This window comes from Nocardioides daphniae, from assembly GCF_004777465.1.
Lineage (GTDB): Bacteria > Actinomycetota > Actinomycetes > Propionibacteriales > Nocardioidaceae > Nocardioides > Nocardioides daphniae.
The window spans coordinates 387133-499849 of sequence record NZ_CP038462.1; the positions used below are offsets into that span (position 1 = coordinate 387133).

The 112717-nt window shown below is 72.1% G+C and carries 104 protein-coding genes, 3 tRNA genes and 10 pseudogenes (2 of these 117 running past the window's edge); 82 read left to right on the forward strand and 35 right to left on the reverse strand.

Going from position 1 to position 112717, the window contains the following annotated elements:
- Both E2C04_RS01910 and E2C04_RS01915 read right to left on the reverse strand, forming a co-directional pair.
- On the reverse strand, positions 1-753 hold the 5' portion of the coding sequence (locus E2C04_RS01910; RefSeq protein WP_135831326.1) for an MFS transporter. It extends 687 nt beyond the left edge of the window; only the first 753 of its 1440 coding nucleotides appear in the window; the start codon lies at positions 751-753; the stop codon falls past the left edge of the window.
- Between the two features lie 55 nt (positions 754-808).
- On the reverse strand, positions 809-2149 hold the full coding sequence (locus E2C04_RS01915; RefSeq protein ID WP_229721355.1) for a M20/M25/M40 family metallo-hydrolase: 1341 nt from the start codon (positions 2147-2149) through the stop codon (positions 809-811).
- A gap of 132 nt (positions 2150-2281) precedes the next feature.
- Between E2C04_RS01915 and E2C04_RS01920 the strand changes: the two genes are divergently transcribed.
- From E2C04_RS01920 to mnhG, 7 genes are read left to right on the forward strand one after another with little or no spacing between them, the layout of a single operon-like run.
- Entirely contained in the window at positions 2282-5173 is a 2892-nt protein-coding gene (locus tag E2C04_RS01920) for a Na+/H+ antiporter subunit A (RefSeq protein WP_229721433.1), read from the forward strand.
- Complete coding sequence (locus E2C04_RS01925; protein ID WP_135831328.1) at positions 5170-5895, forward strand: Na(+)/H(+) antiporter subunit C; 726 nt, start codon at positions 5170-5172, stop codon at positions 5893-5895. The genes E2C04_RS01920 and E2C04_RS01925 overlap by 4 nt, the downstream gene beginning before the upstream one ends.
- Positions 5892-7028, forward strand: a complete 1137-nt coding sequence (locus tag E2C04_RS20605) for a proton-conducting transporter transmembrane domain-containing protein (protein ID WP_275106546.1) — start codon at positions 5892-5894, stop codon at positions 7026-7028. Before E2C04_RS01925 ends, E2C04_RS20605 begins: the two co-directional genes overlap by 4 nt.
- On the forward strand, positions 6932-7582 hold the full coding sequence (locus E2C04_RS20610) for a proton-conducting transporter transmembrane domain-containing protein (protein WP_275106595.1): 651 nt from the start codon (positions 6932-6934) through the stop codon (positions 7580-7582). Before E2C04_RS20605 ends, E2C04_RS20610 begins: the two co-directional genes overlap by 97 nt.
- Positions 7579-8133 carry a Na+/H+ antiporter subunit E gene (locus E2C04_RS01935; RefSeq protein ID WP_135831329.1) on the forward strand — a complete coding sequence of 185 codons (555 nt, stop codon included), beginning with the start codon at positions 7579-7581 and terminating at the stop codon, positions 8131-8133. The genes E2C04_RS20610 and E2C04_RS01935 overlap by 4 nt, the downstream gene beginning before the upstream one ends.
- Complete coding sequence (locus tag E2C04_RS01940; RefSeq protein ID WP_202977854.1) at positions 8130-8444, forward strand: MrpF/PhaF family protein; 315 nt, start codon at positions 8130-8132, stop codon at positions 8442-8444. The genes E2C04_RS01935 and E2C04_RS01940 overlap by 4 nt, the downstream gene beginning before the upstream one ends.
- Positions 8444-8821 carry a monovalent cation/H(+) antiporter subunit G gene (gene mnhG / locus E2C04_RS01945; protein WP_135831330.1) on the forward strand — a complete coding sequence of 126 codons (378 nt, stop codon included), beginning with the start codon at positions 8444-8446 and terminating at the stop codon, positions 8819-8821. The genes E2C04_RS01940 and mnhG overlap by 1 nt, the downstream gene beginning before the upstream one ends.
- A gap of 9 nt (positions 8822-8830) precedes the next feature.
- Here mnhG and E2C04_RS01950 read toward each other — a convergent pair whose 3' ends face one another.
- Complete coding sequence (locus E2C04_RS01950; protein WP_135831331.1) at positions 8831-9430, reverse strand: nitroreductase family protein; 600 nt, start codon at positions 9428-9430, stop codon at positions 8831-8833.
- A gap of 130 nt (positions 9431-9560) precedes the next feature.
- Here E2C04_RS01950 and E2C04_RS19075 point away from each other — a divergent pair, with 130 nt between their 5' ends.
- The 5 genes from E2C04_RS19075 to hutI are packed head-to-tail and all read left to right on the forward strand — an operon-like array spanning position 9561 to position 13325.
- A complete protein-coding gene (locus E2C04_RS19075) occupies positions 9561-10007 on the forward strand; it encodes a M28 family peptidase (protein WP_238694395.1) in 447 nt (148 codons plus the stop codon).
- Positions 9940-10794 (forward strand): M20/M25/M40 family metallo-hydrolase, encoded by an 855-nt coding sequence (locus tag E2C04_RS01955; protein ID WP_238694396.1) that lies wholly within the window; start codon positions 9940-9942, stop codon positions 10792-10794. The genes E2C04_RS19075 and E2C04_RS01955 overlap by 68 nt, the downstream gene beginning before the upstream one ends.
- A 13-nt stretch (positions 10795-10807) precedes the next feature.
- A complete protein-coding gene (locus E2C04_RS20615; protein ID WP_275106547.1) occupies positions 10808-11635 on the forward strand; it encodes a formimidoylglutamate deiminase in 828 nt (275 codons plus the stop codon).
- Positions 11636-11676: 41 nt separating this feature from the next.
- Entirely contained in the window at positions 11677-12159 is a 483-nt protein-coding gene (locus tag E2C04_RS20620; RefSeq protein ID WP_275106548.1) for an amidohydrolase family protein, read from the forward strand.
- Between the two features lie 11 nt (positions 12160-12170).
- On the forward strand, positions 12171-13325 hold the full coding sequence (hutI, locus tag E2C04_RS01965; protein WP_135833608.1) for an imidazolonepropionase: 1155 nt from the start codon (positions 12171-12173) through the stop codon (positions 13323-13325).
- 23 nt (positions 13326-13348) lie between these two features.
- Here the strand turns inward: hutI and E2C04_RS01970 are convergent, their stop codons facing one another.
- Both E2C04_RS01970 and E2C04_RS01975 read right to left on the reverse strand, forming a co-directional pair.
- Complete coding sequence (locus E2C04_RS01970; RefSeq protein ID WP_135831332.1) at positions 13349-13813, reverse strand: hypothetical protein; 465 nt, start codon at positions 13811-13813, stop codon at positions 13349-13351.
- Between the two features lie 54 nt (positions 13814-13867).
- Positions 13868-15184, reverse strand: a complete 1317-nt coding sequence (locus E2C04_RS01975; protein WP_135831333.1) for an HNH endonuclease signature motif containing protein — start codon at positions 15182-15184, stop codon at positions 13868-13870.
- Between the two features lie 219 nt (positions 15185-15403).
- Here E2C04_RS01975 and E2C04_RS17550 point away from each other — a divergent pair, with 219 nt between their 5' ends.
- The 6 genes and pseudogenes from E2C04_RS17550 to E2C04_RS02000 all read left to right on the forward strand — a co-directional run bounded on the left by E2C04_RS17550 (position 15404) and on the right by E2C04_RS02000 (position 21473).
- Positions 15404-15547, forward strand: a complete 144-nt coding sequence (locus E2C04_RS17550) for a hypothetical protein (RefSeq protein ID WP_158630556.1) — start codon at positions 15404-15406, stop codon at positions 15545-15547.
- Between the two features lie 105 nt (positions 15548-15652).
- Positions 15653-16045 (forward strand): annotated as a pseudogene (locus E2C04_RS21760) (ATP-binding protein); the annotation flags it as partial.
- Between the two features lie 124 nt (positions 16046-16169).
- Complete coding sequence (locus tag E2C04_RS01985; RefSeq protein ID WP_135831334.1) at positions 16170-18521, forward strand: helix-turn-helix transcriptional regulator; 2352 nt, start codon at positions 16170-16172, stop codon at positions 18519-18521.
- A 66-nt stretch (positions 18522-18587) separates the two neighbouring features.
- Positions 18588-19460, forward strand: coding sequence for a sucrase ferredoxin (locus E2C04_RS01990; protein ID WP_158630557.1), 873 nt, complete (start codon positions 18588-18590; stop codon positions 19458-19460).
- The gene (locus E2C04_RS01995; RefSeq protein WP_238694397.1) at positions 19460-20767 is read left to right on the forward strand and encodes an MFS transporter; all 1308 of its coding nucleotides are present in this window, start codon (positions 19460-19462) and stop codon (positions 20765-20767) included. Before E2C04_RS01990 ends, E2C04_RS01995 begins: the two co-directional genes overlap by 1 nt.
- 103 nt (positions 20768-20870) lie before the next feature.
- Complete coding sequence (locus E2C04_RS02000; RefSeq protein ID WP_135831336.1) at positions 20871-21473, forward strand: hypothetical protein; 603 nt, start codon at positions 20871-20873, stop codon at positions 21471-21473.
- Positions 21474-21485: 12 nt separating this feature from the next.
- Here E2C04_RS02000 and E2C04_RS02005 read toward each other — a convergent pair whose 3' ends face one another.
- Positions 21486-22688 (reverse strand): MFS transporter, encoded by a 1203-nt coding sequence (locus E2C04_RS02005; RefSeq protein WP_135831337.1) that lies wholly within the window; start codon positions 22686-22688, stop codon positions 21486-21488.
- Positions 22689-23008: 320 nt separating this feature from the next.
- On the opposite strand from E2C04_RS02005, the gene dnaK reads away from it, so the two are divergent.
- The 4 genes from dnaK to E2C04_RS02025 all read left to right on the forward strand — a co-directional run bounded on the left by dnaK (position 23009) and on the right by E2C04_RS02025 (position 27192).
- The gene (dnaK, locus tag E2C04_RS02010; RefSeq protein WP_135831338.1) at positions 23009-24856 is read left to right on the forward strand and encodes a molecular chaperone DnaK; all 1848 of its coding nucleotides are present in this window, start codon (positions 23009-23011) and stop codon (positions 24854-24856) included.
- Positions 24853-25467 carry a nucleotide exchange factor GrpE gene (gene grpE / locus E2C04_RS02015; protein ID WP_135831339.1) on the forward strand — a complete coding sequence of 205 codons (615 nt, stop codon included), beginning with the start codon at positions 24853-24855 and terminating at the stop codon, positions 25465-25467. Before dnaK ends, grpE begins: the two co-directional genes overlap by 4 nt.
- A 130-nt stretch (positions 25468-25597) precedes the next feature.
- Positions 25598-26761, forward strand: a complete 1164-nt coding sequence (gene dnaJ, locus E2C04_RS02020) for a molecular chaperone DnaJ (RefSeq protein WP_135831340.1) — start codon at positions 25598-25600, stop codon at positions 26759-26761.
- Positions 26761-27192 carry a heat shock protein transcriptional repressor HspR gene (locus E2C04_RS02025; RefSeq protein ID WP_135831341.1) on the forward strand — a complete coding sequence of 144 codons (432 nt, stop codon included), beginning with the start codon at positions 26761-26763 and terminating at the stop codon, positions 27190-27192. The genes dnaJ and E2C04_RS02025 overlap by 1 nt, the downstream gene beginning before the upstream one ends.
- A 35-nt stretch (positions 27193-27227) precedes the next feature.
- Here E2C04_RS02025 and E2C04_RS19080 read toward each other — a convergent pair whose 3' ends face one another.
- The 5 genes from E2C04_RS19080 to E2C04_RS02050 all read right to left on the reverse strand — a co-directional run bounded on the left by E2C04_RS19080 (position 27228) and on the right by E2C04_RS02050 (position 33019).
- A complete protein-coding gene (locus tag E2C04_RS19080; RefSeq protein ID WP_135831342.1) occupies positions 27228-27977 on the reverse strand; it encodes a pentapeptide repeat-containing protein in 750 nt (249 codons plus the stop codon).
- Between the two features lie 49 nt (positions 27978-28026).
- Positions 28027-28566, reverse strand: a complete 540-nt coding sequence (locus tag E2C04_RS02035) for a response regulator (protein WP_135831343.1) — start codon at positions 28564-28566, stop codon at positions 28027-28029.
- 100 nt (positions 28567-28666) lie between these two features.
- Positions 28667-30700, reverse strand: a complete 2034-nt coding sequence (locus tag E2C04_RS02040) for a bifunctional copper resistance protein CopD/cytochrome c oxidase assembly protein (RefSeq protein ID WP_135831344.1) — start codon at positions 30698-30700, stop codon at positions 28667-28669.
- Entirely contained in the window at positions 30697-31311 is a 615-nt protein-coding gene (locus E2C04_RS02045) for a copper resistance CopC family protein (RefSeq protein WP_135831345.1), read from the reverse strand. Before E2C04_RS02045 ends, E2C04_RS02040 begins: the two co-directional genes overlap by 4 nt.
- A gap of 154 nt (positions 31312-31465) precedes the next feature.
- Positions 31466-33019 (reverse strand): hypothetical protein, encoded by a 1554-nt coding sequence (locus E2C04_RS02050; protein ID WP_135831346.1) that lies wholly within the window; start codon positions 33017-33019, stop codon positions 31466-31468.
- Positions 33020-33265: 246 nt separating this feature from the next.
- Here E2C04_RS02050 and clpB point away from each other — a divergent pair, with 246 nt between their 5' ends.
- The 3 genes from clpB (at position 33266) to E2C04_RS02065 (ending at position 38549) form a co-directional block, all read left to right on the forward strand.
- Positions 33266-35866: an ATP-dependent chaperone ClpB gene (gene clpB / locus E2C04_RS02055; protein ID WP_135831347.1), complete on the forward strand. Its 2601-nt coding sequence runs from the start codon at positions 33266-33268 to the stop codon at positions 35864-35866.
- Positions 35867-36005: 139 nt separating this feature from the next.
- On the forward strand, positions 36006-37220 hold the full coding sequence (locus tag E2C04_RS18185; protein WP_188420761.1) for a hypothetical protein: 1215 nt from the start codon (positions 36006-36008) through the stop codon (positions 37218-37220).
- Between the two features lie 60 nt (positions 37221-37280).
- Positions 37281-38549 (forward strand): hypothetical protein, encoded by a 1269-nt coding sequence (locus E2C04_RS02065; RefSeq protein WP_135831348.1) that lies wholly within the window; start codon positions 37281-37283, stop codon positions 38547-38549.
- Positions 38550-38687: 138 nt separating this feature from the next.
- On the opposite strand, the gene E2C04_RS02070 is transcribed toward E2C04_RS02065, so the two are convergent.
- Positions 38688-39854, reverse strand: coding sequence for a pyridoxal phosphate-dependent aminotransferase (locus tag E2C04_RS02070; protein WP_135831349.1), 1167 nt, complete (start codon positions 39852-39854; stop codon positions 38688-38690).
- A 92-nt stretch (positions 39855-39946) separates the two neighbouring features.
- Here E2C04_RS02070 and pyrE point away from each other — a divergent pair, with 92 nt between their 5' ends.
- Positions 39947-40501: an orotate phosphoribosyltransferase gene (pyrE, locus tag E2C04_RS02075; RefSeq protein WP_135831350.1), complete on the forward strand. Its 555-nt coding sequence runs from the start codon at positions 39947-39949 to the stop codon at positions 40499-40501.
- A gap of 88 nt (positions 40502-40589) precedes the next feature.
- Here pyrE and E2C04_RS02080 read toward each other — a convergent pair whose 3' ends face one another.
- Entirely contained in the window at positions 40590-41366 is a 777-nt protein-coding gene (locus tag E2C04_RS02080; protein ID WP_229721354.1) for a DedA family protein, read from the reverse strand.
- Positions 41367-41463: 97 nt separating this feature from the next.
- On the opposite strand from E2C04_RS02080, the gene E2C04_RS02085 reads away from it, so the two are divergent.
- The 5 genes from E2C04_RS02085 to E2C04_RS02100 all read left to right on the forward strand — a co-directional run bounded on the left by E2C04_RS02085 (position 41464) and on the right by E2C04_RS02100 (position 45016).
- The gene (locus E2C04_RS02085) at positions 41464-42117 is read left to right on the forward strand and encodes a TrmH family RNA methyltransferase (RefSeq protein WP_229721432.1); all 654 of its coding nucleotides are present in this window, start codon (positions 41464-41466) and stop codon (positions 42115-42117) included.
- 85 nt (positions 42118-42202) lie between these two features.
- Positions 42203-42880, forward strand: a complete 678-nt coding sequence (locus E2C04_RS02090; protein WP_202977856.1) for an NAD-dependent epimerase/dehydratase family protein — start codon at positions 42203-42205, stop codon at positions 42878-42880.
- A complete protein-coding gene (locus tag E2C04_RS18395; RefSeq protein ID WP_202977857.1) occupies positions 42873-43184 on the forward strand; it encodes a hypothetical protein in 312 nt (103 codons plus the stop codon). The genes E2C04_RS02090 and E2C04_RS18395 overlap by 8 nt, the downstream gene beginning before the upstream one ends.
- Positions 43181-44344 (forward strand): right-handed parallel beta-helix repeat-containing protein, encoded by a 1164-nt coding sequence (locus E2C04_RS02095; RefSeq protein ID WP_135831352.1) that lies wholly within the window; start codon positions 43181-43183, stop codon positions 44342-44344. Before E2C04_RS18395 ends, E2C04_RS02095 begins: the two co-directional genes overlap by 4 nt.
- A 9-nt stretch (positions 44345-44353) precedes the next feature.
- Entirely contained in the window at positions 44354-45016 is a 663-nt protein-coding gene (locus E2C04_RS02100; RefSeq protein WP_135831353.1) for a YdeI/OmpD-associated family protein, read from the forward strand.
- A gap of 22 nt (positions 45017-45038) precedes the next feature.
- Here E2C04_RS02100 and E2C04_RS02105 read toward each other — a convergent pair whose 3' ends face one another.
- Positions 45039-45245: a hypothetical protein gene (locus E2C04_RS02105; RefSeq protein ID WP_135831354.1), complete on the reverse strand. Its 207-nt coding sequence runs from the start codon at positions 45243-45245 to the stop codon at positions 45039-45041.
- 122 nt (positions 45246-45367) lie between these two features.
- Here E2C04_RS02105 and fbaA point away from each other — a divergent pair, with 122 nt between their 5' ends.
- Positions 45368-46402: a class II fructose-bisphosphate aldolase gene (gene fbaA / locus E2C04_RS02110; protein ID WP_135831355.1), complete on the forward strand. Its 1035-nt coding sequence runs from the start codon at positions 45368-45370 to the stop codon at positions 46400-46402.
- A 56-nt stretch (positions 46403-46458) separates the two neighbouring features.
- Here fbaA and E2C04_RS19085 read toward each other — a convergent pair whose 3' ends face one another.
- Together E2C04_RS19085 and E2C04_RS21765 are read right to left on the reverse strand one after the other, a co-directional pair.
- Positions 46459-47988 (reverse strand): MFS transporter, encoded by a 1530-nt coding sequence (locus tag E2C04_RS19085; protein ID WP_238694398.1) that lies wholly within the window; start codon positions 47986-47988, stop codon positions 46459-46461.
- A 3-nt stretch (positions 47989-47991) separates the two neighbouring features.
- Complete coding sequence (locus E2C04_RS21765; protein ID WP_420873089.1) at positions 47992-48915, reverse strand: DUF3151 family protein; 924 nt, start codon at positions 48913-48915, stop codon at positions 47992-47994.
- Positions 48916-48924: 9 nt separating this feature from the next.
- Between E2C04_RS21765 and E2C04_RS19095 the strand changes: the two genes are divergently transcribed.
- Positions 48925-49662, forward strand: a complete 738-nt coding sequence (locus E2C04_RS19095) for a hypothetical protein (protein WP_238694399.1) — start codon at positions 48925-48927, stop codon at positions 49660-49662.
- On the opposite strand, the pseudogene E2C04_RS18405 reads toward E2C04_RS19095, so the two are convergent.
- A pseudogene (locus E2C04_RS18405) lies at positions 49595-50548 on the reverse strand (hypothetical protein); the annotation flags it as partial. The gene E2C04_RS19095 and the pseudogene E2C04_RS18405 sit on opposite strands and share 68 nt — an antisense overlap.
- Positions 50549-50573: 25 nt before the next feature.
- Positions 50574-51638: pseudogene (locus tag E2C04_RS19100) on the reverse strand (hypothetical protein); the annotation flags it as partial.
- A gap of 105 nt (positions 51639-51743) precedes the next feature.
- On the opposite strand from E2C04_RS19100, the gene E2C04_RS17555 reads away from it, so the two are divergent.
- Genes E2C04_RS17555 through E2C04_RS02140 form a run of 3 tightly spaced genes read left to right on the forward strand, consistent with a single transcriptional unit; the run spans position 51744 to position 52714 of the window.
- Positions 51744-51914: a hypothetical protein gene (locus E2C04_RS17555; RefSeq protein ID WP_158630558.1), complete on the forward strand. Its 171-nt coding sequence runs from the start codon at positions 51744-51746 to the stop codon at positions 51912-51914.
- Entirely contained in the window at positions 51911-52150 is a 240-nt protein-coding gene (locus E2C04_RS02135) for a hypothetical protein (RefSeq protein ID WP_135831356.1), read from the forward strand. The genes E2C04_RS17555 and E2C04_RS02135 overlap by 4 nt, the downstream gene beginning before the upstream one ends.
- 21 nt (positions 52151-52171) lie before the next feature.
- Positions 52172-52714, forward strand: coding sequence for a helix-turn-helix transcriptional regulator (locus E2C04_RS02140; RefSeq protein WP_158630559.1), 543 nt, complete (start codon positions 52172-52174; stop codon positions 52712-52714).
- A 76-nt stretch (positions 52715-52790) separates the two neighbouring features.
- Here the strand turns inward: E2C04_RS02140 and E2C04_RS02145 are convergent, their stop codons facing one another.
- The gene (locus tag E2C04_RS02145; RefSeq protein ID WP_135831358.1) at positions 52791-53699 is read right to left on the reverse strand and encodes a diacylglycerol/lipid kinase family protein; all 909 of its coding nucleotides are present in this window, start codon (positions 53697-53699) and stop codon (positions 52791-52793) included.
- A gap of 98 nt (positions 53700-53797) precedes the next feature.
- Here E2C04_RS02145 and E2C04_RS02150 point away from each other — a divergent pair, with 98 nt between their 5' ends.
- The 6 genes and pseudogenes from E2C04_RS02150 to purB all read left to right on the forward strand — a co-directional run bounded on the left by E2C04_RS02150 (position 53798) and on the right by purB (position 59588).
- Complete coding sequence (locus E2C04_RS02150; RefSeq protein WP_135831359.1) at positions 53798-55087, forward strand: adenylosuccinate synthase; 1290 nt, start codon at positions 53798-53800, stop codon at positions 55085-55087.
- 60 nt (positions 55088-55147) lie between these two features.
- A complete protein-coding gene (locus E2C04_RS02155) occupies positions 55148-55960 on the forward strand; it encodes an SDR family NAD(P)-dependent oxidoreductase (RefSeq protein WP_135831360.1) in 813 nt (270 codons plus the stop codon).
- A gap of 57 nt (positions 55961-56017) precedes the next feature.
- Positions 56018-56824, forward strand: coding sequence for a hypothetical protein (locus E2C04_RS02160; protein ID WP_135831361.1), 807 nt, complete (start codon positions 56018-56020; stop codon positions 56822-56824).
- Between the two features lie 76 nt (positions 56825-56900).
- Positions 56901-57673, forward strand: a pseudogene (locus E2C04_RS19105) (phosphoribosylamine--glycine ligase); the annotation flags it as partial.
- 180 nt (positions 57674-57853) lie between these two features.
- On the forward strand, positions 57854-58168 hold the full coding sequence (locus E2C04_RS19110; RefSeq protein ID WP_238694542.1) for a phosphoribosylglycinamide synthetase C domain-containing protein: 315 nt from the start codon (positions 57854-57856) through the stop codon (positions 58166-58168).
- Positions 58168-59588, forward strand: a pseudogene (gene purB / locus E2C04_RS02170) (adenylosuccinate lyase). Before E2C04_RS19110 ends, purB begins: the two are co-directional and overlap by 1 nt.
- A gap of 19 nt (positions 59589-59607) precedes the next feature.
- On the opposite strand, the gene E2C04_RS02175 reads toward purB, so the two are convergent.
- Positions 59608-60189: a carboxymuconolactone decarboxylase family protein gene (locus E2C04_RS02175; protein WP_135831362.1), complete on the reverse strand. Its 582-nt coding sequence runs from the start codon at positions 60187-60189 to the stop codon at positions 59608-59610.
- A 155-nt stretch (positions 60190-60344) separates the two neighbouring features.
- Between E2C04_RS02175 and E2C04_RS20625 the strand changes: the two are divergent.
- Positions 60345-61181 (forward strand): annotated as a pseudogene (locus tag E2C04_RS20625) (BCCT family transporter); the annotation flags it as partial.
- Positions 61182-61245: 64 nt separating this feature from the next.
- Positions 61246-62235, forward strand: coding sequence for a BCCT family transporter (locus tag E2C04_RS20630; protein ID WP_275106549.1), 990 nt, complete (start codon positions 61246-61248; stop codon positions 62233-62235).
- 146 nt (positions 62236-62381) lie between these two features.
- Here the strand turns inward: E2C04_RS20630 and E2C04_RS19115 are convergent, their stop codons facing one another.
- Positions 62382-62678 carry a hypothetical protein gene (locus E2C04_RS19115; RefSeq protein WP_135831363.1) on the reverse strand — a complete coding sequence of 99 codons (297 nt, stop codon included), beginning with the start codon at positions 62676-62678 and terminating at the stop codon, positions 62382-62384.
- 106 nt (positions 62679-62784) lie between these two features.
- Positions 62785-63057, reverse strand: a pseudogene (locus E2C04_RS21770) (Ig-like domain-containing protein); the annotation flags it as partial.
- Between the two features lie 171 nt (positions 63058-63228).
- On the opposite strand from E2C04_RS21770, the pseudogene E2C04_RS02195 reads away from it, so the two are divergent.
- The 11 genes and pseudogenes from E2C04_RS02195 to E2C04_RS02230 all read left to right on the forward strand — a co-directional run.
- Positions 63229-64078 (forward strand): annotated as a pseudogene (locus tag E2C04_RS02195) (phosphoribosylaminoimidazolesuccinocarboxamide synthase); the annotation flags it as partial.
- 102 nt (positions 64079-64180) lie between these two features.
- Complete coding sequence (locus E2C04_RS02200) at positions 64181-64891, forward strand: fasciclin domain-containing protein (protein WP_202977859.1); 711 nt, start codon at positions 64181-64183, stop codon at positions 64889-64891.
- Between the two features lie 183 nt (positions 64892-65074).
- A complete protein-coding gene (locus E2C04_RS02205; protein WP_202977860.1) occupies positions 65075-65470 on the forward strand; it encodes an RNA polymerase sigma factor in 396 nt (131 codons plus the stop codon).
- Positions 65424-65633 carry a sigma factor-like helix-turn-helix DNA-binding protein gene (locus E2C04_RS18410; protein WP_202977861.1) on the forward strand — a complete coding sequence of 70 codons (210 nt, stop codon included), beginning with the start codon at positions 65424-65426 and terminating at the stop codon, positions 65631-65633. The genes E2C04_RS02205 and E2C04_RS18410 overlap by 47 nt, the downstream gene beginning before the upstream one ends.
- Positions 65620-66813 carry an AMP-binding protein gene (locus E2C04_RS19125; protein ID WP_238694400.1) on the forward strand — a complete coding sequence of 398 codons (1194 nt, stop codon included), beginning with the start codon at positions 65620-65622 and terminating at the stop codon, positions 66811-66813. The genes E2C04_RS18410 and E2C04_RS19125 overlap by 14 nt, the downstream gene beginning before the upstream one ends.
- Complete coding sequence (locus E2C04_RS19130) at positions 66810-67475, forward strand: AMP-binding protein (RefSeq protein ID WP_275106550.1); 666 nt, start codon at positions 66810-66812, stop codon at positions 67473-67475. The genes E2C04_RS19125 and E2C04_RS19130 overlap by 4 nt, the downstream gene beginning before the upstream one ends.
- The gene (locus E2C04_RS20635; protein WP_275106551.1) at positions 67472-67969 is read left to right on the forward strand and encodes an AMP-binding enzyme; all 498 of its coding nucleotides are present in this window, start codon (positions 67472-67474) and stop codon (positions 67967-67969) included. The genes E2C04_RS19130 and E2C04_RS20635 overlap by 4 nt, the downstream gene beginning before the upstream one ends.
- Positions 67970-67993: 24 nt before the next feature.
- Positions 67994-68185, forward strand: coding sequence for a hypothetical protein (locus E2C04_RS02215; RefSeq protein WP_135831365.1), 192 nt, complete (start codon positions 67994-67996; stop codon positions 68183-68185).
- A gap of 126 nt (positions 68186-68311) precedes the next feature.
- Positions 68312-68566 carry a phosphoribosylformylglycinamidine synthase subunit PurS gene (gene purS / locus E2C04_RS02220; RefSeq protein WP_135831366.1) on the forward strand — a complete coding sequence of 85 codons (255 nt, stop codon included), beginning with the start codon at positions 68312-68314 and terminating at the stop codon, positions 68564-68566.
- Positions 68563-69230, forward strand: a pseudogene (purQ, locus tag E2C04_RS02225) (phosphoribosylformylglycinamidine synthase subunit PurQ). Before purS ends, purQ begins: the two are co-directional and overlap by 4 nt.
- A complete protein-coding gene (locus E2C04_RS02230; RefSeq protein WP_229721349.1) occupies positions 69227-69718 on the forward strand; it encodes a DUF3817 domain-containing protein in 492 nt (163 codons plus the stop codon). The pseudogene purQ and the gene E2C04_RS02230 overlap by 4 nt, the downstream one beginning before the upstream one ends.
- A gap of 51 nt (positions 69719-69769) precedes the next feature.
- Here E2C04_RS02230 and E2C04_RS02235 read toward each other — a convergent pair whose 3' ends face one another.
- On the reverse strand, positions 69770-71365 hold the full coding sequence (locus tag E2C04_RS02235; RefSeq protein WP_135831367.1) for a glycoside hydrolase domain-containing protein: 1596 nt from the start codon (positions 71363-71365) through the stop codon (positions 69770-69772).
- Positions 71366-71467: 102 nt separating this feature from the next.
- Positions 71468-72589, reverse strand: a complete 1122-nt coding sequence (locus tag E2C04_RS02240) for a hypothetical protein (RefSeq protein WP_135831368.1) — start codon at positions 72587-72589, stop codon at positions 71468-71470.
- Between the two features lie 102 nt (positions 72590-72691).
- Here E2C04_RS02240 and E2C04_RS02245 point away from each other — a divergent pair, with 102 nt between their 5' ends.
- The 6 genes and pseudogenes from E2C04_RS02245 to E2C04_RS02270 all read left to right on the forward strand — a co-directional run bounded on the left by E2C04_RS02245 (position 72692) and on the right by E2C04_RS02270 (position 82125).
- Positions 72692-72862, forward strand: a complete 171-nt coding sequence (locus E2C04_RS02245) for a Dabb family protein (RefSeq protein WP_268234019.1) — start codon at positions 72692-72694, stop codon at positions 72860-72862.
- A 21-nt stretch (positions 72863-72883) separates the two neighbouring features.
- Positions 72884-75166: pseudogene (gene purL, locus E2C04_RS02250) on the forward strand (phosphoribosylformylglycinamidine synthase subunit PurL).
- Positions 75167-75172: 6 nt separating this feature from the next.
- Positions 75173-76090 (forward strand): 2-hydroxyacid dehydrogenase, encoded by a 918-nt coding sequence (locus E2C04_RS02255; RefSeq protein ID WP_135831370.1) that lies wholly within the window; start codon positions 75173-75175, stop codon positions 76088-76090.
- 115 nt (positions 76091-76205) lie between these two features.
- Positions 76206-78857, forward strand: coding sequence for a fibronectin type III domain-containing protein (locus E2C04_RS02260; RefSeq protein WP_135831371.1), 2652 nt, complete (start codon positions 76206-76208; stop codon positions 78855-78857).
- Positions 78854-81388 (forward strand): fibronectin type III domain-containing protein, encoded by a 2535-nt coding sequence (locus E2C04_RS02265; RefSeq protein WP_158630560.1) that lies wholly within the window; start codon positions 78854-78856, stop codon positions 81386-81388. Before E2C04_RS02260 ends, E2C04_RS02265 begins: the two co-directional genes overlap by 4 nt.
- Positions 81382-82125, forward strand: coding sequence for a hypothetical protein (locus E2C04_RS02270; RefSeq protein WP_135831373.1), 744 nt, complete (start codon positions 81382-81384; stop codon positions 82123-82125). Before E2C04_RS02265 ends, E2C04_RS02270 begins: the two co-directional genes overlap by 7 nt.
- A 21-nt stretch (positions 82126-82146) precedes the next feature.
- Here E2C04_RS02270 and E2C04_RS02275 read toward each other — a convergent pair whose 3' ends face one another.
- Both E2C04_RS02275 and E2C04_RS02280 read right to left on the reverse strand, forming a co-directional pair.
- Entirely contained in the window at positions 82147-82926 is a 780-nt protein-coding gene (locus tag E2C04_RS02275; protein WP_135831374.1) for an ABC transporter permease, read from the reverse strand.
- Complete coding sequence (locus tag E2C04_RS02280) at positions 82923-83966, reverse strand: ATP-binding cassette domain-containing protein (RefSeq protein ID WP_135831375.1); 1044 nt, start codon at positions 83964-83966, stop codon at positions 82923-82925. Before E2C04_RS02280 ends, E2C04_RS02275 begins: the two co-directional genes overlap by 4 nt.
- 63 nt (positions 83967-84029) lie before the next feature.
- On the opposite strand from E2C04_RS02280, the gene E2C04_RS02285 reads away from it, so the two are divergent.
- The 4 genes from E2C04_RS02285 to E2C04_RS02300 all read left to right on the forward strand — a co-directional run bounded on the left by E2C04_RS02285 (position 84030) and on the right by E2C04_RS02300 (position 87565).
- Positions 84030-84986, forward strand: a complete 957-nt coding sequence (locus E2C04_RS02285) for a helix-turn-helix transcriptional regulator (RefSeq protein WP_202977862.1) — start codon at positions 84030-84032, stop codon at positions 84984-84986.
- Positions 84987-84995: 9 nt separating this feature from the next.
- The gene (locus E2C04_RS02290; RefSeq protein WP_135831376.1) at positions 84996-85340 is read left to right on the forward strand and encodes a sterol carrier family protein; all 345 of its coding nucleotides are present in this window, start codon (positions 84996-84998) and stop codon (positions 85338-85340) included.
- A gap of 394 nt (positions 85341-85734) precedes the next feature.
- Positions 85735-86151, forward strand: coding sequence for a GNAT family N-acetyltransferase (locus E2C04_RS17560; RefSeq protein ID WP_158630561.1), 417 nt, complete (start codon positions 85735-85737; stop codon positions 86149-86151).
- A 70-nt stretch (positions 86152-86221) separates the two neighbouring features.
- Positions 86222-87565: a dipeptidase gene (locus E2C04_RS02300; protein ID WP_135831378.1), complete on the forward strand. Its 1344-nt coding sequence runs from the start codon at positions 86222-86224 to the stop codon at positions 87563-87565.
- A 175-nt stretch (positions 87566-87740) separates the two neighbouring features.
- Here E2C04_RS02300 and E2C04_RS02305 read toward each other — a convergent pair whose 3' ends face one another.
- The 3 genes from E2C04_RS02305 to E2C04_RS02315 all read right to left on the reverse strand — a co-directional run bounded on the left by E2C04_RS02305 (position 87741) and on the right by E2C04_RS02315 (position 90902).
- Entirely contained in the window at positions 87741-88076 is a 336-nt protein-coding gene (locus E2C04_RS02305) for a hypothetical protein (protein ID WP_135831379.1), read from the reverse strand.
- Between the two features lie 233 nt (positions 88077-88309).
- Positions 88310-88960, reverse strand: coding sequence for a DUF6801 domain-containing protein (locus E2C04_RS02310; protein WP_135831380.1), 651 nt, complete (start codon positions 88958-88960; stop codon positions 88310-88312).
- 190 nt (positions 88961-89150) lie between these two features.
- Positions 89151-90902, reverse strand: a complete 1752-nt coding sequence (locus E2C04_RS02315) for a sensor histidine kinase (protein ID WP_135831381.1) — start codon at positions 90900-90902, stop codon at positions 89151-89153.
- A 277-nt stretch (positions 90903-91179) separates the two neighbouring features.
- Between E2C04_RS02315 and purF the strand changes: the two genes are divergently transcribed.
- Entirely contained in the window at positions 91180-92733 is a 1554-nt protein-coding gene (gene purF / locus E2C04_RS02320) for an amidophosphoribosyltransferase (protein WP_135833614.1), read from the forward strand.
- A gap of 73 nt (positions 92734-92806) precedes the next feature.
- Positions 92807-93877 carry a phosphoribosylformylglycinamidine cyclo-ligase gene (gene purM / locus E2C04_RS02325; RefSeq protein ID WP_135831382.1) on the forward strand — a complete coding sequence of 357 codons (1071 nt, stop codon included), beginning with the start codon at positions 92807-92809 and terminating at the stop codon, positions 93875-93877.
- Between the two features lie 28 nt (positions 93878-93905).
- On the opposite strand, the gene E2C04_RS02330 is transcribed toward purM, so the two are convergent.
- Positions 93906-95048 (reverse strand): hypothetical protein, encoded by a 1143-nt coding sequence (locus E2C04_RS02330; protein WP_135831383.1) that lies wholly within the window; start codon positions 95046-95048, stop codon positions 93906-93908.
- Between the two features lie 247 nt (positions 95049-95295).
- On the opposite strand from E2C04_RS02330, the gene E2C04_RS02335 reads away from it, so the two are divergent.
- On the forward strand, positions 95296-95484 hold the full coding sequence (locus tag E2C04_RS02335) for a DUF3073 domain-containing protein (protein ID WP_135831384.1): 189 nt from the start codon (positions 95296-95298) through the stop codon (positions 95482-95484).
- Positions 95485-95590: 106 nt separating this feature from the next.
- On the opposite strand, the gene E2C04_RS02340 is transcribed toward E2C04_RS02335, so the two are convergent.
- Together E2C04_RS02340 and E2C04_RS02345 are read right to left on the reverse strand one after the other, a co-directional pair.
- Positions 95591-96679 carry a Glu/Leu/Phe/Val family dehydrogenase gene (locus tag E2C04_RS02340; RefSeq protein WP_135831385.1) on the reverse strand — a complete coding sequence of 363 codons (1089 nt, stop codon included), beginning with the start codon at positions 96677-96679 and terminating at the stop codon, positions 95591-95593.
- 84 nt (positions 96680-96763) lie between these two features.
- Positions 96764-98131 (reverse strand): hypothetical protein, encoded by a 1368-nt coding sequence (locus E2C04_RS02345; RefSeq protein ID WP_135831386.1) that lies wholly within the window; start codon positions 98129-98131, stop codon positions 96764-96766.
- Positions 98132-98345: 214 nt separating this feature from the next.
- Here E2C04_RS02345 and pstC point away from each other — a divergent pair, with 214 nt between their 5' ends.
- The 9 genes from pstC (at position 98346) to E2C04_RS19140 (ending at position 109096) form a co-directional block, all read left to right on the forward strand.
- Positions 98346-99365, forward strand: coding sequence for a phosphate ABC transporter permease subunit PstC (pstC, locus tag E2C04_RS02350; RefSeq protein WP_229721348.1), 1020 nt, complete (start codon positions 98346-98348; stop codon positions 99363-99365).
- Between the two features lie 172 nt (positions 99366-99537).
- Entirely contained in the window at positions 99538-100605 is a 1068-nt protein-coding gene (pstA, locus tag E2C04_RS02355; protein ID WP_238694401.1) for a phosphate ABC transporter permease PstA, read from the forward strand.
- Positions 100602-102278, forward strand: coding sequence for a phosphate ABC transporter substrate-binding protein PstS (locus E2C04_RS02360; protein ID WP_229721347.1), 1677 nt, complete (start codon positions 100602-100604; stop codon positions 102276-102278). Before pstA ends, E2C04_RS02360 begins: the two co-directional genes overlap by 4 nt.
- Complete coding sequence (locus E2C04_RS02365; RefSeq protein ID WP_135831388.1) at positions 102275-104809, forward strand: hypothetical protein; 2535 nt, start codon at positions 102275-102277, stop codon at positions 104807-104809. The genes E2C04_RS02360 and E2C04_RS02365 overlap by 4 nt, the downstream gene beginning before the upstream one ends.
- Positions 104806-105750, forward strand: a complete 945-nt coding sequence (locus E2C04_RS02370; RefSeq protein WP_135831389.1) for a sortase domain-containing protein — start codon at positions 104806-104808, stop codon at positions 105748-105750. Before E2C04_RS02365 ends, E2C04_RS02370 begins: the two co-directional genes overlap by 4 nt.
- A gap of 37 nt (positions 105751-105787) precedes the next feature.
- Positions 105788-107368: an Ig-like domain repeat protein gene (locus E2C04_RS02375; RefSeq protein WP_135831390.1), complete on the forward strand. Its 1581-nt coding sequence runs from the start codon at positions 105788-105790 to the stop codon at positions 107366-107368.
- A 110-nt stretch (positions 107369-107478) separates the two neighbouring features.
- Positions 107479-108348, forward strand: coding sequence for a phosphate ABC transporter ATP-binding protein (locus E2C04_RS02380; RefSeq protein ID WP_135831391.1), 870 nt, complete (start codon positions 107479-107481; stop codon positions 108346-108348).
- Positions 108345-108917 (forward strand): hypothetical protein, encoded by a 573-nt coding sequence (locus E2C04_RS02385; protein WP_238694402.1) that lies wholly within the window; start codon positions 108345-108347, stop codon positions 108915-108917. Before E2C04_RS02380 ends, E2C04_RS02385 begins: the two co-directional genes overlap by 4 nt.
- Positions 108857-109096 (forward strand): lytic murein transglycosylase, encoded by a 240-nt coding sequence (locus tag E2C04_RS19140; RefSeq protein WP_238694403.1) that lies wholly within the window; start codon positions 108857-108859, stop codon positions 109094-109096. The genes E2C04_RS02385 and E2C04_RS19140 overlap by 61 nt, the downstream gene beginning before the upstream one ends.
- 19 nt (positions 109097-109115) lie before the next feature.
- Here the strand turns inward: E2C04_RS19140 and E2C04_RS17565 are convergent, their stop codons facing one another.
- Positions 109116-109379, reverse strand: a complete 264-nt coding sequence (locus tag E2C04_RS17565) for a hypothetical protein (RefSeq protein WP_158630562.1) — start codon at positions 109377-109379, stop codon at positions 109116-109118.
- Positions 109380-109501: 122 nt separating this feature from the next.
- Between E2C04_RS17565 and E2C04_RS17570 the strand changes: the two genes are divergently transcribed.
- On the forward strand, positions 109502-110026 hold the full coding sequence (locus E2C04_RS17570; RefSeq protein ID WP_158630563.1) for a hypothetical protein: 525 nt from the start codon (positions 109502-109504) through the stop codon (positions 110024-110026).
- Positions 110027-110265: 239 nt separating this feature from the next.
- Here the strand turns inward: E2C04_RS17570 and E2C04_RS02400 are convergent.
- Positions 110266-110339, reverse strand: a tRNA-Phe gene (locus E2C04_RS02400).
- Positions 110340-110440: 101 nt separating this feature from the next.
- On the opposite strand from E2C04_RS02400, the gene E2C04_RS02405 reads away from it, so the two are divergent.
- From E2C04_RS02405 to E2C04_RS02415, 3 genes are all read left to right on the forward strand, one after another.
- A tRNA-Glu gene (locus tag E2C04_RS02405) sits at positions 110441-110513 on the forward strand.
- 98 nt (positions 110514-110611) lie between these two features.
- Positions 110612-110688: transfer RNA gene (locus E2C04_RS02410), tRNA-Asp, on the forward strand.
- Between the two features lie 103 nt (positions 110689-110791).
- Positions 110792-111148, forward strand: coding sequence for a metallopeptidase family protein (locus E2C04_RS02415; RefSeq protein ID WP_135831394.1), 357 nt, complete (start codon positions 110792-110794; stop codon positions 111146-111148).
- Positions 111149-111155: 7 nt separating this feature from the next.
- Here the strand turns inward: E2C04_RS02415 and E2C04_RS02420 are convergent, their stop codons facing one another.
- On the reverse strand, positions 111156-112097 hold the full coding sequence (locus E2C04_RS02420; protein WP_135831395.1) for an ATP-binding protein: 942 nt from the start codon (positions 112095-112097) through the stop codon (positions 111156-111158).
- Between the two features lie 235 nt (positions 112098-112332).
- Between E2C04_RS02420 and E2C04_RS02425 the strand changes: the two genes are divergently transcribed.
- Positions 112333-112717 carry the 5' portion of an NAD(P)/FAD-dependent oxidoreductase gene (locus E2C04_RS02425; protein ID WP_135831396.1) on the forward strand. It continues 1085 nt past the right edge of the window, so the window shows 385 of its 1470 coding nt (coding positions 1-385); its start codon is at positions 112333-112335; the stop codon falls past the right edge of the window.

Sequence of the window (112717 nt, forward strand, 5' to 3'; positions counted from 1 at the left end):
CGAGTGACGGGTCAGCGGCACCAGCAGGAGCAGCCCGGCGACGACCAGCAGCCAGGCGATCGGCGAGGCCGGCCCCTCCAGACGGACGGCGATCAGGCCGGCCATCACCAGCGCCAGGGAGGAGGTGATGAGCACGAAGCCGCGGACGTCGAGACGCCCTGAGGCGGTCGGCGGCAGGTCGGAGATGCCGAACCAGATCATCACGAAGCAGAGCGTCACGACCACCGCAGGGATGCTCAGCAGGGCCGGCATCGAGAGGCGCTCGGCCAGCGCGCCGCTGCTCAGCGCCGCGACGATCACGCTCACCTCGAGGACGCCGACCAGGATCGCCGCCGCCCGGCGGGTCAGCAGCCCCTGGCGCCCGGTGCCGGCGGTGAGCCGGTAGATGATCGCGACCTCGATCGGCAGCCAGACCACGTAGGCGCCCTGCACCGCCCAGCCGATCAGGAAGGTGGTGAAGGAGGGGGCGAAGGCGACGATCCACGACCCGAGCGCGGTGACCGCGGTCGAGAGCAGCAGCACCTGCTTGTGGCCGATCAGGTCACCGAGGCGCGACAGCAGCGGCACGCAGAGCGCCGAGACGATCAGTTGCGCGGCCTCGAACCAGTTCAGGTCGCCGTCGCTGATGGAGAGGTGGTCGGCGATCTGGGTGTAGATCGGGGTGTAGAACCCCTGCAGCATCCCGCTCGCGAACTCCACCGCCGCCAGGAAGCCGACGACGGCCACCAACCCCTGGACCGTCTGCTTCTTCATGGGGCATGTGTACCGGAGAGGCGTGGTCCGGGTCAGCAGAAGGGGCGAACGCAGGTCAGTCGAGCGACTCGATGAAGCGCTCGTACCAGCGGACGCCCTCGGCGAAGTCGGCCACGCCGATGCGCTCGTCGAAGGAGTGGATCGACTCGCGCTGCGCCTTGCTCATCCGGAAGGGCGCGAACCGGTAGACCCGCTCGCAGATCTCGGTGAAGAAGCGGCTGTCGGTCGCCCCCATCAGGACGTAGGGCGCGGTGACGGCGTCGGGGTAGACCTCGGCGACGACCCGCTCGACGAGCGCGAACGCCGGCTCGTCCTCGTACAGCGAGATCGGGCTCGGCTCGGCCGACTCGGCCAGGTCGAGGTGCACGTGGTCGTCGTGGATCGCCTTGGTGAGGTGCTCGCGCACGCCCGCGACGGTGTCGCCCGGCATGATCCGCACGTTGACGCCGGCCTTGGCCGTCGAGGCGATGACGTTGAGCGCCGGCGAGCCCGACAGCGTGGTGACCGCGACGGTGGTGCGGGCCAGTGCCGCGGGCTCGGCGCCGGCGGCGACCAGCGCTCGGGTGAGCAGCGGTGCGAGGCGGGCGGCGTTGGCCATCAGCGGGCGCAACGCGGCCGGGGCGTGCGGCGCGAGCCGGGCGAAGAGCTCGATGGTCGGCGCGGGCAGCCGGGCCGGGAAGGGCGACTTCTCCAACCGCATGACGGCGCGCGCGATCCGCGCGGTCGGGCCCATCTTCGCGGGCATCGACGCGTGGCCGCCGCGGCCCTCGGCGCGCAGCTCGAAGGAGGTGCTGCCCTTCTCGGCCACGCCGACCACCGCGACGGGCCGGGTGACGCCGGGGAAGGCGTCGTGGGCGACCGCGCCGCCCTCGTCGAGGACGAGCCACGGGCGTACGCCGCGCTCCCGGAGCACCGCGGCGGCGTCCTGGGCGTCGGTGCCGAAGACCTCCTCGTTGGCGCCGAAGGAGAGCCAGACGTCCTGGGCGGGGGTGAAACCGCGCGCGAGCAGCTGCTCGACCGCCTCGCAGATGCCGACCACGCAGCCCTTGTCGTCGAGGGTGCCGCGGCCCCACAGGAAGCCGTCGGCCACCACGCCGTCGAAGGCCGGGTGGGTCCAGGTGGCGTCCTCGTCGACGGGCACGACGTCGAGGTGCGCCATCAGCACGACCGGACGCTCGGCCGACGCGCCGCGCCAGTGGAGGAGCAGGCCGTGGTCGCCGACCCGGGTCAGCTCGAGGTGCGCGTGGAGCAGCGGGAAGAGCTCAGCGAGGGCCTCGGTCTGCCGATGGAAGGCCTCGGAGTCGATCAGGTCGGCGTCGCGGTGCGACACCGTCGGGATGCGGACCAGTCGCTGCAGCTTGGAGATCGCGCCGAGGTCAGCGCCGGAGTCAGTCACGTGACCCATTGTGCGAGCACGAGCTCGCCGCGTCGACCGCCGCGCCCCGCCGACCGAAATTGTCGACACGACCAGTAGGATTGTGTCAGCCGACCCGCCCGCCCACCGACGAGAGGTCTGCCCTTGCTGCTCGTGATCGCCGCGCTGTTCCTCCTCGCGGCGGTCTGCCCGTGGGCGTTACTGCGAGCGGGTCGTCGAGCTTTCCTGCCGATCGCCGCCGTGCCCCTGGCCGGGACGGTGTGGCTGGCGACGTACGGGCCCTCGGTCGCCGAGGGCGAGGTGCACACCCAGGTCGTGCAGTGGGTGCCCTCGATCAACCTCGAGCTCGCCTTCGCGATGGGCACCCTGCAGTGGGTGCTCGCGATGATCGTGCTCGGCATCGGTGCCGTGGTGCTGGCCTACTGCCGATGGTACTTCCACGACGACAGCGCCGGGGTGCCGCGCTTCGCGGGCGTGCTGGTCGCCTTCATCGCCGCGATGCTCGGCCTCGTCCTGGCCGACGACCTGCTCCTGCTGTACGTCTTCTGGGAGCTCACCACGGTCTTCTCGTTCCTGCTGGTGGGCCACGACCCCACCCGACGCAGCGCCCGCCAGGCCGCGATCCAGGCGCTGATGGTGACCACGCTCGGTGGCCTGGCGATGCTGGTCGGAGCCCTTGCGCTGGCCCACCAGGCCGGCACGATGCGGATCAGCGAGATCCTGGCCGACCCGCCCAGCGGCACGCTGGTCACCGTCGGCGTGATGCTGCTGCTCGTCGGCGCCCTGTCGAAGTCGGCGCTCTTCCCCTTCCACTTCTGGTTGCCCGCGGCGATGGCCGCGCCCGCCCCGGTGAGCGCCTACCTGCACGCGGCGTCGATGGTGAAGGCCGGCGTCTACCTGGTCGCACTGCTCGCCCCCGCCTTCGCCGACGTGCCCGGATGGCGCCCCACGCTCGTCGGGCTCGGCCTGCTGACGATGCTCATCGGCGGCCTGCGGGCGCTGCGGCAGAACGACCTCAAGCTGCTGCTCGCCTTCGGCACCGTCAGCCAGCTTGGTTTCATGGTGCTGGTCCTGGGGCTCGGCACCCGCTCGGCGATGCTCGCCGGCTTGGGCTTGGTCGTGGCGCACGCGCTCTTCAAGGCCACGCTCTTCCTGGTCGTCGGCCTCATCGACCGCACCACCGGAACCCGCGACCTGCGCAAGCTCACCGGCCTCGGCCGCCGGATGCCGTGGGTCGCCGCGGCCGCCGCGCTCGCCGCCGCCTCGATGGCCGGCATCCCGCCGCTGGTCGGCTACGTCGCCAAGGAGAGCGTCTTCGTGGCGCTCGTCGACGTCGCCGACTACGGCGAGGGCACCGGCATGGAGGGCGTGCTGGGCTGGCTGCTGCTGGTCGGCGTCCTGCTGGGCTCGGTGCTCACCGTCGCCTACTCCGCCCGCTTCGTCTGGGGTGCCTTCGCCGACCGCGAGGTCACCGAGGAGGTGCGGGTCACCGACGTGCCCGTCGGCTTCGCGGCCGGCCCGGTCCTGCTGGCCGCCCTCGGCCTCGTCGCCGGCTTCCTCGGCAGCGCACTGACGTATGTCCTCGCGCCGCACGCCGAGCTCCTCCCGGAGGGTGCCCACCATGCCGAGCTCTCGCTGTGGCACGGGGTGGGGCTGCCGCTGGCCGCGACGGTCGTGGCGCTGGGGGTGGGTGCGCTGCTCTTCGTCGCTCGCGGCCCCGTCCAGACCCTCCAGGGCGCGCTGGCGCTCGACGTCTCCCTGGAGAACGGCTACCGCGCGACCATGCGCGGCCTCGACCGCTTCGCCGTCGAGCTGACCGCCGTCGTGCAGCGCGGTTCCGCGGCGGCGTACCTCGGCATCACCCTGCTCGTCGTGGTCCTGGTGCCGGGCTCGACGTTGCTGCGCACCTACGACTCCATCGACGTGCGGCTGTGGGACACCCCCTACCAGGCGGTCGTCGGCGGCGTGATCATGCTCGCCGCGGTGATGGCCACCCGCTCGCGTCGCCGCCTGCGCGCGGTGCTGCTGGCCGGCGCCACCGGCTACGGCACCGCGGCGCTCTTCGTGCTGCACGGGGCGCCCGACCTGGCGCTGACCCAGGCGCTGGTCGAGACGCTGACCGTCGTGGTCTTCGTGCTGGCGCTGCGCCGGATGCCCGAGTACTTCACCGACCGGCCGCTGAGCGCACGCCGCTACTGGCGGGTGGCGCTGGGTGCCTCCGTCGGCCTGGTCGCCGCCGGTTTCATGCTGGTCGGCGCGAGCGCCCGCATCCACGAGCCCGTCTCCGCGGCCCTGCCGAGGCTGGCGGTCGACTACGGCGGCGGTGCCAACATCGTCAACGTCATCCTCGTCGACACCCGCGCGTGGGACACCTTCGGTGAGATCGCCGTCCTGGTCGCCGCCGGCACCGGCGTGGCCAGCCTGATCTTCCTCGACGTCCGTGGCACCGGCATCCGCCGCGTCCACGAGATCCCCTTCCCCGAGGGTGTCTCCAAGCAGCCGACCGCGCCGGGCCGCCGGGTGTGGCTGCCCGCGCCGCGCACCATGACCCCGGACAAGCGCTCGATCATCTTCGAGGTCATCACCCGGCTGCTCTTCCACACGATCATCGTCTTCAGCGTCTACCTGCTCTTCGCTGGCCACAACGCGCCCGGCGGCGGCTTCGCCGGCGGCCTGACCGCGGGCCTGGCGCTGGTCCTGCGCTACCTGGCGGGCGGGCGCTACGAGCTCGACGAGGCCGCCCCCATCGACGCCGGCAAGGTGATCGGTGCCGGGCTCGCCTTCGCCGCCCTGGCCGCCGTCGTCCCGCTGGCCTTCGGAGGCACCGTCCTGCAGTCCGCGATCGTCGACCTCACCGTGCCGCTGATCGGCAAGGTCCACCTGGTCTCCTCCGCGCTCTTCGACGTCGGCGTCTACCTGGTCGTGCTCGGCCTGGTCCTCGACCTGCTGCGCGGCCTCGGCTCGCAGATCGACCGGCAGATCGTGAAGGTCCAGCGCGCGGCTGCCGAAGCAGCGGCCGAGGCGGCCGAGGGGAGTGCCCGATGAGCGCCACGACGACCGTCGAGACCCTGGTCCGTGCCGCCGGCGGCGGAGGCGGCACCGTCGCCCCCACCGGCGACGTCAACCTCACCCTCGTCGCGATCTCGGCCGGCCTGATCGGCTGCGGGGTCTACCTTCTGCTCGAGCGCAGCCTCTCGCGGGTGCTGGTCGGCCTGGTGATGATGGGCAACGGCGTCAGCCTCGGCTTCCTGGTCGCCGGGGGACCGGCGGGCGAGGCGCCGATCGTCGACGGCGACGCGGGGACGTACGTCGACCCCCTGCCGCAGGCGATGGTGCTCACCGCGATCGTGATCATGCTGGCGACGGTCTCGTTCGTGCTGGCGATGGCCTACCGCTCCTGGCAGCTCGCCGGCCACGACGACGTGCAGGACGACGTCGAGGACGCCCTCATCCGCCGGATGGCCGCCAAGGACATCGAGTCCGACTCCTTCCGCGCCGAGACCACCGAGGACGTCGAGCAGCTCGACCTGGCCTCCGACTTCACCGTCGCCGAGCTCGCCGAGGCCGCCGAGGCGGCCGAGCGGGCCGAGGCCCAACGGCTCCTGGCCGAGCAGCACGCCGCCGAGCAGGAGGCCGCTGCCCGCTGGGCCGAGGAGAAGGCCGCGCAGGAGCGCGAGGCCCAACGGGCCAAGGGCGAGAAGCACGCCGGCCAGAGCGACCCGCACGACCAGCATGACCAGCCCGGCGACGAGGAGGACGAGAAGTGAACTGGCTCGTCCCCTTCCCCGTCATCCTGCCGCTCCTGGGCGCCGGCCTCTCGCTCGTGCTCTCGGGGCGGCCGCGCCTCCAGCGCTGGCTCAGCGTCGCGGTCCTGCTGGCGATGGGCGTGGTCGCCGCGGTGCTCATGGTCCAGGCCGACACCTCCGGTCCGCAGACGCTGTGGGTCGGGGCGTGGCCGGAGACCGTCGGCATCGTGCTGGTGGCCGACCGCCTGGCCTCGCTGATGCTGCTGGTCAGCGCCGTCGTGACGCTGGCGGTCCTCGGCTACTCCATCGGTCAGGGCATGGTCGAGGACGAGGAGTCGGCGCCGCTGGCCGTCTACCACCCGACCTTCCTGGTGCTGGTGGCCGGCGTCGCCAACGCGTTCCTGGCGGGCGACCTCTTCAACCTCTTCGTCTCCTTCGAGATGCTGCTCTTCGCGTCCTACGTGCTGCTCACCCTCGGCGGCACCGACGCGCGCATCCGCGCCGGCACGATCTACGTCCTCGTCGCGCTGCTGTCGTCGTCGCTCTTCCTGATCACCCTGGCGGTGACCTACGCGACGACCGGCACCCTGACCCTGGCGCACCTGGGGGAGCGGCTGGCCCAGGTCGACCCCGACGTGTCGCTGATGATCCAGCTGCTCCTGCTGACGACCTTCGCGATCAAGGCGGCGGTCTTCCCGCTGTCGTTCTGGCTGCCCGACTCCTACCCGACCGCGCCTGCCCCGGTCACCGCGGTCTTCGCCGGCCTGCTGACGAAGGTCGGTGTCTACGCGATCCTGCGCATGCAGATGGTGCTCTTCCCCGACTCGCCGCTGACCGACCTGCTGCTGTGGGTGGCGCTGCTGACGATGCTGATCGGCATCCTCGGCGCCATCGCACAGAGCGACATCAAGCGCATGCTCTCCTTCACCCTGGTCAGCCACATCGGCTACCTGGTGCTCGGCATCGCGGTCAGCGGCCAGCACGGCGTCGCCGGCACCATCTTCTACGTCGTCCACACATCACCGTGCAGACCGCGCTCTTCCTGGTGGTCGGGCTCGTGGAGCGCCGCGCCGGCTCGACCTCGCTGCTGCGCATCGGCGGCCTGGCCCGGATCGCCCCGCTGCTCGCGGTGCTCTTCTTCGTCCCTGCGATGAACCTGGCCGGCATCCCGCCCTTCTCCGGCTTCATCGGCAAGGTGGGCCTGATCCAGGCGACCATCGACCTCGGCACCCCGCTCGCCTGGGCGCTGGTCGTCGGCGGCGTGCTGACCAGCCTGCTCACCCTGTACGCGGTCGCGAAGACCTGGTCGGTCGTCTTCTGGCGCACGCCGGAGGAGGCGCACGAGGCGCTGGTCGAGCTCAACGCGCTCGACGCGCAGCCGTCGCTGTCGCGGCGTACGCGTGCCACCGAGCACCGCGGCCACCTGCACACCCCCGACGGCGTGGTCCCGGCCGCCAACATCGCGGAGGCCCAGCAGGTCACCGACGCCGACGTCGACGAGATGGACTTCCACCAGCTGATCGCCACCGACCGTGACACCAAGCACCTGCCGATCAGCATGCTCGGCCCCGCCGCCACGCTGGTCGCGGTCACGGTGGCGCTGACCGTGGTCGCCGGCCCGCTCTACGCCTACAGCGAGCGGGCGGGCGCCGACCTCGTCGAGGGCCGCGCCTACGTCGAGGCCGTGCTGGGCGGTGACGACCGATGAGCCCGCAGATGCGCACGACCCGCAGCGGCAAGCTCCGCCCGGCGCGCTACCGCGCGATCCAGCCGTGGCCGATGCTGTGGCTGGTCCTCTTCTGGGTGGGCCTGTGGGGCACCTGGTCGCCCGGCATCGTGCTGCTCGGCGTGGTCGTCGCCGCGCTGGCGTCGTACGCCTTCCCGCTGCCGCCGGTCTCGATCGGCGCGCGCGTGCGGCTGCTGCCGCTGGCGTGGCTGGTGCTGCACTTCCTGTACGACGTGGTGAAGGCCAGCGTGCTGGTCTCGATCGTGGTGCTGCGACGCCGACCGGTGCGCAACGCGATCGTCACCGTCGACCTGCAGTCCGACTCCGACTTCGTGCTGACCGCGGTGGGCGCGATGCTCACGCTGGTGCCGGGGTCGATCATCGTGGAGGCGCGACGCTCCACGCACACCCTCTTCCTGCACGTGCTCGACGTCGACGACGTCGCCGGCGCGGAGGCATTCCGTCAGCAGGCCCTGGCCGTGGAGGAGCGCTTCCTGGCCGCCTTCGAACCGATCCCGGAGGAGGCGCGATGACCCCGATGGGTGTGGTCCTGCTGGTCTCGGCGGCGCTGCTCACCGTCGCTGCCGTGCTGGTGGTGGTGCGGATGACCGTCGGCCCGACGATCCTCGACCGCTCGATGGCCCTCGACGTGCTGATGTCGGTGATGGTCTGCGCGGTCGCGCTCAAGTCGATCCAGCGCGAGGAGACCTGGTCGTTGCCGATGCTGCTGGTGCTGGCGATGGTCGGCTTCGTCGGCGCGGTCTCGATCGCCCGGTTCGCCAGCGGCACCGAGGACGAGGAGGCGCGTGACGACGACGACGCCCGTGAGGGGGAGGAGCGGTGATGGACGGAGTCGACGCTGCTGCCGTGATGGACGTCGCCTCGGCGGTGCTGCTGCTGGTGGGCTCGGTCTTCGCGCTCATCGCCGCCATCGGCGTGGTGCGCCTGCCCGACCTGCTCAGCCGGATGCACGCCGCCACCAAGCCCCAGGTGATCGGCCTGATGCTGGTGGTCTCCGGGTTGGCGCTGCGCCTGCGTGACCCGTCGGTCCTGGCGATCCTGCTCTTCGTGGTGATCCTGCAGATGGCGACCAGCGTGGTGTCGAGCCACATGGTGGCGCGGGCCTCCTTCCGCGCCGGCCACGTGCGGAAGGACCTGCTGGTCGTCGACGAGCTGAGCGACGAGCTCACCGACGGGTTGGACCACCGCGGCGCGCCGTAGCCCCGCACCTCACCACTGACCACGGTGGACGACCTCGTCCACCGGCCTGCGCGGCCGCCGGGTGGGCGAGCCGCGCCGCGGTGCCTCGGCCGGGTGGCCGATCGCCACGGCGCCGATCGGGGCGTACGCCGCCGGCACGCCGAACTCGGCACGGAAGGCCTCGACCTGCTCCACCGGGATCCCGAAGAAGCAGGCGCCCAGCCCCTCGTCGACGGCGGTGAGCAACACCATCAGCGACGCCATCCCGGTGTCGACGAACCAGTACGGCGCGACCCAGCGGCCCTCGTCGCGGTCGGTCCAGCCCTTGTCGGGCTCGGCGTAGCGGTCGAGGTAGGCGTCCTTGTGGGCCAGCGGCACCACGATCGCCGGAGCGCTGCGCATGCCGCGCAGCCAGGCGTTGTCGGCGTCGGGGTCGGGCGAGGTGGCGCGCCAGAAGCGGGCGACGTCGTCGGGGGTGTCGAGGCGCAGGAAGGCCCAGCCCTGCGAGAAGCCGGCGCTCGGGGCGCGGGTCGCGTGGTCGAGCATCCGGTCGAGCGCCGCGGGCGGCACGGGCTCGGCGGTGAACGAGCGGACCATGCGTCGGCGGCGTACGACCTCGCGGAACTCCATGCGCCCATCCTCGCCGATCTCGGATCCGAGACTCCGGGCGTGGCCCCGGTCGTTGACCGACGGGGCGGCGGAGGGTTGGCTGTGCGCATGAGGTCGAGGCGCATGGGGTCAAGCGCATGAGGTCGAGCGCATGAGGTTCGAGGCGATGTGGAAGGACCTGGCGCCGCTGGGTCGCGCGGCGCACGGGGGCTACTTCCGCCAGCCCTTCACCGCCGTCGACCACGAGCTGCGGCACTGGTTCCGCACGGCCGCGGAGGACCGGTCGATGACCGTCGAGGAGGACGACTTCGGCAACCTCGTCGCCTGGTGGGGCGGTGTCGCGACCGCCGAGCGGCCCGGGCTGCTGACCGGCTCGCACCTCGACTCGGTGCTCGACGGAGGGGCGTACGACGGCCCGCTCGGCGTGGTCTCCGCGTTCGCCGCGGTCGACCTGCTGCAGGCGCGCGGCGTGGTGCCGATCCGCCCGCTCGGGGTGGCCGCCTTCGCCGAGGAGGAGGGGTCGCGTCGGGGTGGCCTGCCTGGGCTCGCGGCTGGCCACCGGCGCCTGGTCGTGGGAGGAGGCCCGCAAGCTGCGTGACCGCGACGGGGTCTGGCTGCGCGACGCGATGGCCTCGGTGCTGGCCCACCCGGGTGGCACCGACGCCGACCACCTCACCCGCCGTGACCCGCACGAGCGGCGACGCGCGTGGGTGGCGCGCGTGGCGGCGTACGTCGAGCTCCACGTCGAGCAGGGACGCGACCTCGTCGAGCGGGGGGCCGCGGTCGGGCTCGGCAGCGGGATCTGGCCGCACGGGCGCTACCGCTTCGACTTCACCGGGCAGGCCAACCACGCCGGGACGACCCGGATGGAGGACCGCCACGACCCGATGCTGACCTATGCGATGACCGCCCTGGCGGCCAACAAGCAGGCGCGGCTGGGCGGTCACCGGGCCACCTTCGGCCGGATCGAGGTGGCGCCCAACGGCACCAACGCCGTGCCCTCGCGGGTGACCGCGTGGCTGGACGCGCGCGCCGCGACGACGCCCGCGCTGCAGGAGCTGGTGGCGACCGTCAGCGACCAGGCCGAGCAGCGGGCCGGGCGCGACGGCACCGCGCTGGTCGTCACGCCCGAGTCGGTGAGCGCGGAGGTCACCTTCGATGCGGCGCTGACCGAGCTGGCGGGGGAGGGCCACCGGTGGCCGGTGATCCCGACGGCGGCCGGCCACGACGCCGGCGTGGTGGCGCAGGCCGGGGTGCCGACCGCGATGCTGTTCGTCCGCAACCCGACCGGGATCTCGCACTCGCCCGACGAGCGCGCCGAGACCGAGGACTGCCTGGCCGGCGTCGAGGCGCTGGCCGACGTGCTGGAGCGGTTGCTGCGGTGAGCGGCGTGGGGCGGTGAGCGAGGCGTACGTCCTGGAGCGGGCGTGGGTCGACGGCGCGGTGCGCGACGACGTGCTGGTCGAGGTGGCCGGCGGGCGGTTCAGCCGGGTCGAGACCGAGCCCTCGGGGGAGGGCGACACGTCCCGGGCGGGCGCGACCCGGATCGAGGGGCTGGTCCTGCCGGGGCTGGCCAACACGCACAGCCACGTCTTCCACCGCGCGCTGCGCGGGCGTACGCAGCGGGGGCGCGGCAGCTTCTGGACGTGGCGCGAGCAGATGTACGACCTGGCCGCGCACCTCGACCCCGACCAGCTGCACGCGCTGGCGCGGGCGACGTACGCCGAGATGGTCGCCGCGGGTATCAGCTGCGTCGGCGAGTTCCACTACCTGCACCACCGGCCCGACGGTGGGCCCTACGACGACCCCAACCTGCTCGGACATGCGCTGGTCGCGGCGGCGGTCGACGTCGGCCTGCGGATCACGCTGCTCGACACGGTCTACCTGTCGGCCGGGTTCGGCCAGCCGGTCGAGGGGGTGCAGCGGCGCTTCAGCGACGGTGACGTCGACGCGTGGGCGACGCGGCAGGCGGCGATGCAGGCCTCGCTCGTGCCCCGGACAGACTCGCGCAGCGGCACCGCCATCCACTCGGTGCGGGCGGTGCACCGAGACCAGCTGGCCGACGTCGTGGCGGCCGGGGTCGGGCGGCCGCGTCACGTGCACCTGTCGGAGCAGGTCGCCGAGAACGAGACCTGCATGGCGGCGTACGGCGCCAGCCCGACGCACGTGCTGCACGCGGCGGGGGTGTGGGGGCCGCTGACCAGCGCCGTGCACGCGACCCCCTGACGGCGGGCGACATCGCGACCCTGGGTGACTCGCGGGCGTTCGTGAGCTTCTGCCCGACGACCGAGCGTGACCTGGCCGACGGCACCGGGCCGGCGCCGGCGCTGCGGGCGGCGGGGGCGCGGTTGACGTTGGGGTCGGACAGCCATGCCGTGATCGACCTCTTCGAGGAGATGCGCGCGGTCGAGCTGGACGAGCGGCTGGCGACCCGCACCCGCGGCCACTTCACGGCCGCCACGCTGCTCGAGGCGGCGACCACCACCGGGCACGGGAGCCTGGGGTGGGACGACGCGGGCGCAATCGCGGTCGGCCACCGTGCCGACCTGGTGGTGCTCGACACCGCCTCGCCGCGGACGGCGGGCACGGGCGCCGACGAGCACACCGCGGTCTTCGCGGCGACGGCCGGCGACGTACGCCGCGTGATGACCGACGGGGTGTGGCGCTTCACCGGTGACCCCGGCGAGGTGGCCGCCGTCGGGCAGCGGCTGGACCGGGTCATCGCGCAGGTGTGGGAGGGCGTCGGATGAGCACGACTTCCATGAGCACCGTCGTCACCGGGATCACCGAGCTGGTCACGAACGATCCTGCGCGCGACGGGCTGCTCGGCGTGGTGGCTGGGGCGGCGCTCGTGGTCGCGGGCGACCGGGTGGCGTGGGTCGGCCCGGAGGCCGAGGCGCCGGCGGCGGACCTGCGCGTCGACCTGGGCGGTCGCGCCGTGGTGCCGGGCTTCGTCGACTCGCACTCGCACATGGTCTTCGCGGGTGACCGCGGTGAGGAGTTCGCGGCCCGGATGGCCGGGGAGCCGTACGCCGCCGGTGGCATCCGCAGCACGGTGGCGGCGACCCGGGCGGCGAGCGACGAGGTGTTGACGGCGCAGGTCGCGCGGCTGGTGGCGGAGATGCGACGGCAGGGCACGACGACGGTCGAGATCAAGAGCGGCTACGGGTTGAGCGTGCGCGACGAGGCGAGGAGCCTGGCGGTGGCGCGGCAGTTCACCGAGGAGACGACCTTCCTCGGGGCGCACGTGGTGCCGACGGGGGTGACGCCGGAGGCGTACGTCGCCGAGGTGACGGGTCCGATGCTCGCCGCGGCCGCCCCGTGGGCGAAGTGGATCGACGTCTTCTGCGAGACGGGTGCCTTCGACGTCGACCAGGCGCGTGAGGTGCTGGCCGCGGGGGCGGCGGCCGGGCTGCGGGGGCGGCTGCACGCCAACCAGCTGTCGGAGGGCGGCGGGGTGCAGCTGGCCTGCGAGCTGGGGCTGGTCGCGGTCGATCACTGCACGTACCTCTCGGAGGCCGACGTCGCCGCGCTCGCGGGCTCGGGCACGGTGGCGACGCTGCTGCCGGGTGTGGAGTTCTCGACGCGGCAGCCCTACCCGGATGCGCGGCGGTTGCTGGCCGCCGGCGTACGCGTGGCGCTGGCCACCGACTGCAACCCAGGCTCGTGCTTCACCTCGTCGATGCCGTTCTGCGTGGCGTTGGCGGTGCGGGAGATGGGGATGACGCCGGAGGAGGCGCTGTACGCCGCCACGGCCGGCGGTGCCGCGGCGCTCGACCGCGACGACGTCGGCTGGTTGGGGGTGGGGTCACAGGCGGACTTCGCGGTGCTGGACGCGCCGAGCCACCTGCACCTGGCCTACCGGCCGGGCGTGCCGCTGGTGAGCCAGACGTGGGTGGGCGGGCGGCCGGCCTGACCGTGTCCCTGCGTGCTTTGCCGTTACCGCGCTGAGTCGAGGATGCGCCGGGTGGTGGCTCGGTCCGGGGTGGAGGCGTTGACCGCGAAGTCGCCCGCGTAGGCGCACCCCGACCAGGACTCGCCGCCCTGCCCGTCGTCGCCGGCCGTGATCACGTCGGGTCCCACTGCCGCGTCGAAGGTCGCGGAGCCGTAGAACGCGACGCCGACCGCGTCCGGCGCACACGGGTCTGTGCCGGGCGGTGCCCACCGTTCGAACTGCCACTCGCAGTCGTCCATGTCGAGCCGCTGCCAGTCACCCGGCACGTCGACCTCGACGCTTTCGTAGGCCAAGGTCTTCCACCCTCCGGGCTCGACCCGGTCGTCGACCACGCGTGCGTGGGGCTCGCGCACCTCCCACCAGACCAGCGCGGCGACGAGCAGCAGCCCGCCGAAGACGCAGACCCCTGCGACGATCGCGGTCCGACGTAGGGCGCGGGTCTTCTCCATGCACGTACGACGTCGCGCGCAGGCAGGTGGTTCCCGCGGGTGGAGCCGGGTCGGTCAGATCGCGGCAGGTGTCAGGTCGGTGGTGCCGTGGCGGTCGCGTCGGAACCGTTGTCCGTGGGGTGAGGTCCACTCGAAGACCCCGTTGGCTGGGGAATCGAGGCGCCAGCCGGTGTGGGTCTTGAGCCGGTGGTGGCCGCGACACAGGGTGGCGAGATTCTCGGTGACGGTGTGCCCTGGTTGTGGTCTGCCTTCGGCTGTCGCGTCGTGGTCGAACGGGACCACGTGGTCGACGTCGCAGCGGCGGCTGGGCCGGGTGCAGTGCGGGAAGACGCAGGTCTCGTCGCGGAGCAGCACCTGCCGGCGGAGCCGGTCGGTCGGTTCGTAGCGCTCAGTCGCGAGGGAAGAGTTGAGGTCGACCACGGGGAGGATCCGCACGTCGGTGTGGGAAGTGCCGACCCAGCGACGGACCTGCTCGAGCAGGACGAGTCGCTGGCGGTTCTCCAGGTGGCCGGTCGCGCCGAAGGAGAGCGACCCGTCGGGCTCCACGTTGGCGGTGAAGTGCAGCTGCAGGTCGACGCGGCGCGCGGTGGTCCGCTCGACGGTGCTGTCGCCAGCACCTGCGCCGGCGAGGTCGAGCGCGGTCTGGTGCCGTGCCAGCTCGCCGAGGGCGAGCGAGCGGCGTACGTCCAACGACTCCTCGCAACCTGCCGCCTTCAACCCCGCCGCACCCGCCGCGACGGCCTGCTCCAGGTCCAGGGCATCGGCGATGTCGAGCTCGGCGTGGACCTGCATCGTCTGGGCGAACGGATCGCGCTCGCCGACGATCGTCACGTGGCGGGTGTCGGAGGGCGCGTCGTCGTCCCCAGCGGTCGCGAGGCCGTAGAGCTTCATGGCTCGTTCGATGAGCCGGTCGATCGCAGCGCGACCCATCTTCTCGATGAAGGGCGCGACCTGGGAGTCGATCCACGCGACGCCTTCGGCAGGCAGCGCCGGGTAGGCGTGGATCGTGGCCTCGGCGACGAGCCGGGCTCGCCATACCGGCACCTCCCCGGCCGTCAGCCGTGCCCAGAGCTTGGGCAGGCGGTGGGCCAGCTCGAGCGCGTGTCCGATCAGCTTCTTCGCTGCGTCGGTCGACAACCCCAGCGCGCCGCCCAGCTCGGCGACTGCGTACTCGTTGACCTCCGGCGTCCCGTCACCCGAGATCGGCTCGAAACCGACAGGCGAGTGGAAGACCGCGGCGTCCGCACCGTCCTCCCGGGCCGGGTGCGCAACCGCCCACTCGTACGCGATCACCATGACGTCTGCCTCGGCGCGACGGACGGCCGCACTGCGCTCACGCGCCAGTGCAACCAGGTCGCGGGGAGTCGCCATCGATTCGAACATACATTCGATTCTAGGGGGCTGTCCGCGACTGCGACAGCCACCATATGGGTGATCCACCGAAGCTCGCAGAGGGTGGTCCGCCATCACATCTGAGGTACCCACCACCCACATCTAGGGCATCACTCCGATGTCCGCCCCTACCTCAGGCGACGAGTCTCGAGTCATCGAGGCGCACCGGCGCCGAGCAGGAAAGGGAAGACGATGGAGATGAACGAGACCACCTACCGCGTGGAGATCAACGACCGCGCCCGCCGCATCCGCGAGTCGTGGGGCACTCGGCGCCAGCAGCGCAAGGTGGCAGCCGCCCGCCGCTGGCAGGGACCGCTCCGTGGCGCAAACGAGATGCGCTGAGGCCGCGGCCCCGTCAAGATGGAGGACGTGTCAAGCAGTCGTAGCGCCCCGTTGGTCGGACGCGTGGCCGAGCTGGAGGACCTGGAGTCCCGGCTCGGCCTCGCCATGTCCGGCCCGGCCGACCCCGAGACGCGCGCGCTGCTGCTCGGGGGCGACGCCGGCGTCGGCAAGACTCGCCTCCTGACCGAGCTGCGCGACCGGGCCGTCGCGCGCGGCTGGCACGTTGTCGCCGGCCACTGCGTCGACCTCTCCGACGCCGCCCTGCCTTACCTCCCCTTCAGCGAGGTCCTGGGCCGTCTGGCCGCCAGCCACCCCGAGGTCGTCGAGGCGACCGCAGCCGACCATCCCCTGCTGCGCCGGCTCGAGCCCGGGCGACGGGTCAGGTACGCCGACGGCGACGGCGGCGAGAGCCGGCTGGAGCGCGCCGACCTCTTCGAGGGCGTACGCGTGCTGCTCGCCCGCGTCGCCGAGGTCGCCCCGCTGCTCGTGGTCGTCGAGGACGCGCACTGGGCCGACCAGTCCACCCGCGACCTGCTCACCTACCTCTTCAGCCGCGACGTCGGCGGCCCGCACGCCCTCGTCGTCTCCTACCGCCGCCGACGACCTGCACCGCCGTCACCCGTTGCGCCGTCAGGTCGCCGAGTGGTCGCGGCTGCGGGTCGACCGTTTCCAGCTCGACCCGCTGGACGCCGGCGAGGTCCGCGACCTGGTCCGCGCGCTCCGCCCCGCGCAGCTCACCGGCGCCGACCTCTCCGAGGCCCAGGTCGCCGACATCGTGGCCCGCGCCGAGGGCAACGCCTTCTTCGTCGAGGAGCTGGTGGGCGCTGCCGCGACCTGCGACGGCGTGCCCGGCGAGCTCGCCGACGTGCTCATGGTGCGCCTCGACGGGCTCGACGACGACGCGCAGCAAGCCGTGCGTACGGCCGCGGTCGCCGGCCGGCGGGTCACCCACGGCCTCCTCGCCACCGTCTCCGGCCTCGCTCCCGAGCGGCTCGACCGCGCCCTGCGCGAGGCCGTCGAGCGCCACGTCCTCGAGCCCGGCGGCGGAGACTCCTACTCCTTCCGCCACGCCCTGCTGGCCGAGGCCGTCTACGACGACCTGCTCCCGGGCGAACGCATCCGGCTGCACGCCGCGTACGCCCGGTGCCTGGCCTCCGGCGACGTCGTCGGCACCGCGGCGGAGCTCGCCCGCCACGCCCGGCTCGGCCAGGACCTGCCGACCGCCCTGGCCGCCTCGATCGAGGCCGGCGACGAGGCGATGCGCGTCGGCGGGCCCGACGAGGCCGCGCTACACTACCAGCAGGCGCTGGAGCTGGTCGACCACCCGTCGCTGCGCGACGCCGACGTCGACCGGGCCGACCTCACCATCCGTGCCGCGCGGGCCCTGACCGGTGCCGGCCACACCGAGCGCGGCAACGCGCTGCTGCGGGCCACGATCGCCGCGTTGCCCGCCGACGCCTCCGCCGTCGACCGGGGGCTGCTGCTCTCCGAGCTCGCGATGGGACTCTTCCTGGCTGATCTCGGGGACGAGGACGTCGCCCTCGCCGCGGAGTCGGTGGAGCTGCTCGCCGGCGGCAGCGAGGTGCAGCTCGCCCGGGCCATGTCGACGCAGGCGCGGATCCTCTCGGGGCACCGCCGCGAGGCCGAGGCGCGGGAGGTCGCCACCACCGCGCTGGCGATGGCCCAGCGTCTCGACATGCCGCGGTTGAGCACCGACCTGCTCACCACCATCGCCGGGCTGCGGGTCTACCAGCTCGGTGACGACGTGCGCGACGCCTTCTCCGAGGCCGTCGTCCATGCGCGGACCACCGGCGCGGTCAACGCCGAGCTGCGGGCGCTCTACGGCCTCGCCCGGCTGCACCAGGACCGCGCGGAGTTCGACGAGGCGATCGCCGTCTTCGACACGGCCCGAGCGCGGGGGATCCAGGCCGGCACGCGCTGGGCGCCGTACGCCTTCGACGCGCTCGTGATGACCGTCCAGGTCCTGCTGGCCCAGGGTCGCTGGGACGAGGCACTGGCCCGGCTCGACGCCGAGGAGCGCGCCCCGTCGGCGCTGCTCGACGGGGTGCTGCGGATGCTCCGGCTGCTCGTCGCGGCCCCTCGGGGCGAGGAGGGCGCGCAGGCCGAGGGGGCGGCGCTGCACCGCTTCTGGCAGGAGGAGAACGTGGTCGGGCTCCACGTCGCGGGGGCCGAGCTCGAGCTGGCCGAGCAGCGCGCCGACGCCGCTGCCGCGTTGGCGACGTACGACGAGGTCGTCGACGTCATCGGCACCACCTGGCGCGAGCTCTTCCAGGCGCGGCTGCGTCTGGCTGCCCTGGCGCTCGGCGTGCTCGGCACCGCCGCTCGCCAGCAGAGCGCGGTCGAGCGCGCCGTCCACGGGGAGCGCGCTGCCCGCCTGCTCGACGACGGACTGCGCGTCTGCGCCAACGACCGCGCCCAGGGCGTGGTCCTCGGGCCCGAGTCGCTCGCCTGGGAGAAGCGGCTGGTCGCCGAGCACCTGCGCTGGCGGTGGATCGCCCAGTCCGAGCCGCCCTCCGCCGCCGAGCTGCGGGAGGCGTGGGAGGAGGCGGTGGCCGCCTTCGAGGCCTACGGCGCCGTGCACGAGCTGGCCCGCGCCCGAGCACGCCTCGTCGAGGTGCTGCTGGCGCAGGGCGAGACCGCCGCGGCCGGAGCGCTGCGCGACCAGGTCGCCGCGACCGCGCGCGAGCTGCGTACGCCTGCCCTCCTCAACGGACTCGGCGTCGCGCCCGGCCGGGGGCCCCGGGAGGCGCGACCGGCCAGCGCGCTCACCGCGCGCGAGCGGGAGATCCTGGCGCTCGTCGCCCAGGGGCGCAGCAACGGCGAGATCGGCAGCCAGCTCTTCATCGCGACCAAGACGGTCAGCGTCCACGTCTCCAACATCCTGGGCAAGCTCGGGGCGACCTCCCGCACCGAGGCAGCCGCGGTGGCGCGCCGCGAAGGCCTGCTCGACTGAGCTGGCCGGCTCGTCCCCGGGATGCTCGTTTCGGAGGCGTCGGGGTCGCTGCGGCACAATCGCCGGGTGGTCGACACCTTCCGCTGCACGGCAGCCGCCCGCGAGTCCGGAGAGCCGATGGTGGGCACCGCGCCGACCGACGCGACCTACCTGCTCGTCGAGTACGCCGGGGCCTGGGGCCGCAAGGCGCTCGCCGAGTCGCGCCTGCCCGACGCGGTGAAGGCCCACCTCGACTCCGAGGCCGGGGTGCGGGTCCTGCTCGTACGCCGTCACGGCGGCCTCAGCGGGCCGGGCGTCCGGGTCTTCGCCGTCCAGGTCGAGCCTGCGTCGACGCGCATCGAGACCACCGTCCTCGACGACGCCGAGGCGCTGCTGGGCGTCGACGTCGCACTCCTGGCCCGCGGCGAGCTGCCCGGCTGGGAGGCGTACGACGGCGAGCTGCACCTGGTCTGCACCAACGGTCGGCGTGACCTCTGCTGCGCCGAGCTGGGCCGCCCGGTGGCCGCCGCGCTGAGCGCGCGCTGGCCCGCGTCGACCTGGGAGGTCACCCACCTCGGCGGGCACCGCTTCGCCCCGACGCTGCTGAGCTTCCCGAGCGCCGTCTGCCTGGGTCGCCTCGACGCCGAGTCGGCCGTGCTGGCCGTCGAGGAGCTCCAGGCCGGCCGCCACCCCGTCGGCTTCACCCGGGGCCGGGTCGGCGTGCCCGAGGCCGCCCAGGTCGCCCAGGTGCACGTCGTCGAGCAGACCAGCCTCGACCGGCTGGGGGAGGTGCGGGTGCTCGGTGAGGACCGCGGCCTCGTCCGGGTCGACGCCGACGGCGAGCAGTGGCAGGTCGCGGTGAAGGCGTCGAGGTCGGCGCCGCGGCGGCAGAGCTGCGGCGAGACCTTCGAGAAGCCCGCCACGGTCCACGAGGTCCTGGCGGCAGGGCCGGTCGCCTGATGCTCGACCGCCTCCGCGCCCTGCGGATGGATACCACGCCCGTGCGCGAGCACCGCGACTTCCGCCTGCTCCTGGTCTCCGGCACCGTCTTCCTCTTCGGCGCGATGATCACCTACGTCGCGATCCCCTACCAGGTCTACGCGCTCACCGGCTCCAACCTGATGGTGGGCATGATCGGTCTGGTCGAGCTCGTCCCGCTCGTCGTCTTCGGCCTGTGGGGCGGCGCGCTCGCCGACCACTTCGACCGCCGGCGGCTGCTCATCACCGCCGGACTGGCCCAAGCCGTGCTCGTGGCCGTGCTCGCCGTCAACGCCTTCCTCGACGAGCCGAAGATCTGGCTGATCTTCGTGCTCGGCGCGCTGCTGACCTCTGCGAGTGCCCTCCAGCGCCCCAGCCGCGAGGCGCTCATGCCACGCACCGTGCGGCACGACCAGATCGCTGCTGCCCAAGCCCTCACCTCCTTCGGTGCCCAGATGGCGATGCTCGCCGGACCGCTCGTCGGCGGCCTGCTCATCGCCTACGTCGGCATCGGCTGGTGCTTCGTCATCGACGTCGTCGGCATCACCGTCGCCGCCCTGATGTTCGTGGCGATGAAGCCCTACCCCCACACGGTCGAGACCACCCCGCCCAGCCTCCGCTCGATCGCCGACGGCATCGCCTACGGCGTACGTCGTCGCGACCTGCTCGGGACGTACGCGGTCGACCTCGCCGCGATGTTCCTCGCGATGCCCGTGGTGCTCTTCCCGGCGCTGGCCGAGGAGGTCTACGGGGACCCCGAGGTGCTAGGGCTGCTCTACGCCGCCGGCACCGTCGGCGCCGTCCTGGCCACCGTCACCTCCGGCTGGATCACCCGGGTGCACCTGCACGGGCGCGCGATCGTGGTCGCCGCGATGGTCTACGGCGGCTTCATCGCGTTGGCGGGACTGGCTCCGAACCTCTGGGTCGCTCTCACGTTCTTCACCCTGGCAGGGGCCGCCGACATGATCCGGGATCTTCCGCGGCACGGTGTGGAACCAGACCATCCCCGAACACATGCGCGGGCGGCTGGCCGGGATCGAGATGCTCTCCTACTCGCTCGGCCCGCAGATGGGCCAGGTGCGCGGCGGCTTCGTCGCCGACGCGTGGAGCCCGCGTGCGGCCGTGGTCAGCGGCGGGCTCGCGTGCGTGGGTGGCGTCGCCGTCACGGCGCTCTGGCTGCGCGACTTCTGGACGTACGACGCCCGCACCGACGAGCACGCCGTCGCCGAGCGCGAGTCGCGGATCCGGGTCGCGCAGGGCTGAGCTCGCGGCTGAGCGCGCTGGGCTGAGCTCGCGGCCGAGCGAAAGTGCACACCTGACGTCGGGGTTGTGCCGCGCAGACGCCGGGGTGGAACAATGGCCGCGACCTGCACGACGCCGAGGAGCCCAGACGTGACCGACCGCCCCACCCCGATCGGGGAACGCCCCGTCCTGGCCGGCCTGCTCGCCCTCACCGGCGTCGCGGTCGTCGTCGGGCTGCTGGCCGGTCTCACGCTGCTGACCGGCACCAAGATCCTCGGGATCGGCGGCGGTGGCGGTGGCTCCGCCTCCGGCCAGGCGTCGGCGGGCGAGACCCTCTACCTGCCCGACCCGGTGGAGACCTCCGGCCCCGACGGCCCGCTCATCACCCTCGACGTCGACCCCACCTCGGCGCCCACGGGCGACGAGGACGAGGCCGAGGAGAAGCTGTCGGAGGAGGAGCGCGAGAAGCAGCGCAAGAAGCGCGAGGCCGAGCGCGAGAAGATCACCCTCTCGGCCGGTCAGTCGTCGGTGTCGGCGATGCAGCGCATCGACCTCACCGGCACCTACCCCGCCGGCAGCGGCGCGATCCTGCAGGTGCAGCGCTTCGAGAACGGCGCGTGGGCCAACTTCCCGGTCACCGTCTCGGTGAACAACGGCTCCTTCGGCACCTACGTGATGACGGGCCAGAGCGGCGAGACGCGCTCCGGGTGCTCGACACCGACTCGGGCAAGGCGTCCAACGTCGTCACCGTGACGATCGGCTGACCTAGACGCCCGCGGCGCGCCGCCGCACGTCGACCTGGTGCGTCCACCAGCCGACCCACCCGGTGCCGAGCGTCATCACGACGCCGAGGATGACGGCGACGACGCCCAGCGGCGCGACCGCGGCGATGGCGCTCACCAGGAGCGGCCCTCCGCTGATCCCGACGTCGCCCATCAGGCGCCACCCGCCGAGGAACTGGGCCCGCCCCTCGACCGGCGCCACGTCGGCACCCAGGGTCATGTTGATGCCCGAGCTGAGCCCGTTGCCGGCCGCCATCAGCACCATGACGGCGGTCATCGAGACGATGCCGCCCGCCAGCGGCAGCACGAGTAGGGAGAGCGCGCCGGCGACGATCACCGGCAGGGCGACGACCATCCGGCCGTAGGTGTCCATCAGCCACCCGCCCGGGTAGACGAAGGCGATGTCGACGAGCGCAGCCGCCGCGAAGACCAACGAGGTCTCGGTGGGGCTCATCCCGATGTGGTCGGCCCACAGCGGGAAGAGGCTGGTGCGGAAGGCGCGGCAGGCGCCGATCAGCAGGATCGCGGAGCCGAGCGTGAGCAGCGTACGCCGGTGGGCGACGAGCACGCTGACGACCGACAGGTGACCGGTGCTCTGGGCGACCTCACGGCCGTCCTGCCCCAGGTCCGGCATGAGGCGGGCCATCAGCGCGCTGGAGGCCGACATGGCCGCGCCCAGCACGAAGGCCGCCGGGAGGCCGAAGAGCGCCACCGCGCCCGCGCCGAGCAGGGGGCCGAGGAAGAGGCCGACCCGGTGGCTGCCGCCGAGGCCGGCCATGGCGCGGGCCATCATCTCCTTGGGCACCGCGTCGATCATGAAGCCCTGGCGGGCCAGCAGGAAGGCTGACCAGCTCAGCCCGCTGACGATGATCGCCAGCGAGAGGCCCCACAGGGTGGGGGTCAGGGCGGCGGCCAGCATCGCGGCGCCGTCGACGAACCCGACGATCATCAGGGTGCGGCGCTCGCCGATCCGGGCGATCAGGGCGCCGGCAGGCAGCGAGCCCAGCAGCATGCCCAGGCCCAGCAGCGCCACCACGGTGGCCGCCGTCGGCACGTCCGCGCCGAGCGCGCGGGCGTGCAGCGCGATCATCGGCGCGATGGCGCCGTGGCCGATCGAGTTGACGATCGTGGGCCCGTAGGCGACCAGGGCGACGTCGCGGATGCGGAAGTCGGGGCTGGTCGTCACCCGGTCATTGTTCCTGCGGGGTGGGTGGCTGTCGGCGGGCGGGGGTCCCGCCACTGGTCACCTGGTGGCCGCGCACGGGCCGGTGACGGCCACCAAGTGACCACTGTGGGCCTGGAGAGCCAGCAGGGGCCCGTGACCACCGTCACCCGGAATCTCCTTCTGAAGCGGAACAACACCCTCCGTCCCTTCGTTGGAACCCATGAATGAAGTTGAGTCGACTGCACTCAACTAGTTTGCTTCTCGACGTGCGACCGACGCAGAATGGGGAGCACCAAGGCTTACCCGGCGCCCTGCCGGGTCGTTACAACGGAGGTAAAGCAATGGCACGTGCTGTCGGAATCGACCTCGGTACGACGAACAGCGTCGTCGCCGTCCTCGAGGGTGGCGAGCCCACCGTCATCGCCAACGCCGAGGGCGCCCGCACCACCCCGTCGGTCGTCGCGTTCGCCAAGTCCGGCGAGGTCCTCGTCGGCGAGGTCGCCAAGCGCCAGGCCGTCACCAACGTCGACCGCACCATCAAGTCGGTCAAGCGCCACATGGGCACCGACTGGAAGAACGCGATCGACGACAAGTCCTTCACGCCCCAGCAGATCAGCGCCTTCGTGCTCCAGAAGCTGAAGCGCGACGCCGAGGCCTACCTCGGTGAGCCCGTCACCGACGCGGTCATCACCGTCCCGGCGTACTTCTCCGACGCGCAGCGCCAGGCCACCAAGGAGGCCGGCGAGATCGCGGGCCTCAACGTGGCGCGCATCGTCAACGAGCCCACCGCCGCGGCCCTGGCGTACGGCCTCGACAAGGGCGACGACCAGACCATCCTCGTCTTCGACCTCGGTGGCGGCACGTTCGACGTCTCGCTGCTGGAGATCGGTGAGGGCGTCGTCGAGGTCAAGGCGACCTCCGGCGACAACCACCTCGGTGGTGACGACTGGGACCACCGCGTCGTGCAGTGGATGGTCGAGAAGTTCAAGAACGCCAACGGCGTCGACCTCTCCGCCGACAAGATCGCTGCCCAGCGTCTCGAGGAGGCCGCCGAGAAGGCGAAGATCGAACTCTCCTCGTCGTCCGAGACGCACATCCACCTGCCCTACATCACGCACGGCGAGTCCGGCCCCCTCCACTTCGAGGAGAAGCTGACCCGCGCGGAGTTCCAGAAGATCACCGCCGACCTGCTCGAGCGCACCAAGGCTCCCTTCAAGAACGTCCTCAAGGACGCCGGCGTCGCCGTCTCGGCGATCGACCACGTGGTCCTCGTCGGTGGCTCGACCCGCATGCCCGCCGTCACCGAGGTCGTCAAGGAGCTGCTCGGCGGCAAGGAGCCCAACAAGGGCGTCAACCCCGACGAGGTCGTGGCGCTCGGCGCCGCGCTCCAGGCCGGTGTCCTCAAGGGCGAGGTCAAGGACGTCCTGCTCCTCGACGTCACCCCGCTGAGCCTCGGCATCGAGACCAAGGGCGGCGTCATGACCACCCTGATCGAGCGCAACACCACCATCCCGACCAAGCGCTCCGAGGTCTTCACCACCGCTGACGACAACCAGCCGTCCGTGGAGATCAAGGTCGCCCAGGGTGAGCGCCAGATGTGGGCCCAGAACCAGCCCCTCGGCAACTTCGAGCTGACTGGCCTCCCGCCGGCCCCGCGCGGCGTGCCGAAGATCGAGGTCACCTTCGACATCGACGCCAACGGCATCGTCCACGTCACCGCGAAGGACCAGGCGTCGGGCAAGGAGCAGTCGATGACCATCTCCGGCGGCTCGGCCCTGAGCAAGGACGACATCGCCAACATGGTCGCCGAGGCCGAGAAGTACGCCGAGGAGGACGCCAAGCGTCGCGCCGCGGTCGACGCCCGCAACCAGGCCGACTCGCTGGTCTACACGACCGAGAAGTTCATCGCCGACAACGGCGAGAAGCTCCCCGAGGACGTGAAGACCGAGGTCACCGCTGACGTCGAGGCCCTCAAGGCCACGCTCGCCAACGAGGAGGCCGACGCCGACGAGATCAACGCCGGTGTCGCCAAGCTCAACGAGTCGAGCCAGAAGATGGGCGCCGCGCTGTACGCCGCCGCTGAGGCCGAGCAGGCCGCTGCGGGTGGCAACGACGAGTCCACCGGGGCCGAGGACGCCGACGTCGTCGACGCCGAGATCGTGGACGACGCCGAGGGTGACTCCAAGTGACTGACCCCCACGAGTCCGACGTGAGCCAGGACGTTCCCGGCGCCGACCCCGCCGCTCCGGCGGCGGGGTCGGACCAGGACGCCCCGGCCGGTGCGCCGGAGGTCGACGGCTTCGAGGTCGACGGCCTCGAGGCTGCCGACGTGGAGGCCGACGAGGAGGTCCTTCCCGCCGACCCGGCTGCCGCCGTGCAGGCCGAGCTCGACGAGCGGACGGGCGACCTGAAGCGGCTCCAGGCCGAGTTCCTCAACTACAAGCGCCGGGTCGACCGTGACCGGGAGCTGATCGCCGAGAACGCGACGTACAAGGCGCTGACCCCGGTGATCGAGGTCCTCGACACGGTGGCCCGGGCCCGCGAGGCCGGCGAGGTCGAGGGCGGCTTCAAGGCCGTCGTCGACCAGCTCGAGCAGGCGGTCGTCAAGGCGGGCCTGGTCCGCTTCGCCGACCCGGGTGACCCGTTCGACCCGACGCTGCACGAGGCGCTCAGCAACATGGGCCCCGACCCCGAGGTCAGCGTCACCACGGTCAAGCACGTGGCTCGTGCCGGCTACCGGATCGGCGACCGCGTCGTGCGGGCCGCGCAGGTCCTGGTGGTCGAGCCGGCCGACGGCTGACCCAGCACCACCCAGCAGCACCGTTCCACCCGCAACTGCGGAGTTGATGCGCCCCGCCCCGGCGTGTCGGCGCATCAACTCCGCAGTCGCAGCAGCAGCACCCACAGACCTCAGGAAGGAGGGCGAGCAGATGGCAGCCACCGACGGCATGCGCGCCGACTGGGCGCAGAAGGACTTCTACGCGGTCCTGGGAGTCAGCAAGACCGCTGACGCCGCAGAGATCAAGAAGGCCTACCGCCAGCTCGCCCGCGAGAACCACCCCGACTCCAACCCCGGCGACGAGGCCAAGGCCGAGAAGTTCAAGGCCGTCGCCGAGGCGTACGACGTCGTCGGCGATCCCGAGAAGCGCAAGAAGTACGACGAGATGCGCTCCCTCTACGCCTCCGGCGGCTTCGGCGGTGGCTTCGGCGCAGGGCACCAGGGCGGTTTCGACCTCAACGACCTCTTCGGCGACCGCGCCGGCCGCGGCGGTTCGGGTGGCTTCGGGGACGTCTTCTCCGACCTCTTCGGCGGCGCCCGCCAGCGCACCACCCAGCGCCCGCGTAAGGGCCAGGACGTGGAGACCAGCGCCACCATCAGCTTCACCGACGCCATCGACGGCGTCACCATCTCGCTGCGGCTGACCTCCGACGCTGCCTGCGGCACCTGCCGCGGCACCGGCGGCAAGCCCGGCACCAAGCCGCACGTCTGCAACGTCTGCGACGGCGCGGGCACGATCAACACCTCGGCCGGGGCGTTCTCGATGAACGAGCCCTGCCCGGCGTGCGGCGGCCGTCAGCTGCTGTACGACGAGCCGTGCCCCACCTGTGGCGGCACCGGCCGTGGCTCCTCAGCGCGCACCATCCAGGCCCGCATCCCGGCCGGCGTCAAGGACGGCCAGAAGATCCGGCTCAAGGGCAAGGGCGGCTCCGGCGAGAACGGTGGCCCCGCGGGCGACCTCTTCGTCACCGTCAAGGTCGGCAAGCACCGGATCTTCGGTCGCTCCGGCGACAACCTGACCCTCGACGTGCCCGTCTCCTTCGACGAGGCCGCGCTCGGTGCCGAGGTCAAGGTGCCGACCCTGGGCGGCTCGCCGGTCACCCTGAAGATCCCCGCGGGCACGCCCACCGGGCGCACCTTCCGGGTCCGCGGCAAGGGCGTCACCCGCCGTGACGGCACCAAGGGCGACCTGCTCGCCACCGTCGTGGTCCAGGTGCCCACGACGCTCGATCCGGCTGCGCGCGCGGCCGTTGAGGCCTACCGTGATGCCACGGCCGGCCGTGGCCTGAGGACGAACCTGTTCGAGGAGGAGTGATGAGCGGCTTCGGAGTGCCCTCGCCCGACGCGGCGGTCTACGTCATCTCCGTCGCCGCCGAGCTGACCGGTCTCCACCCGCAGACGCTGCGGACGTACGAGCGGATGGGCCTGATCACCCCCGGCCGCACCGGCGGCGGTGGGCGTCGCTACTCCCACCGCGACATCGAGCTGCTCCGCGAGATCGCCGAGCTGACCGGCGCCGGCATCGGCCTCGAGGGTGTACGCCGCATCCTCGAGCTCGACGCCCGGGCCACCGCACTGGCCGAGGTCAACGCCGACCTGATGGCCGAGCTCCGCGCCACCCGCGAGGCGCTGCGCGAGGCCCAGGCCGCGCTGGCCGCCCGCTCGAGCATGCCCGGCAGCCGGGTTCCGGCGCTGCGGCAGAGCAGCAACGAGTCGTCGCTGGTGGTCTGGCGCCGCCAGCGCTGACGTCGCTGACGGGCCGGCCTGGCTGGCCGGCCGACTCAGGCCTGCCGCATCCCACCGCGCTGCACGTGCGTCAGGTGGAGCGCCCCGTCGAGGAGCGCCCCGCGGCCGTCGGCCCCGCGCAGGTCGGCCCCCAGCAGGTCGGCATCGGTGAGGTCGACCTCTCGCAGGTCGGCACCGATCAGCAGGGCGCCGCGCAGCGAGGCGCCGCGCAGGTCCCGGCCGCGCAGGTCGGCCCCGGCCAGGTCGGCGCGCGCCAGGTCGTCACGCTCGGCCCACCGCTCGGCGGCGGCCCGGCAGACGGCGTCGAAGAGCGGGCGTACGCGGTCGCGCAGCTCGTCCAGGTCGACCGCGAGCAGGTCGTCGACCTCGAGGTGCGTCAGCGCCACCACCTCCTCGACCAGCGGGTCGATCGCGGCGGCGTACGCGTGCCCCGCCCAGTGCCGCCGGTCGCCGTCGAGCAGCGCCACCACCTCGTGGAGCTGCTTCACCACCGACAGCACCGCGGCCATCTCGCCGAGGTTGGTGCCGTTGCGCCACCCCTTCCCGCCGTAGGTCACCTGCGTGACGTGCTGGCCGGCCCCGAAGCAGTCGAAGCGGACGCAGCCGGGCCAGCCCCGGGGGACGAGCTGGTCGTGGATGCCGCACCGGTCGTCGTCCGTCAGGTGGTGGCAGGGGACCCCGCCCGGCTTGTCCGCGCCGAAGCCGTCCGACCGCGAGTAGGGGAGCAGGACGCAGCACAGCCCGGAGCACTGCGAGCAGTCGGCCTGGAGGACGGGCAGGTGCATGCGGCCATCCTCGCAGTCGCGGCGCGCGGCAGGCTCGGGCTGTGGAGGCTCAGGCGTCGAGGGACTTGACCGTCCCGTAGTCCTTCAGCAGCGGGTAGGGACGCACCGGGCGGACGGCGCCGCCCTCGGCCACCTGGATCAGGTGGTCGGCGATCGTGCGGGCGGAGACGCCCTTCACGATGTAGGCCCACGCACCCTCCTGGAGGGCGGCCTCGGTCATGTAGGTGGCGCTGATCGCGGAGCAGACGACCACCTTGGTGGTCGGGCAGTCCTCGTAGATCAGCGGCAGGATCTCCAGCCCACCGATCTCGGGCATGTGGAGGTCGAGCACGACGATGTCGGGCTGCAGCGCCTTGACCATCTCGATGGCGGTCTCGGCGTCGCCGGCGTCACCGGCGATCCGGAAGCCGGCCGACTCGAGGGCGACCCGCAGGACGAAGCGGACCTCCTCGTCGTCGTCGACCACGACGACCGACACCTGGTGGCCGCGAAGGTCGCGCACCATCGCGGGCTTCGGCTCGGGCGCGACCGGCGCCTCGACCGGCGTCGGCTCGGGCGTCGACTTCTTCGTGCTGCGGAACAGCTTCACCTGGGTCCTCCTCTCCCTCGGAGAACGGCCATCTTTTCACGTGGAAACGCTCCGCGTGGCAGGAATCGGACGGTACTACCCGTTCTTGGGGAGATCGCGTCTAGACGTCCTCGCGGTGACGCGTCGAGGGGTCCCGTTCGCCGCGTACGGCACGGTTGTCGGCGATGCGCTGGAGCATCGCGTTGTAGGCCTGCAGCTCGGCGTCGTCGTCGCGGTCGGCCCGCCGGTCGGCCTGCTTCGCGCGCCGCGTGTCGTCGCGGAACCACTGCGCCAGCAGCACGATCGCGACCAGCAGCAGCGGCACCTCGCCCATCGCCCAGGTGAGCCCGCCGCCGAAGGACTGGTCGGCCAGCAGGTCGGTCGCGTAGGGCCGGTCGATCGTCGAGTAGTAGTCGGCGCCGATCAGCTGCGTCGTGCTCATCACGGAGATCGCGAAGAAGGCGTGGAAGGGCGCCACGGCGATCAGCAGCCCGAGCCGACCCAGGTGCGGCAGGCGACGCGGCAGCGGCGAGGAACCGATCAGCACCTCGTAGTAGAGGAAGCCGGCGAGCAGGAAGTGCAGCTCCATCAGGGTGTGGCCCAGGTGGACCGACATCAGCCAGTCGTAGATGCCGGTGAAGTAGATGGCGTAGAGGCTGCCCACGAACATCACGGTCGCGAAGGCGGGGTTGGTCACCACGCGCGACCACCGCGAGTTGAGGAAGGCGACCAGCAGCTGGCGTGGTCCGTCGCCGCCGGGGGAGTCCGGCCCCGGCAGTGCGCGCAGCGCCAGCGTGATCGGCGATCCCAGCACCAGCAGCACCGGCGCCAGCATCGACAGCACCATGTGGCTGCTCATGTGCACGCTGAACATCACGTGCGACCAGACGCCCAGGCCGCCCATCGTGGCGAAGGCGACGGCGACCAGGCCGACGTACCACGCCAGGGTGCGTGCCCACGGCCAACTGTCGCCGCGGCGGCGGAGCGTACGCAGCCCCAGCAGGTAGCCGACCGCCCCGAGGCCGACGACGGCCAGGCCGAGGCCGGAGAGCTGCCAGGTGGTGAGCATCCCGACGAAGGAGGGCTCGGGCGGCATCGGTCCGCCGAGCAGGCGCTCGGCCTTCGAGGAGTAGGGGGTGCCGACCGGCGGCGGGGTGCGCGACAGTGCCACGCCCAGGCCGACGGCCGCCGACATCGCGGCCAGCTCGATCCCGGTCAGCGCCGTGAAGCCGCGCCACGACGGGGCCGTGCCGGTGACGGCGCGCCGCAAACGCACGGCGACGACGCCGAGCAGCGCCAGCACCACGACCTTGGCCAGCGCCGCGCGACCGTAGCCGCTGGTGACGAAGCCGGCCAGGCCGTCGAGGCGGACGTACGCACTGATCAGCCCCGAGGCCGCGACCAGGCCGAAGCACCACGCCGCGAGTGCGGAGAAGCGCCGGGCGGCGCGGACGCGCAGCTCGTCGTCGGCGCGCAGGTGCCACCAGAGCGCCAGGACGCCGGCGCTCCACACGACCGCGGCGAGCACGTGGAAGCCGATCGCCACCACGGCGGTGGAGTGGCTGCCCGACGAGGCGGAGTGGCCGGTCAGCAGGGTCGGGACCAGCGCGGCGAGCGCGAGCAGGAGGGCCAGCGCCGCGCGCCAGGCGGTGGTGACCAGCAGGGAGCCCACGGCGAGCGCCGCGAGCAGCCCGAGCTGCCACGCCAGCGAGACGCCCTGGGAGAAGTCGGTGAGCAGGGTGCTGACGTCGCCGGGGCCGACGCGGCCGACCGGGACGGCGAAGATGTCGGAGGCGGTCAGCCAGATCTCGGCCAGCGTGAGCAGCAGCCACGTCGTGGCCGACCAGCGCGCGGTGCCCACGGCCGTACGCTGCAGCCCGCCGAGCCCGTCACGCAGCTTGACCGCGGTGAGCAGTGGGACGACCAGGCCCGCGACCGTGACCACGGCGGCGGCGTCACCCAGGAACAAGACGACCGGCAGCGCCCAGGCGGTGAGGGCGCCGGCGTACGGCAGCCCGGGCAGCGGCGACTCGACCCCGCCGGCCAGGGCCAGGACGAGCGCCATGACGCCGAGGCCGAGCAGTGCGACGAGTGCGCCCGGGCCGACCGGGCCGAGCATGCCGGGGGTGGTGCTGCGGGGAGCGGGAGTGCTCATCGATCCCTGCGCTGACGCTTCATCGCCCGCGCCCCCAGCGCCCCGCCGGCCAGGAGGAGCACGAGCACCAGCAGCACGCCGCCGGCCACCAGCCAGGAGACGGACCAGGTGCCGTCGGTGCCGTCGGTGCCGTCCGTGCCCTCGTCAGCCGCGTCGGCCGCGTCGGCGCTCGGGTCGGCCGACGGCGTCGCGTTGGGCACGCCCACCTCGGAGCCCTCGCCCTCGAGGGTGAAGCGCACCTGACCGGTGATGGGGTGCCCGTCGGAGGAGATCACCCGGTAGGCGATCGTGTGCTCGCCGGCGGCCCGGCCGCGCTCGACCGGCTGGCGCACCTCGTCACCCTCGACGGTCGCCTCGCCGCTCTGGAGCCCGGCGCCGTCGGGGCCGGTGACGACCACGGTGGCAGGCGTACGCACCTCCTCGCTGAAGGTGAGCACGACCTCGGTGGGCAGCTCGGTGAGCGAGGTGCCGTCCTCGGGGCTCGACCCGGTCAGCCCGGCGTGGGCCAGGGCCGGTGCGGCACCGAGCAGCACGGTCGCCGCGGCGGCGACGACGGCGACGACGGTGGCGCCGACACGGGGGCGCGCGGAGGGACGGCGGGTGCGGGTCATCGGGTCTCCCGGTGGTGGGGCTGGGCCTTCGGCCCATGCTACGGAGGCCGGGGCACCGCCCACGCCCTGCACGAGCGACCGCCCGCCGCGTTGTGGCCGCAGCCACACGCGACGGGCGGTCCCGTGCTGTCAGGAGGGGTCAGGTGCTAGGGGCTCAGCAGCCGCCGTACGCCTTGCCCTTCTTGAGGGCGATCTTGCTGGTCGGGCGCTCGCCGTACTTCAGCGAGTAGCTGCGGGCCCAGTCGAGCTGGCCCTTGGCGCTGTCCATGGTCCTGTTGCCGTCGCCGACGAAGGTGAGGCGCAGGGTCATCGGGCCCTTGGGCAGCGCGGCCTTGTCGCGCACGGTGCCGACCGGGTTGCCGTTGACGAACCAGGTGATGTGCTTCTGGGTGACCTGCACGGCGACCGACACGGCACCGGAGGGGAACTTGCCGATCGTGCGGCCCCACTTGGTGCCCTTGGCGTTGCGGACACCGAAGGTGAAGGGCGAGTTGGGGCCCTTCGACTCGCCGAGGATGATGCTGGCCGTGCCGCAGGCGCGGGAGGCCTGGGCGACCGGGACGAGCTCGTAGCGCATCTTGTACTTGCGGCCCTTGCGGGAGTTCTGCGTCGTCACGCCACGGACCTCCCAGCGGCCCCAGCGGTCGGAGGCGCCGTTGAGGGTCGCGGTCGTGGTGCCGTAGGTGCCGTCGGGCGCGCTGGCGTAGCCGTCGCTGGCGAAGAGCATGCCGCCGTTGCGCGTGGTCACGCGGCCGGTGCCGGTGCTGGCCTCGCTCCAGGTGCCCTTCGACTTGGTGCCGAGCAGCGGCGGCGAGGAGAGCGACTCGCCGAACTCCCACTCGTAGCGGAAGCGCGGGTCGCGGCCCCAGCCGTAGCGGGACCAGGCGTGCTGGCGGCTGCCGCCGTGCGATCCGCCGGCGGTCGGTACGCCCGGGGCGAGGCCCGCGGCGACGGCCGAGGCGGCGACGGTGGCGCGGCGGTGCGGGAAGGTGCCCTCCTTGATGCGGGACGCCTTGGAGGTGACCCGGTGCGGGAAGGAGGCGTGCCAGCCGATGGCGTCGCCGTTGAGGGTCCACTCTGAGAGGCGGACGCGGTAGAAGTCGCCGACCGCGCGGTGCGTGGTGGTGAAGGTGGCCAGGCCGTAGGCGTCGGAGGTCGCGGTGGCGACGTCCTGCCAGCTCGTGGGGGAGACGCGACGCTGCAGCGTCATCGCGCGGCCGGCGAGCACGGCCGACGGGAGGTCGCGGTAGCCGGTGTAGGCGCGGCCCACGGTGTCGGCGAGGAAGGTGAGCTGGCCACCGACCCTGGCGTCGGAGGTCTGGGTGAGGATGACTTCCTGGGCGCGGGCGCTGGTGTCGCGCGCCGGGCTGGCGTAGTTGCCGGCCTTGACGCGGTACTTGAGTCCCCACATCGCCGAGGCGGGGGCCTGGACGGCGAAGGAGCCGTCGGCGTTGGTGTAGCCGTTGGTGCCCGGCACGTCGATCCAGTCGTCGCCGGCGCGGCCCATGTGCCGCTGCACGACGAGGGCCCGGCGGCCCGAGACGCCGACGTGGCCGTCGAGCGTGAGGCGCGAGCCCCCGACGAACTGGCCGTTGCCGGGCGTGATGGTCAGCGTCGGGTCCGCTGCTTGGGCGGGGGAGGCCTGCAGCAGGGTCGCGGACAGCACGGCTGCCGCGACGGTCGAGGTGATGCGGAGGACGGTCTTCACGTGGGGGGTCCGTTTCCCTGTTTCGAGAGGTGCGGTCCTCTCCAGAGTAGGACCAAATTTGGGTATGTACTCCATTTTGATGAAGAACAAGTGACCTGCAGCACGCCACTGAGTTGAGTGGAACAGACTCAACTTTTCTGACGTTGAGATGTGTGGGCCGCAAGGACGGTCCACAGTCCTCGCCACGGCTCGCGGGTGCGGGAGACTGCCACCAGATCCCCCGCCGGGACGACACAGGAGGACACCGTGAGCCAGTTCGGAGCCGACAAGTTCACCACCCGCAGCCGTGAGGCCATCGAGGCCGCGCAGCTGGCCGCCACCACCGGTGGCAACAGCCAGACCGAGCCGATCCACCTCCTGGTCGCGCTGCTGCGCCAGGAGGACGGGGTCGCCCGCAGCCTCGTCACCCGCTCGGGCGTCGAGGTCGCCGCAGTCGCGGCCCGCGCCGAGTCGGCCCAGGCAGCGCTGCCCAAGGCGACCGGCAGCACGGTCCAGCAGCCCGGGGCCTCCGCCGCCCTCACCCGGGTGCTCGCCTCCGCGCTCGACCTCGCCTCCTCGATGAAGGACGACTACGTCGCCAGCGAGCACCTGCTGGTCGCCCTGGCGACCGTCGAGTCGAGCGCCGCGAAGGTGCTCACCGACGCCGGCCTGACCGCCGACGGCCTGCGCGAGGCGGTCACAGCCGTGCGCGGCAACCGCCGCGTCACGAGCCAGGAGGCCGAGTCGACGTACGAGTCGCTCGAGAAGTTCTCCGTCGACCTGACCGCCGCCGCCGAGGAGGGACGCCTCGACCCCGTCATCGGGCGCGACGCCGAGATCCGCCGCGTCATCCAGGTGCTGAGCCGGCGCACCAAGAACAACCCCGTGCTGATCGGTGAGCCCGGCGTCGGCAAGACCGCCGTCGTCGAGGGGCTCGCCCAGCGCGTGGTCGCCGGCGACGTGCCCGACTCCCTCAAGGGCCGGCGCGTGCTGAGCCTCGACCTGGCCGCGATGGTGGCCGGGGCGAAGTACCGCGGCGAGTTCGAGGAGCGGCTCAAGGCCGTGCTCGAGGAGATCAAGCAGGCCGGCGGCCAGGTGATCACCTTCATCGACGAGCTGCACACCGTGGTCGGCGCAGGTGCCGGCGGCGACTCCGCGATGGACGCCGGCAACATGCTCAAGCCGATGCTGGCGCGCGGCGAGCTGCACATGATCGGCGCCACCACCCTCGACGAGTACCGCGAGCGGATCGAGAAGGACCCGGCCCTGGAGCGCCGCTTCCAGCAGGTCTTCGTCGGCGAGCCCAGCGTCGAGGACACGATCCAGATCCTGCGCGGCATCCAGGAGAAGTACGAGGCGCACCACGGCGTGCGGATCACCGACGCCGCGCTGGTGGCGGCCGCGACGCTGAGCGACCGCTACATCACCGGCCGCCAGCTGCCCGACAAGGCGATCGACCTGATCGACGAGGCCGCGAGCCGGCTGCGCATGGAGATCGAGTCGTCCCCGGAGGAGATCGACCAGCTCCGCCGCAGCGTCGACCGCCTCAAGATGGAGCAGTTCGCGCTGGAGAAGGAGAGCGACGACGCCTCCGTCGAGCGCCTCGCCCACCTGCGCAGCGAGCTCGCCGACCAGGAGGAGGAGCTGCGCGCGCTGGAGGCCCGCTGGGAGCGGGAGAAGGCGTCGCTGGAGGGCGAGGGCGAGCTGCGCAAGATGCTCGACGCGCTGCGCATCGAGGCCGAGCGGCTGGTGCGGGAGGGCGACCTGGCCAAGGCCAGCGAGATCCAGTACGGCCACATCCCCGAGCTGGAGAAGCAGATCGAGGCGGCCGCCGCTGCCGAGACCGACCAGGCCGAGACCGAGAAGCTGGTCGGCGAGGAGGTCGGCGCCGAGCAGGTCGCCGACGTCGTCGAGGCGTGGACCGGCATCCCGACCGGACGCATGCTGCAGGGCGAGACCGCCAAGCTGCTGGAGATGGAGTCGGTGATCGGCGAGCGCCTGATCGGCCAGGCCGAGGCGGTCAACGCGGTCAGCGACGCGGTGCGTCGTTCGCGGGCCGGCATCGCCGACCCGAACCGCCCGACCGGCTCCTTCCTCTTCCTGGGCCCCACCGGCACGGGCAAGACCGAGCTGGCGAAGGCGCTGGCCGACTTCCTCTTCGACGACGAGCGGGCGATCATCCGCATCGACATGAGCGAGTACTCCGAGAAGCACTCGGTCTCGCGCCTGGTCGGTGCTCCTCCCGGCTACGTCGGCTACGACGAGGGCGGGCAGCTGACCGAGGCCGTACGCCGTCGCCCCTACAGCGTCGTGCTGCTGGACGAGGTGGAGAAGGCCCACCCCGAGGTCTTCGACATCCTGCTCCAGGTGCTCGACGACGGTCGCCTGACCGACGGCCAGGGGCGCACGGTCGACTTCCGCAACACGATCCTGATCCTCACCTCCAACCTGGGCTCGCAGTTCCTGGTGGACCCGCTGCTCGACGCAGAGGTGAAGAAGGAGCAGGTCATGGGCGTCGTGCGGGCCTCCTTCAAGCCGGAGTTCCTCAACCGTCTCGACGAGATCGTCACCTTCTCCGCGCTCTCGCAGGACGAGCTGACCCACATCGTCGACCTGCAGCTGGCGCTGCTGGAGAAGCGGCTGGCGGTGCGTCGGATCACCATCGACGTCACCGACGAGGCACGCTCCTGGCTGGCCTCGACCGGCTACGACCCGGCCTACGGCGCCCGCCCGCTGCGCCGCCTGATCCAGACCGCGATCGGCGACCCGCTGGCGCGGATGCTGATCGCCGGCGAGGTCGCCGACGGCGGACGTGTCACGGTCGCCCGCGGCGACGACGGCCTCGAGCTGACCGCGGCGCGCGACTGAGGGCGTACGCCTGGCTGGTGGGCAGGCCCCCTGCGGAGATGAACGGTCGTTCGATCATTCTCTGCAGGGGGTCGACCCCGGTCCGGGGCGCGGCCTGCGGCCGTCCGGCCGAGTTGGCTCCCCATGATGGAATGACCGCGTGAGCAAGCCAGAAGCACTGCCCCGTCCGCCCCAGGTGACCATGCTGGGTTGGATGATCCTCGTCGGGTCCGTCTTCGTGGTGGTCAACATCTTCGAGACCCTGACGGGCCTCCGCTCCCTCGAGACCCGCGAGATGGTCGAGGACTACCTCGGCTCGGGGCCGGGCGCCGACCTCGGCTGGAGCGTCGAGACCGGTCTCGGCGCGCTGCGGATCACCGCGATGGTCGCCGCGGTGGCGGCAGCCGCCTCGGCGGTGCTCGGCTGGTTCGTGCTCAAGCGCAACACCGGGGCCCGGATCGCGCTCACGGTGCTCGCCGTGCCCCTCTTCCTCGCCGGCGTCGTGGCCGGCGGCTTCATGTCGTCGCTGGTCGCTGCCTCCATCGCACTGCTGTGGATGCAGCCGTCGCGCAACTGGTTCAACGGGATCGCGCCGCCGCCCCCGACCCCGCTGGGTCGCGACGACTCCGGCGCCCGCAACCCCTTCGCCCCCCGGGAGGAGGGGCCGCGTACGCCGCAGGTCACCGGCGCTCCTGACGAGCCGACCGACGCCCGCCCGGTCGACGGCTTCGGCGACCGCCCCACCTGGGGTGCCCCGGTCGACCGGCCGGCCGAGCAGCCGGCACCGCCCGCCGCACCGACCAGCCCCTACGGACACGCGCCCGGCACGCCCTACGGCGCCCCCGTGGCCACGGCTCCGCAGCAGCAGCCGCAGTACGGGCAGCCGCAGTACGGCCAGCAGCAGTGGGGCCCGCAGCCGCCGGCAGGCAAGCGTCCCGCGGCCGCCCTCTGGGCCGCCCTGCTCACCTGGCTCTTCGCCGGCTTCGCCTTCGTCTCGTCGGCCTTCGCCGTGGTGGCCCTGATGGTCAACCCCAGCCAGATGGATGCCGAGATCGACCAGGTCCTCAAGGACGTCGAGGGCCAGCAGGGCGCCGAGGCCATCACCTCGGACATGCTGATCGGCACGATGATCGTCTTCGGCGTTGGTCTGGCGATCTTCAGCCTGGTCGCGATGCTGGCCGCCGGGCTCGTCCTGGCCCGCCGCAAGCAGGGCGCGATCATCCTGATGATCACCTCGGCCTTCACCGCCGCCTTCTGCGTGCTCGGCACCCTCGCCGCCGCCCAGGTGCTCCTGCTGCCCCCGGGCCTGGCCGCGATCGCCGTCCTGGTGCTGCTGCGACGCCCCGAGGTGCGCGCCTGGCTCGGCAACCGCTGAGTCGCTGACGGGGGACCGCCCCGGTCGCTACGGTGGCGGCTCCGCACCTGAGGAGTCCCCATGAAGCGCAGCCGCCCCCTGCTCGCGGCCACCGTGGTCGCGCTCGCGACCTCGCTGGCGGCCTCCGGCTGCAGCCAGGTCGTGGACCTCTTCACCGGGGACGACCCGGTCTTCGACTCGGCCCTCCCGGCCGACGAGCGCGAGGTCCCGGGGCCGGCGTACGTCCTCGACGCCGACCGAGCCCGCCTCGCCACCCCGAGCGGGTCGGTCACCCTGGGCGCCCTCTCGGCCGGCGCCTGGACCCGCGACGGCCACTTCCTCGCGGTGGGGGCTGACGACCTCCGGCTGGTCGCCCCGACCGGTCGTGTGGTCCGCACCGTCGAGCGTGACCCCGCGGACCCCGAGCTGGGCGACCTGCGCTGGGACAGCTTCTCGCTCACGCCCAACGCTGCGTCCTTCCTCTCGTACGCCGCCCCCTTGCGCATCGAGCTCTACGCGCCCGACCTCACCGGGCACCGCGTCATCGACGTCCCGGCGGACGCGATCGCGACCGACCAGCTCGACCCCGGCTCCGTCTCCGACGCCGAGCTGCACCTGCACGGCGACCCGATCACGCTCGACGGGGTCACCTGGGTCGAGTGGAGCATCAACTCCGAGGACGACACCAAGACCGACCACGGCGTCCTGCGCATCACCGGCGAGGGTGAGGACCTCGAGGTCACTGAGGTGCTCCGCAACGAGCCGGTCGTGCGGCTCCTGCCCGCCCACGACGGCTCCGCGCTGCTGGTGCTGCGCCAGCGCAACGGCAGCAATGAGGACTGCGGTGGTTGCGTGGTCGAGCAGGACCTCGTCGAGCTCGACCCGGCCACCGGCGAGGTCGCCGCCGAGTACGGGATGCCGCCCGGCTACGACAGACACTGGCGGGTCGACGCCGTCGACAAGGTCGGCGACACGGTCGCCGTGCGGTTCGAGCGCCGCATCCGTGAGGTCGAGGAGGACCTCGCCGACGACGACGTCGAGGACCAGGACGTCCACGAGCTGCAGCTGTGGACGTACGACGGCGAGTGGACCCACGTCCAGGCGCAGGACGGCACGGCGGTGCGGTGGCTCGAGGGGGGTGCGCTGGTGCGCACCGTGCTGCCCGGGGCGGGGCGCTCCGAGGCCGGCGCCTACCGGTTGCACTGGCTCCCCGACGGGGTGGAGACCGTCGACGACGCGGGCGCGGAGCTGCTCTTCGACGGCCGCTCCGACCGCCGGTGCGAGCGCTTCGAGGAGCGCAGCTGGTGCCCCGCGGCGATCACGCCCGGGACGCTGCTGCCGCGAGGATGAGGTAGGCGGCGCCCGGTCGGCGCCGCCCACGGCGATCCCCCTGTTTGGGTGATTCGTCGGCTCGTCCTGGCTGCCTACTCTTCTCGCGCCGAGGTGGGCCCGGCGTTCGGGGGAAGCCGGACCTGCCTCCGGCTGCGGTCAGGCGCGCAGGTCGGCGGCGCCCAGCCGCCGTAGCCCCTCCTCGAGGACGCTCTCCTGCTTGCAGAACGCCCACCTCACCAGGTGACGGCCGGCCTCGACGTCGTCGTGGAAGACGCTCGTCGGGATCGCCACCACCCCAGCCCGCTCGGGCAGCGCCTCGCAGAAGGCCATGCCGTCGGCCCAGCCCAGGCCGGAGACGTCCGAGAGCGCGAAGTAGGTGCCCTGCGGCATGTAGGTCTCGATCCCGAGCCCGTTGAGCCCGGCGACGAGGTGGTCGCGGCGCGCACGCAACGACGTACGCAGTGTGGCCGGGAAGTCGTCCGCCTCGTCGAGCGCGACGGCCGCGGCAGGCTGCAACGGCGCACCGGAGGTGTAGGTGAGCCACTGCTTGGCCGTGGTCAGCGCGGTGACCAGGTGCTCGGGACCGGTGGCCCAGCCGATCTTCCAGCCGGTCAGCGACCACGACTTGCCCAGGCTCGACAGGGTCAGCGTGCGCTCGGCCATCCCCGGCAGGGTGCAGAGCGGGACGTGCTCGGCGGCGACGTCGAGCACCAGGTGCTCGTAGACCTCGTCGGTGACCACGACCAGGTCGTGGGCGATCGCCACCTCGGCGACCACGTCGAGCTCGGCGCGGGTCAGCACCGTGCCGGTCGGGTTGTGCGGGGTGTTGAGCAGGATGAGCCTGGTCCGCGGCGTGACCGCGGCCCGCAGCGCCTCGGCGTCGAGCCGGAAGTCGGGGGCGCGCAGGGTGACCGGTCGGCGTACGCCCCCGGCCATCTGGATCATCGCGACGTAGGAGTCGTAGTAGGGCTCGAGCACGACGACCTCGTCGCCCGGGTCGACCAGCGCGAGCAGTGCGGCGGCGATCCCCTCGGTCGCACCGGTGGTGACGACGACCTCGCTGGCGGGGTCGAGGGTGATCCCGTAGTGGCGCCACTGGTGGGCGGCGACCGCCTCGCGCAGTGCCGGGATGCCGATGCCGGGGGCGTACTGGTTCTGCCCCGCCATCAGGGCGCGCTCGGCGGCGTGCAGCGCCAGCGCCGGGCCGTCGACGTCAGGCGCGCCCTGGCCGAGGTTGACCGAGCCGCTCCGGGTGGCGAGGGCCGACATCCGGGCGAAGATCGTCTCGCCGATGCCGGCGATGCGGGACGCGGGAGGACGCATGGCAGCGAGCGTAGCGCCGGCGGGCGAACGGCCGGGTCCGTCGCGGGACCGGCCGCCCGGCGCCGTCGGCGGGGTCTGGGATGATCAGGGCCATGTCTGACGCCACGCACCCCACCGACCCGACGCTCGCCGCCGACATCGACGCCTGCTGCCGCCTGAGCGGCGAGTTCACGCTCCGCTCCGGCCAGGTCTCCCACGAGTACTTCGACAAGTACCTCTTCGAGTCCGACCCGGCGCTGCTCGCCCGGGTCGCCGACCAGATGGTCGCGCTGGTGCCCGAGGGCACCGAGCTGCTCGGTGGCCTCGAGCTGGGCGGCGTGCCGATCGCCACCGCGCTGAGTGCCCGCACGCTGCACCCGACGCTCTTCGTCCGCAAGAAGGCGAAGGAGTACGGCACCTGCAAGCTCGCCGAGGGCCCGGACGTGGCCGGCAGGCGCATCACGCTGGTCGAGGACGTCATCACCACCGGCGGTGCCGTGCGTGACGCCGTGCGCGAGTTGCGCGCTGCAGGCGCTGTGGTCGAGGTCGTCATCTGCGCGATCGACCGCTCGCCCGAGGGCGAGAACCCGCTGGCCGACGTGGGCCTCGAGGTGCGCCCTGTGCTGACCAAGGCCGACCTGGACGCTGCGCGGGCTGCCGCCTCCTGACGCCCCTGACGCAACTGTCGGGTTGATGGATGGAGTCGCCGAGCGAGCCCTCATCAACCCGACAGTTCTGCGTCGTGGGGGTGTGTCGTCAGTGGCGGTGGCGCCGCTCGCCGTCGACGTCCTGACCCATGATGTCGCGGTCGGGGCCACCGTCCTGCGGGCCGATCTCGGCGCCGGGGGCGTTGGTCCGACGGTGGCGGACCCACTCCCACGCCATCGGGATGAGCGAGAAGGCGATGATCGCGAAGATCGCGTAGTCGATGTTCTCGCCGAGCGCCGGGAAGACGGTGCCCAGGAGCGCGCCGAGCAGGGTGATCGAGACGACCCAGGCGACTGCGCCGACCATGCTCCACTTGAAGAAGCGGCCGCGGTCCATCTGGGTGACGCCGGCGACGACGGTGATGTACGTGCGTACGAACGGCACGAAGCGGCCGATCACCAGGGCCTTGTTGCCGTGCTTGTCGAAGAAGGCAGTGGTCTGGTCGAAGTACTTGCGCTTGAGGACCTTGCCGTCACGCTCGTAGAGCGGCGGCCCGATCTTGCGCCCGATCTCGTAGCCTGCCACGTTGCCGCCGAAGCCGGCGACGACGAAGAGCGCCATCCCGATCACCAGCTCCAGCCACACCGGGCCGGGGAAGATGTCGATCCCGGTGTCGGGGTGGGCCAGGAAGATGCCCATCGCGAAGAGCAGCGAGTCACCGGGCAGGAACGGGAAGAAGAGCCCGCACTCCACGAAGATGATGAGCAGGCTCAGCCAGAAGAGCTCGGCCCCGAACTGCGACAGCAGCCACTCGGGATCCATCCACTTCATCCCGAACAGCATCGGTTCGAGCATGACGGACTGCAGGTGATGAAGGGGGCTCACGCGCGTCAGCGTACTTGTCCCCGCCTAACCTGACGGAATGGACGACACCGTGGACACCGTGGACGTGAGCAGCCAGGAGCGGGCTCCCTACGACCCGATGCCGCACGGGCAGCCCGAGGTGGGGGTCGGGCCGTGGCCCGGCGGGCGCGAGGAGTGGCCGAACGGCGCGCAGTACGACGTCGAGCTGCTCGAGCACGGCGACCGCCGCAACGTCGTCGACCGCTACCGCTACTGGTCGGTGGAGGCGATCGTCGCCGACCTCGACACCCGCCGGCACACCTTCCACGTGGCCATCGAGAACTGGCAGCACGACTTCAACATCGGCACGATCGTGCGCACGGCCAACGCGTTCCTGGCCGCCGAGGTGCACATCGTCGGCAACCGCCGCTGGAACCGTCGCGGCGCGATGGTCACCGACCGCTACCAGCACGTGCGGCACCACGAGGACGTGCCGGCCCTGGCTGCGTACCTCCACTCCCTCGAGCAACCGGTGCGGCTGCTGGGCATCGACAACCTGCCCGGCAGCGCCCACCTCGAGACGATGGAGATGCCCGAGCGGGTCTGCTTCCTCTTCGGGCAGGAGGGCCCGGGGCTCTCCGCGCAGGCGCACGCGGTGGTCGACGGCACCTTCTCGATCGCCCAGTTCGGCTCGACGCGCTCGATCAACGCGTCGTCGGCGGCCGCCATCGCGATGCATTCGTGGATCCGGGAGCACGCCGACCTCTCCGGCGAGGACGCCTGGCGCGGCTGAAGCTCCGCTGTGTGACTGCGCCCTGTGACTCCGCTGTGGGCGAACGCCCCTCCCGGTTGTCAGCGGCTGCCGCCACGATGACGTCATGGACCTCCTCGTGCTCGGTGGCACCCGTTTCGTCGGACGGGCGCTGGTCGCCGACGCCCTGGCGCGTGGCTGGCGGGTGACGGCGCTGCACCGCGGCGTCACCGGCCGCCTCCCCGACGGTGTCGAGGTGCTGACCGCCGACCGCACCGACGGCGCAGCCCTCGCGGCGGCCGCCGACGGGCGTACGTGGGACCTCGCCATCGACACCTGGGCGGGGGCGCCGCGGGTGGCCACCGCGACCGCGGCGGCGCTGCAGGGCCGGGTGGGGCACCTCGGCTACGTCTCGAGCGAGTCGGTCTACGTGTGGGGCGAGCACGTCGACGAGTCGTCCCCGGTGGTCGACTCCGACACGCGGCTCGGCGACGAGGCCGCCTACGACGTCGCCAAGCGCGGCTCCGAGCTGGGGATCGTCGCCCACTTCCCGCACGCGGTGCTGGCCCGTGCCGGCCTGATCCTCGGCCCCCACGAGGACATCGGCCGCCTGCCGTGGTGGCTGGGCCGGATCGCCGCCGGCGGTGAGGTCGTGGCGCCCGGGCGCCCGGACCGCCCGTTGCAGTCAGTACGTCGACGCGCGCGACCTCGCTGCCTTCCTCCTCGACGCGGTCGCCGGCGACGTCGCCGGGCCCGTCGACGTGGTCTCCCGCTCGGGCCACGCCACCACGCGGACGTTGCTTGAGGCCTGCATCGCCGCCACCGGCTCGGATGCGACCCTGCGCTGGGTCGACGAGTCCACGCTCGCTGCGGCCGGGGTGCAGCCGTGGATCCAGCTGCCCTGCTGGGTGCCCGAGTCGGGGGAGTACGCCGGCTTCCTCGAGGGCGATCCAGCGCGCGCCGCGGCCCTGGGGCTGCGCTGTCGCCCGGTGGCGGAGACCGTCGCGGACACCTGGGCGTGGATGCAGACCGAGGGCGTGGCGCCGCAACGGCCCGACCGTCCCGTGCACGGTCTGCCGGCCGAGCTGGAGCGGGAGCTGCTCGGATGAGGGGCGCACTCGCTGCCCTGGCCCTGGTGCTCGCACCCGTGCTCGCCCTCGGCCCCGCCGTGGCCGTGCCGGTGCCGTCCGCGGAGGCGAAGCCCCGCACCCTGCGTGTGGGGCCCGACCGCGCGCTCACCACCCCCAGCGCGGCCGCGGCGGTGGCCCGCGACGGGGACACCGTGCTGATCGACGCAGGCGTCTACTCCGGTGACGTCGCGACCTGGCCGCAGGACGACCTGACGTTGCGTTCGGTCCGGTCGGGCAAGGCCGTACGCGCGCACCTCAAGGCCGCCGGTCGCCACGCCCAGGGCAAGGCGACGTGGGTAATCTCCGGCGACCGCGTACGGGTCGAGGGCATCGAGTTCTCCGGCTCCGTCGTGCCCGACCGCAACGGCGCCGGGATCCGCAGCGAGGGCACCGACCTGGTGGTCGTGCGCAGCTGGTTCCACCACAACCAGATGGGCCTGCTCACCGTCGCCGACGACCGGAGCGACATCGTGGTGCGCGACTCCCGCTTCTTCCGCAACGGCGCGGGCGACGGCCTCAGCCACAACCTGTACGTCGGTGCCGTGCGCTCGCTGACCGTCACCGGCAGCTGGCTGTGGGGTGCCTCCGTGGGCCACCAGCTCAAGTCCCGCGCGGCCCGCACGACGCTGCTCGCCAACCGCTTCGACGACGCCGACGGCACCGGCTCCTACTCGGTCGACCTGCCCAACGGCGGCGACGCGCTGCTCGTCGGCAACCTGGTCGTCCAGGGGCCGCGCTCGCAGAACACTGGCCTGGTCTCCTACGGGGCCGAACGGCTCACGCACTCGTCGCGGCGGCTGCGGCTGGTCAACAACACCTTCGTCAACCGCCAGCAGGTCGGGACCTACCTCCGCCTCGCGGCGGGCTCGGGTGCGGTGCTCCGCAACAACCTCTTCCACGGACCCGGCGCCCTCGCCGACCGGCCGGTGGACGCCCGGGCCAACCGCCGCGTCGGCCCGCGTGCCTTCCTCGCCGCCGGACGCGGCAACTTCCGGCTGCGCAAGGGGTCGGTGGCCATCAACCGTGGCGTCGCCGTGGGCCGGGGGGCACGGGCGCGCTGGGAGTACGCTCACCCCGCGCACCGCGTACGCCGACCGGTGAAGGGTCGCGTCGACCTCGGCGCGTACGAACGTCGGTAGCGTGAGGCCATGATCGGCACGCCCGGCGGCACCCCCGAGAAGCCGGCCCTCTTCTTCAGCGGGCCGGAGGAGTTCCGCGCCTGGCTCGAGGCCAACCACGCCACGGCCCCCGAGCTGTGGATGGGGCTGCGCCGCAAGCACGTCGAGAACCACGGGCTGACCTGGGCCGAGGCGGTCCCCGAGGCGCTCTGCTTCGGGTGGATCGACTCCGTCTCCCAGGGCATCGACGCCGACACCCGACGCCAGCGTTGGACCCCGCGTCGCCGCGGCAGCAACTGGAGCAAGGTCAACGTGGCCCACGTCGAGCGGCTGCTGGCCGAGGGCCGGATGCACCCGGCAGGGATCGCCGCGTACGAGCTGCGCAGCGAGGCGCGCACCGGGATCTACTCGTTCGAGAGCGAGGTCGCCGACGAGCTGCCCGCGCCGCTGCTCGCCCGTCTCCAGGAGGACCCGGTCGCGGCCGCGTTCTGGGCCGGCGCCGGCCGCTCCTACCGCAAGGTGGTGGTGCACTGGGTGACGTCGGCCAAGCGGGAGGCCACCGTCGAGACGCGGATGGCTGCCCTGGTCGACGACTGCCGCCACGGCCGGTTGGTCAAGCACCAGCGGTACGGCGGCGAGCCGGCGTGGGCGCGCCGGTTGCGCGCCGAGCTGGGGCTGGGCGACAGCGACTGAGGTCGAGCCCCCAGCCCTGTCCTCACCCCAGGGCGCGTAGGTGGCGCAGGTGCAACCAGACGCCGACCGCGAGGATGCCGAGCGGCCCGATGAGCGGGACCAGGAAGGTCACGATGACTCCGCAGACCACGTGCGGCACCCACGGCACGACCTTGAGGGCGCCGAGGACGACGACGTACAGCGCGACCACGATCGCGACGTAGGTGTCGACCATCAGCACCGTCTCCATGCCGCCCAGCCTCTCAGAGGCGGGGCGGAGGTGGTCCGCCTGCCCCCGGAGGGGTAGGAGGCGCCGGGCCGGATGGCGACTAGGATGCGAGCCGAGCAGGTCCTGTCTACCGAGGAGATCCCATGCCCATCGCCACCCCCGAGCGCTATGCCGAGATGCTCGACGCCGCGAAGTCCAAGTCCTTCGCGTACCCGGCCATCAACGTCAGCTCGTCGCAGACCCTCAACGCTGCCCTGCAGGGCTTCGCTGAGGCAGGGTCGGACGGCATCATCCAGATCTCCACGGGCGGCGCGGAGTACCTCTCCGGCCCGACCGTGAAGAACATGGTCACCGGCTCCGCGGCCTTCGCCGCCTACGCCGCAGAGGTCGCGAAGAACTACCCGGTCAACATCGCGCTGCACACCGACCACTGCCCCAAGGACAAGCTGGACGGCTTCGTCCGCCCGCTCGTCGCCCTCTCGGCCGAGCGCGTCAAGCGTGGCGAGAACCCGCTCTTCCAGTCGCACATGTGGGACGGCTCGGCCGTGCCGATGGACGAGAACTTGGTCATCGCCGAGGAGCTGCTCGCTGCCTGCGCCGCGGCCAACATCATCCTCGAGATCGAGATCGGTGTCGTCGGTGGCGAGGAGGACGGCATCGTCGGCGCGATCGACGAGAAGCTCTACACCACCCCCGAGGACGCCCTGGCCACCGCTCGCGCGCTCGGCGTCGGCGAGAAGGGCCGCTACATGACGGCCCTGACCTTCGGCAACGTGCACGGTGTCTACAAGCCGGGCAACGTCAAGCTGCGTCCCGAGATCCTCAAGGCCGCCCAGGAGGCCGTCGCCTCCGAGCTCGGCCTGGCCGAGGGCTCGAAGCCGTTCGACCTGGTCTTCCACGGCGGCTCCGGCTCGACCGAGCAGGAGATCTCCGACGCGGTCGACTTCGGCGTCGTGAAGATGAACATCGACACCGACACCCAGTACGCCTTCACCCGCCCGGTGGCGACGCACATGTTCCAGAACTACGACGGCGTCCTCAAGATCGACGGCGAGGTCGGCAACAAGAAGATGTACGACCCGCGCTCGTGGGGCAAGGCTGCCGAGGCCGGCATGGCTGCCCGCATCGTCGAGGCCTGCCAGAATCTGCGCTCCGCCGGCACCACCCTGGGTGCCTGAGCCCCAGACGTACGACGGACGGCCGGTTCCCCTCGGGGAGCCGGCCGTTCGGCATGTCAGGGTCCGTGCGCTGCGCGGCTGACCTCAGCCCGGCTCGTCGAAGTGGCGCGGGCGCTCGAAGAAGAGGACGGCCACCAGGCCCAGGGTGAAGGCCACCGGCAGGGCCCACAGCGACTGGGCGAGCGCGGCGGAGTAGTCGACGGCCAGCGCGGGGTCGAGCGGCCCGGCCGCCCGCACCGCCTCTCCTCGCCGTTGGGGGTGGGCAGGTCGTAGGCCTCCAGTCGCCACTCGATGACGAGGGCCGCGACGGCGGCGCCCAGAGTCGAGGCGACCTGGCGGGTGCTGTTGTAGACGCCTGACCCGGCTCCGGCCTGGTGCATCGGCAGGTTGCGGTTGGCGGTCGCGGAGAGCGGACCCCACAGGAAGGCCGAGCCGACGCCGAGCAGGCTGATCGCGGCGACGGCGACCCAGACGGGAGTGGTGGCGTCGAGCGCCAGGGCCAGTGCGGCCGTGGCCACGACGGCGCACGCGAAGCCGAAAACGGTGAGCGTACGCGGGTGCTCGCGGTCGGTCAGCCCGCCGACGAGGCGCGCGAGCACGATCGAGCCGACGGCGAGCGGCGTCATCAGCATGCCGGCCTGGAAGGGCGTCCACTCACGCACGGACTGGGCGTAGAGCATGAGCGGGAAGCCCATCGTCATGAACGAGAACGAGACCGTGGCGATCGCCAGGTTGGCCACCGAGAAGTTGCGGTCGCGGAAGAGGCTGAGCGGGAGCAGCGGCTCGGCCCGGTTGCGCGACTGCCAGAAGACGAAGAGCGCCAGCAGGCCGACGCCGCCGATGATGAGCCGCCACACGGTGACCGGGCCGTCGATGCGGCCCCAGTCGTACTGGTGGCCCTCCTGGATGCCGAAGACGAGCCCGAACATGCCGCTGCCGAAGAGCAGGACGCCCAGCCAGTCGAAGCGGTGCTGGTGGGTGGTCAGGTCGGGGAGCAGCCGGGTCGCGGCGACGAAGGCGACCACGCCGACCGGCACGTTGATGAAGAAGATCCACTCCCAGCCCCACGCCCCGACCAGGAAGCCGCCGAGCAGGGGGCCGACCATGGTGGCCACGCCGGCCGTCGCGCCCCACAGGGCCATGGCCTGGCCACGGTGGGCGGCCGGGAAGATCCGGGTGATCATCGCCATCGTCTGCGGCGACATCAGGGCGGCACCCAGCCCCTGCACGGCGCGCGCCGCGACGAGGCTGGTGACGTCGTCGGCCAGCCCGCACCACAGCGACGAGGCGGTGAAGACGACTAGGCCGACGAGGTAGATGCGCTTGGGGCCGTACCGGTCACCGAGGCGGCCGGTGATCAGCAGCGGCACCGCGTAGGTCAGCAGGTAGGCGCTGGTCACCCAGATCGCCTCGTTGACCTCGGCGCCGAGGTCGGAGATGAGCGCAGGGGTCGCCACGGTGAGGATCGAGGCGTCGACCATGATCATGAAGAACCCGAGGACCAGCGCCCACAGCGCCGGCCACGGATTGTCCAGTGTCTCGTCGAGCCCGTCCCTCGCCCTGACGTCCCCCTGCGCCCGACTCACGACTCAGCCCAGCAGGGCGTCGTACGCAGCAGGGCTCGAGTCGCGCAGGAACTCCGAGCAGCGCTCCCACTCGCCGGTCTCGCCGATGGCGCGGGCGGAGAGGGCGAGCAGCGCGAGCGCGCGCAGGAAGCCGCGGTTGGGCTCGTGCTCCCACGGCACCGGGCCGTGGCCCTTCCAGCCGTTGCGGCGCAGCATGTCGAGCGAGCGGTGGTACCCGACGCGTGCGTAGGCGTAGACCGTGACGTCGTCGGCGCCGGCGTCGCGGGCCTGCTCGGCCAGCGTCGCCCAGGCGACGGGGGACTCGGGGTGGCTGCGGACCACCGCAGCAGGGGTGGCGCCGCCCTCGAGCTCGGCGGCAGCAGGGTCAACGGGGAGGTGCGTGGGCGGGGGTCCCGCCATCAGGTCGACGTGAGGCATGCCGACAAGCCTGCCACGGCGCTCCGACAACCGGGCGAGGGCGACCGGGACGAGCCGCTCACCGGGAGGGCGCCCCCGTCCCTTCAGGTCGGCGAGCAGCAGCGCGCTCGCCGCGGCCAGCAGGCACAGCGCGAGCGGGACGACCACGGCGAAGCCGAACTCGAGGTAGCCGAGCGTGCCCAGCACGCCGCCCACGAAGAAGAGGCCGACGAGCAGGGAGAGCACGCCGAGCTTGCGGACGTCGGCGACCACCGGGTCGAGGTCGTGGCGCCGGTGGCGGTAGGCGAGCTTGCCCAGCTCGATGCCGATGTCGGTGACCATGCCGGTCACGTGCGTGGTGCGGATCTGGGCGAACGAGATCTTGGTGATCACCGCGTTCTGCATGCCCATCGTGAAGCACAGCACCCCGATGAAGACGAGCTCGCGCCGCTCCCACGTCAGCTGGTCGGCGAGCAGCCCGAAGCAGCACCAGGAGTGCTTCGAGGACCGGTACAGACGGTCGCGGCGCACTAGGTTGCCTTGGGTGACCACGCGTACGACGCCCGAGGGCGTCCCCGACCTTCCCCCGCTGCACCCGCCTGGACGCTGCTGACGACGCTCGTGCTGGGGGTTGCGGGTCTGGCGCTGCCCGCCGGGTTGGCCCAGGCGTACCCGTCGGGCCTGGAGATGGTCGACGGGGTCGTCCAGTACTCACCCGAGGCGCCGGGGGCGAAGCTGCGCGGCGATGGCGGCACCGGCGGCATGGTGGCGTTGAACGACATTCCTGCCGGCAGCGACGAGAAGCGCCAGTTCGTCGTGGGCCTCTTCTTCTTCTGCACCGACCCGGGCGTCGAGGCGGAGCTGACGGGCGTACGGGCGGTACCACGGGCCGGCACGCCGGAGATCCCGACCTCCGGTGTCGTCCGGCGATTCGAGCCCGGCACCGTCCAGCCCGGGGAGTACCGGCTGGCGGTCGGCTACTACTTCGGCTCACCTGCAGATGACATGGACGACGTCGGCACCTGGCATCCGCTGCGTGGGGCCGACGTGACCGGCACCTGCCGCGAGGAGGAGTTCGACGCCTTCGAGCACGGTGGCGAGGAGGTGGTCGCCCTCCTGGAGGTGGGCGCCGAGGGAGCCGACGTCGACCGCTTCGAGCTGGAGGCGACCGTCGACGGACGCCCCCACCGCCTGGTGATCGACGGCGGGGTCACGATCTGCGGGACCGAGGTCCGCGGCGACGCCTACGACCCCGACAACTGCGACAGCGACGACTGACGTCAGCGACCGAGAGCAGCGTACGCACCTTCTCCGCGCCCAGCGCCACGACGAGCGTGGGCAGGCGCGGACCGCGGTCGGCGTCGACCAGCAGGTTGTAGAGCAGCTTGAAGAAGGCCTTCTGGTCGGCCTTCACCTCGTCGGTGGGCGCCGCGTCGACGGTCAGGCCGTGGGCCAGCTTCGGCACGCCGTAGATCACCGTGGTCACCTCGTTCTGGGTGAGCTCGTCGGGCAGGTGCTCCACCAGCAGGTCGACCCAGCGCTGCTCGTCGGGCGACAGGGCGGCCAGGCGCTCGGTGTCCGGGGTCTCGCGCACGGTCGTACGCTCCTCGGCCGGCACGAACTCGGCCGTCCACTGCATCGCCTTGTCGAGGCGTGGCTCGAGGTCGGCGACCGAGTCGTGCGGGAAGCCGACCGACGAGATGACCTGGCTGATCAGCTCGGCCGACCCGGCGGTCACGTCGGCGACCGACGAGAGGGTGCGGAAGGGGACGTTGACGGCGCTGACCGGCAGCGGGCCGGCCGCGGTCGCGGAAGCCCGCTCGTGGGCCAGCACGGCGACGTCGCGCTTGGCCGGGTCGGCGGCCTTCTTCGTGAGCGCGTCCCACTCGTCGTACAGCCGCACGACCTCGGGACCGAAGTCGATGCTGAAGGTCTGCTTGGGCGCGCGACGGACGTACAGCCAGCGCAGGATCGACGGCTCGAGGATCCGGAGCGCGTCGGCCGCGGTCGGCACGCCGCCCGACGACGACGACATCTTCTGCATGCCGGCGAAGCCGACGAAGCCGTAGGCGACGAACGAGGGCGCGCGGCCGCCGAAGACCTTCACGACGTCCTTGCCGACGGTGTACGACGACCCCGGGGTCGCGTGGTCGGCGCCGCCCGGCTCGAAGTCGACGCCCCTCGTAGGTCCAGCGCATCGGCCAGTCGACCTTCCATACGAGCTTGCCCTCGTCCTGCGTGGCGACGTTGGTGACGCCCTCGAAGGAGCAGGCGGTGCAGGCGTAGGCGAGGTCGGTGGTCTCGTCGTCGTACGACAGCAGCGTCGTGGTGTCACGGCCGCAGCCACGGCAGTAAGGCTTGTAGGGGAAGCGGGAGAGGTCCTCGCCGCCGGCCGGGGTGGCGACGGCCTCGACCGTCTCCTCCTCCATCGTCGACTCGGGCGCCTCGACGCCCTCCTCGGTGCCGTCGAGCGCAGGTGCGGCGGCCTTGGTGCGGTAGCGGGCGAGCACGGACTCGATCGCGTGGCGCTCCCGGATGGCGAGCAGGATCTGGTCGCGGTAGGCGCCCGAGCGGTACATCTCGGTCTGGGAGATCTCCTCCATCTCCACGCCGAGCTCGGCCAGCGCGGCGCGCAGCGGGGCCTTGAAGTGCTCGGCCCAGGAGGTGTGGCAGTCCCACGGGTCAGGCACGGCGCTCAGCGGGCGGCCGATGTGCTCGGCCCATGACGGGTCGACGCCGGCCGGCACCTTGCGGAAGCGGTCGTAGTCGTCCCAGCTGTGCAGGTGACGGGTGCGTACGCCGCGGCGGCGCAGCTCGTCGGCGACGAAGTGCACCGTGAGGAACTCGCGCAGGTTGCCCAGGTGGACCGGGCCCGAGGGGGAGGCGCCCGACGCGCAGGTGACCAGGTCGCGGCCGTCGGCGTGACGGACGGCCTCGTCGGCGGCGCGGGTCACCCAGTCGGTCGGGGGCTGGTCGCCGCGACCCTTGCCGCGGCCCCGGCCCTGCTTCTCGCCCCGCTTCGCGCCCTGCTGCTCAGCGGACGGCTGTGCGTCGGGGGTGGGCTGGGGCTGGGCGTCGGAAGGCACGACCGTACTCCTGGGGTCAGAGGGGCTTGCTGCGCGTCGAACGCTACCCGCCGGGGCGGGCAGCCGCCGAATGAGATCTTGGCGGAGCGACGCACGCTCGGGAAAGACGCGCTGGAGAAAGAGATGTGGCCGCAGGAACATCCCCCCACGGTGTCCTGCGGCCAACATCCGAACGACGGCGGGGACCCCCAGGTTCCGTGCCGCTGCGCAGCATCATGCCACGTGTCGGACCGACCGCGCGAGACAAGCGGCCACTGGCACTAAGATGCCGACATGTCGAACGGGCAGATCGGGTCCTCGCTGGGCCTCACCGAGGAGACCGAGCGGTTCTACCGCGAGGTCATGGGGGCCGACGGTTCACGCGTGGAGCAGGCGGCAGCGCTCCTCCTGATCACCGTCGAGGAGTTCGAGGAGAAGCTCCAGCCCCTGGTCGACATGGTGTGAGCAAGATCACAGACGGAGTGCTCTCCGTGCTTCCTCCTCGGCAGGCGGTCGGCGTCTACCTCGAGCGCCACGCGGCGGCCATGGTCGACTCCGCCAAGCTGATCGCACGGGCCACGAGCGCGCTGCGCTACGTCGAGGACCAGCCCTCCCGGGCCATCGCCGGCGGCGAGGTGCTCAAGGCGGAGGTGGTCACCGGGGCCGCGCCCGTGGAGCTGATGGAGGCCTGGATCGCCTGAAGCGCGGGCGAGGTCATGCTGATGCGCCCCGACCAGTGGCGGCTCCCCAGCGAGCCCACGATGGCAGCCGCGTCGAGCCGGGCCGCCGCGCAGGGCCGCAGGGTCCGGGCGATCTACCCGGTGCGCGCGCTGCACCAGGCGCGTTCCACCCTGCTCGACCGGGCCGCGGCCGGCGAGGAGATCCGACTCCTGCCCGAGGTGCGCAGCCGGTTGGCCATCGTGGGGGACGACCGGGCGCTGATCCCCGAGCAGCCGGGACTGACCAACGTACGCGCGATCGTGCTGCGCGACGCCGCCATCGTCGCCCCGCTGCGGCTCTACTACGAGGAGCTGTGGAACCAGGCCGTCGCGCTGCCGGTCTTCGACGCCCACGACGTACGCCAGGACGCCCGCCGGCTGCTGCTCTCCCAGATGGCGGACGGCGCGCGGGACGAGCAGATCGCCCGCACCCTCGGCATCGGGCTGCGCACGGTGCGCCGCCGGATCGCGAGCCTGATGGAGGAGCTCGGTGCCGAGACCCGCTTCCAGGCCGGGGTCGAGGCCGTCCGCCGCGGCTGGATCTGACCTCGGACCGTGCTGCGAGAAATGATCGAACGGCCGTTCATCCTTCGCGACCCTCGTGGCCCGTCCGGAATTGTGCTCAGCCCTCGGGCAGCAGCATCCGGAAGGCGGCGCGCTCCAGGCGCCAGCTGCGCTCGGTGTGCGGTCCGCTCAGCTCGCCGTCGGCCGACGTCCAGAACTTCTCGCCGGTGATCCGCACGCTCTGGCCGTGCAGGTAGCTCACGTCGTCACGCTCGGGGTGGGCGCCCCGGGCCAGCGCAGCCACGTAGGCGACCCGGGCGAGCGGGCCGGTGGCCGTGGAGACCATGACGTCGATGCGGCCGTCGCTCACGTCGGCGTCGGGGGTGAGCTCCGCGCCGCCGCCGACCGAGGCGCCGTTGCCGAGCGCCACCATCAGGACCTCCTCGTCGGAGACCGTCTGCCCGTCGACCTCGATGCGCACCCTCACCGGCTCGGTCGCCGCGGCCTTGATCGCGCCGAGCGGGTAGCCCAGCTTGCCGAGGTTGACCTTGCCGACCCCTGCCTCGCCGAGCTTCTCCTTGAGCTCCGCGCCGTACCGCGCGGCCTGGGCGCCGGCCCCCAGGTGGACGTTGTTGACGACCACGGTGCCGTCGTCGGCGACCACCAGGTCGACCGGGCGGGCGGTCGCCGCGACCAGGGCGCGGGCGGCCGCGTCGGCCTCCAGGGGCAGCTCGACGCCGCGGGCGAAGTCGTTGCCGGTGCCCAGCGGCAGCAGTCCGAGGGTGGCGCCGGACAGCTCGCCGCGGTCGTGCAGCGTCTGCACGACGGCGTGCAGGCTCCCGTCGCCGCCGGCGACCACGACCGTACGTCCGCCGGCCCGGCCCAGTGCGTCGTCGAGCTCGTCGAGGGACGAGGTCGCGACGACCTCGACCTCGTACGCGTCGCGCAGCACCTCGAGCGCGGCCTCGAGGTTCTCCTCGTCAGCGGTCCCGGCGCCCGAGTTGGTGATGACCAGCAGTCGTTCCATGACGAGAAGGTAGCCCAGTGGAGTTTTGGTAGAGTCTGGGCGCAAGAGCTCCGGTCTTGTACCGGGGCTGTTTCTGTGTAACGACGAGAGGGGCTGCGATGCCCGCGATCATGGTTCTGGGCGCCCAGTGGGGCGACGAAGGCAAGGGCAAGGCGACCGACCTGCTCGCCTCCACCACCGACAACATCGACTACGTCGTGCGGACGAGTGGTGGCCACAACGCCGGCCACACGATCGTCGTCAACGGGGAGAAGTTCGCGACGCACCTGCTGCCCAGCGGCATCCTCACCCCCGGCGCGACCTGCGTCATCGGCAACGGCGTCGTCGTCTCGCCCGAGGCGCTCTTCCGCGAGCTCGACCTGCTCATCGACCGCGGCGTGGAGCTCGCCCCGCTCATCGTCAGCGCCAACGCGCACGTGATCGCCTCCTACCACTCGACGATCGACAAGGTCACCGAGCGGTTCCTCGGCAAGAACCAGATCGGCACCACCGGCCGCGGCATCGGCCCGGCCTACGCCGACAAGATCAACCGCGTCGGCATCCGCATCGCCGACCTCTTCGACGAGGGCATCCTGCGCGAGAAGGTCGAGGCGGCCCTCGACACGCGCAACCACCTGCTGACCAAGGTCTTCAACCGTCGCGCGATCGAGGTCGACGCCGTCGTCGAGGAGCTGCTCTCCTACACCGAGCGCCTGCACCCGATGGTCGCCGACACCTCGCTGCTGCTCAACCGGGTGCTCGACGAGGGCAAGACCGTCCTCTTCGAGGGAGCCCAGGCGACGATGCTCGACGTCGACCACGGGACGTACCCCTTCGTCACCTCCTCGAACCCGGTCGCCGGCGGCGTCTGCGTGGGCGCCGGCATCGGCCCCACCCGCGTCGACCGCGTCATCGGCGTCATCAAGGCCTACACGACCCGCGTCGGTGCCGGTCCGTTCCCGACCGAGCTCTTCGACGCCGACGGTGAGGCGCTGCAGCGCATCGGCGGCGAGATCGGTGTCTCCACCGGTCGTACGCGGCGCTGCGGCTGGTACGACGCGGTCATCGCGCGCTATGCGACCCGCGTCAACGGCCTGACCGACTTCTTCCTCACCAAGCTCGACGTGCTGACCGGCTGGGAGAAGATCCCGGTCTGCGTGGCCTACGAGGTCGACGGCCAGCGGGTCGACGAGATGCCGATGACGCAGACTGAGTTCCACCACGCCAAGCCGGTCTACGAGTACCTGGACGGCTGGACCGAGGACATCTCCGGCTGCCGCTCCTTCGAGGACCTGCCCGCCACCGCGCAGGCGTACGTCAAGCGCCTCGAGGAGCTCTCCGGGACCCGCATCTGGGCCGTCGGCGTGGGCCCGGGCCGCGAGCAGACGGTGGTCGTCCACCCGGACTGACGTCGGAGTCCGGCTGACGAGTCCTTGCCAGCGGCGCTGGCGTCGTACAGGGTGTGCCCCATGTCACACAGAGAACTGGGTCAGCTCACCGTCGCCATCACCGGCGGCGCCCGCGGCATCGGCGCCGCCGCCGCACGCCAGCTGCGCGACGCGGGGGCGCGCGTGGTCATCAGCGACCGCGACGAGACGTTGCTCGGTCGGACGGCCGACGAGCTGGGGGTCCTCGGGCACCCGCTCGACGTGACCGACCCGGAGCAGTGGGAGGCCTTCGCCTCCACGGTCGGCCGCATCGACGTGCTGGTCAACAACGCCGGGATCATGCCGGTCGGGCTCTTCACCGAGGAGCGGCCGGGCGTCACCGAGCAGGTCTTCGCGATCAACACCATGGGGCCGATCCACGGCACCCGGACCTTCGCGCCGCGGATGATCGCGCAGGGCGGCGGCCACATCGTCAACATCGCCTCCGCCGTCGGCCGCGTCGCCCTGCCCGGTGGGGCGACCTACTCGGCCTCGAAGCACGCCGTCGTCGGCTTCACCGAGGCGGTCCGCGAGGAGCTCGCGCCCTACGGCGTCGACGTCTCGATGGTGCTGCCCGTGATCGTGCAGACCGACCTCTCCCGTGGCGTCTCCTCGACCCGTGGCGTGCCGGAGACGAAGCCGGAGGACGTCGCCGACGTGATCGTCGACGTGATCCGGCGGCCGGTCGCCGAGGCGTGGGCCCCGTGCTGGGGCCAGCCCGTCGCGAAGGTCTCCTCGATCCTGCCGCGCCGGATGAAGGACCTCGCCTCGCGCGCCTTCAAGGCCGACTCCGTGCTCACCGGCGCCGACGCGAACGTCAGGGCGGCGTACGAGGCGGACGTGCGCGGGCGCTGAGCTCTCGCTCGCTGAGACGCCCGGTCCACGCCTGTGCCGGTCGCTACGGTGCCGAGCGTGACTTCTCGGACGAGCCTGCCGTTCCTGCTGACGACGCTGGTCGCTGCCCTGCTGGTGCCGGCGGCGCCGGCGGGTGCGGCGAGCGCTGACGGGACCCGGCACCCCCACGTGCAGCCCGGACTCCCGGACAACAAGGCCGTGACCACGCCGGGCGGCACCTTCGCCTCCCTGGTCCCGCTGGTCAACCGGACGCGCACGAAGCAGACCGCCTGGGTGACCTTCTCCCGCACCTGCCTGGTCGGCGGGAGCAAGCAGGAGGTCCTGGTCAGCCAGCAGAAGGTCACCGTCCCGGCCGACAAGAACCCCACGGCCACGGGGGCCTACCCGGTCCGCTTCGTGAAGGCCGCGGTGCCGGTGCCCCAGGAGTGCGCCGACGGGCTGGAGGTCGGCGACCAGATCGGGTGGACGTCGGTCAACGTCACCACCGACCGCCCCACCGCGCCCGGGGGAGCGGTCTACGAGCTCCTCCACTGGGGCAGGCCGCTCACGCGGAAGAACCGTGAGTTCAACCTCAAGATCCACGCGAAGGCGCCGAAGCCGCGCAGGAACTACGAGCTCCACCACGCCTACCCGGTGAAGTACGCGAAAAAGTTCGCTGCGCTCGGCCTGCCGGTGCACGACCCGCGACACTTGCGCTGGTGGTGCGACAAGCCGAACCAGGAGGGCGGCTACCGCTCGCGGGTCGGGGCGTACAACGCGGCGTGGAAGAAGTTCTTCGCCCGGAACAAGAAGCCGTCCCTGACCAAGGTGGTCCTCTTCCGCCGGGACCTCGAGCGCCCGACGAGGTTCAGCTACCACTGTTGACGGCGGTCCCACGGGCCCTCGCGCTGGCGGAGCGGTCGACGACCAGGCCCTAGAATCACCCCACGTGAAGACCCTCGTGATCGGTACCGGCGGCCGCGAGCACGCGCTCGCCCTGGCTCTCTCCCGTGACCCGAGCGTCACCGAGGTGCACGCAGCCCCGGGCAACCCGGGCATCGGCGCCTTCGCCATCCTGCACCCGGTCGACCTGATGGACGGCGACGCCGTGGCGGCGCTCGCCACCTCGATCGGTGCCGACCTGGTCGTCGTCGGCCCCGAGGCCCCCCTCGTCGCAGGCGTCGCCGACGCCGTCCGCGCCGCCGGCGTGGCGGTGTTCGGCCCGTCGGCCGCGGCCGCGCAGCTCGAGGGCTCCAAGGCCTTCTCCAAGGAGGTCATGGCCGCAGCGGGCGTCCCGACCGCCGGCTCGCGGACCTGCACCACCGCCGACGAGTACGCCGCCGCGCTCGACGCCTTCGGCGCCCCGTACGTCGTCAAAGACGACGCGTTGGCGGCCGGCAAGGGCGTGGTGGTCACTCTCGACCGTGCGGAGGCGCTCGCCCACGCCGAGGCCTGCGGCCGGGTCGTCATCGAGGAGTTCCTCGACGGCCCCGAGGTCTCCCTCTTCGCGGTCTGCGACGGTGGTACCGCCCGCCCGCTGCAGCCCGCCCAGGACTTCAAGCGGATCTTCGACGGCGGCCAGGGCCCCAACACCGGCGGCATGGGGTCGTACTCACCGCTGCCGTGGCGCCGGCCGACCTCGCCGAGACCGTGATGGCGACCGTCGTGCAGCCCACCCTCGACGAGATGGCCCGCCGCGGCGCCCCCTTCGTCGGCTGCCTCTACGTCGGCCTGGCGCTGACCGCCAGCGGCCCGCGGGTGATCGAGTTCAACGTCCGCTTCGGCGACCCCGACATCCAACCCGTGCTGGCCGTCCTCACCTCCCCGCTGGGTGAGCTGCTCAAGGCGGCGGCCGACGGCGAGCTCGACCGCGTCGCCGCGCCCACCTTCTCCGCCGGCGCCTCGGTCACCGTCGTGCTGGCCTCGGCTGGCTACCCCGAGTCGTCCTCGAAGGGCGACGTCATCACCGGCGTCGAGGATGCCGGCCTGATGGCTGACGTCGACGTGATCCACGCCGGCACCGCCACCGACGACCAGGGCCGCCTGGTCACCGCCGGCGGCCGCGTCCTGGCCGTCCGCGCGCTCGGCAGCGACGTCGCCGAGGCCCGCGCGAAGGCGTACGCAGGCGCCGAGAAGATTTCGTTCGACGGCCTCCAGCGCCGCTCGGACATCGCAGCCGAACCGTTGGGCGTCATCGAGGGCGCCTCACTCAAGGAGTCTGACCGCTGATGGCCACCGTTCCCAACGTCCTGGCGACCCGCTACGCCGCCGCCGACCTCGCCGCGATCTGGTCGCCCGAGCACAAGATCGTCCTGGAGCGTCAGCTCTGGATCGCCGTCCTCAAGGCGCAGAAGGACCTCGGCATCGACGTGCCCGACGGCGTCGTCGAGGCCTACGAGGCCGTCGTCGACCAGGTCGACCTCGGCTCCATCGCCGACCGTGAGCGGATCACCCGCCACGACGTGAAGGCGCGCATCGAGGAGTTCTCGGCGCTCGCCGGCCACGAGCACATCCACAAGGGCATGACCTCGCGCGACCTCACCGAGAACGTCGAGCAGCTCCAGCTCAAGCAGAGCCTCGAGCTGCTGCGTGACCGCGCCGTCGCCACCCTGGCCCGCCTCGCGCGCCTGGCCACCGAGCACGAGACCACCGTGATGGCCGGCCGCTCGCACAACGTCGCCGCGCAGGCCACCACGCTGGGCAAGCGCTTCGCCACCGTCGCCGACGAGATGCTGATCGCCGTCCAGCGCATCGAGGAGCTGCTCGCCCGCTTCCCGCTGCGCGGCATCAAGGGCCCGATGGGCACCGCCCAAGACATGCTCGACCTGCTCGACGGCGACGCCGACAAGCTCGCCGAGCTCGAGCAGCGCGTCGCCGCCCACCTCGGCTTCGACCACGTGCTGACCTCGGTCGGCCAGGTCTACCCGCGCTCGCTCGACTTCGAGGCGCTCTCCGCCGTCGTGCAGCTCGTCGCCGGCCCCTCCAACCTGGCCACCACGATCCGCCTGATGGCCGGCATCGAGCTGGTCACCGAGGGCTTCAAGGAGGGCCAGGTCGGCTCCTCGGCGATGCCGCACAAGATGAACACCCGCTCCTGCGAGCGCGTCAACGGCCTGGCCGTCATCACCCGTGGCTACCTGTCGATGGTCGGCGAGCTCGCCGGCGACCAGTGGAACGAGGGCGACGTCTCCTGCTCCGTGGTCCGCCGCGTGGCCCTGCCCGACGCCTTCTTCGCCGCCGACGGCCTCTTCCAGACCTTCCTCACCGTGCTCGACGAGTTCGGTGCCTTCCCGGCGGTCATCCAGCGCGAGCTCGACCGCTACCTGCCCTTCCTGGCCACCACCAAGGTGCTCATGGACGCCGTCAAGAATGGCGTCGCCGCGAGGTCGCCCACGAGGTGATCAAGGAGGCTGCGGTCGGCACGGCGCTCGCGATGCGCAAGGGGCAGGTCGAGAACGACGTCTTCGAGAAGCTCGCCGCCAGCCCGGAGCTGGGCCTGACCCGCGAGCAGATCGACGCGCTGGTCGCCGACCCGATCACCTTCACCGGTGCCGCGGTCGCGCAGACCCAGGCCGTCGTACGCCAGGTCGCGGCGCTCGCCGAGAAGTACCCGGCCGCGGCGGCGTACGCCCCCGGCGCCATCCTCTGACGCCTGCCCTTCGGCGCGGTCAGTCCTCGACGCCCCGTCCCCAGGTCACCGTCTCGGTGACCGCGGGCGGGGCGTCGTCGCGCAGCTGGGGGTCGGGCGTCGCGCCCAGCGCACCGTTGACCGTCGAGAAGGCGTGGCGCAGGGCGACGTACGTCGTGAGCGCGAAGACCTGCCGGTCGTCGAAGCCGACGCCACGCAGCGCCGCGACGTCGTCCGGGCCGGTGGCGCTCGGGTCGAGGACGACGGCGCGCGCCCACGCGGCGAGCACGCGCAGGCGCTCCGGCAACGCCTCCAGCTCACCCTTCAGCACCGCCAGCGCCGTCTCCTCGTCGGCGAACCGGCTCAGCCGTCCGCCCCAGGCCAGCGCGCAGTAGCTGTCACCGCGGGCCGCCGCGGTGGCGCAGACCAGGACGCCGCGCTCGACCGTGGTCAGCCCCGCGATCTCGGCGGTGCGCACCAGCAGGCTGGTGAAGGAGTCGTTGGTGGCGGGGTCGTGCGCCCAGAGCCGGGACAGGTTCATCACGAAGCCGTCCTGGTCGACGTCGGCGGCGTAGAGCGCCTCCACGTCGGGTGAGCCGGGGGGTTCGCTGAGGAAGGTCATGCTCCATTGGAAGGCCGTCGGGGGCGGCGGGGCAACGGTCCGACGTGACTCTCGTCGCGTCTCTCCCCAGTTTGAGGGACGGTGCTGGATGGGGATGCTGGACCAGTCCTGACCCTCGAGCTCCAAGGAGGGGCGCCACACGCGCCGCACACCACATGGGAGACCACAAGCAACACCGTCCGGGGCCGCAGCTGACGCCCGACCCCGAGCTCGGCCCCGGCGCCTCCGGCGACCCGGACGAGCGCCACCCGGCGCTGGACTTCCCGCCCGTCGACACCGACGAGACCGGCGGCGGCTTCGACCGGGTGGTCTTCGGCGTGACGGCCGCGATCGTGCTGGCCTTCCTCGCCTGGGGCGCCACCGACACCGAGGGGCTCTCCTCCTGGTCGTCGAGCGCGCTCGGCTGGGTGATCGAGCACACCGGCTGGCTCTTCATCCTGGTCTCCAGCGGCTTCGTGGTCTTCGTGCTGTGGCTGGCGATCGGCAAGTACGGCAACATCCCGCTCGGCCGTGACGACGAGGAGCCGGAGTTCCGAACCACCTCGTGGGTCGCGATGATGTTCAGCGCCGGCATGGGCATCGGGCTGATGTTCTGGGGCGCCGCCGAGCCGCTGGAGTACGTCCGCAACGTCGTCCCGGGCACCGACGGCGACCACGCCGTCGAGACCGCGATGGCGCAGACCCTCTTCCACTGGACCCTGCACCCTTGGGCGATCTACTGCGTCGTCGGTCTGGCGGTCGCCTACGGCCTCTACCGCAAGGGCCGCGTCCAGCTGATCAGCGCCGTCTTCCGCCCGCTGCTCGGCAAGGCCGTCGACGGCCCGGCCGGCAAGGTCATCGACATGCTCGCGATCTTCGCGACCCTCTTCGGCTCGGCCGCCTCGCTCGGCCTGGGCGCCCTGCAGATCGCCGAGGGCTACCGGATCGTCTCCGGCGGCAGCCAGGTCACCAACGCCTTCCTGGTGCTGCTGATCGTCGGGCTCACCGTGTGCTTCATCGCCTCGGCCGTCTCCGGCGTCGCCCGCGGCATCCAGTGGCTGAGCAACATCAACATGGGTGCTGGCCCTGCTCCTGGCGCTCTTCGTCTTCCTGGTCGGCCCGACCGTCTTCGTGCTCAACATGGTGCCCACCGCGCTGGGCGCCTACGTCGACCAGATGGGCGTGATGGCCGGCCGCACCGGCGCCGAGGGCCCCGAGGTCGCCTCGTGGCTCGGCTCCTGGACCGTCTTCTACTGGGCCTGGTGGGTCAGCTGGACCCCCTTCGTCGGCATGTTCATCGCCCGCATCTCGCGCGGCCGCACCATCCGCCAGTTCGTCTCCGGCGTGCTGCTCGTGCCGAGCGTGGTGAGCCTGCTCTGGTTCGCGATCTTCGGTGGCGCCGCCATCTTCGAGACGCAGAACGGCGCCGACCTCGGCGACAACTCCACCCAGGTGCTCTTCCGGCTGCTCGACCAGTACCCGATCGCCGAGGTCACCAGCATCCTGGTGATGGTCCTGGTCGGCATCTTCTTCGTCTCCGGCGCCGACGCGGCCTCCATCGTGATGGGGTCGCTGTCGGAGCGCGGCGCGGTCGAGCCCAAGCGGCTCAACGTCATCTTCTGGGGCTCCCTCACCGGCGCCGTTGCCGCGGTCATGCTGGTGATCGGCAACAACTCCGGCCAGGGCGGCGACGCGGCCCTCCAGGGCCTGCAGAACGTCACGATCGTGGCGGCGCTGCCGTTCGTCGCGGTGATGATCGGCATCTGCGTCTCGCTGGTGCGCGACCTCAGCCGCGACCCGATCGTCGTACGCCGCGCCTACGCCATCTCGCGCGTCGAGGAGGCCGTCGTGCAGGGCCTCACCGACCACGGCGACGAGTTCGCCCTGGCGGTCGTGCACGACGAGGCGGGCACCAACCCGGTCGTGCCGGCCGAGGTGGACGAGCCCGGCGCGGCCGTGGTGGCCGAGGGGGTCGCCGACGTCCCGGTCGACGTCACCCGCGACAGCGAGGCCGCCGGGACCGTCGATGACGGTGACGCTGCCGGCGACAAGCAACCGGTGGCCTGAACCCACCCGCGGACGACGAAGGTCCGGCCCCCGAACGGGAGCCGGACCTTCGTCATGTCGGGGGCCGGATCAGTCCTGGCGCAGCGAGCGCACCGGCGACAGCCAGCCGTCGTACGCGCCCGTGGAGCCCGTGCCCCAGAACGCCTTCAGCGGGGAGAAGTAGCGCGGACGCGGGCTCGGCGGCAGCGGCTTCGGCTTCTTGGGCAGCTTGATGCCCGGAGGTAGCCGACCTTCATGGAGCCGTTGTTCTCGTTGGCGGCCACCCACGTGATCGCCTTGCGACGGACCGAGATGATCTTGGTCTTCTTCTTGCCGATCCGGATCTGCTTGTCCGGGTTGGCCTTGTCGGCGTGGCCCCACGCGAAGTCGACGAAGAAGTCGTTCTTGTTGACGACCTTGACCTTGCCGGGACGGTTCTTGATCTTGGTGACCGAGACGTTCATCTTCGGCGACGGCTTCACGACCACGGTGAGCGTGCCGGGCACCAGCGTCTCGAATCGTCGCGGCCCAGTACTTGAAGGTGTAGGTCCCGGCCGACTTGGCGTCGGCGAGCAGCACGGTCATGCCCAGCAGGTCACCGAACATCACCTTGCCCTCGAGCACCTCCTGGATGCGGCAGACCTCCAGCACGTCGCCGTCGGGGTCGGTGTCGTTGGCGAGCAGCTCGGGCAGGGCGATGGTGTTCTCGTACATCGTGATCGTGTCGTCGACGACCACCGGCGGGGCGGCGTTGGCCGGGGCGGCCAGTGAGAGCGCCCCCAGCGTCGAGGCCACCAGACCGGTGGCGAGGAGGGCGGCGAGGCGTGAAGTCAGTCTGCGCATGGGGAGGAAACTAGCGGCTGGCGCCGACGCTCCGCAGGCGTATCGCCAGTCGTCCCCGGGGGCGGGCCGGCGGCTGTGGACTGTCCGACGGGGAGCGCTCAGGTCCGCACGACGCCGAACGGTGGTTAGGCTCTGGGCGTGGCCGACCTCAACATTCCCGCTGCTCCCGCGATCGACGGCACCACCCACCTGCACAGCGGCAAGGTGCGCGACCTGTACCGGATCGACGAGGGCGAGCACGCCGGCCGCCTCCTCATGGTGGCCAGCGACCGGATCTCGGCCTACGACCACGTCCTCTCCTCGACCATCCCCGACAAGGGCGAGATCCTCACCCGGATGTCGCTGTGGTGGTTCGACCAGCTCTCCGACCTGGTGCCCAACCACGTCGTCTCCACCGACGTGCCCGACGCCGTCGCCGGGCGGGCGGTGATCTGCGAGAACCTCGACATGTACCCCGTCGAGTGCGTGGCCCGCGGCTACCTGACCGGCTCCGGCCTGGCCGACTACGAGGCCACCGGCGAGGTCTGCGGCATCGCGCTGCCGGCCGGCCTCGAGGACGGCTCCGGCTGCCGTCGCCGATCTTCACCCCCGCCGCGAAGGCCGCCGTGGGCGACCACGACGAGAACGTCTCGTACGCCGCCGTCGAGGGCGTCGTGGGCGCCGAGCGCGCCGCCGAGCTGCGTGACCTGACCCTGGCGATCTACGCCCGCGCCGAGGAGGTCGCCCGCGAGCGCGGCATCATCCTGGCGGACACCAAGTTCGAGTTCGGCGCCCGCACCGACGGCACCACCGTGCTCGGCGACGAGGTCCTCACCCCGGACTCCTCGCGCTTCTGGCCTGCCTCCGACTGGCAGCCGGGCCTGATCCAGCCGTCGTACGACAAGCAGATCGTGCGCAACTGGCTGACCTCCGACGCCTCGGGCTGGGACCGCTCCTCCGACACCCCCCCCCGTCGCTCCCCATCGAGGTCGTCGAGCTGACCCGCTCGAAGTACGTGGAGGCGTACGAGCGCCTCACCGGCCTCACCTTCTGACCGAGGTCGCCCAGCTGGCTGAGCGAGCTCGAAGAGCGCGTCCAGGCGCTCCCAGAACTTTTTCTCGATTTCTTTCCTCCAGGTGCATCCGTGCGGGGCACAACTGCGGAGAAGAGGGCAACAGGGCGCCACGGTGGCGCCCGGACGATCGAGAGGAAGTCCCATGAAGCGCCTCACCGGTTCCATCGCAGCCCTCGCCACGGCCGCCACCGTCTTCGCCACCGTCGGCCCGGTCAGCCCGGCCAACGCCGCCCCAAGGAGCGTTCGCTCGTCAAGGTCCTCACCTCCGACGGCAACCACTTCGACAAGAACCGCAACGACTTCGACATCGTCACCGAGGCCGCCCTGGCCGTGGTGAAGGCGAAGCCCGAGTCGCCCGTCGCCCTGCTGGCCGACGGCAGCGTCAAGCTGACCGCCTTCATCCCCAACGACGAGGCCTTCCGCCTGCTCGCCCAGGACCTGACCGGCAAGCGCCTCAAGTCCGAGAAGCGGATCTTCAACACCCTGGTCAAGGTGGCCGGCGTCGACACCATCGAGCAGGTCCTGCTCTACCACGTGGTGCCGGGCGTGAAGATCAACAGCAAGGCGGCCCTCAAGGCCAACAACGCGGTGCTCACCACCGCGCAGGGCGGCACCTTCAAGGTCAAGGTCCGCGGGGGCAAGAAGCCGCAGATCAAGCTGCTCGACCGCGACCCCAACAACCGCAACCCGCGCGTGATCCTGTCGAAGGTCGACATCAACAAGGGCAACAAGCAGATCGCGCACGGCATCGACCGCGTGCTGCGCCCGATCGACCTCTGACCTGGTCGACCGCTCGAGTCGTGAGGTCGAGTCGTGAGCACCGCACTCGGGCCCCCGGGCCCGACCTCGGTCGCCGGCCGTCCCGGGACGCAGAGCGTCGCGGGGCGGCCGGCCACGACGCCGCTCGCCACCGTGCCTCCTCAGACGCCCCGGGCGCTGACCGACAGGCTGTACGGTGTCGGCGTGAGCGCCCGAACCGACGAGCGGACGGTCGTCGACCTGGCTGCCGGGCTGCGCGACGGCGACCGTGACTGCCTCGAAGAGGTCTACCGCCGCTGGTCCCCGCTCGTGCACTCCGTGGCCCTTCGCGCGCTCGGCGCCCACCACGAGGCGGAGGACGTCACGCAGCAGGTCTTCATCTCGGCCTGGCGCAGCCGCCACCCTCCCCCGACCGCCAGCCCTGCCGGCCTGGCTGATCGGATCACCCGCCGCCGGGTGGCCGACCGCGACGGGCCGGACGCCCGAAGGTCGCCTCCGGCTGGTGAGGCGCGTCCGCCACCGACGAGGCCCTCGCTCCCGACGCGACGGGCGCGTGGTCGACCGGCTGTGCTCGCCCAGGCAGGTCGACGACCTGGGTGAGCCGCGGCGTACGATCCTGCGACTGGCCTTCCACGAGGACCTCACCCACGAACAGATCTCGACCCGGACCGGGCTGCCGCTCGGCACCGTGAAGAGCCACCTGCGACGCGGGCTGGTCCACCTACGACGGACGCTGGAGGAGGTGCGTCATGAGTTCGCCTGAGCACGACCACGTCGCGACCGACCTCCTGGCCGCCCTCGCCATGGGCGACGACCCGGCCGAGCTCGGCCCTCGACGCCGACGCGCGCGACCACCTCGCCTCCTGCCCCAGCTGCACCGACGAGGTCGCGGCGCTGCGCGAGACCCTCGAGCTGATCGCGGCCGGCGGCGGTACGACGCTGACGCCCCCGCCCCCCTCGGTCTGGGAGGCCGTCAAGGCCGAGATCGACCGCCCGGCCGGTGCGCCGGCAGCGGCGCCCGCCCCGGTGACCTCGCTCGCCAGCCGCGACGCGGCGTCCCGACCTGGCTGGCCACCGTCGCCGCCACGGTCGCCCTGGCTGCCGGGGTCGGCCTCGGCGCCTGGGTCGTCCAGCCCGACGAGAAGGACGACGCCACTCCGCAGGCGCAGGTCCTGGGCGAGGCCCCCCTGGCCTCCCTCGACGCGGCGGCGGAGGACCGCGGTGCTGCGGTCGTACGCCGTGCCGACGACCACCTCGTCCTGCACGTCGAGGCCAGTGACCTCGGCGGCCCCGACGGCACCCGTGAGGTGTGGCTGATCAACGTCGACGGCAAGCGGATGGTCTCCCTCGGGCTCCTGCCTGTCGGGGAGGCCGGCGACTTCGACTTCCCCGAGCGCCTGCTCGACCAGGCTACCGGATCGTCGACATCTCCTTCGAGCCCGACGACGGCAACCCGGTGCACTCCGGGACGAGCCTGGCGCGCGGCGAGATCGCCTGAGCCACGCGCTCCGGGTACTCCCCCGTGTGGTGCGGACCACTACATTCGCTCCATGACGAATCTCGCGTCCCTGTCTCGGACACCGCCGCCCGTTACGGCGACCGCACAGCTCGTGATCGGCGACATGCGCCTCAGCTATGCCCAGCTCGACCAGTACTCCACGCTCTGCGCGAGCCTGCTGGCCGCACGCGGCATCGGCCCGGGCGACAAGGTGGCGCTGACCTGCCCCAACCTGCCCTACTTCACGATCGCCTACTACGGCATCCTCAAGGCCGGGGCGACCGTGGTGCCGCTCAACGTGCTGCTCAAGGGACGCGAGGTCGCCTACCACCTGGCCGACTCGGAGGCGAAGGCCTACTTCTGCTTCGAGGGCACGCCCGCTGCCCATGGGGCAGGAGGTACGCCGGGTTCACGGCCACCGACTCGTGCGAGCACTTCTTCGTGATCACCGCCCAGATGGGTGCGCCGTCGCCGATCCCCGGCACCGACACCATGGTCGGCGCGATGGGGGGCGCTGCCGCTGACTTCACCGGTCCGGAGCTGTCGGGCGACGACGGCGCGGTCATCCTCTACACCTCGGGCACCACCGGCCAGCCCAAGGGCGCCGAGCTGACCCACACCAACATGCTCTCCAACGCGCTCGCCTCCGACCGGCTCTTCGGGGCCGACGCGGAGCACCCCGACACCTACCTCTGCGTGCTGCCGCTCTTCCACTCCTTCGGGCAGACGGTGATCCAGAACAGCGCCATCGCCTTCGGCGGCACCATCGTGATGCTGCCGCGCTTCGAGGCCGAGGCGGCGCTGCAGCTGATGGCCGCGGAGAAGATCACCTTCTTCGCCGGCGTCCCGACGATGTACTGGGGCCTGCTCGGTGTCCTCGACGACTCCGGCGTCGACGTGAAGGCGCTCGCCGAACAACTGCGCGTCGCGGTCTCCGGCGGCGCCGCGCTGCCGGTCGAGGTGCACCGCGAGTTCGAGCGGCGCTTCGGGATCACCATCATGGAGGGCTACGGCCTCTCGGAGACCTCGCCGGTCGCGAGCTTCTCGAAGTTCGGCGAGCCGGTGCGCGTCGCTCCATCGGCCCGGCCATCCCTGACGTCGAGATGAAGCTGATCAACCCCGAGCCCGGCCAGTGGGACGAGGTGCCCGAGGGCGAGGTCGGCGAGATCGCGATCAAGGGCCCCAACGTCATGAAGGGCTACTACAACCGCCCCGAGGCGACCGCCGAGGTCATCCGCGACGGCTGGTTCCGCTCCGGCGACCTGGCCCGCGTCGACGAGGACGGCTGGTACTACATCGTCGACCGGACCAAGGACCTGATCATCCGCGGTGGTTACAACGTCTACCCCCGCGAGATCGAGGAGGTCCTGCTCACCCACCCCGACGTCTCGCTGGCCGCCGTGATCGGGGTCCCGCACGACAGCCACGGCGAGGAGATCAAGGCCGTGGTGATCCGCAAGCCGGGGGCCACGGTGACCGAGGACGAGCTGCTCGCCTGGGGCAAGGAGCAGATGGCGACGTACAAGTATCCGCGCATCGTCGAGTTCCGCGAGTCGCTGCCGATGACCGCGACGGGCAAGATCCTCAAGCGCGAGCTGTGAGCCGCTGACCGTAGGCTGCGCGCCATGGCCAAGTCCTTCGGCATCGCGCTCGGCGTCCTCATGCTCATCTCCGGCGCCGTGTGGACCTTCCAGGGACTCGGCTGGATCGGCGGGTCGGCGATGAGCGGTGTGGAGATCTGGGCCACCATCGGCCCGATCGTCGCGGGCCTCGGGCTGGCGCTGGTCATCGTCGCGGTCAAGGGCCAGCCCAAGTAGCCGGCGCCGGGACCTGAGTGGCGGACGTCATCACCAGTGGTCGCGGGAGCGACCGTTGGTGATGACGTCGCCCGGAGGCGGATAGACTCGCCGCGGAGATTTCCCCGCGCGCACAGGAGCAGCCCCGTGGCCACAGTCGTCGTCGACGTCATGCCCAAGCCCGAGATCCTCGACCCCCAGGGGAAGGCCGTCCTCGGCGCCCTCCCGCGCCTGGGCTTCGGCGGCGTCACCGACGTACGCCAGGGGAAGCGGTTCGAGCTCACCTTCGAGGGTGAGGTGACCGACGAGATCCTCGCCGAGGTCGCCCAGATGGCCGAGACCCTGCTCTCCAACCCGGTGATCGAGGACTTCGAGGTCCGCGTCGAGGCGGACGCCCGATGAAGGTCGGTGTCGTCACCTTCCCGGGCACGCTCGACGACGTCGACGCCCAGCGTGCCGTCCGCATCGGCGGCAACGAGGCGGTCGCGCTCTGGCACGGCGACCACGACCTCAAGGGTGTCGACGCGGTGGTCCTGCCCGGCGGCTTCTCGTACGGCGACTACCTGCGCTGCGGCGCCATCTCGCGCTTCTCGCCGGTGATGACCGAGGTCATCGAGGCGGCTGGCAAGGGCATGCCCGTGCTCGGCATCTGCAACGGCTTCCAGATCCTCTGCGAGTCGCACCTGCTGCCCGGCGCGCTGATCCGCAACGACCACCGCAAGTTCGTCTGCCGCGACCAGAAGCTGCGCATCGAGAACAACACCACCGCCTGGACCTCGGCGTACGCCCAGGGCCAGGAGATCACCGTGGTGCTGAAGAACGGTGAGGGCAACTACATCGCCGACGAGGCGACCCTCGACATGCTCGAGGGGAGGGGCGCGTCGTCGCCCGCTACCTCGACGTCAACCCCAACGGCTCGGCGCGCGACATCGCGGGCATCACCAACGAGCGCGGCAACGTGGTCGGCCTCATGCCGCACCCCGAGCACGCCGTCGAGGCCATGACCGGCCCCGGCACCGAAGGGCTGGGCTTCTTCACGAGCCTGGTCGAAGGAGTCTTTGCGTGACCCGCACCACCACCGCGGCTGCGACCACGACGACGGTCACGCCGCGCCGCTTCTTCCTGTGGATCTCGCGCGCGGAGGCCGTCACCTGGTCGCTGCTGCTGCTCGGTCTCTTCCTCAAGTACGGCACCGAGACCACCGACCTCGCGGTCAGGGTCTTCGGCATGGCGCACGGCGTCGTCTTCATCGCCTACTGCCTGACCAACGGCCTGCTCTGGGTCGACCAGAAGTGGAAGTTCGGCCAGCTGGTGCTGGGCGTCCTGTGCGCCATCCCGCCCTTCGTGACGCTGTGGTTCGACCACCACGCCGAGAAGAAGAACCTCGTCTCCGACGAGTGGCGCCTGCGTGAGCAGGAGCCCCGCTCGATCCTCGAGAAGGCCGCCGCCTTCGTCATCCGCAAGCCGGTGCTGGGCGTCGTGATCGGCGTCGTCGCCGTCATCGTGCTCACTGGTGTCGCCCTGCTGATCGGCCCGCCCGGCGGCGAGCACTGACGCCTGCGCGGCAACGCAGCTCTGCAGCACAACGAGGCCCGGTCCACCCGCTCACGCGGGGGCCGGGCCTCGTTCGTCTGGTTGCCTGCTGGGTTGTCGGTGTCGCTGGGACGCCTCGCGTCGTCGGCTCGCGCGCTTCGGAAGGAAACTCCGCCCGAGTCGCGGTGCGCTGAGCGTACGACCGCGCGAAAGGCTGCTGAGTTTCCTTCCGAGTCGCGGCGGCGCCGCGCCCGAAACCCCGAACCAGCTCGGGTCAGCGCACCCGGCGTACAGGTAGCGCCAGACGACGGGGTTGGCGATCCCGGTCTGGGTCATCTTGCGGCGCTTCTGATAGCTCTTCACCGCCGCCTTGGTCTTGCCGTCGTAGATGCCGGTCGGCACCTCCTTCGTCACGCCGGTGGCGACCAGCGCGCGCTGCAGGCGACGGACGGCGTTGCTGGCCGAGCCGACCTTCAGCACCGGGCGGGCGCCGAGGGAGTGCATCCGCACCCAGTTGCTCTCGGAGAACGTCGTGGAGGTGGGCAGGCCGTTGGCCTTCTGCCACGCCGCGACCCCCGCCTGGGTGCGCTTGTTGTACTTGCCGTGCATGCGCCACGGGTAGTGGCCCTGCTCCTTCAGGGCGCACTGCAGCGCCTGGACCCGACCCTTGTACGTCGTGCCCGGCTTCAGCGCGGGGTAGGAGCCGAACGAGGTCTTGATCCCGTTGCAGCGCACCTCGGTGCCGGGGTTGTTGCCCTTGCCCAGGTCGAGGTAGTTGGTGTCGATGTTGATCGTGACGTTGCCGTACTTCTCGTCGTGGCCGCCGAGGTACTGCTTCATCCGGCCACCGGGACGCCAGCCGTCCTCACGGATGTAGTCGGTGGAGGTGTTGGCCTTGCCGTCCCAGCGGGCGATCCAAATGAACTTGGGCAGCTTGAACTTCCCCGGGCGCTCGACGCGGGCGTCGTCGACCATCTTGATGCCGGAGCTGGCGCCGGAGTACATGCCCGAGACGTAGCCGAGCTGGTGGATCCGGTTGACCCACGCCGAGACGAAGGCCAGCGCCGACTCGCGGCAGTGCGTGTTGGAGAGGGTGAAGCCCTCGAGGTCGTACCAGAGCGTGCTGCCGTGGCGCAGGCCCAGCGCCTCCGCGTCGGCGGCGTTCTTCTCGGCTTCCCGGGCGCCCTGCTTGCGGGCCTTGCCGTAGCGGCCGTCCTTGCCGGGCGTCGGGTCGATCTTGAAGTCGTCGTCGTACCGCGGGAAGCGGTCGAGGCACGAGGCCTGCGGGCCCAGCGCGATCGGCAGCAGGCGCCACCCCTTGCGGAGCTGGGTCGAGATCCAGGTCGGCGTGAGGTTCGGCTGGTCGCGGCAGGCGCGGGAGTCGCCGGAGATGTAGATCCCGACGGCGAGGTAGGGGGAGTGGTTCAACCAGGCGTCCATCTTCGCCTGCGTCGGCGCGAGGCACTGGTCGAAGCCGTAGCCACGGAAGTTGCCGGGGGTGACGGGGTTGGTCACCGTCTTCTTCGCGGCCGCCTTGGCCGCGACGACCGGGGTCGCGGGGGTGGCTGCGGGCGTCGTCGTGGTGAGCAGGGCGGCGCTGAGCGCCAGCGTCCCTGCGGCGGCGCCGAGGCGTCGTACGAGGGTGCGTGCGGGGTGTTGCGAGGGCATGGCTGACTCCGGTGGTACGAGGGGAAGTTCTCGCACGATAACCCCACGAGTCACACGAGTCACAGACTTGGGGTCTAACTACAAACGTGTAGTTTTCGCAGGTCAGGGGTGCAGCGGGTTCCGGGCTGCTTCCTCGCGGGTCAGCACCATGGCCCCGAAGTCGCTCGCCGCCTGCGCCAGCAGCCCCGCGTCGGGGGCCTGCGTCAACCACGCCTCGAGGTCGGGGTGACGGACGAGCCATCGTTGCGGAGCGACGCCCTCGACGTGCCAGCCGGAGAGGTCGCTGGCCCGGTCGAGGTGGTCGGTGGTGAGGAGCTGCACGGCGTGCGGCGCCGGCACGTACGACGCCCACAGGTGCCGCCGGGTGCGCCAGGGGCTGTTCCCGGTCAGGTGCAGGTGGGCAGAGGTGGTGGCGGCGCAGTGCCCCACGAACCCGACGTCGAGGTGGGCCGCGAACCGCCGCAGCGCGGCCTCGAGCGCGTACGCAGCCCGCACGCCGCCACCGCTCGGGTCGCCGTCCCGGGGTGCCGTGCCCCAGGTCACCCTGCCCAGGCTGCCCATCGTCACCACGTCGCGCACGACCTCCGGCCCTGACTCGGTCCCGACCTCGGTGGCGTAGGTGAGGAGGTCGCACTCGCTGCGGCGCTCCAGCTCCAGCTCGATGGCCTCGCGGGTGTGCTCCGGGTGCGTGGGCACCATGGCGCAGTCGCCGATGCGCCCTGCCGCAGCGGCGTCCACGAGCGTGGTCACGTGGTCGAGCCAGGCGGCGTGACCAGCCGGTGCTGCCGACCAGCGAGGCTCGGGGACCCGGGCGTCGTTGAACGGTCCGGCGGAGACGGGTGGGTCGATGGTGAACCCCGCCAGCGCGACGGGGACGGAGAGATTGCGAGGGCCACTCCGCGACGCCGGTGCGTCGGTGGCGACGACCGATCCGTGCAGACCGCGGCTGTTCAGGCGCTCGGCGAACGAGCGGAGCGTGGCCATGGCGGCGACCGGCCGGGAGGCCAGGGTCAGCAGGGCGAGCGTTCCCCCGACGGTCGGGTAGGCGGTGCTGCCCTGGGCCAGGCTCGGCTCGGCGGCAATGGCTTCCTCGGTGGCGCGCCAGGACTCATGCCGGTCGAGCCCGTCGAGGTGGACGCGGAGCTCGGCCACTCCGAGCCTCTGCTTGCCGCGGCGCAGGGCAACGCGGGCGGCGACGGACGGCTCGTCGATGGTGACCGGCATGGCACTCCCTGCGGGTTCGGGGCCGAGGTGACGGGTGCCCGCATCGTGGCACAGGAGGCCAGTTCCCGCGCCTGACCTGCTGGCTCGAAGCAGCGAGGCCCGATCCGTGAGGGCAACGCCGACGTGCTCTTCGCCATGACCTTCGACACCCAGGAGTCGTGGGCCGCGTACGGCGCCCACCCCGCGCACGTGGCGGTCGTCGAGGAGCACGTGAAGCCGGTGCTGGAGTCGAAGGTGTTCATCCAGAGCGCAGGCCCGAACTTCCTGTCCTGAGCGCCGGGTAGATTGCTCCCTGTGGCCGAGACTTCCCGCACCCCCAGTCAGCTCGACACGGTGGCCGTCGCCACCCAGGACCCGGAGCGCGAGCAGCCGTGGTCCGACCTCGGCCTGAAGGCCGACGAGTACGCACGCATCCGCGAGATCCTCGGGCGTCGCCCCACCAGCTCCGAGCTGGCGATGTACTCGGTCATGTGGAGCGAGCACTGCTCCTACAAGTCGACCAAGGTGCACCTCAAGCAGTTCGGTGAGATCCCGCAGGAGAACCCCGGTCGGCAAGATGCTCGCCGGCATCGGCGAGAACGCCGGCGTCATCGACATCGGCCAGGGCTACGCGGTCACCTTCAAGGTCGAGTCGCACAACCACCCGTCGTTCGTCGAGCCCTACCAGGGCGCCGCGACCGGCATCGGCGGCATCGTGCGCGACATCCTCGCGATGGGCGCCCGCCCGGTCGCCGTGATGGACCCGCTGCGCTTCGGCCCGCTCGACGAGCCGACACCCACCGCGTGCTGCCGGGCATCGTCGCCGGCGTCGGCGGCTACGGCAACTGCCTGGGCCTGCCCAACATCGGCGGCGAGGCCGTCTTCGACCAGACCTACCTCGGCAACCCGCTGGTCAACGCCGGCGCGATCGGCGTCCTGCGCCACGAGGACCTGCACCTCGCCAACGCCACCGGCCTCGGCAACAAGGTCATCCTGTACGGCGCCCGCACCGGCGGCGACGGCATCGGCGGCGTCTCGGTGCTCGCCTCCGAGACCTTCGACGAGGGCGGCCCCGCCAAGCGCCCCAGCGTCCAGGTCGGCGACCCGTTCATGGAGAAGCTGCTCATCGAGTGCACCCTCGAGCTCTTCGCCGCGGGCGTCGTCTCCGGCATCCAGGACCTCGGCGGAGCGGGCCTCTCCTGCGCCACCTCCGAGCTGGCCTCGGCCGGTGACGGTGGCATGCACGTCGAGCTCGACCTCGTACCGCTGCGCGACTCCACGCTCGCTCCCGAGGAGATCCTCATGAGCGAGTCGCAGGAGCGGATGATGGCCGTCGTCACGCCCGACAACGTCGACTCCTTCATGGAGATCTGCCGCAAGTGGGACGTCGAGGCCACGGTCATCGGCGAGGTCACCGACACCGGCCGCCTCGAGATCGACTGGCACGGCGAGCGCGTCGTCGACGTGCCTCCGGGCTCGGTCGCCCACGACGGCCCCGTCTACGAGCGCCCGTACGCTCGCCCCGAGTGGCAGGACGCGCTGCAGGCCGACGCTGCCGAGGCGCTGCCGCGGCCCGCGTCGGGTGACGAGCTCAAGCAGACGCTGCTCACCCTGGTCGGCAGCCCCAACCTCTGCGACAAGTCCTGGATCACCGACCAGTACGACCGCTACGTGCGCGGCAACACCGTCTCGGCGCAGCCCGAGGACTCCGGCATGGTCCGCGTCGACGACGAGACCGGCCTCGGCGTCTCGCTCTCCACCGACTGCAACGGTCGCTACGCCAAGCTCGACCCCTACACGGGCGCCCAGCTCGCGCTGGCCGAGTCGTACCGCAACGTCGCCACCGGCGGCGCCACCCCGCTGGCGATCTCCGACTGCCTCAACTTCGGCTCGCCGGAGGACACCGGCGTGATGTGGCAGTTCGCCGAGGCCTGCCGCGGCCTCAAGGACGCCTGCCTCGAGCTCGGCATCCCGGTCACCGGCGGCAACGTGTCGCTCTACAACCAGACCGGCGAGACCGCGATCCTGCCGACCCCGGTCGTCGCCGTCCTCGGCGTCATCCAGGACGTCGCGCAGCGCACCCCGAGCCACTTCCGCGCGGCCGGCGAGCAGGTCCTGCTGCTCGGCGAGACCCGTGAGGAGCTGTCGGGCTCGGAGTGGGCCCACGTCGTCCACGGCCACCTCGGCGGCCTCCCGCCGAAGATCGACCTGGCGGCCGAGAAGGCGCTGGCCGACGTGCTGACCACCGCCTCCACCGAGGGTCTGGTCACCTCTGCCCACGACCTCTCCGACGGTGGTCTCGCGATCGCCCTGGCCGAGGCCGGCTTCCGCCACGGCATCGGCGCCACGGTCGACGTCTCCGGGGTCGCCGACGACGCCTTCGTCGCCCTCTTCTCCGAGTCGGCCGCCCGTGTTCTGGTCACCGTCACCGACGAGCAGGCCGAGCGCTTCACCGCGCTCGCCGCCGAGCACGGCGTCACGGTCACCGCGCTGGGTCGTACCGGCGGAGACGAGCTCGTCGTCGAGGGCGCCTTCTCGGTGCCCGTGGCCGAGGTCAAGGGCGTCTGGTCCGCCACCCTCCCCGCCGCGCTGGGCTGAGCCGGCGTGGAGCCGCTGCAGGTCGTCGTCCCGTCCGCCCCGCTCGCCGAGGCGATCGGGCGGGTCGACGGCGCCGAGGTGTCGGTCTGGGACGGCACGGGTGCGGCGCCGTCGCGCGCTGACCTGTGGGTGCCGGCGTACGCCACCAGCGCCGAGGTCGTCAGCCGCGCCGGCGACATCGACCACCTCGGCGTCGTGCAGCTGCAGTCGGCCGGCTACGACGGCGTCCCCGAGCGGCTGCCCGCCGGCGTGACCCTGTGCAACGGCAGCGGGGTGCACGACGACGCCACCGCCGAGCACGCGGTCGGCATGATCCTGGCGGTGCTGCGCGGCACCGTCGAGGCCGTGCGCCACCAGGACGAGGGGCGCTGGGTGAAGATGCCCGGCCGCCAGTCGCTCGCCGACGCCCGGGTCCTGATCCTCGGCTACGGCTCGATCGGCCGCGCGCTCGCCGAGCGGCTCCTCCCGATGAAGGCTCGCGTCACCGGCGTCGCCAGCCGCCCGCGCACCGACGACCTGCTCGACCAGGTGCACGGCTTCGGCGACCTGCCGGCGCTGCTGCCCAACCAGGACGTCGTCGTGCTGCTGGTGCCGCACACCGAGCGCACCGAGAAGATGGTCGACGCCGCCTTCCTGGCGAAGCTGGCCGACGGTGCCCTGCTGGTCAACGTGGCCCGCGGGCTCGTCGTCGACACCGACGCGGCGCTCGCCGAGGCCGGTCGCCTGCGCTTCGCCCTCGACGTGACCGACCCCGAGCCGTTGCCCGACGGACACCCGCTCTGGTCGGCGCCGGAGGTGCTCATCACCCCGCACGTGGCCGGTGGAACCACCGCGATGCTGCCGCGGATCGCGGCGCTGGTGCGCAGCCAGGCCGAGCGGCTGGTGGCCGGCCAGGAGCCGCAGCACGTCGTGCACCGCAGCTGACCCGCTGACCCCCGCCGGCGCCGCTGGCACCGCCCCCGTGTCGCCTGGGCCACAGTCGGCCCCCGGCTCCGGCGTTCGCCGGACGCAGGCACTGCCCGCGACCTAGAGTCCGTGCGTGAAGGCTGTGAGTCAGTACCGTCGTCCCCTGAGCGCCCTCGTGGCAGTGCTCCTCGTGCCGGCCTCCTTGGGGCTCGTCCCCGGTGCCGCAGCCGCCGAGCCCACCGCCCCACCTGCCGCCCCGTCCGCGGCCCCGTCCACGGCAGGGGCCGACGTCGAGCTGACCGCGGCAGCGCCGCTGCTCGACGCCCCGGTCAACGGCCCGGAGGCACTGCGTGAGCTGGGTGACCAGGTCGCCGTGGCGGCCGCGCGCAACGAGCTCTCGACGACCGAGCTGCGTACGCTGCTGCGCACGGACGAGACTGCCTGGGTCGCCCGGGACGGAGCCGTCTACTACGTCGACCCGGCGCCCGAGACGCTCGACGCCCAGCCGGCGTCCGCCGAGCGCATCGCGCCGCTGGCCGGCACCTTCTCGCTCAACAGCAACCCCGGCGCCGCCCTCACGATCCTGCTCGACTTCGACGGCGCCACCGTCACCGGTACCCAGTGGAACGCCAGCAACGGCGTACTCGCCGGGGCGCACCCCGCCTGGGACCCGGCCGGCAACGGCCCCGCCTTCAGCGACGACGAGCTGGTGAAGATCCAGCAGGTGTGGGCCATCGTGGCGGAGGACTACGCCCCCTTCGACGTCAACGTCACCACCCAGGACCCGGGCCAGGACGCGATGGTGCGCAGCTCCTCCTCCGACGGCGTCTACGGCACGCGGGTCCTCGTCAGCCCGAGCGACGACGCCTACGCCAAGATCTGCAACCGCCAGTGCGGCGGCGTGGCCTTCCTCGGGGTCTTCGACCGCGTCGGCACCTACACGCAGCCCGCCTGGGTCTTCCCGCAGGCCCTGGGTGACGGCGCCAAGTACGTCGCCGAGGCCGCCAGCCACGAGGCCGGGCACAACCTCGACCTCCAGCACGACGGCACCTCCACGCTGGGCTACTACGAGGGGCACGGGATCTGGGCCCCGATCATGGGCGTCGGCTACGGCGTCCCGCTGAGCCAGTGGAGCCGCGGCTCCTACGTCGACGCCGACAACCCCCAGGACGACGTCGCGATCCTCACCGGCTACCTGGGCGCGCGGGCCGACGACGCCTCCGACGCGGTCATGGCCGCCTCCCCGCTGCCGACCGGCCAGGCCCTGATCGGTTCGCGCGACGACGTCGACTCCTACCTCCTCGGCTCGTGCCCCGCCGGCTCCGTGGTCGAGGTCGCGCCGAGCGCGCTCGCGCCCAACCTCGACGTGAGGGCCGTGCTGTACGACGCCACGGGCGCCCAGCGCGCCGTCTCGGCGCCCGCGTCCGGTCGAGGCACGATGTTCAGGGCGACCGGGCTGGACACCGCCCTGGTCGTGCCCGAGGCCGGTCACGGCTGGGTCGTGACGGTCGAAGGCGCCGGGCAGGGGGAGTGGGCGTCCCTGGGCTACGACGACTACGGCAGCCTCGGGTCTTACACCGTGACCGCCCCGGGCTGCACGGTCGAGGGCACCACGGGCGTCCCCTCCGAGCCGACCGGCCTCACGACGGGCACGGCAGGGCTCGACAGCGTCACCCTCACCTGGAGCGAGCCTGCGGAGCTCGCGGGCGGTCCGGTGACCGCGTACGTCGTCACGCGCTCGGGCTCGTCCGAGAGCCACACGCTGGCCGCCACCGCACGCAGCCACACCTTCGCGGGCCTCGCGCCCGAGACCTCGTACACACTCTCGGTGCGCGCGGTCAACGCGGCGGGTGCGGGCCAGTGGGCCTCGGTCACCGCGACGACGCAGGCGCCTCCGCCCGTCGCCCCCAGCGCCCCTCGGAACCTGGCCGGCAGCCACAACCAGCAGGACGGACGTCTCGAGGTCACCTGGAGCGAGCCGGCGGACTCCGGGACCCAGCCCGTCACCGGCTACGCGGTGTACCTCAACGGTGTCCATCTGGGGCAGCTGGGTGCCACGGCGCGCGGCGCCTACCTGACCCGTGACGGTGGATACCCCGACGGGACGTACGTCGTCGGCGTCGCCGCCGTCAGCGCCGCCGGGCAGTCCCCGACCGCCCAGGTCACCATCACCGTCGCGAGACCGGTCGCGCCGTCGAACGACGCCGTCGCCGCGGCCGAGGTCATCGCCGGGGTGAGTGGGTCGGTCGTCGGTGACAACACGTCTGCCACTCGTGAGGCGACCGACCCCGTCCCGTACGGAACCGGGGCCGGCGGCTACTCGGTCTGGTACGCATGGACCCCGACGTCGACCGGTTGGGTGAGCATGTCGACCTCCGGCGGTGGCGCCGGCCGCAGCACGACGCTGAGCGTCATGCAGGGCGACCCCGGGTCGTGGTGGGAGCAGCCGGGCGCCAACTACACGTACGGCATGCACGCCTCCATCTGGTTCAAGGCGCAGGCCGGTACGCGGTACCTGGTCGCCGTCGACGGGTACAGCCGTGCAGGCGGCGTCGGCCCCTTCACCCTGACCTGGGACCAGGCCCCCGAGGTGAAGCCCGGAGTCCCGCGCAACGTGAAGGCCCGCGCCGTCCTCAACTCTGCCCACGTCACCTGGGACGCGCCGGACGGTGGTCCCGGAAGCGGCCCGACCGACTACGTGGTGAGGGCCAGTCCCGGTGGGCAGGAGTGCTCGACGTTCCAGTTCCCCTTCGACGTCACTCGCCTGCAACCGAGTGCACGGTGAGCGGGCTGACGAACGGCCAGGCGTACACCTTCACCGTCACCGCGTCGAACAGCGCCGGCAGCACCACCTCGGCGCCGACGGCGCCGGTCACGCCGCAGGCCGACACGACGCCGCCGCGGATGTCCGAGGTGACGGTCACCCCTGACCGGGTCTCGCTCTTCGGCGGGACCGTCACGGTGACGATGCGTGTCACCGACGAGGGCTCCGGCCTGCAGGGCTCGCCGAACTTCACGTTCAGCGGCGGGGGCGGCGGCCTCGGCAGCATGACGCGGATCTCCGGCGACAAGTACGACGGCGTCTACCGCGGCACGTACACCTTCGCCGCGCTCAGCGCGCTGGGCACGCGGACGCTGTCGGTCTACCCGCTGCGTGACGAGGCGGGGAACTCCACGTTCTTCGTCGACGGGCCCTCGGTGGTCGTGGGGGCTCCGGGCACCCCGGCCGCCCCGACCGCGACGGTCCGCGACGACCGTCGCGTCGCACTAGGCTGGGTCGCCCCGGACCAGGACGGCAACGTCATCGACTCCTACGAGGTGGAGCTGGTGCCGACCGGTGAGGTCTTCACGACCACGAGCACGTCGTACGTCCACGCCCTCGGCAACCGTCCGGCCAGCCAGCCGGTCAGCTACCGGGTGCGCGCGCACAACGCGGGCGGCTGGTCCCGGTGGAGCCCCGCCACCCCCAGCCTCGTGGTGCCTGCCCTGGCGCCCGACACGGTCACGGGCGTGCAGGCCACGCGTGGCGACCGGCAGGCCACGGTCTCGTGGGCTGCCCCGGATGACAACGGTTCCCCGATCACGGGCTACACCGTGTCGGTGCGGGCTGGTGGCCAGGAGGTCCGGACGGTGACGGCGGCTGCGGGTCAGCGGTCTGCCACGGTCACGGGTCTGGTCAACGGCACGAGCTACACCTTCACCGTGGCGGCGTCGAACACGGTGGGTTCGTCGGCGGCTTCGCTGCCGTCGGCGCCGGTGGTCCCGGCGGGTGTCCCCGCTGCACCGGCCGCGCCGTCGGTGGGGCGTGGCGATGCCGCCGTGACGGTGACGTGGGTCGCCCCGGATGACAACGGTTCGCCGATCACGGGCTACACCGTGTCGGTGCGGGCTGGTGGCCAGGAGGTCCGGACGGTGACGGCGGCTGCGGGTCAGCGGTCTGCCACGGTCACGGGTCTGGTCAACGGCACGAGCTACACCTTCACCGTGGCGGCGTCGAACACGGTGGGTTCGTCGGCGGCTTCGCTGCCGTCGGCGCCGGTGGTCCCGGCGGGTGTCCCCGCTGCACCGGCCGCGCCGTCGGTGGGGCGTGGCGATGCCGCCGTGACGGTCTCGTGGGCTGCCCCGGATGACAACGGTTCGCCGATCACGGGCTACACCGTGTCGGTGCGGGCTGGTGGCCAGGAGGTCCGGACGGTGACGGCGGCTGCGGGGCAGCGGTCTGCCACGGTCACGGGTCTGGTCAACGGCACGAGCTACACCTTCACCGTGGCGGCGTCGAACACGGTGGGTTCGTCGGCGGCTTCGCTGCCGTCGGCGCCGGTGGTCCCGGCGGGTGTCCCCGCTGCACCGGCCGCGCCGTCGGTGGTGCGTGGCGATGCCGCCGTGACGGTGACGTGGGTCGCCCCGGATGACAACGGTTCGCCGATCACGGGCTACACCGTGTCGGTGCGGGCTGGTGGCCAGGAGGTCCGGACGGTGACGGCGGCTGCGGGTCAGCGGTCGGCCACGGTCACGGGTCTGGTGAACGGGACGAGCTACACCTTCGTGGTGAGCGCGGTGAACGCGGTGGGCTCGTCGGCGGCCTCGCTGCCGTCGGTGCCGGTGGTCCCGGCGGGTGTCCCGGACGCACCGGCCGCGCCGTCGGTGGTGGGCGGCGATGCCGCGGTGACGGTGTCGTGGGCCGAGGTCCCTGGCAACGGGGACCCGGTGACGGGCTACGTGGTCCGGGCGTACGCCGGTGGTGCGGTGAAGAAGGTCGTCGAGGTGGGCGCTGGCGTCACGTCGACGACGGTGACGGGCCTGGTCAACGGCACGAGCCACACCTTCACGGTCACCGCGGTGAACGGAGTCGGCGCCTCGCCGGAGTCGGCCGCCTCGGCGGCCGTCACCCCGGTGGCCCCGCCGAAGCCCGGCCCCAAGGCCAAGGCCCCGAGCCAGATGGCGCCGCCCAAGGTGACGGTGCGCGGCAAGAACGCGGTCCTCCGGTGGAAGGCGGCCAAGGCCAACGGCGCCAAGGTCACCAGCTACCTGATCGACATCGCGCCCAACAAGCGGGTGAAGGACCGCGTGGTGAAGGGGTCGGCCCGCCAAATCACCCTCAAGAAGCTGCGGCCCGGCACCTACCGGGTGCGGATCGCGGGCTCGCAACGCTGCCGGCACGTCGAAGTACAGCCGCTGGGTGAAGATCCGCATCCGCTGACGTGTTCGTCCGGCCCGGAGGGGCCATCACGTCGGAAGTTCGCGTGGTCTGCGCTCCTGCGGCGCAGAAATCGGTCGAACTTCCGCCGTGGTGGCTCCAGACTGGCCGCGTGCTGACCCCCGACGCCTTCCGCGCCCTCGCCCGGTCCTCCCCGTGGCGCTGCTCGACCGCGCACTTCACGCACCGCGGCGACGGGACCGGCGAGGTCGAGGCGTGGCTGGAGCGCCCGGGGACGGTGACGGTCCGCGACGAGCACGGCACCCACCGGTGGGTGGACGACCCCGGGAACAGGGGCCAGGTGGTGGTCGTGCGGGCCTACGAGGAGATGCCCGGCCGGTACCCCGACGACGACCCGGTCGCCGCGGACCTGCACCCCCCGGCCGTCCGGGCCCGCGACCTCACCCCGATCACCCGCGACGACGGTCTCGTCCTGGTCCGCCCCGACGACGAGTCCTGGCCGGGTGCCTGGCAGCCCTACTTCGACCCCGACGACCCGATGTACGGCAACTACCGCTGGGTCGCCATGCTCGACCCCCGTGAGCTCGCCCGGGGCGTCGAGGTGAGCGACGTGCGCGAGGTGCGGCACCACGGACGTACGGCGTGGGCGGCGCGCTGCGTGCCTATCGAGGGGTACGACCCCAGGTGCGGCTGCTGCGAGCATGTGTGGAGCGAGGTGAGCGTGCGCGCCGAAGTCGAGGCCGGCGGCCCGGAGCCGCGGCCCGGCACCGTCTTCCCCGAGGCGTACGACGTGGTGCTCGACCACGCGACCGGCTTCGTCGTCCACCTCGTCCCCGTCGGGGAGAGCTCGCGCGACGACCTGGAGCTCGACGTGCAGATCCACTCGGCCAGCTGAGCCGAGTGGATCTGCCTGGCTTCAGTCGGCCCGGCGCATCGACCGGACGCCCACCACGATCCCCAGCGCAGCGACCACGCCAGCCCCGGCGAAGCCGGAAGCCACGGTGTCGAGCGCGAACTGGCCGGCGAAGAGGGCACGGACCCCCTCGACGACGTAGGTCAGCGGGTTGAGGTCGGAGGCCACCTGCATCCACCGCGGCGCGCCCTCGACCGGCAGCAGCACGCCGGCGAGCAGCAGGACCGGGAAGAGGAAGGTCTGCTGCACGGTCCAGAACATCCAGTCCTGGCCCTTCGAGGCGAGCGCCAGCGCGAACGACAGCGCCCCGATCCCGATGCTGAAGAGCGCCAGGATGAGCAGCCCCACCAGCACCCCGCCGACGTGCAGGTCGAAGCTGAAGGGCGTCACGACCGTCAGGATGATCGCGGTCTGCATCAGCATCGGCACGACCTCCTTCAGGGCACGGCCGACGAGCAGCGCCGGCCGCCCGAGCGGCGAGACCAGCTGGCGCTCGTGGGAGCCCGACTGCATCTCCTCCATCAGGTTGGCGCCGGTGAAGCTGGCGCCCATCAGGCAGGTCATCGCGACGATGCCCGGCACGAACCACTGCAGCGCCGAGCCCTCGGCCAGCTCCGGGAGCAGCGGCGCGAAGAGGGCCAGGAAGACCAGTGGCTGCACCATCGCGAAGAGCACCGACATCGGCTCGCGCCAGACCGGCTTGAGCTCGCGGGTCATCACGTTGAGGGTGTCGCCGAAGAAGTTGCCGCGCGGGGCGGTGCGGTCTGCGGTCAGCGTGCTCATGCCGCCACCTCGTCCTTCTGGTCGGTCTGGTCCTGGTCGGTCGTCGCGCCCTCGTGGGCGTCGCGCAGGCTGCGCCCGGTGAGCTCGAGGAAGACGTCGTCGAGCGTGGGGCGGGCGACCTCCACGCTGCGTACGGGCAGGCCCTGACCGGCCAGGTCGACGAGCAGCTCGCCCACCTCGGCGTGCGCCCCCTGCGAGCGCAGGCTCACCACGTCGTCGACCTGGTCGAGGGTGGCGCCGCGACCCACGCGGGCCATCCGTTCGGTCGCGCGGGCAGCCGCGTCGCCGTCGTCGAAGCCGAGCACGACCAGGTCGCGCAGCCCACTCTTGAGCCGCGAGGCGGAGTCGTCGGCGATCACCCGACCGCGGTCGATCACGACCACCCGCTCGGCGAGCGCGTCGGCCTCCTCGAGGTAGTGGGTGGTCAGCACGACCGTGCTGCCGGTCTCCTGGTGCAGCCGGCGCACCAGCTCCTGCAGGTTGGCGCGGTTCTGCGGGTCGAGCCCGGTCGACGGCTCGTCGAGGAAGAGCACGCGCGGCAGGTGCACGAGCCCCATCGCGATGTCGAGGCGACGTCGCTGGCCTCCGGAGAGGGTGGAGACCTTGCGGCGCGCGACCTCGGTGAGGTCGAGGTCGTGGATGAGCTCGTCGGCACGCGCGTGGGCGTCACGGCGCGAGAGGCCGTACGCCCGTCCCTGGCTGATCAGCTCGTCGCGGCCGAGCTGCTGGAGCCCGGCGCCGTTGCCCTGGCCGACGTACCCGATCGACCGGCGCACCTCGCGCTGGGCGGTGACCACGTCGTGGCCGGCCACGTGGGCGGTGCCCGACGTCGGCGGGACGAGCGTGGTCAGCATGCGCAGAGTGGTGGTCTTGCCGGCGCCGTTGGGGCCGAGGAAGGCGACGAGCTCGCCCTGCCCGATCTCGAGGTCGAGGTCGTCGACGGCGTGCACGGTGGTCCTGCCCGGACCGTTGAAGTGACGGGTGAGTCCGCGGGTCACGATCGCGGCACCCTCGTGGAGGTGGGATGAGGTCGTTGTCATGGGATCGACGCTAGGGATGATTCAGGTCAGTTCCTGGCCGCAATCAGAACCAGTCTCGATCTCATGAGCACCACCCACCGCATGCTCCGCCTCCTGTCGCTGCTGCAGACCCACCGCTACTGGCCCGGCGGCGAGCTCGCCGACCGGCTCGAGGTCAGCGCCCGTACGCTGCGCCGCGACGTCGAGCGGTTGCGCGAGCTGGGCTACGAGGTCGACGCCGTACGCGGTGTCGCCGGCGGCTACCAGCTGCGGGCCGGTGGGTCGATGGCGCCGCTCCTGCTCACCGACGAGGAGGCGGTCGCGGTCGCGGTCGCCCTGCGGGGCGCCGCCGGGGTCGCCGCCGCCGTGGCGGGCGGGCCCGACTGGGCCCTGCAGGCGCTCACCAAGGTGGTCGGACTGATGCCGCCGCACCTGCGCCGGCGGATGGACGCCGTGCGCTCGCAGACCGACACCCCGGAGCCCTGGTCGGGCACGCCGGTGATCGACGCCGGCGTGTTGGGCACGATCGCGCAGGCCTGCCGCGACGACGAGCCGTTGCGCTTCGGCTACGCCGCCCGCGACGCCGAGCCGAGCCACCGCTGGGTCGAGCCGCACCGCCTGGTCGCCCTCGGGCGCCGGTGGTACCTGGTGGCGTACGACCGCGACCGCCAGGACTGGCGGACCTTCCGCGTCGACCGGATCAGCGCGCCGGAGCCGACCGGTCAGCGCTTCCGCCCGCGCGAGCTGCCCGCGGGAGACGCCGTCGAGTTCGTCCGCAGCGGCATCCGGAGCACGCAGGTGCACCACGAGGTGCGGGTGCGGATCGACGCCACCCCCGAGCAGGTCACGGCGGTCGTGGGGCGGTGGGGCAGGGTGAGTGCCGTGGGCGACGGCGCCCTGCTGGAGATGGACGCCGACTCCCTGGGCTGGCCGCTCATGGTGCTGGGCGAGGTCGGCGCCGACTTCACCGTGGAGTCACCTCCGGCGCTGGCCGAGGCCGTCGCCGAGGTGGCCGCCCGCTTCGGCCGGGCCGCTGGATAACCTCGAGGCATGCCTCCCCGTCTCCGCGCCGCCACCCGTGACGAGGTCGCCGCGGCCCTCGCCGGACGTACGCGCGCCGACCTGAAGCTGCTCACCAAGCACTACATGGCGGTGCTCAACGAGCGGGCGCCCGGGCACTCCGTCGAGGTGCGCGTGCCGCCCTTCGCGGCGGTGCAGGTCATCCCCGGCGTCCGCCACACCCGCGGCACCCCGCCGGCCGTGGTGGAGATGGACGCGGAGACCTGGATCGCGCTGGCCCGCGGCGAGCTGTCGTGGGCCGAGGCGGAGTCGTCGGGCCGGGTCGTGGCCAGCGGCCAGCGGGCCGACCTGACGCCCTACCTCCCGCTCGGGTGACGCTGGTGCAGGATGTGCGCATGCAGATCAGCTCGCTCGGCTTCCGCACCGACATCGCGATCCTGGCCGCCGCCGGCAGCACGGTCACCGACTGCGGCACGCACCTGCTGGTGACGACGCCGGACAACCCCACCTATCACTGGGGCAACTTCATGCTGCTGCGCCGGATGCCGCTGCCCGGCGGCGCGCGCGAGGTCATGGGCGCCTTCGACACCTGGTTCGCAACCGCGCGTCACCGGGCGATCGGCATCGACTCCCCGGTCGAAATCGACGTCACCGAGTTCGAGGCGGCCGGGATGACCAAGGACGTCTCCCACGTGATGACGGCCGAGCGCCTCGTCGCCCCCGAGCGTCCCTTCACCGGTGGCGGCATCCGGCCCCTGACGCCGGACGAGTGGCACATGGGGTCGACCTCGACCTCGCCGTCTTCGCCCCGGACGACCGGAACAACCAGCGCCCCTTCGTCGAGGGGAAGGCCCGTCAGGAGCAGCGCCTGGTCGCGGCGGGGCTGGGGGAGCGGTGGGGCGTCTTCGTCGACGGGCGCCTGGCCGCCAGCGTCGGCCTGTACGACACCGGTGACGGCGTCTTCCGCTTCCAGAGCGTCGCCACTCACCCGCGTCGGCAGGGTCAGGGGATCGCCTCGACGCTGCTGCACCGGATGGCCGAGCGCGCGGTCGCGCGTGGTGCCCGCCAGCTGGTGATGGTCGCCGACCCGACGGGTCCGGCGATCAGCCTCTACCGCCGCCTCGGTCTCGAGACCACCGAGGTCGCGATCGAGCTCTACCAGTCGCTGCCGGGCCAGATTGCCTGACGCTCCGCTCGGGGCGTCCCGGGTGGGTCTCGGCGAGGGACACGCGTACGCCGCCGCTAGGGTGGAGCGCATGACTGACGCGTTGCGTGCCCGCATCACCGAACTTCTTCCCGGCCTCCGCCGCGACCTCGAGGATCTTGTCCGGATCCAGTCCGTCTCGGCCGACCCGGCCCGCGCCGGCGAGGTCCAGCGCAGCGCCGAGGCCGTGCGTGACCTCTTCGCCGCGGAGGGCTTCTCCGCCCGCATCGTCTCGGGCAACGAGGACGGCTCCGCCCCGGCCGTCATCGCCCGCAAGGAGGGTCCGGCCGGCGCCCCGACCGTGCTGCTCTACGCCCACCACGACGTGCAGCCGGAGAATGACCACGCCGACTGGGACTCCCCGCCGTGGGAGCCCACCGAGCGCGGCGACCGCCTCTACGGCCGCGGCACCGCCGATGACAAGGCCGGCGTCATCACCCACCTGGCGGCGGCGCGCGCCTTCGGCGACGACCTCCCCGTCACCCTCGTCCTCTTCGTCGAGGGCGAGGAGGAGATGGGCTCGGAGTCGCTGCCTGCCCTGCTCGCCACCTACAAGGACGAGCTCGCCGCCGACGTCATCGTCATCGCCGACTCCGGCAACTGGGACATCGGCGTGCCGGCGCTCACCACGAGCCTGCGCGGCCTGGTCCGCCTCGACGTCGAGGTGCGTACGCTGACCCACGCGGTCCACTCCGGCATGTGGGGCGGCCTCGTCCCCGACGCGATCATGACGCTGAGCCGGCTCATCGCCTCCTGCTTCGACGACGCCGGCAACTTGGTCATCGAGGGACTCAAGAGCAGCCCGGCCGCCGACGTCGACTACCCGGAGGAGCGTCTGCGCGCCGAGTCGGGCGCTGCCCCCGGCATCGAGTGGATCGGGTCGGGCCCGGTCGTGGAGCGCCTCTGGACGCAGCCGGCCCTGTCGATCACCGGCTTCGACGCGCCGAAGGTCGAGGGTGCGTCCAACACGCTGGTCCCGGCGGCCCGCGCCCGTTTCAGCCTGCGCACCGCCCCGGCGGACACCTCCGCCAACGCCCTGGCGGCGCTCCAGGCCCACCTGGAGAAGCACGTCCCGTGGGGCGCGACGCTCAGCACCACCGTCGTCGACACCGGTGAGGCCACCCAGATCGAGGCCACCGGACCGGCGTACGACGCTGCTCGCGCCGCCTTCACCGAGGCGTGGGAGGGCACGGCTCCCGTCGACATGGGCGTCGGCGGGTCGATCCCCTTCATCGCCGAGTTCCTCGACGCCTTCCCGCAGGCGAGCGTGCTGGTGACCGGTGTCGAGGACCCTGACACCCGCGCCCACGGCGCCAACGAGGGCCTGCACCTGGCCGAGTGGGAGAAGGTCCTGCTGGCCGAGACGCTGCTGCTGCGCAACCTCGGTCAGCGCTGACCGACGGACAACGCACGAGGCCCCCGCCGGGACGGCGGGGGCCTCATGCGTTCGCGTGGACGTCAGACGGTGAAGGTCTGCTCGGACGCGGGGCCGCCGTTCGACGCCACGATCGTGGTGTCGAGGGTCGTGGGCGTGGAGCTGCTGGTCTCCAGGGTGAGGGCAACCGGGACGCTCATCGTGCCGCCGCGGCGGCGGCGTTACGGCCGAAGAAGTTCGGCGGAAGGGTGAGGACGGCGGTGGGCGTGCCGTAGCCGGTCACGGTCATGCCGGAGAAGCCGTTGGCATCCATGCCCGCAGCGGAGATGCGGTTGATGTTGGCGCCGGCGAGCTCGAAGGTGAAGACGATGCCGATCGTGTCGGCCGTGCCGGTGTTGGTCAGGGTGAACCCGGGGACGTTGATGTTGGCGCCGGCACGCGCCGGGGTCGGCAGCGCAGTCGTCGACATGTCGGGCAGGGCCACCGGCGGCGGCGACGTGGCGAAGGCCGGCGCCGCGGTGGCGACCGTCACGGCAGGCACGGACCAGGCCGCGGTACGGATGACAGCGCGGCGGCTGGGAGTGGCGTGGGTGATGAGAGGTTCCTCCGAGAAGTGACGGGAATCTCACATATATTCTCTAGCCTGCTAGTCGCGGCTACTTTTGCGGGACGAGTTGTCTTGGAATCGGTTTGTTCGCACCGGTGAAACGCAACGAAGCCCCCGCCGGGGGGCGGGGGCTTCGCGGGTTTGCTGCGCTGGTGGGATCAGACGATCTCGAAGGTGCCCAGCGTGTAGTCGGCGCCGGCGATCGCGCGGAGCTCGGACGCGTACGGGGTGGCGTTGGTCGGGGCGCCCGACGCGTTGCGTCCCTGCAGCTGCGAGGCCGGCGGCTGGAGGGTGAGGGTGACCGCACCGGTCGGGTTGCCCGCCGGGATGGTCAGACCCTCGGCGCCGGAGCCGGAGGCCGTGAGCGAGAGCGGGGCAGCGAACGGCGTCTGCGGGATGGTGAGGTTGGTGATCGACTCGCCCGTGAAGGAGCCGGCCAGGGTGGTCCGGGAGACCGAGGTGCCCTCGACCGTGGCCGGGTTGCCCAGGATCAGGCTGCCGAGGATGCCGGCAAGGCCTGCCGGGATCGTCACGGTCGACTGGGTCTGGACGGGGGCAGCGGTCTCGCCGACGGGGATCGTCGCCGGGATGGTGGCGGTCACGTCGACGGTCACGATGTTGACGGGGTCGGTGTTGACCGTGCCCAGGATGACCGGGTTGAACTGGAACGACTTGGTGACGGTCTGGTACGTGACCTGCGCCGGCGACGAGGCGGCGAACGCCGGGGCGGCGGCAGCAACCGTGACGGCCGGGACCGACCAGGCGGCGGTCCGGATGACTGCGCGCCGAGTGGGCTTGATTTCAGGCATGGTGGAATTCCCTCCCAATAGCTTTGATGTCCCAGACCGGGTCAGCGCCGTGGCGCCGCTCCCTCCCGATGTGTGACTTAGTGCACTCCCGTGGACATTAGGGCAGCGACACTCCGAGGCTACTGATCCGTAGATTCCTTCTCGGATCGTGAGATTCGTGGACTTTCTCCACGTGCGCCGGCGTGCTGGGTCAGGCGCGGGGGAGCAGCACGCTGAAGGTGGTGCCCTTCCCCAGCGTCGACTCGCAGGTGATCCGGCCGTCGTGGCGCTCCACGATGCTCTTGACGATCGCCAGTCCGAGGCCGGTGCCGGGCAGGGCGACCGCCGCCGGGTTGGTGGAGCGGAAGAACTCGCTGAAGAGCTGCTCCTGGTCGCGCCGGGAGATCCCGATCCCGCTGTCGACCACGTCCAGGCGGACCTGCCGCTTGAGCGCCCGCAGGCTCACCGTGACCCGGCCACCCTCGGGCGTGTACTTGATGGCGTTGCTGACCAGGTTGGAGACGATCCGGTCGATCCCGTCGCTCTCGGCGAGCACCTTCAGGCTCTCGTCCGGGGCGTCGACGACCACGTCGAGCTCCTTGCGGTTGATGGTCACGCGCATCAGGTCCACGGCGTCCAGCACTGCGGCGTGCAGGTCGATCGGCGAAGGGTCGAACGCTGCGTGCGGGTCACCGGCGCGGGCCAGGACGAGCAGGTCGTCGACGAGGCGCTGCATCCGCGCCGCCCCCCGCTCGACGGCCGCGATCGAGTTGCGGGCCGACGGGGTGAGCTCCGGACTCGCCTCCAGCATCTCGGTGTGCCCGAGGATCGCGGTGAGCGGGTTCTTGAGCTCGTGGGAGAGCGTGGCGATCAGGTTGGACTTGTAGGAGTTGAGCTCCCGCAGCTCGGCGACCAGCTGCCGCTCGCGCTCGAAGGAACGGGCGTTGAGCAGGGCGCGGCCGAGGTCGTGGCCGATGTCGAGGGCGACGCGTCGCTCGACCTCCGACCACTCCGTACGCAGCTCTCCGTGCCGCGTGAGCACGAGGTTGCCGAGGCACTCCTTGCCCGCGCCGAGCGGGATGAAGAGCATCGACGTCACGTCGATCGTCTTCATGAAGCTGTAGATCTGCTCGCGCTGCGCGTCCGTGAGGATGTCGGGGGTGATCGACGAGCGGCCGATCGCGGCGACGTCCTGGGAGGCCCACATCATCCGCGCCGCCGGTCGGGCGATGCGGCGCAGGTCCTCGGAGAGCCGGATCTCCGCGCCGTTGGAGGCGTGGATGGCGCCCTGCCCGTCGCCGCCCTCGTCGAAGGTCTGGATCCACATGCCGAAGGCGTCGAAGCAGCGGGTGACCGCGCTCTGGATGACCTCGATGATCCGCTCGATGGAGAGCTCGGAGCTGGCCTGGCGCACCACCAGGCGGGCGGCGTCGGCCAGGCGCACCTGGGCCGCGAGCTCGGAGCGCTCGATCAGGTTGAGCACCGCCGGCCGGGTCTGCTCGACGAAGCTCGCCAGGTCCTCGCGGACCGCCTGGGTGGGGCGCATCCGGTTCTCGGGGCTGTCCACGGAGATGAGCGCCCGCAGGCGCCCGCCACCGTCGTACAGCGGGGCGACCAGCACGTCGAGGGGGTGCCAGCGGGTCGGGTCGTCGGTGGCCTCGACCTCGCTGGAGATCCAGGCGAAACGCTCGGCGTCGAGCTTCAGTCGGTCGTGCGGGACGAAGCGCCACGGTCCCCACTCCTCGGCGTCGACCAGCTCGGCGTGCACCAGGTCGACCTCGACGCGGTGCCCGCGCAGGGCCGACTTCGCCTCGTCGCTGCCGGCGACCGCGACGGTCTCGAGGACCCCGTCGACGTGGGCCACGCTGATGGTGGCGACCTCGAAGCCCATCAGGTCGGTGACGCCGGCCAGGATGCTGTCGAGCGTGTCGACGACAGCAGCGTCGATGCTGCGTACCGGCATCCCGCCCCCCCGTTTTCCCTGCGTCGTGCCCGAGTCTTCCCTGCGCCGTGCTGCGCCTCCGCGTGCGAGTAGGACGCTTGTATCACTTCGTTCCTCGTCAGCGTAGCGGTGAGCCCATGGACCGAGATACCTAATTTGGGTGATCCGCCCCTCAAGTTTTGCCCGCCGTCCACCCGCGCGGGAGGTGGGCGCCGCGTACGTCGTGTCCGCGCGCGGTCCGGAGGCGAGCGCGGCCGGCAGTCCGCCGTACACTTTGGGCGTGGGCCAGGCCAGCAACATGCGCAAGGGCGGCGACGGGCGACTGTCGGCCGCCATCGACCCCCAGGACCAAGGTCCTCAGGACGCCTGTGGTGTCTTCGGAGTGTGGGCACCCGGCGAGGACGTCGCCAAGCTCACCTACTTCGGCATCTACGCGTTGCAGCACCGCGGCCAGGAGTCGGCCGGCATCGCGGTCAGCAACGGCAAGCAGATCCTCGTCTACAAGGACATGGGCCTGGTCTCTCAGGTCTTCGACGACGCGACCCTCGACTCGCTCAAGGGACACGTGGCCATCGGCCACGCGCGCTACTCGACCACCGGCGCCAGCACGTGGCACAACGCCCAGCCCACCTTCCACCCGACGCCCAACGGCTCGCTCGCCCTCGCCCACAACGGCAACCTCACCAACACCGCCGACCTGGCCGAGCTGCTCGCCGAGGGTTCCGACCCCGACCAGCGGATGCCGGCGTCGACCAACGACACCAGCGTCGTCACGGCCCTGCTGGCCGACCACCCCGACATGACGGTCGAGGAGCGTGCCCTCGAGCTCCTCCCGCAGGTGAAGGGCGCCTTCTCCTTCGTCTGGATGGACGAGCACACCCTGTACGCAGCGCGCGACCCGCAGGGCATCCGCCCGCTGGTGCTCGGACGCCTCGAGCGCGGCTGGGTGGTCGCCTCCGAGACCGCTGCCCTCGACATCGTCGGCGCCTCCTTCATCCGCGAGATCGAGCCCGGTGAGCTGGTCGCCATCGACGAGTCGGGGCTGCGTACGAACCGCTTCGCCGAGCCCGCCCCCAAGCACTGCCTCTTCGAGTTCGTCTACCTGGCCCGCCCCGACACGCTGATGAACGACCAGCGCGTGCACTCGGTGCGCGTCGAGATCGGCCGCCGCCTGGCGCGCCAGTTCCCGGCCGAGGCCGACCTGGTCATCCCGGTGCCGGAGTCGGGCACCCCGTCGGCCATCGGCTACGCCGAGGAGTCCGGGATCCCCTACGGCGTCGGCCTGGTCAAGAACTCCTACGTCGGCCGCACCTTCATCCAGCCGTCGCAGACGATCCGCCAGCTCGGCATCCGCCTCAAGCTCAACCCGCTGCGCGACGTGATCGAGGGCAAGCGCCTGGTCGTCGTCGACGACTCGATCGTGCGCGGCAACACCCAGCGCGCGCTGATCCGCATGCTCCGCGAGGCCGGCGCCCGCGAGGTGCACGTGCGCATCTCCTCCCCGCCGGTGAAGTGGCCGTGCTTCTACGGCATCGACTTCGCCACCCGCGCGGAGCTGATCGCCAACGGCCTCACCACCGAGGAGATCCGTCGCTCGATCGACGCCGACTCGCTCGGCTACATCGACCTCGACGACCTGGTCGACGCCACCACGGTGCCCAAGCAGAACCTCTGCCGCGCCTGCTTCGACGGTGACTACCCGATCCCGCTGCCCGACCCGACCCTGGGCGGCAAGAGCGTGCTCGAGCAGCCGCAGCTCAGCCTCGAGCTGGGCGGGACGGCCGGTGACGTCGACGGACTGGCCACCTCCCTCGCCGGTGGCGGTGCCGCCGACGCGCTCGAGCGCCCCTGACGTACGCCCTCGTGACCGCCGCCGTGACCCCAGCCGTGACCCCAGCCGTGACCCCAGCCCCAGGAGCGCCCTCGTGACCGACGCAACCAACGCCTACGCCGCCGGTGTCGACATCGAGGCCGCCGACCGCGCCATCGACCTGATGAAGGAGTGGGTCGAGAAGGCCCGCCGTCCCGAGATGCTCGGTGGCCTGGGCGGCTTCGCCGGCCTCTTCGACGCCTCCGCGCTGACCAAGTACAAGCGGCCGCTGCTCGCGACCTCCACCGACGGCGTCGGCACCAAGGTCGCCATCGCGCAGAAGATGGACGTCCACGACACCATCGGCCACGACCTCGTCGGCATGGTCGTCGACGACCTGGTCGTCTGCGGCGCCGAGCCGCTCTTCATGACCGACTACATCGCCACCGGCAAGGTCGTCCCCGAGCGCATCGCCGCGATCGTCAAGGGCATCGCCGAGGCGTGCGCGCTGGCCGGTACCGCCCTCATCGGCGGCGAGACCGCCGAGCACCCCGGGCTGCTGCACCCCGACGAGTACGACGTCGCCGGCGCCACCACCGGTGTCGTCGAGGCCGACGAGCTCCTCGGCGCCGACCGGGTGCGCGCGGGCGACGTGGTCATTGCCATGGAGGCCTCGGGCCTGCACTCCAACGGCTACTCCCTGGTGCGCCACGTCCTGCTGAACACGGCCAAGTGGGAGCTCGACCGCCACGTCGACGAGCTCGGCACCACCCTGGGCGAGGAGCTGTTGGTCCCCACGCGGATCTACGCCAAGGCCTGCCTCGACCTGGCCAAGCGCACCGAGACCCACGCGATGTCGCACGTCACCGGTGGTGGCCTCGCCGCCAACCTGGAGCGCGTCATGCCGAAGACCATGACGGCCGTCATCGACCGCGCCACCTGGACCCCGCAGCCGATCTTCGACCTGGTCCGCCAGGTCGGCAGCGTGCCGCAGCCCGACCTCGAGGCGACCCTCAACCAGGGCGTCGGCATGGTCTCGCTGACCGCCCCCTCTGACGTGGACGCCGCGATCGCCGGCTTGGCGGAGTTCGGCATCCGCGCCTGGGTCGCCGGTGAGGTCCGCGAGGCCGCCGGTGACGCCGAGGCGGGCCGCGTACGCTTGGAGGGTCAGCACCCCGGCTGGTGACGCCTCACCACCGAATTCACCACTGAACTCACCACTGGGGCAGCACGAAGCCCGAGATGGTGGCGTTGAGCTGCAGCTCCTGGTCGGTGAGGGCGACGGTCATCTCGCCGAACTGGTGGGAGAACCACCCGCCGTTGATCCGCGCCACCTCCTTGAGCTCCTCCCCGGTGCGCGGGTCCACCGCGGTGATGACCATCGGCGTGCTGGAGGCGACGAGCACGTTGTCGGGGTGCTCGTACGACACCCGCGCCACCCCGGAGGGGGCCACGAAGTAGGTCACGTCGCGCGACCAGGCGCCGCCGTAGGGGTCCTGCGTGAGGGCCTCCTGCCAGAGCGTCCTGCCGCTGTCCAGGTCGTGCGCACGGACGGCGTAGCCCGACTCGAGCGTGCCGTCGGCCAGCGACTCCTCGACGCGGTCGCGCACCAGGAGCACGTCGTCGGTGCGCCCCAGCTCCACCCGGTCGGCGTCGGTCGCAGCCCCGAACGCCAGCGGCACCGGCTCGCCGGCGGGGTCGACGAGCTCCGGGAGGTCGGCGTGGGTGTGGTGGTCCCGCAGTGCCTGGCAGGTGGCGTCGTCGGCGGCCACCGCGGCGCCGTCGTCGAGGCGCCGGCACACGACGCGGCCGGTGTCGTCCACCAGCGCTGCCAGCTCGTCGTCGACGGCGAAGCTGATCCTCGGGGAGAGGGACGTGAGGTCGAGGTCCTCGGCGACGACCTCGACCTTGCCGGTCGAGAGGTCGAAGACCGCCAGGCGGTTGCACGTACGAGGGTCGTCGGGCGCGGGCTTCCTCGCCGAGGCGACGAGCAGCGGTGCGCGGCCGCCGGGCGAGACTGCGGCGAGGCCCCAGCACCACCGCAGGGCCCTGTCCAGCTGCATCGTCTGGATCGTGCCGGTGCGGGCGTCGACGGCCTGGGTGCCCATGTAGGTGAAGGTGGTGCCCCAGCCGATGCCGTTGCGCTGGAACGCCCGGGTCAGCCAGTGGTGGTCCCCGGTGGCCTCCGGCTTGAGGTTCAACCCCGGAACGGTCCACGCCCGCTCGAGCGTCGGCGCCGGACCGGGATCCAGCACCTTGGCCAAGGGGCCGCTGCAGCTGCTCAGCAGGACTGCGCCGGCCGCGGCGACGACGGCCACGAGGAGCCGGGGAGCGAGCACCGGCGTACGGCGGGTCATGGTCGGAGTATGGCAGCGGACAGGGGCGCCGGGGGAGGGCTTCGTCACCCCGAGGACGGGAGTGAGCGGGCGGTTCTTGCGCTGTCAGCGAATTTCGCACCGAAACCGGCGTGAATACCGACCTGGGTGTGCGGGAACAGCCAAGCAGCCGGTAACGTTGCCCCCACGAGAGTATCCAGACCAGAGACCGGGTGCCGCGGCGTTCGCGCCAAGAGCCCCGGCCAAGCGTGCGAGGGGGTCGGACCCTATGGGGCGCGGCCGAGCTAAGGCTAAGCAGACGAAGGTCGCTCGCGACCTGAAGTACCGCACTCACGAGACGGACTTCGGGGCGCTGGCCAAGGAGCTGCACGGTGGTGACACCGGCACAAGACAAACTGAGCAGTCGGCGGACGATGCCGACGACTGGTCTGACTACGCTGACCCTCAGCGCGATTGACTGGGGGGCGTGACCGCACCGATCCCATCGGCTCTCGCCGTCAGGACCCGTGCGACCACGCCCCGCCCGTCTTCACACCCTGTGTCGACGCCCGCTGTGGCGCGCCTCAGGGCAGGTGGATGCCTCGCAGGCGTCCCACCGCGTGGATGCGCTGTTCGGCCACCCGTTCGGCTGCCTCGGCAGTCGTCGTGCCGTCGCTGGCTGCCCTGTCGAGGATGGCCAGCGTCGTCGCGAAGATGCCGTGCGCCCGACGCTTGGCGCGCTCGAAGTTGAACCCTTCGAGCTCGTCGGCGACCTGGATGACGCCGCCCGAGTTCACGACGAAGTCGGGCGCGTAGAGGACTCCGCGCTGCGCGAGCACCTCTCCGGCCTCCGGGGTGGCGAGCTGGTTGTTGGCTGCCCCGCAGACGACGCGCGCGCCGAGGTGCCGCGCGACGTCGACGGTGAGCGCTCCGCCGAGCGCGCACGGGGCGTACACGTCGAGCGAGCCCGCGTCGCCGGCCAGCATCGACTCGGTCGAGCTGGCCACCGAGACGCCCGGGTGCAGGTCGAGGATGCGGTCGAGCGCGGGCTGCCACACGTCGGTGACGACGACCTTGGCGCCCTCCTCGACGAGGTGGCCGACGAGGTGCACGCCGACCTTCCCGACCCCGGCGACGCCGACGGTGCGACCCTCCAGTGAGGGCTGCCCCCACAGGTGCGACGCCGACGCCCGCATGCCTTGGTGCACGCCGTACGCGGTGAGCACCGACGAGTCGCCGGCGCCGCCGTGCTCGACGGTGCGGCCGGTGACGTACGACGTCTCGCGCGCGACCACGTCCATGTCGGCGGAGAAGGTGCCGACGTCGCAGGCGGTGTAGTAGCGACCGGCCAGCGCCTCGACGAAGCGGCCGTACGCCCGCAGCAGCGCCTCGTTCTTGTCGGTGCGCGGGTCGCCGATGATCACGGCCTTGCCGCCGCCGAGGTCGAGGCCGGCGAGCGCGTTCTTGTACGTCATCCCCTTCGACAGCGCGAGCACGTCGCGCACCGCGTCGTCGGTGCTGGCGTAGGGGTGGAAGCGGGTGCCGCCCAGGCCGGGGCCCAGCGCGGTCGAGTGGATCGCGATGACGGCGCGCAGGCCGCTCTCACGGTCGTGGGCGAAGACGACCTGCTCGTGGTCGGTGTCGGCGAACAGGTCGACGGGGGCGTCGGGCATCAGGACTCCTGACGGTCAGGGCCACGTGGATGGTGTGGCGCGTGGTGGCGGGACCACGAGGGTGTGTGGTCCACGTCACTCAGCCTAGTGCGCGCCCGCCTCGCCCGACGACCGCATCAGGACCAGGTCGCCGTGGGTGCCGTAGCCGAGGATGTCGCCCCCGGTCGGGGTGCCGTCGAAGGTTGCCATCAGCCAGCCGTCGGCGGTCGGCACCACCGTCGGCCAGGGCAGGTTCGAGGGGTAGGGCGCGTCGAGGGTGCCGACCTCGCGCAGCTGCTCGTCGAGGACGACGAACCGCTCGCGGGCACCTGCCCGGCCGTCGCGGCCGTCGCTGGCCAGCACCCGCAGCTGTCCGTCGACCTCGAGCCACGTGGTGCCCTCGGTCGCGCGGCGAGCGGCGTCGTACGCCGTCACCTCGAGCGCGTCGAGCGAGGGCCCGGCAGCGAGCACGGGGTGGAAGACGAAGTACTTGCGCGCGCTGACGTAGCCGACCCGCCAGCCCGTCGCGTCGCGGCGCAGGTGCGGGTCCCAGACGCCGACCGAGCGGAAGCCGTCGGTGGGCAGCGCAAGGTCGCGGGCGGGCAGCAGGTGCTCACCGTTGAGCAGGTCGGCGTCGGTCTCGGCCAGGACCACCCGCACCGGCCGGGTCGCCCTGTCGAAGTCGCCCCACGTGCTGGTCGCCACCAGCCACCGCCCTCCGTCGCGGACGACGTGGGTCGCGTGGTCGCCGTACGCCCCCACGCGCCCGGCCGCGTCGCGTCGGGAGAAGAAGAGGTCGGAGAGGTGCACGAGCTCGAGGGTGTCGGGGTGCAGCCGCCACAGGCTCGTGTGGGCGGTGTCGAAGAAGCCCGGGCCGGCCGAGGTGGCGCTCAGCACGAGGTGCCCGTCGAGGAGCACCGGCGTGCCGTCGGTCTCGGTCACCCAGCGCACGTCACGCAGGCCGAGCTGGCCGAAGCCGCCCGCCACCACGTCGCGCAGCACCCCGTCGGTGCCGGGCGCCCCGGCCTCCAGCGCCGACAACCAGCCCGCGTCACGGACGTCGCAGCGTCCGACGACGTCGTACCGCGCGTGCGCCTCCCACGTGCCGTCGGTGCCGGAGAAGAGGGTCAGGTGGGTGCCGGTGAGGGTGAGCGCCAGCGCGTGTGGGCGGTGGGGGAGGCGCCCACGGCGTCGGCTGACGTGGGTGCTGGTCTGCTCCCCGGTGGTCACCTCGAGGCCGACGGCGCCGGTGACCGGGTCCCACCAGGCGGTGAACCGGTCGCTGCCGCTGGCCAGCACGAGGTCGACGCGTGCCTGGGCGGCGACGTGCGGCGCGACGGCAGCGCGCACCGCTGCGTACGGCGCCGGTCGCGGCAGCGCCCGCAGCACCCCGGGCGGCAGCGGGGTCGCCGAGCGGGGAGCCACCAGGTCGACGGGTCGGCGCCGCGCGACCTCGGTGAACTCACCGAGCACGGGCCTGCTCCGGGGTGGCGATCAGCACCGCGTCATTCTGGCAGGTGGTCGGTCGCCGGACCGTCGTGGCGGGCTCCGGGCCGGCGCCCTGTTGGCCGACGCGGTGTCGAGAGTTGGCGCGGCGTTCACCCGGGACCATGCTCGAGTTTCTCTTCGGCCGCCACGATCAGTGCGTTCAGCAGATCGTTCTCTCGGGTCGTACGAAAGCATCGAAGTGACCATCCTTCCCGCAGCGGGGAGGTCGTCGAGGGACGACCTGCCCGTGCTCCCGCGCCGCATCTCCCGGCGTCCGGTCGGCTCCGACCGGGCGTTCGAGTGGGGCGCCCGCGCCGTCGGCGCGACCGTGCTCGTCGTCACCGGCGGCATCGGTGCCTTCCTCGCGTGGCAGTCGGTGCCGACCCTCCAGCGCTACGGCTGGAGCTTCTTCACCGAGCAGGCGTGGGAGCCGGAGGCCGACGTCGTCGGCATGGCGGCCGTGCTGCTCGGCACGGTCCAGGTGGCGGCCGTCGCGATGGCGATCGCCTTCCCGCTCTCGCTGCTGACCGCTCTCTACATCAGTGAGTACGCCCCCGCGCGGATCCGCGCCACGCTGGTCTCGCTCGTCGACCTGATGGCCGCGGTGCCCTCGATCATCTACGGGATGTGGGGCTACTTCCTGGTCATGCCTCACGCCGCGGAGCTCGCGCTGTGGCTGCACCGCACGTTCGGCTGGATCCCCTTCTTCGCGGTCGACTCCGACCCGGACGCCGCCGTCTGGGACACCTCCCGCTACATCAGCTCGGCCTTCTGCGCGGGCATCGCGGTGGCGATGATGGTGATGCCGATGGCGTGCGCGGTGATGCGCCAGGTCTTCTCCCAGACCCCGCCCGGGGAGAAGGAGGCGGCGCTGGCCCTGGGCGCCACCCGCTGGGGCATGATCCGCAGCGTCGTGCTGCCCTTCGGCCGCGGCGGCATCATCGGTGGCACGATGCTCGGCCTGGGCCGCGCCCTGGGCGAGACCATCGCGGTGCTGCTGATCATCTCGCCCGACTTCGTGATGAAGGCGAGCGTCCTCGAGGTCGGCACCAACACCGTCTCGGCACTCATTGCCGGTCGTTTCGGCGACGCCAGCCAGGCCCAGCTCTCCGCCCTGCTCACCGCGGGCTTCGTGCTCTTCCTCATCACCCTGGTCGTCAACACGCTGGCGGCCGTGATCGTGAACCGGAGCCGCTCCGGGGCCGGGACGGACGCCTGATGACGATCCTCACGCCGCCCGGGCCGGGCCCCGAGGCCGCTGCTCCCCCTCGGCAGCGACGCGCGAGGGCCTGGTCCGTGGCACCACCCACCTGCCCACCCGCGACGAGGCTGCCCCGGCGCCGCTGCCGCGCCCCGGCCTCGGGCGTCCCACCGCCGAGGAGCGGTTCGCCGTGCTGGGCGCCTGGGTGGCCGCCTTCGCGATGGCCTTCCTGACCACCCAACGGCTCCTGCCGCTGGGTGGCGTGGCCTGGCTGCTGGTGGCCTGGTTCGTGCTCGGGCTCGTCCTCTCCGGCGTCACCGCCGCGCTCGTCGGGCGCAAGGTCGACGTCCTCGACCGCGTGGTGCAGGGCGTGGTGACCTCCGGCGCCCTGCTGGTCGGTGCGGCCCTGCTGTCGGTGATGGTTTTCGTGGTGCTGCGGGGCTGGGGGCCGTTGACCCACCTCAACTTCTACGTCCACGACATGGCCGGCGTCGGGCCCCGCGACGCCCTCGACCGGGGCGGCGTCGTGCACGCCGTCGTCGGGTCGCTGGTGCAGATGGGCATCGCGATCCTGGTGACGCTGCCGCTGGGCATCGGCACGGCGGTCTTCATGACCGAGGTCGGCGGGCGGCTCGCCCGGGTCGTCCGCACGATCGTCGAGGCGATGACGGCGCTGCCCTCCATCGTCGCCGGCCTCTTCGTCTACACGGTCCTGGTCGTGACGCTCGGCTTCCCGCGCTCCGGCCTGGCCGCCGCGATGGCGCTGAGCGTGATGATGCTCCCGATCATCGCCCGTGCCGCCGACGTGGTGCTGCGCGTCGTCCCGGGCGGCCTGCGCGAGGCGAGCCTGGCGCTGGGGGCCAGCCGCTGGCGCACCGTGTGGCACGTCGTCCTGCCGACCGCCCGCCCGGGGCTGGCCACCGCGTTGATCCTCGGGGTGGCCCGCGGGATCGGCGAGACCAGCCCGGTGCTGCTGACCTCGGGCGTCGCCAACTTCACCGTGCTCAACCCCGGTGACGGGGTGATGAACTCCCTGCCCCTCTTCATCTTCACCGGCGCGCGAAGCCCCGAGCCGATGATGATCGAGCGTGCCTTCGGCGCCGCCACGGTCCTGCTCGTCCTGGTGCTGGTGCTCTTCGTCGCCGCCCGTCTGGTGGCCCGCCCCCGTCGGGCCGCCGCCCGCCCCGGCCTCGTACGCCGCTTCGCCGGCCTGCGCCTCACCCTTCCTCGTCGTGCCCGCTCCCAGGAGGACTCGTGACCACCCCCACCCCTCGTACGCGGTCGCTCGCCGCCCGCGCGCTGCTCACCCTCGGCCTGCTCGTCGGCGCCGTCGCGGGCCCCGCAGCGATCGCTGGCGCGACCCCGACCACCGGCATCGGGAACGACCAGCGCCCGGGTGCGCGGCCGGCGTACGCCCAGATCGAGGGGTCGGGGTCGACCTGGTCGGAGGTGATCGTGCAGCAGTGGATCTCCGACGTCGACTCGCTCGGCATGAAGGTCACCTACAACGGTGGCGGCTCCTCGCAGGGCCGCAAGAACTTCGCCCAGAACGTCACCGACTTCGGCATCTCCGAGATCCCCTACCCGGGCGTCGACGAGTTCGGCAACGCCGACAACGCCGGTGGGCGCGAGTTCGCCTACCTGCCCGTGGTGGCCGGCGGCACCGCCTTCACCTACCAGCTCAAGATCGGCAACGAGCTGGTCCGCAACCTGCGGCTGTCGGGGGAGACGCTCGCCAAGATCTTCACCAACAGGATCACCAACTGGAACGACCCGGCGATCACCAAGGACAACAACGGTCGGAAGTTCCCCTCGCTGGCGATCACGCCGGTGGTCCGCTCCGACGGCTCCGGCACCACGGCGCAGCTGACCACCTGGATGGACGCTGAGCACGCGGGCCTGTGGCGCCCGTTCTTCGGGCGGTCGGGCTACACCTCGTACTTCCCTAAGAAGGGCCGGATGATCGGCCAGGCCGGCTCCGACCAGATGATGAACTACATCTCCGGCTTCGCCGGCAACGGCTCGATCGGCTACGTCGAGTACGCCTACCCGCTCAACAAGAAGTATCCGGTCGTCAAGGTGCTCAACAAGGGCGGCTACTTCGTGGAGCCGACGCAGTACAACGTCGCCGTCGCGCTGACCAAGGCCCGGATCAACCAGGACCGGAAGTCCAAGGACTACCTGACGCAGATCCTCACCGACGTCTACCGCTCGACCGACAAGCGTGCCTACCCGCTGTCGTCGTACTCCTACATGATCATCCCGACCGGGTCGAAGGACCAGCGGATGACGACGTCGAAGCGCCAGACGCTCGGCGACTTCCTCTACTACTCGCTGTGCGAGGGGCAGTCGAAGGCCGGTCCCTACGGCTACTCGCCACTGCCGCTCAACCTGGTGCAGGCCGCCTTCACGCAGGTGGGGCGGCTCCAGCAGGCCGACCCGGGCGTCGACCTCAGCAACCGCTCGGTCAGCAAGTGCAACAACCCGACCTTCACCGGCTCCGACCTCAAGCGCAACAAGCTCGCGGAGATCGCACCCCAGCCCGCCGCGTGCGACGCCGTCGGGCAGGGCCCGTGCGGCACCGCGACCGGCACCGGCAAGCCCAGCACCGATGGGGGTGGTGGCGCGAGCGGCGACGCTCCCTCGCAGGGCGGCGGCAACGTCCCGTCCGGGGGAGGCGCCACACCGGGGGAGGTGCCGGCCGGGGGAGACGTCGGCTCCGGCGTCGACCCCACGACCGGCGAGGTGGTCGGGGGCGCCGTGGTCGGCGACGTCGCGGTGAGCGCGACCCCGACCGAGCTCACGGCCGCACGGCCCGGCGACGCGACCCCCTTCGCGTGGCTGGCCCTGGCCCAGCTGCTGGCGCTGGTGCTGCTGCCCGGACTCCTCCTGGCCCGACGTGGGCGTCCCTCCGCGGGCGGTCGTCGATGAGCGCCGTCGCAGGGCCGCGCGCCCGGCTGCGCGCGCTGGTGGCCGGGCTGGTGCTGGCCGCCTCGGCGGCGGTGGGGCTCGCTCCGACCCCTCCGGCCCAGGCCGCCGAGGACGGCTGGAGCGCGACGAAGAAGCTCGAGCGCACGTTCGTCAACGGCGCCCGCACGCTCACCGTCGACGAGCGCGACGTGACCGTCCGCGTCGACCGCACCACCAACCTGCGCGGGCGTGAGCGCGTCGCGATCAGCTGGAGCGGCGCGCACCCCACGGGCGGCCGCTCGGCCAGCCCCTTCGGCGAGGAGGGGCTGCTCCAGGAGTACCCCGTCGTCGTCCTGCAGTGCCGTGGCGTGGAGAAGCCGAGGGCCGGCCAGGAGAAGCTCTCGCCCGAGACCTGCTGGACCTCCAGCCGGATGCAGCGCAGCCAGATGCTGCCCGCAACCAGCGCCCCGTGGCTGCACGACCTGCACGCCTCGCCGGAGCAGCGCGCCCTCAAGTCGGGCCTGGTCCCGGTGCCGGAGAAGTGCGAGGACGCCGCCTCCTTCGCCACCCGTACGACGCCCTTCCGCGCCGCCGACGGCACGACGTACGCCTCGTGCACCGCCGACACGATGGCGCCCGAGGCAGCGGTCGGGGCGGCCTTCCCGCCCGCCGAGGTCGCCGCCTTCACCGACGGCAACGGCCGCGGCGAGGTGCAGTTCGAGGTGCGCAGCAACGTGGAGAACCAGTCGCTGGGCTGCTCCACCGAGGTGGACTGCTCGATCGTGGTCATCCCGATCCAGGGGCTGAGCTGCGAGGGGCCCGACCCGGAGTGCCGCAAGGGCGGGCAGTTCGCCGCGGGTGAGTCCAACTTCGCCGGGCGCGCCATCGACCTGGCGGTCGCGCCGCACCTGTGGTGGGCCGAGTCCAACTGGCGCGGCCGCTTCTCGGTGCCGATCAGCTTCGGCCTCCCGCCGGACGCCTGCGACGTGATGGACGACCGCGCCCCCACCGGCTTCTACGGCTCCGAGCTGCTCAGCCAGGCGGCGCTGCAGTGGTCGCCCGCCTACTGCCTGCGCAAGGACCGCTTCAAGTTCCAGCACAACCGGATGGCCGACGGCGCCGCCTTCGCGCTGATGGAGAACGGCCAGGCCGTCGCCGCGCTGGTCTCCGGCCGTCACGAGACCACCGGCGCCGACCCCGTCGCGTACGCCCCGACCGCGGTCACCGGCTTCGCCGTCGGCTACGTCGTCGACCGCCCCGGCAACGCCGGTGAGGTGGGGCAGCTCAAGCTCAACGCCCGCCTGGTCGCCAAGCTGATCACCCAGTCCTACCCGGCCAGCGACCGGGGCCGCTCACGCCCCGGCCTGGAGAAGAACCCCGTCTCGATCAACCTCGACCCGGAGTTCCGGGCGCTCAACCCCGGCCTCGACCAGATCGCCCGGGAGTCGGCGGCGACCCTGCTGTCGCTGTCGGAGGAGAGCGACGTGATCACCGCGCTCACCTCCTACGTCGCGCAGGACCCCGACGCCCGCGCCTTCGTCGCCGGCACACCCGACCGGTGGGGCATGCGGGTCAACCCCGCGTACGAGGACATCTCGCTGCCGCGCGCCGAGTGGCCGCTGCTCGACGACTACGTGCCGCCGACCAACCAGGAGTGCTACCAGCAGAACCCGGCGCCCTACCTCGGCCAGGTCGCGGCACCGGTCACCTCGCTGCGCAAGATCGCCGAGGCGGTCCTCGACGGCTGGCCCAACGTGCAGACCAAGTGCGAGCGCGCCACCACCTCCGACCCCTGGAAGATCGGCCGCGTCGACCGCCAGGGCGTCGGCACCCGCTTCGTGCTCGGTGTCGTCGGCCTCGGTGACGCCGCCCGCTTCGGGCTGCGCTCCGCCTCGCTGGCGACCAGGGGTGGCACGTACGTCGCCCCGACGACCTCAGCGATGAACAGGGCCGTCGCGCTGGCCACCCCCGCGGACGACGGCACCTCGCCCTTCGCGATGGACATGGCGACGCTGGTCAAGGCGCGGCAGGCCTACCCCGGCACGCTCGTCGTCTACACGGCCGCCCGGCTGCGGGGCGTCGGCAAGGCCGACGCCGCCAAGGTCGCCCAGTTCATCCGGGTCTCGACCTCCGAGGGTCAGCGGGCCGGCCGCGGCAACGGCGACCTCCCGTCGGGCTTCGTCCCGATCCTGGCGCAGGGCACCACCGCGCGGCTGCACGCCCAGGCCCAGCGGGTGGCGCGCCTGGTCGAGGCCCAGGGCGGCGCCCCGAAGAGCTCGCAGGCGCCGGCGCCCACCACCGGGGGACCGGGCAGCGCGCCCACCGGAAGCAGCGGCGTGCCGGACCAGGCCCTGCCGGAGGTCCCGCTGGCACAGGCCGACACCCCGAAGGCGGACGCACCGGGGGAGCAGGTGGTGACCATGCCGCCGACCGCCCGGGTCTCCTCCGGCGTCGCCTCGCGCCTGCTGCCGCTGCTCCTGGTCGGTGCCCTGCTGGCCGGGCTCGTCGGCGCCGGCAGCCGACTGCTGCTCACCGTGCGGGGGCAGCGATGACGACCCTCGCCGAGCCGGGTGCGACCCAGTCGTCGGCAGGGTCGTCGGCAGGGTCGTCGGCAGGGTCGTCGGCCGCGCCGTCGCAGCCTCCCACCCAGCTGTCGCCTCCCGCGGAGCGGACCGCCCTGGTCGTCTCGACCGCAGCGACGGTGCTCCTGCTGGTGACCGCCTGGGCGCTGACCCAGATGCTCTTCCTCGGCGCGCTCAGCCAGCAGCGGGCCCAGGCCACGCTGTACGACGACTTCCGCGCCCAGCTCGCCGCCGCCACCGCCCCGGTCGGGCCGGTCGTCGATGTCGGCGAGCCGGTGGCGCTGCTGCGGGTGCCGCGCCTGGGCATCGAGCAGGTCGTCGTCGAGGGCACCGCCTCGGGCGACTTGCTGCGGGGCCCCGGCCACCAGCGCAACACCGTGCTCCCCGGCCAGGTCGGCACGTCCGTCGTCGCCGGCCGCGCGACGACGTACGGAGGCCCGTTCGCCACCCTGGGTGAGCTGACGGCGGGGGACGCCGTGGTCGCGGTCACCGCGCAGGGCACCACCAAGTTCCGGGTGAGCGGCGTACGACGTGCCGGCGACCCGCTGCCGCAGCCGCGTCCCGACGGGGCCGCGCGCCTCGTCCTGGTCACCGCCGAGGGGCAGGGGCGGTTGGGTGCGCTGTCGCCGGGCGAGGTCATCCATGTCGACGCCGAGGCGCAGAAGGGCCTGGGCGCCCCCGCGGGCCTGCCTGCCGCGGTGCCCGACTCCGAGCAGCCGATGGGCACCGAGCAGACGGCGTGGCCGTTGCTGACCCTCTGCCTCGGACTTCTCGTGGCGATCACCACCGGGGTGGTCGTTGCTCGCCAGCGCTGGAGTGCAGCGCTGGTCTGGGTGGTCGCGGCTCCCGTCGTGATCGCCAGCGCATGGGTCACCACCGACGTGGTGATGCGTGTGCCCAACCTGTTGTGAATCCAACCAGATGCATCACCTGAGCAAAGGAACCCAGATGTCCGTTCGCAGGTTGTTCGCCGGCGTGGCCGCCACGTCGGTCCTCGTCTCGACGGCGGCCCTCGTGGCGCCGGCCCAGGCCGACCCCGCCTTCACCCCCGTCGCCAGCGACGTCGTCGGCGCCGGCTCCGACACCTCCATGTACGCCCTGAGCTACCTGGCCGAGGGCCACGGCGGCCTCACCGGCTACAACGCCGGGCGTACGACGGGACGCCTCGTCTCCTTCGACGCCAAGACCGTCGACGCGACCGGCACCCAGACCAACTCGGCCACGGTGACCCTGGTCCAGGGCGCCAGCCCGATCACCCGTCCCAACGGATCGGGCGCGGGCAAGAGCCTGCTGCACGGCGCCGGCAACAACCCCGACGTCGACTACGCCCGCTCCTCCTCCGGCCTCAACGCCGCGGAGAAGTCGGCCAACCTCCAGGCCTTCCCGTTCGCCAAGGACACCCTCGGCATGGCGGTGGCCGCCACCTCCAACGCCCCGGTGACCCTCACCCCGGCCCAGATCGTCGGCATCTACGCCGGCGACATCACCGACTGGAGCGCCGTCGGCGGCAAGGCCGGCACCATCGTCCCGCTCATCCCGCAGGCCGGCTCCGGCACGCGCTCCTTCTTCGAGGGCGAGCTGACCACCATGAACAGCGGCGTGAAGGTGACGCTGAGCAAGGCGGTCAAGGAGGTCCAGGAGCACGACGACTCGCCCGTCAAGGACGACCCCAACGCCGTCGCGCCCTTCTCCGTCGGTCGTGCCGGCCTGCTCGGCACCCTGCGCGTGACGAAGGGCTTCGAGGCCGCCCGCGCCCTCTACAACGTGGTCCGTCAGGCCGACGTCGCCAAGCCCGAGATCACCTCGATCTTCGGCCCGACCGGCTTCGTCTGCTCCCCGGCCGCCGCACCCCTGATCGCCGACGCCGGCTTCGAGCAGCTCCTCAGCCAGGCCGAGGGTGGCGCCTGCGGCGTCGCGACCCAGGACGCGCCCAGCCTCGCCACGGCGCTCGTGGAGACCAGCACCACCGTCGCCGCGGTCTCCAAGGTCGCCGGCGCGCTGGAGATCACCGCCACCGTCGGTGGCGGCGGTGCACTGAAGCCGCAGGGCCTGGTCGAGTTCACCGTCGACGGTCGTGACGCTGGCACCGCGCTGCTGAGCGGCGGCAGGGCCACCCGCACCGTCACCGGCCTCTCGGCCGGCACCCACACGGTCAAGGCCACCTTCGTGGCCGACGAGGGCACCGTCTTCTCCGGCTCGGTGAGCAGCGAGGGCACCTTCACCGTCGCCGGCCCCAAGGCACCGGTCCTGGTGAAGTCCAGCCTCAAGGAGACCTTCAAGGCCACCAACGCCAAGGGCAAGCGCGCCAAGGGCGCCGTGGTGGTCACCCTGGCCAACAAGAAGAAGGCGACCGGCACGGTCGTCATCCGCGACGGCAAGAAGGTCGTCGCGAAGGGCAAGGTGAAGAACGGTCGCGTGACGCTCACCCTGAAGAAGCTCGCCAAGGGCAAGCGCACCCTCGTCGCCACCTACACCGGCCCCACGTCCGTGAAGGGCTCGACGCTGCGCTTCGTCATCCGCCAGCGCTGACCCTCACCGGCGCCGACCCGCGCCACCCCACCGGGCGGGTCCGGCCGGCCACGAGCCGCGCCGGGCCCGCCCACCCGCACCCCACCTCGTACGACTGCAAGGACGCACCCATGACGCTCGACGACCGCACCACCGTCCTCCCGCCCGTGCCGCCGCAGGCGCCTGCCGCCCCCGGTGCGCCGCTCGACGGTGCTGACGGACGCTCGCTGGCCTCCCTCGAGGCGCGTGAGGTCACTGCCTGGTTCGGCGACCGGAAGGTCCTCGACCGGGTCTCGCTCACGATGCCCGCGGGGCGGATCACGGCGCTGATCGGGCCGTCCGGCTGCGGCAAGTCGACCTTCCTGCGCATCCTCAACCGGATGCACGAGCTGGTGCCGTCGGCCGCGCTGGCCGGTGAGGTGCTGCTCGACGGCGACGACCTCTACGACCCGCAGTTCAAGCTGACCGATGCCCGCCGTGCGGTGGGGATGGTCTTCCAGAAGCCCAACCCCTTCCCGGCGATGTCGATCCGTGAGAACGTCCTGGCCGGCCTGAAGCTGACCGGCACCAGGGCCTCGCGCAGCGACAAGGACGACCTCGTGGAGCAGTGCCTGACCCGCGGCGGGCTGTGGAACGAGGTGAAGGACCGGCTCGACGCGCCCGGCGGCGGGCTCTCCGGTGGGCAGCAGCAGCGGCTCTGCATCGCACGCTCGCTGGCCATCAGGCCGAAGGTGCTGCTGATGGACGAACCGTGCTCCGCGCTGGACCCGACCTCCACTCGCGTCATCGAGGAGACGATGAAAGAGTTGGCCCAGGAGGTCACCATCGTCATCGTGACGCACAACATGCAGCAGGCCGCGCGGGTCTCCGACCAGTGCGCCTTCTTCCTCGCTGCCCACGGCACCCCCGGAGTCATCGTCGAGCACGGTGACACCGAGGCGATGTTCTCCCGTCCGCGCGACCAGCGCACCGCCGACTACGTGCACGGTCGGTTCGGGTGAGGGCTGGCGTCGCCCTCACGGTGGTGGCCGCGCTCGTGGGGCTCGGCGCCACCGGCGTGCTGGCCCAGGAGTTCCTGGCCGACCGCTCGGCCTCGGTGACCGGGCAGCAGGTCCGGGCGGGCGCCGCCCTGCCCGTCACCCCGCAGGTGAGCCGTCCGGTCGCCGCCTCGCGCGGCGGGAGGGGCCGGTTGCCCCAGGTCGACGCGAGCTGGGCCGCACGGGCCGCGCAGGCCACCGGGATCCCGGTGCCGGCCGTGACGGCGTACGCCCGGGCGACGCTCGCTGCCCCGAAGCGCTGCGAGCTCGGCTGGACCACCCTGGCCGGCATTGGCTGGGTCGAGTCGCAGCACGGCACGATCGGCGGTCGTACGCTCGGCCGCGACGGCCGCTCCTCCTCGCCGATCCTCGGCCGGCCCTCGACGGCGGTGAGGGCCTGGCGGCGATCCGCTCCACGGCGCAGACCGCCGCGCTGCACGGCAACCCCACCTGGGACCACGCCATGGGGCCGATGCAGTTCATCCCGTCGACCTGGAGCCGGTTCAGCCGCGACGGCGACGGCGACGGCGTGAAGGACCCGCACGACATCGACGACGCCGCCGCGTCCGCTGCCGCCTACCTCTGCTTCGACGGCCACGACCTGACGACCTCGTCGGGCTGGAACGCCGCGATCTTCTCCTACAACCACGACAACGGCTACGTGAACGCGGTGTACGCCGCGGCGAACCGTTACGGGCTCGCCGTCCAGTGAGCTGACTGGAGTTCTGCAGTCACCAGATGACTGGAGAACTCCACCGAAGCTGATGGGAACCGGTTCTCCACAGCGACCAGTGGCGCGCCAGCGGGACAGGGCTCGCGGAGGCCACGCTGGCCACATGTCGCTGCCGCCCGAGCTCCTCGCCCTCGCTGGTCCCCAGGACGGGGTCGTGAGCCGCGCGCAGCTGGTGGCTGCCGGGCTGGGGGACCACGTCGTACGTCGGCTCGTGCGCCGTCGACTGCTGGCGCCGGTCCACCGCGGGGTCTTCGTCGACCACACCGGCACGCTCACCTGGCGCCAGGCGGCGTGGGCCGCGGTCCTGCTCACAGCGCCGTCGGCCCTCGACGGCTGTCCGCGCTGCGCGCCTCGGGCCTGCGGACGGCCAGCACGGACGGGCCGATGCACGTCGTGGTCGCGGAGGAGAGGCGGCTGGTGCCGCCACCCGACATCGTCGTACGACGCGGGCGTGACCTCGGGCCTCGCGTGCTCTGGGCAGCGAGCCCGCCTCGGCTGCGCACGGAGGAGGCGGTGGTGCTGGTGGCTTCACAGGCAGTCGATGACCGTACGGCTGTCGGCGTCCTGACCGATGCCGTGCAGACGCGTCACACGACGGTGGAGCGGTTGCGTGCCTCCTTGGCCCGACGGGATCGGTGGTCGCGCCGGCCCCTGATGGAGGACGTGCTCGACGGACTGGAGCACGGGGCGGACTCCGTGCTGGAGCACGCATACCTGCGGCGGGTCGAGGGCCTCCACGGGTTGCCGCGCGGCGTACGACAGGTCTCGCTGGCCGGCCCCGACCGGTGCGACGTGCCGAGCGGCAGCAGGTCATCGTCGAGCTCGACGGGCGTGCGTACCACTCCGTTGCGCGCGACCGGTTCCGCGACCTCGAGCGGGACGTCGCCTCGACCCTGGCCGGGCACGTGACGGTCAGGCTCGGCTGGGGTCAGGTGCTCGGGGCGCCCTGCGACACAGCGCGGCGGGTGGGGGAGCTGCTGGGTGTACGCGGCTGGGCCGGGACAACGCGGCGGTGCGCGCGGTGCAGCGGGTGACGCGCCTCTGACTGGAGTCCTGTGGTCACCAGGTGACTGGAGAACTCCACCGAAGCGGCTCCGCCGGGCTGAAATGCCGAAGGGCCCGACCGGAGTCGGGCCCTTCGGTGCTTGTGGGCAGGGGCGGGGTCGAACCGCCGACCTTTCGAGTTTCAGTCGAACGCTCGTACCAACTGAGCTACCTGCCCAAGCGGGTGAAACCATACATGAGCCCGCGGAGGTTGCGAAAACGCGGTCGGCCCCGTTTGGGGAGTTGATCGAGCGGCCCCTATGCTGTGAAGCGTTGCTAGCCCCCATCGTCTAGCGGCCTAGGACGTCGCCCTTTCACGGCGGTAGCACGGGTTCGAATCCCGTTGGGGGTACGACCCGGAAGCGGTCAGGGCCCCCGATTGGGAAGTCCGGACGGGGATGGGTTAGAGTTCCACTCGCTTCGCAAGGAGCAAAACAGCAAGACAAGCAAGGCCCTGTAGCGCAGTTGGTTAGCGCGCCGCCCTGTCACGGCGGAGGTCGCGAGTTCGAGTCTCGTCAGGGTCGCCAGCCTCAAGGCCCGCTCTTCGGAGCGGGCCTTGAGTCATTTCTGGCCGGCTTCCGGCACCCGGCGGCGTACGTCGTCGTGGGACGCCCTGACTAGGCTCGCGGCGTGGAGTTCACCGACGTCACCGCCCGGGAGTTCGACGCGCTCGTGGAGGAGGCCCTGGACGCGGTTCCGGCCGAGCTGGCCGGCCTGGTGCGCAACGTCGTCGTCCTGGTCGAGGACGAGGCGCCCGACGACGACCCGGACCTGCTGGGCTACTACGACGGGCTCGCGCTCACCGAGCGGCCGGCCAACCACTCAGGCGCGCTGCCGGACCGGATCCTGCTCTTCCGCCGTCCCCTGATCGAGATGTGCGAGGACCGCGACCACCTGGTGGAGGAGATCGGCATCACCGTGGTGCACGAGATCGCCCACCACTTCGGGATCGACGACCGGCGGCTGCACGACCTGGGCTACGCCTGAGGGAGCCTCAGGAGGCGTGGGCGCGGCCGTCCTCGTGCTGCGACCACGAGGTGGGCTGCTCGCCGTCGGCTTGGCGCAGGAACTCCGTCAGCAGCCAGTGCTGGAGCTCCACCTGCTCCGGCGTACGGGCCAGGGAGAGCAGGCGCTGGTTGCGGCAGAACGAGTCGGCCAGCTCGAACATGTCGAACATGGTGCGGAAGATCTGGCTGGAGCGCGGGGAGGCCACGAAGGTCAGGTCGGCGCGGTCGCCGCTCTTGAGCAGCGCGGCCGACATGCTGTGCAGCGAGGACGGCGGGAACTGCTTCTCGAACGTGGCGAACATCTGCGAGAGGTCGCCGGCCAGCGGGTAGTCGTGGTCGTGCGACAGCGCCAGCAGGCGCAGCTCGCGGCGCAGGTTGCTGTACTGGGTGATCGTGCTGAGGAAGAGCGGGACGTCGACGTCCTTCAGCTGGACCGACATCGAGTCGGGCAGCGGCGTCCACTCGGAGTCGGGGTCCTCTACGCCGTCGATGATCCCCGGCGGGTAGTGCTCGTGGACGGCGCGGGCCGGCTCGAACCAGACGACCTTGCCGCGCATTTCCACCGACGCACCCCAGGCGGTCGACGACATGGCGACCAGGGCCAGGCCCCGGCCGTTGGTGGTCAGGAAGGCGTCGTCGTCATCGTGGTCGACGTGCTCGCGGAACGGGTCCGACGGCAGGACGGGCGGGCGCCGGGAGCCGTCGTACACCTCGATGCGCGGGTGGTGGACGGTGCCGCGCACGCGGACGCTGAGCGGGCCCTCGCCGTGCAGGATCGCGTTGGTGACCAGCTCGGAGACACCCAGCTCGGAGCACTCGACGAGGTCGTCACGCCCGAGCTCCCGGCACACTTGGACGACCCAACGGCGCGCCGCGGCGACGGACGTCGGGGATGCGTCCAGCTGGAGTGCTTCTTTGTTGAGCGGCACAGAGGTCCTCGGGCAGTTCGGGGTGTGGAACGCTGCGGCTGGTCAGGCCAAGCATGGCCCATCTTCCCCTCCCGAGATGGGGGCAAACCTCCGGGCCGCCTCCTTTGTACCTGAAGGAGACCCGTTCCTCACGTGTGACAAGCACTACGGGGTCAGGAACTTGGGTGGCACGTCTGTTTGGGGTGAGACTGGGAACTTAACGTGTGCTCGCCAGTCTCAGGAAAGGCACCATCGCATGGCCACCCCGACCGACCACCGTCCGGATCGTCACCGTGTCGTCGTGATCGGCTCCGGGTTCGGGGGGCTCTTCGGCGCGAAGGGTCTCAAGGGCGCGGACGTCGACGTCACCGTGATCGCCAAGACCACGCACCACCTCTTCCAGCCGCTGCTCTACCAGGTGGCGACCGGCATCCTGTCGGAGGGCTCCATCGCGCCGCCGACCCGCGAGGTCCTGGCGCACCAGGAGAACGCGAAGACCTTGCTCGGCGAGGTCATCGACATCGACCTGGAGAAGAAGCTCGTCACCTCCGAGGTCCTCGGCCGCCGCACCGTGACCGAGTACGACTCGCTGCTCGTCGCCGCCGGCGCGACCCAGTCGTACTTCGGCAACGACCACTTCG

What these genes read in the sequence shown, in the direction of transcription:
- E2C04_RS02240 (WP_135831368.1), bottom strand. Translation starts at nt 72,589, where the DNA reads ATGCCGGTCACCATCGACGAGCCGTCCGTCGCCGCCCGCGTTGCCCTG.
- E2C04_RS01970 (WP_135831332.1), bottom strand. Translation starts at nt 13,813, where the DNA reads ATGGAGAAGACCCGCGCCCTACGTCGGACCGCGATCGTCGCAGGGGTC.
- E2C04_RS02095 (WP_135831352.1), top strand. Translation starts at nt 43,181, where the DNA reads ATGAGGGGCGCACTCGCTGCCCTGGCCCTGGTGCTCGCACCCGTGCTC.
- E2C04_RS02150 (WP_135831359.1), top strand. Translation starts at nt 53,798, where the DNA reads ATGCCCGCGATCATGGTTCTGGGCGCCCAGTGGGGCGACGAAGGCAAG.
- E2C04_RS02025 (WP_135831341.1), top strand. Translation starts at nt 26,761, where the DNA reads ATGAGCGGCTTCGGAGTGCCCTCGCCCGACGCGGCGGTCTACGTCATC.
- E2C04_RS02290 (WP_135831376.1), top strand. Translation starts at nt 84,996, where the DNA reads ATGCCTCCCCGTCTCCGCGCCGCCACCCGTGACGAGGTCGCCGCGGCC.
- E2C04_RS02175 (WP_135831362.1), bottom strand. Translation starts at nt 60,189, where the DNA reads ATGACCTTCCTCAGCGAACCCCCCGGCTCACCCGACGTGGAGGCGCTC.
- E2C04_RS19125 (WP_238694400.1), top strand. Translation starts at nt 65,620, where the DNA reads ATGAGTTCGCCTGAGCACGACCACGTCGCGACCGACCTCCTGGCCGCC.
- hutI (WP_135833608.1), top strand. Translation starts at nt 12,171, where the DNA reads ATGAGCACCGTCGTCACCGGGATCACCGAGCTGGTCACGAACGATCCT.
- E2C04_RS02300 (WP_135831378.1), top strand. Translation starts at nt 86,222, where the DNA reads ATGACTGACGCGTTGCGTGCCCGCATCACCGAACTTCTTCCCGGCCTC.
- E2C04_RS02090 (WP_202977856.1), top strand. Translation starts at nt 42,203, where the DNA reads ATGGACCTCCTCGTGCTCGGTGGCACCCGTTTCGTCGGACGGGCGCTG.
- E2C04_RS02330 (WP_135831383.1), bottom strand. Translation starts at nt 95,048, where the DNA reads ATGACCCGCCGTACGCCGGTGCTCGCTCCCCGGCTCCTCGTGGCCGTC.
- E2C04_RS02100 (WP_135831353.1), top strand. Translation starts at nt 44,354, where the DNA reads ATGATCGGCACGCCCGGCGGCACCCCCGAGAAGCCGGCCCTCTTCTTC.
- dnaJ (WP_135831340.1), top strand. Translation starts at nt 25,598, where the DNA reads ATGGCAGCCACCGACGGCATGCGCGCCGACTGGGCGCAGAAGGACTTC.
- E2C04_RS19080 (WP_135831342.1), bottom strand. Translation starts at nt 27,977, where the DNA reads ATGCACCTGCCCGTCCTCCAGGCCGACTGCTCGCAGTGCTCCGGGCTG.
- E2C04_RS02310 (WP_135831380.1), bottom strand. Translation starts at nt 88,960, where the DNA reads ATGCCTGAAATCAAGCCCACTCGGCGCGCAGTCATCCGGACCGCCGCC.
- E2C04_RS02370 (WP_135831389.1), top strand. Translation starts at nt 104,806, where the DNA reads ATGACGACCCTCGCCGAGCCGGGTGCGACCCAGTCGTCGGCAGGGTCG.
- E2C04_RS01995 (WP_238694397.1), top strand. Translation starts at nt 19,460, where the DNA reads ATGCTCGACCGCCTCCGCGCCCTGCGGATGGATACCACGCCCGTGCGC.
- E2C04_RS02140 (WP_158630559.1), top strand. Translation starts at nt 52,172, where the DNA reads ATGCGCCCCGACCAGTGGCGGCTCCCCAGCGAGCCCACGATGGCAGCC.
- E2C04_RS20635 (WP_275106551.1), top strand. Translation starts at nt 67,472, where the DNA reads ATGAAGCTGATCAACCCCGAGCCCGGCCAGTGGGACGAGGTGCCCGAG.
- E2C04_RS02145 (WP_135831358.1), bottom strand. Translation starts at nt 53,699, where the DNA reads ATGGAACGACTGCTGGTCATCACCAACTCGGGCGCCGGGACCGCTGAC.
- E2C04_RS02335 (WP_135831384.1), top strand. Translation starts at nt 95,296, where the DNA reads ATGGGGCGCGGCCGAGCTAAGGCTAAGCAGACGAAGGTCGCTCGCGAC.
- mnhG (WP_135831330.1), top strand. Translation starts at nt 8,444, where the DNA reads ATGGACGGAGTCGACGCTGCTGCCGTGATGGACGTCGCCTCGGCGGTG.
- E2C04_RS01975 (WP_135831333.1), bottom strand. Translation starts at nt 15,184, where the DNA reads ATGGCGACTCCCCGCGACCTGGTTGCACTGGCGCGTGAGCGCAGTGCG.
- E2C04_RS02340 (WP_135831385.1), bottom strand. Translation starts at nt 96,679, where the DNA reads ATGCCCGACGCCCCCGTCGACCTGTTCGCCGACACCGACCACGAGCAG.
- E2C04_RS02155 (WP_135831360.1), top strand. Translation starts at nt 55,148, where the DNA reads ATGTCACACAGAGAACTGGGTCAGCTCACCGTCGCCATCACCGGCGGC.
- E2C04_RS19140 (WP_238694403.1), top strand. Translation starts at nt 108,857, where the DNA reads ATGCAGTTCATCCCGTCGACCTGGAGCCGGTTCAGCCGCGACGGCGAC.
- E2C04_RS02105 (WP_135831354.1), bottom strand. Translation starts at nt 45,245, where the DNA reads ATGGAGACGGTGCTGATGGTCGACACCTACGTCGCGATCGTGGTCGCG.
- E2C04_RS02365 (WP_135831388.1), top strand. Translation starts at nt 102,275, where the DNA reads ATGAGCGCCGTCGCAGGGCCGCGCGCCCGGCTGCGCGCGCTGGTGGCC.
- E2C04_RS02380 (WP_135831391.1), top strand. Translation starts at nt 107,479, where the DNA reads ATGACGCTCGACGACCGCACCACCGTCCTCCCGCCCGTGCCGCCGCAG.
- E2C04_RS02215 (WP_135831365.1), top strand. Translation starts at nt 67,994, where the DNA reads ATGGCCAAGTCCTTCGGCATCGCGCTCGGCGTCCTCATGCTCATCTCC.
- E2C04_RS01950 (WP_135831331.1), bottom strand. Translation starts at nt 9,430, where the DNA reads ATGGAGTTCCGCGAGGTCGTACGCCGCCGACGCATGGTCCGCTCGTTC.
- E2C04_RS01925 (WP_135831328.1), top strand. Translation starts at nt 5,170, where the DNA reads ATGAGCGCCACGACGACCGTCGAGACCCTGGTCCGTGCCGCCGGCGGC.
- E2C04_RS17570 (WP_158630563.1), top strand. Translation starts at nt 109,502, where the DNA reads ATGCACGTCGTGGTCGCGGAGGAGAGGCGGCTGGTGCCGCCACCCGAC.
- E2C04_RS17555 (WP_158630558.1), top strand. Translation starts at nt 51,744, where the DNA reads ATGTCGAACGGGCAGATCGGGTCCTCGCTGGGCCTCACCGAGGAGACC.
- pyrE (WP_135831350.1), top strand. Translation starts at nt 39,947, where the DNA reads ATGTCTGACGCCACGCACCCCACCGACCCGACGCTCGCCGCCGACATC.
- E2C04_RS01935 (WP_135831329.1), top strand. Translation starts at nt 7,579, where the DNA reads ATGAGCCCGCAGATGCGCACGACCCGCAGCGGCAAGCTCCGCCCGGCG.
- E2C04_RS02280 (WP_135831375.1), bottom strand. Translation starts at nt 83,966, where the DNA reads ATGACAACGACCTCATCCCACCTCCACGAGGGTGCCGCGATCGTGACC.
- E2C04_RS02040 (WP_135831344.1), bottom strand. Translation starts at nt 30,700, where the DNA reads ATGAGCACTCCCGCTCCCCGCAGCACCACCCCCGGCATGCTCGGCCCG.
- E2C04_RS02235 (WP_135831367.1), bottom strand. Translation starts at nt 71,365, where the DNA reads ATGCCCTCGCAACACCCCGCACGCACCCTCGTACGACGCCTCGGCGCC.
- E2C04_RS17550 (WP_158630556.1), top strand. Translation starts at nt 15,404, where the DNA reads ATGAACGAGACCACCTACCGCGTGGAGATCAACGACCGCGCCCGCCGC.
- E2C04_RS02285 (WP_202977862.1), top strand. Translation starts at nt 84,030, where the DNA reads ATGAGCACCACCCACCGCATGCTCCGCCTCCTGTCGCTGCTGCAGACC.
- E2C04_RS19075 (WP_238694395.1), top strand. Translation starts at nt 9,561, where the DNA reads ATGAGGTTCGAGGCGATGTGGAAGGACCTGGCGCCGCTGGGTCGCGCG.
- E2C04_RS01940 (WP_202977854.1), top strand. Translation starts at nt 8,130, where the DNA reads ATGACCCCGATGGGTGTGGTCCTGCTGGTCTCGGCGGCGCTGCTCACC.
- E2C04_RS02085 (WP_229721432.1), top strand. Translation starts at nt 41,464, where the DNA reads ATGCCGCACGGGCAGCCCGAGGTGGGGGTCGGGCCGTGGCCCGGCGGG.
- dnaK (WP_135831338.1), top strand. Translation starts at nt 23,009, where the DNA reads ATGGCACGTGCTGTCGGAATCGACCTCGGTACGACGAACAGCGTCGTC.
- E2C04_RS02065 (WP_135831348.1), top strand. Translation starts at nt 37,281, where the DNA reads ATGAAGCGCAGCCGCCCCCTGCTCGCGGCCACCGTGGTCGCGCTCGCG.
- E2C04_RS19115 (WP_135831363.1), bottom strand. Translation starts at nt 62,678, where the DNA reads ATGAACGTCTCGGTCACCAAGATCAAGAACCGTCCCGGCAAGGTCAAG.
- purF (WP_135833614.1), top strand. Translation starts at nt 91,180, where the DNA reads ATGCGCAAGGGCGGCGACGGGCGACTGTCGGCCGCCATCGACCCCCAG.
- E2C04_RS02315 (WP_135831381.1), bottom strand. Translation starts at nt 90,902, where the DNA reads ATGCCGGTACGCAGCATCGACGCTGCTGTCGTCGACACGCTCGACAGC.
- E2C04_RS02045 (WP_135831345.1), bottom strand. Translation starts at nt 31,311, where the DNA reads ATGACCCGCACCCGCCGTCCCTCCGCGCGCCCCCGTGTCGGCGCCACC.
- E2C04_RS02375 (WP_135831390.1), top strand. Translation starts at nt 105,788, where the DNA reads ATGTCCGTTCGCAGGTTGTTCGCCGGCGTGGCCGCCACGTCGGTCCTC.
- E2C04_RS02070 (WP_135831349.1), bottom strand. Translation starts at nt 39,854, where the DNA reads ATGCGTCCTCCCGCGTCCCGCATCGCCGGCATCGGCGAGACGATCTTC.
- fbaA (WP_135831355.1), top strand. Translation starts at nt 45,368, where the DNA reads ATGCCCATCGCCACCCCCGAGCGCTATGCCGAGATGCTCGACGCCGCG.
- E2C04_RS02275 (WP_135831374.1), bottom strand. Translation starts at nt 82,926, where the DNA reads ATGAGCACGCTGACCGCAGACCGCACCGCCCCGCGCGGCAACTTCTTC.